This window comes from Brevibacillus panacihumi W25 (genome assembly GCF_000503775.1).
Lineage (GTDB): Bacteria > Bacillota > Bacilli > Brevibacillales > Brevibacillaceae > Brevibacillus > Brevibacillus panacihumi_A.
In genome coordinates this window covers 173,015-282,500 of the sequence record NZ_KI629787.1, presented here as the reverse complement: position 1 = coordinate 282,500, position 109,486 = coordinate 173,015, and the positions used below count along the sequence as shown (strand labels likewise).

Here is a 109,486-nt window from a genome sequence, read left to right as displayed (position 1 = left end):
AAGTAATGACCGCAAAAACAACATCCAGCGTGGAAGGGATGCCGCCCCGATTCACGATTTCCAGGTAATAGATAAAAATATAGCCCGCCGTGCCCAAGGCTGCGAGGGCCAAAATCCCATCCAACAGGGACAAGGTTTTGCGTGATGCCTTTTTCCAGCCTGGATACAGCAAAAAAATAAGACACAGAATGATCGCGACATGCAAGGAACGGTGCTTTAGCGTCACAAGTGGAATCGCATACGCTGCATACATGTGATACAGGGCGAAAGCCACCGCAATCAATGTAATGAGCAGACTCATCCCTTTTTTGGAAAATCCGCGATAGCCGGCCTCCAAGTCGTATTCCTGCAAAACTTCCTGGGCTTTGCTTTCATTCACACGGATCTCTTCTTCATTAGGCATTTTGATTTCTTGGCTCAACCTTGTGTCACTCCTCTCTCGTTTAATCCGGCAGTAAAACGGTACCACCAGGGATACCAGCCCACCGACAGCCCCAGTGAAGACCCCAACGGCACTACATCGGCCAGTTTCCAGGTTCTCCCGCCGGCTCGCAGCATGTAATCGTCTCGTGTAATCAGGTAAAGCACCTGGTCGCGTTTCTCATGCAGGCCAGTGACCGTGATCCATCCGTCCTGCACCTTGACCTGAACTCCTTGCTGGTCTTGAAAATGAACCGGGACCCCTGCGCCATAGGATTGGAAAGAAGTCGCTGCCAGCTCCATCCCTGAAAATCCGGCGACCTTGTAGGTTTCGCGCCAAGGGGTGAGCTCGACCGAGTGAATCCATTCAATTTGAAATTGGTCTTGTATCTGCAACGGCACGACGCCAAGCAATTTCTGCCGATGGAAATCGTGGAGCTCCAAATAGGGATGGGGCCCGATCAAGACAAGCCCCATCATCAAGAGAAGGAAAAAGACAGAAAGCCGTTTGCGCATGATTGTTCCTCCTTCCTTCCCCTGCAAAATCTCTGCATTTCTGCTTACATTAGTTCAAAGCTCCAACTTCCTTGTAGTACTTCTCTGCACCTGGATGCAACGGCACGACCAGGTCTTTGCCCGCTTCCTTCACATCAATCTCTTTGGCTGCATTATGGGCTGCTTGCAGGGCAGGCAATTCTTCAAAAAAGGTTTTCGTCAGATTGTACGCCTGCTCTTCCGACAAATCGGCACTCAGCAAAAGAATGTTGCGAATGGCTGCCGTTTGCACCGCTTCATCGTTCTTATATACGCCGGAAGGAATCTCGGCTGAGACAAAGAACGGGAACTTCTCGGCCATTTTCTCCACGTCTTCTTTTTTAATCGGAACGATTTCCACATCTTTGGTCGTCACCAGATCAATCACCGACGCATTCGGCAAGCCCGATGTGACGAAGGCCGCATCAATCGTATTGTTTTTCAGCTGCTCAATCGCTTCCGCATAAGAGAGATAGTCTGCCTTGATGTCGTCATAGGTAATGCCATGACCAGCCAGCACCATGCGCGCATTCACTTCTACACCTGAGTTGGGCGCACCGACACCGACGCGTTTTCCTTTCAGGTCATGCACCGATTTGATATTGCGGTCTTTCAGGGTGACGATCTGCACGTAGTTGAGGTACAACCCCGCCATCGCGCGCAATTCTTTAATGGCCCCGCTATCCTTGAAGTTTTCTTCTCCCTGGTAGGCAAACGTCGTTACATCAGACATCACGAAAGCCAAGTCTGCCTTTTTGCTTTTGATCAAATTGATATTTTCCACGGAGGCACCCGTCGACTGGACAGAAGCGTTGTAGCCCAGCTTGTCCTTGTAAACCTTCGCCATTGCCCCTCCGATGGTGTAGTACGGACCGGAGCTGCCGCCCGTCGCGATCGTCAGGAATTTCTGTTCTGCGCCGCCGCTTGGAGCTGCAGCCCCTCCAGCATTGGCATCTCCCTGCGCGGGTGCCGACGACTGTCCCCCACAGGCCGTAACAGTCAATGCCAGCAATGCAGATGACAGGATGGCAATCACTTTTTTCTGAAACATGATAAATCCCCCTCTATTTATGAAATCGCTTTCATTCTTCTAAACAATTGCAATCCCCATGCCAATCCCCAAGATCGGCATTTTATTCAGATCACAACGCCAACCCGCACGAAAAACGGCAAAAAACTCCCTTGCCCAGCGGAATTTTTTGCCGTTTTTGCGGATTCATAGGATCTCTTGATATTGTTTCAGCTTCTGTCTCAAGCCGCGCTCACTGATTCCCAATTGTTCAGCCGTCTTTTTCCGATGTCCTCCGTGCGATTCCAGCGCATGCATAATAATCCGACGCTCCGCCTCCTCCAGGGTTACGCCTGACGGAATTACAATGCCCTCCTGGTCGCGATCGGTCTGACGCTGACTGCTCGTCCGTTCCATCAGAGCCGGAGGCAGCTCATCCAACGTAATCACTTCCCCCTGCGACAGGGCGACTGCGTATTCCACAATGTTCGCCAATTCCCTCACGTTCCCCGGATAGGCGTAGCCGTACAGCCATTTTTTTGCTTCGGCGGAGAAGCTTTTTGTGCCTTTTCCCAATGTGACGACTGAATGACATAGAAAATGCTCCAGCAGAAGGGGTATATCCTCTCTTCGTTCCCTTAAAGAAGGAGTGCGGATCGGAATGACGTTCAAGCGGTAAAACAAATCCTCCCGAAATCGCCCGCGTGCCACTTCTTCTTCAAGCTGTCGATTGGTTGCCGCAATGATGCGAATATCTACTTCCTTCGTTTCGTAGCTTCCCAGCGGCGTCACCACCTTTTCCTGGATGACCCGCAGCAGCTTCGCTTGCAGCGCGATCGGAATTTCTCCAATTTCGTCGAGAAAGACCGTACCTCCCTGGGAACGCTCGAACAACCCTTGCTTGCTTTGGTACGCACCTGTAAATGTGCCTTTTTCATGTCCGAACAATTCACTTTCCAGCAGCGCTTCCGGTATTGCGGCACAATTGATGACGGAAAAAGGCGCGTCCCTGCGATTTCCTTCAAAATGGATCGCCCGCGCTACCAATTCCTTTCCTGTCCCGCTCTCGCCTGTGATCAAAATGCTGGAGGAGATGTCCTTCACCTTTTCGATCAATTGAAAAACCTTCTGGATGGCGGGTCCCTTTCCGACAATCCCCGCGTAGGATTGCTGCTGTCGAACCGCTTCGCTCAATGCTTGTACTCGCCTGTGAAGATTCCGGTAATCCAACGCCTTGTGCAAAAGCAGCTTGACTTCGTCCATGCGCAACGGTTTTGCCAAATAATGGTAAGCCCCTGCTTTGATGGCCTGCACCGAGGATTCGATCGTTCCGTATGCCGTCATCATGATCACGGTCATCTCCGGCTTGATCTGTTTGAAGGTTGCCAGCAGTTCCAGACCACTGTATGTGCCCAGACTCAGATCCAACAGCACGCAGTCTATTTCCTTGGTCCGAACGATTTCCAGAGCTTCCTGCGGATCCGTAGCAGTCCACACCGTGTACTCATCCTCCAGAGCAAATGAGAGGGAAACGCAAATCGAGGGCTCGTCATCCACGATCAACAAGTGCGGCATGTTTTTCCTCCTTTCCGCAAGTGGGCTCATTGGCACAAGCAAGCCGCATGGTAAAGGTCGTTCCTTTTCCAGCGGTACTGCTTCCTGTCAGCAGGGTTCCATGCTCCCACATGATTTTTTGACTGATGTACAGGCCGAGTCCAACCCCTTGCGACTTGGTTGTATAAAAAGGCTCAAATAGCCTGTTCCACTGCTCCTCCTGCATGCCTTCGCCCGTATCCGTTACAGACACCAACACCTCGCCTGCCTTTTCTTCGGCACTGATGATCAGCTCCTTGTCCTCACAGGATGCCATTGCCTCCATCGCATTCAGCACAAGATTAATCAACACCTGCTTGATTCTGCCTCTGTCCACGAGCACGAACAGCTCGTCTTCCGCTTGAACCTTCACCTGGATGTGCTCAGCCTCAAATCGCCTGGCAAACAGCACGAGAACGGATTGAATGATTTCTTTCACGCGAGTCGGCTGCAATTGGATCGGACGCGACCGAGAGTAGTCCAGCAAATCCTCCACGATGCGATTCAAACGCTCCATCTCTTCCGGCACATAGCGAAGCAATTCGGAGCGAAAGCGCGGATCGTCGATTTTTTTCGGCAGCATCTCCACGAATGCCTTGATTGCAGTCAACGGGTTTCGCATCTCATGCGCGATCCCTGCTATTAATTGGCCCAACGACCGCATTTTCTCCTGGGCAATCAAACGCGTCTGCATGCGCTTTTGATCGGTTCGCTCCGCAAGGGTGACGATCCAGCCGACATGCTCCTTGGCAGCATTGGCGAATGGGGCCATATAGTAATGAAAGTCTCGCTGCGACTCCTCTCCCCGCTGGAACTCCCCTTCATACTGGTGCGTCGGCTTTCTGAACGCCTCTTCGATGGGCAATTCAGGCAACAAGGTGACAATATGCCTGCCCAAAGCCTCGTCCCCAATCTCCAGCAGGCGGCACCCTACCTGATTGATCAAGGTAATTCGTCCTGATACGTCTAGAGAGAGAATAGCGCTTTCCGTGTGATCCAGCACTTTTCGCTGAAATGCCAGTACATCCGCCAGAACCGCCGTCTGTCTCCTCACTTCTGCTTGCAGCCGCTTGTTCCAGGCAAAAAAGAGGGCGAGCGAAATAATCCCCAGCGCCAGCACGAATAGCAGACCAATGACCAGCTTGCGCCACCAGTCCGTCAGATGCGGGGAATACGGTTCAAAATATTCGCTGTAAAGGCGTGAATAGGTGCCGTCCCGATATAATTGGTTCAAGCCCTCGTTCAGCTTGAGCAGAAGCTCTGTGTGACCATCCCGAACGGCAAATGCGTAATCGGTCGGATTAATCAGACCCGAGCGCATTTCGTACTCTTCCAGCCGATTTTCCTGACGCAGCACATACTCCGCTGTCCAGCGATTCCCAATGAAAGCGTCAGCCCGTCCTCGCAGGAGATTTTCCAAGGCTTCCTTTTGACTGAAGGAGACATTCATTTTGACTCTTCGCACGCTCTCCAAAAGCTCCATGCTGCTGTGCGAGCGCTGGATGGCCACTACTTTTTCGCTGAGCTGATTCAATGTATAAATGGATTCGTCCTCTCGCGGAACAAGCAGCACCTCTGACATGGTAAAAAAAGCTTCGCTAAAATCAAAAATCTCGTCGTAGCGACTGGTGTATTTCATCCCGACCACTACATCGACGGCTCCCGTCTGCAAGGCGTTTACGGCATCCTCCCAGTCGAGCGGTACATACTCCAATCTCCAGTCATGTTGCGTAGCGATGGCCTGGATCAAGTCGATGTTGAAGCCTTCGATGTGATGTCCGTTCTCGTCCGCCGAGGAAAAAGGAGGCAAGGCTCTATCAAATGCTACACGCAGCACCCTTTCTTCCGCCTGGACGGGCATGGATAACATGCCGCTCAACATGAGAATGATCAGCAAAAAAGGCCAAAGCCGCTGTGCAGTCACTACTTTCCTCCTCTTCCCATTGCAGGGAATACAGAATTGTCTGTTATTTTTTCAATAGTATCAAAAAAGCCATCCTCTGGAAAGAGAATGGCTTCGGCTTCAACGGCGTCGTTCCAATTCCGACAATACTTCATCCAATGGCAGTTTTTGCTCGCGGAGCAAGACCAGCAGATGGAAGATCAGGTCGGATGCTTCATATCGCAACTCTTGGGGATCGCGGTTTTTCGCCGCAATGATGACTTCCGCTGCTTCCTCCCCTACCTTTTTCAAGATTTTGTCGACCCCTTTTTCAAACAGGTAGGTGGTATAGGAGCCTTCCGGGCGCTCTGCCTCGCGCTCGGCGATTAACTGCTCCAGCTCCCCCAGGATGGCATAGCGGTCAGATCCGCTCTTCTCTGTGCTTTCCTCTTCTGGCAGCATTTCGCCGGCAAAGCAGCTGTATGCCCCAGTATGGCAGGCAGGACCGCTTGGCACGACCTGAACAACCAAAGAATCTCCGTCACAATCAGCCTTTATGGAAACGATTCGCTGCGTATTCCCGGAGGTCGCTCCTTTATGCCACAGCTCTTGACGGGAACGGCTCCAAAACCAGGTTTCCTTCGTTTCCAGCGACTTTTGCAGCGATTCCCGATTCATATACGCCAGGGTCAACACCGTTTTGCTTACGGCATCCTGCACGATCGCGGGGATCAGGCCATTTTCGTCAAATTTCAGTTGCTCCCAGTTCCATTCTGTTGTCATGGCCTTACTACAACTCCTTTGGATTGCAGATACTCTTTTACGGCTTGTATCGAGGTTTCGTCATAGTGAAAGATAGAAGCTGCCAACGCTGCGTCCGCTTTCCCTTCCGTCAGCACATCGTAAAAATGCTCGCGTGAACCGGCTCCGCCTGAAGCAATGACAGGGATGCCGACTGCTTCCGATACACGGCGGGTCAGCTCGATGCCAAAGCCCTTTTTCTCCCCGTCGTCATCCATGCTGGTCAACAGCAGTTCTCCTGCGCCCAGCGCCTCCACTTCCCGGGCCCATTCGACGACAACTCTGCCGGTCGCATTGCGGCCGCCGTGCGTATACACTTCCCAACGCCCGTCGCCGACCTTTCTCGCATCGATGGCAACTACGATGCACTGGGAGCCAAAAACGGTCGCCCCTTCGCGAACCAGCTCCGGTCGCAATACAGCTGCTGTATTGAGCGAGATCTTGTCCGCTCCGGCCCGCAGGATTCGCTTCATATCCTCGACGCTGTTGATCCCGCCGCCAACGGTGAACGGAATCGTGATATTGGCTGCCGTGCGCTCGATGACATCCACCATCGTTTTACGTCCTTCATGAGAAGCGGAGATGTCCAAAAAGACGAGCTCGTCTGCGCCTTCTTCGCTGTACTTCTTCGCCAGCTCCACCGGGTCCCCGGCATCGCGCAGCCCGACGAATTGCACACCTTTTACGACACGTCCGTCCTTTACGTCCAGGCAGGGAATAATACGCTTTGCCAACATCCTACTCACGCTCCCCCATGCGGCGCAGTGCCTCGTCTAAAGTGAAAGCATCCGTATACAGCGCCTTGCCCACGATGGCACCGGACACCCCGTCAGCCGCATGTGCCGAAAGCGTCAGCAGGTCATCCAGCTTGCTGACTCCGCCGGACGCGATTACGGACTTGCCCGTCGCGACAGCCAGCCCCGCGATCTCTTCCACATTGGGTCCAGTCAAGGTGCCGTCGCGTGCAATATCGGTATAGATAAACGTCTCTGCCCCATAGGAGACGAGCTTTTGGGCCAGCTCTGTCGCTTTCACATCGGTAGTCTCCAGCCAGCCCCGCGTAGCCACAAGACCATTGCGGCAGTCGAGACCGATCGCGATCTTGTCGCCGTGAGCCGCAAGAATTTTTTTGGTAAAAGGCTCGTCCTCGATAGCTGCAGTACCGACGATGACGCGAGCCACTCCCGCTTGCAGGTAATCAGCAATCTGCTCCTCTGTGCGAATGCCCCCGCCTACCTGGACGGGAACGGAAATGGTACGAGCGATTTCCTTGATCAATTCGGCGTTTGCAGGCTTCCCTTCCTTCGCCCCGTCCAGATCAACCAAATGGACCCATTCTGCTCCTTGAGCTACCCAACGCTTCGCCATTTCCACCGGAGAGTCCGCATAGACGGTCTCCTGCGCATAATCGCCCTGGAACAGCCGAACACATTTGCCGCCTCGAATATCAATAGCCGGATAGATGATAAAACTCATGCCAAGCCCCCCTCGCACTGCACCGCGAAATTACGCAAGAGACGCATGCCCGTGTCCCCGCTTTTTTCTGGATGAAACTGCATGCCGTACACATTTCCCTGCCCTGCGATCGCCGTGACGTCCTGGTAGTAATCGGTCGTCGCCAGCAAGATGTCCCTCGCCTTTACCCGGACGTGGTACGAGTGCACGAAGTAGACATAATCGCCTGTCTGCACGCCGTCCAGCAGCGGCAGCTTTCTGGCGCCATCGCCTTTGATCTCCAGCTGATTCCAGCCCATATGGGGAACCTTGTATTCCCCTTGAAAACGTACGACCTCTCCTGCGAGCAAGGACAAGCCCTGGTGCTCGCCATGCTCCTCGCTTTTGTCAAACAAAAGCTGCATCCCCAGGCAGATCCCGAGAATCGGTCGGCCAGAAGCGGCATAGTCCCGGATTCCTTCCACCAGGCCCAGCTCCCTGATGTTGGCGATAGCATCCCCAAACGCACCGACTCCTGGCAGGATCAGCCCCGTATACTCCTTCAGCCGCTCCGGTCGGGAGACGAATTCATAGGTGTACCCCAACCGCTCCAAAGCCTTGCTCAAACTGTACAAATTCCCCATGCCGTAGTCGATGATGCCGATCATTTTACAAAACCCCTTTGGTAGACGGAACGCCTTTGACGCGCGGATCGATCATTGTCGCTTCATCAAGTGCGCGGCCCAATGCCTTGAAAATCGCTTCGATCATATGATGCGTATTGTGACCATAGTGGAGAATCACGTGCAGGTTGATGCGCGCCTCCAAAGCAAATTTCCACAAAAACTCGTGAACCAGCTCAGTAGGAAACTGTCCCACCATCGGCGTCTGGTACGTCGCCCGGTATTCAAGATGCGGGCGGTTGCTGATGTCGATCACGACCTGTGCCAAAGCGTCATCCATCGGCACGAAGGCGTTGCCGTAGCGCTTGATCCCCTTCTTATCGCCCAATGCCTCCCGTACAGCATTGCCCAGGCAGATCCCAATGTCCTCGACTGTATGGTGATAGTCGATCTCGATATCTCCCTTGGCCTGCACCTGTAGATCGAAAAAGCCATGGCGGGTAAACGCGTCCAGCATGTGATCAAAAAAAGGCACGCCTGAATCCAGCTTGCTCTCGCCCGTGCCGTCTATCCCGAAGGTGAGGGCGATTTGTGTTTCTTTTGTATTGCGCTCAATCTGCGCTGTACGCTTTTGCTGCTCGCTCATCCGTTGTCACGCTCCTGCTCTTCACTTGTAAAGTCACGAAGCCTCTCTGATATGGCACGGCCGTGTGCAGCCAGCCCCTCTTGTTCGGCAAGGGTCACGATTTTATGTCCATTCCCCTCCAAATCACGTCTGCTGTAGGAGACCACACTCGATTTTTTGATGAAGTCATCCACCGATAAAGGCGAGGAAAAACGCGCGGTGCCGTTCGTCGGGATCACGTGATTGGAGCCTGCAAAATAATCGCCGACAGGTTCAGAGCTGTATGGCCCGAGGAAAATAGCCCCGGCATTCTCTACCTTGCCCAGATGCGCAAACGGATCTGCCGTCATGATCTCCAGATGCTCCGGTGCGATCTCATTGATCACGGCAAAGCCTTCGTCCAGATCGTTTACCAGAATAATCGCGCCATGGTTGCGAATCGAAGCCTCCGCGATCGACTTGCGCGGCAAATCGGCCAATTGGCGTTCAACTTCCTGCGCTACGGCCTGCGCCAAAGTTGTCGACGGGGTCACCAGCACAGCTGCAGACATCGGATCATGCTCGGCCTGGGACAGCAGGTCCGCTGCCACATAACGCGGATTGGCGGTATCGTCAGCCAGCACGGCGATTTCGCTCGGACCCGCTACCATATCGATGCTGACCAGACCAAACACTTCTCTTTTCGCCAGCGCAACGTACATATTGCCCGGTCCGACGATTTTATCCACCGCTTTGATCTGCTCCGTACCGTAGGTGAGGGCCGCTATCGCCTGCGCTCCTCCTACCTTGTAGATCTCGGTCACACCCGCGATTTTGGCAGCGAAGAGAATCGCCGGATTTACTTTTCCATCCGCTCCAGGCGGCGTCGTGATCACCACTTCCGATACTCCGGCAATCTTCGCAGGGACGGCATTCATCAAGACACTGGACGGGTATGCGGCTGTTCCCCCGGGTACGTACAATCCCACTCGTTTTAATGGACGGATGATTTGGCCGAGGATCGTTCCGCTCTCTTTGGTGGAAAACCAGGATTGGCGAACCTGCCGTTCATGGAAGTCGCGAATGTTGGCGGCTGCTTCTTTCAATGCCTCTTGCACATCCTTGGAAACAAGCGACTCCGCCTCTGCGAACTCCGCTTCACTCACGCGAAAATCGGCTAATGCCACTCGGTCGAACTTCTCTGTATAGGAACGGAGCGCTTGATCCCCCCGTTCTTTGACTTCGGCGAGGATCGCTTTGACCGTTTCTTGCTGCTCTTTCGTCCCCGAATCGACAGAGCGTTTGGCTTGGTATTGCTCGGCTGGGATGATTCTCAGCATGTTGCTCACCCTTTTCTATCTGATTGAACGAGGGATAACCTCCATAAACTTCTGTGCAATATCGTCTACCGCCCCACTTTTCATCCGGTAGCTTGCGCGGTTGGCGATCAGCCTTGTCGTGATTTCACAGATATGCTCCAGCTCGATCAGCCCATTTTCCTTCAAGGTACGGCCCGTGGAGACGATGTCGACGATGCGATCCGCCAGCCCGATCATCGGGGCCAGCTCGACCGATCCATTCAGCTTGATGACCTCCACCTGCTGCCCCTGCTCGCGAAAATAGCGAGAAGCGATTTTCGGATACTTCGTGGCGACACGCGGCGCCTCTGTCGGCTTCCAATCCGGCATGCCGGCCACCATCATTCGGCAGTAGCCAATTTGCAGATCCAGCAGCTCGTATACGTCGCGCTCTTCTTCCAGCAGTACATCCTTGCCTACCACCCCGACATCCGCGACGCCGTACTCTACATAGGTCGGTACATCCGTCGGCTTCGCCAAGATAAATTCCAGCTGCGCGTTTTCTACGGGAATGACCAGCTTGCGCGAGTCTTGCAATTCTGCCGTAACCTGCAAGCCTGCCTGCTGCAAAAAGTGGACGGCTTCCTCAAAGATGCGCCCTTTCGGCATCGCAATGGTCAGTTTTTGTGAACGGTCCAATGAGCTCATCTCCTACTCCTCCTTTTGCGTCATGCAGATTATTTTGGCGTACACAGCCTTGTCGCTGTCCGTTACATCGGATTCTTGTTCGATCAGCCTCGTCACGACCACCAGACCATCCTCGCGCAGCAATTGCGCCTCCGCCAACGCTTCACGTCGTCGCTGCGCGGTATAGCACAGCAGGACTCGAGCAGGCGGGGGGCCATCCATCTCTGGCGTGACCAGCAAGAGGCGATCCATTTTGATCGCAAAGCCTGTAGCTGGCGCCGGGCGTCCAAACTGGGCTGCCAGATGATCGTAGCGTCCTCCGCCAAGCAGCGGCGAGCCCAGATCTGCCGCGTATCCTTCAAAGACAACACCTGTGTAGTAATTCAAATTGCTGATCAGGTTGAAGTCGAGCAAAAGATCGTCCGTCACCCCATACGCTTCCAGCGCATCCCAGAGAGAAGCGACTGTATCGACCGCTCTGCGCGCCTTTCCATTCACCGTCAATTCTCTGGCCTCGTCGATCTTTCCCTTGCCGCCGCGCAGACGGAGCAGGGACTCCAATCGATGCTTCGACTCCCCCGGCAGCTCCAGGGATGACAGCAGCTGGCGGTATCCGACGAAATCCCGCTCATACAGGAAGGTGCGGAATTGGCTTTTCACCTCTTCATCGGCAATCTCTTCCTCCAGCAGACCCTCGACGAAATCGACATGACCGATAGCGATTCGGAACGTCGCTACACCTGCCGCCCGCAGGCAGAAGACAGCCAGGGCAATCGCTTCGGCATCCGCATCCTCCGACGCATCGCCAATGAGCTCAATCCCCGTCTGAAAAAACTCCGCATTGCGGCCCGCTTCCTTTTCCTGGGCTCGAAACACATTCGCTTGGTAAAACAGACGGATTGGCAACGGCACATCTTTATATAAGGAAGAAACCACCCGTGCGATCGGCGTCGTCATATCTGGCCGCAAAACGACGGTATGTCCTTGTTTGTCCAACAGGCGAAACATTCGATCGGTTACAATTGCGCTGGCAACCCCGACTGTATCGTAATACTCCAGGGAGGGCGTGGAAATTTCCTCGTATCCCCAGGGTTCAATGCACTTCCGCAGCGCTCTTTCCAAATGCCGTTGTTTGACCAGCGAATCTGGCAATATATCCCGCATTCCCAACGGCTTTTCAAATCCCAACGGCTTTGTCATCGTGATACCCTCCTGCGCCTCGTTGCTTTACTCTGCTAATATGGTAGCAAACTAAAGTGTTATGTAGAAGAGTATCACGGAATGTATGGATGGTCAACAGCGATACGAATAGTCAGAAAAGAGCAAAAAAGGGGAGACACTATTGAGTGTCCCCCCGCTTTCACAATCATTCCGTTTCCTTGCTTGCTGTACCTTCCCGGATAACCTGCATCGGATTGCCCCCGACAAAAGCGCCTGGCGCAACATCCTTGTGCACGACGGTTCCTGCAGCTACAATGGCCCCGTCCCCGATCGTCACACCCGGAAGAATCGTCGTATTGGCCCCGATCAGTACGTTATCGCCAATCCTCACCTCTCCGAGACGGTATTCATCCACAAGGTATTCATGCGCCAGGATCGTCGTATTGTATCCGATGACGCTATTTCGCCCAATCTTGATCAATTCCGGAAACATGGTGTCCATCATGACCATCAACGCAATGGCGGTATGCTCCCCGACCTCCATCCGCAAAAAGGTGCGATACAGCCAGTTCTTCCAGGACAAGAAGGGAGTGTATCTGGCCAGTTGAATCACAGCAAAGCTTTTCATCACCTTCCAGAAGCTCACGGTCTTGTACATCTGCCACAACGGATTGGCACCGTGAACGGGATAACGCGTGGTGTTTCTCATTTCGGCTTGTCCCCTTCTTCTTCATTAGAGATCCGCTTCGGCATCCTCCAGAATCGCGTCGGATTGTTTGCGCGAGAAGTGAACCGCTGCATTGTAGCCCATCCGCTTCAAACGGAAGTTCATCGCCGCTACCTCAATGATAACGGCGAGGTTTCGACCAGGTCGTACCGGAACAGTGATGATCGGAATCTCCATATCCATGATCTTGACTGTCTCTTCATCCAAGCCAAGCCGCTCGTACATCTTGTGCGGCTCCCACAGCTCCAGCTGCACGACCATCTCAATATTTTTCACATTTCGCACTGCCCCGGCTCCAAACATCGTCATGACATTGATGATGCCTACGCCGCGGATTTCCAGCAAATGCTGAATCAACTCCGGCGCGCTGCCGCTCAACTGTCCGCCTTGGGTCTGCCGAATCTCTACCGCATCGTCTGCCACCAGGCGATGGCCGCGTTTGACCAATTCCAGGGCCGCTTCACTTTTTCCGATCCCGCTTGCGCCCATGATCAGGACACCGACCCCGTAGATATCCGTCAACACCCCGTGGATCGTGGTCGTGGGAGCCAAGCGGTTCTCCAAGTAGTTGGTTACTTTCCCTACCAGTGTCGTGGTCGCCAGCGGGGATTGCAGCACCGGAACATTGTACGTGTTCGATACCTCGATCATCTCATCCGGCACAGGCAAATTGCGGGTTACGCAAAAACAAGGCGTCTGCCCCTGCATGAGAAAATTCATTCGTTCCAGCCGCTCTTCCCGCGACAACGTCTTGTAAAAGGTAACCTCAGTCAATCCAAAGAGTTGTATCCGCTCTTCTGCATAATAGGAATAGTAACCGGCTAATTGCAGCCCAGGACGACTGAGATCCGTCACAGTTATTTCTCTTCCTAGTCCTTCTTCGCCGCTTAAAATATTCATGTTGAAATGATGGGCAAGATGACCCACATTTGTCTTGCGCATGAGGCTTCCCCCTAACACAAGGATTTTCATCCCCGTTCTTCCCTCTATTGTATCGAAAGGTGTGTAGCGGCGACAACCGTTCTCCCTGCTTCTTCTTGCAACACTTTGTTGTATCATTTACATTTTTCTTCTTATTTCATAAGATAGAAATGTTGTTACCTATTGTTTCATAGATTTGCCACATGTATTTACCATAGATCAGTCTTTTGAATCTCGGACTGAAAGGAGGCATCATCTTGGATCTTATACTGCGATTCGTTCTTGTGGACGTACCGGAAGCCTTCTTATTGTTGACCATTGGTCTGGCGATGTTTAACCGTTCGATATTCGAGCATAAGAAGAAAGCTTTGCTGTTCGCTGTTCTCTTGTCCGTATGTGGCGAGCTTTTAGCCTTGTATGAAGTATCTTATCAACCCAAAGTATTAACCATGTTCCTTTGCATGACCTTGATTTTCTACTTTTTGTATCAGCCCGGTCTTCTCAGGGCGGTCTTTATGTCTACCGCGAGCTTGGGCTCCATGATTCTGGCAGAATTTATCCTGCTGATCATTTACAACAGTCAACAGATTTACTGGCTGGATATCCTCTCGACAAACATGCTGATGGTGGTGGTACGGCTTCTCTATCTGGGGCTTTTGCTGATCTGTGCGGTGATCCTGCGGCAGATGAAATTTGATATACGCCGCCTGTTTCCGAGGAATCGATATAATCGTTATCTTTTTCTGCTGATTTTGGTAGGAAGCATCGAATTTTTGCTGATTCTCTTTATGAATACGTCCTTCTTTCTCAGAGAGAACAATTCGACTCTGGCACAGCTTTACACCCCGCAATTTCAGATGCTCTTTCAAATATTGATCCTGGTCTTATTTATTCTGATCGTCTTCTTGTTCCGAGTATACCTGACCTTGACCATTCATCGCGTCGAAGAAGAGACGGGGACCCCTTATCTGAAAAGCATTCACGATATGCTGACTGCCATACGTTCGATCAAGCATGACTCCCTAAACCATTACACTGCTATTAACGGCTTTTTGAAAAAGGGTTTGTATGATCTTGCGAAAGAGTACGTAGAGCAGCTATTGCAAGAAATCCTGATCACAGAGAAGACGGTAGATTCCAGCTCCCATGTGCTGGGAGGAATCAAGAATCCCGCAGTCTCCTCCTTGCTTCAGTCCAAAATGGCCTTATGTCTGGCAGAGCGTATTCCTTTGACCATGAATGTAACCACTGGAAATCAATTTGCTCATATCAAAACCTATGATTTAATCAAAATATTGGGAAATCTATTGGATAATGCCATTCGTGCCACTTCTTACGAGCTTGAGGAAAATCGGTATATCCGGCTGGATTGGGGTCAATCCGAGCGTGAACTCTTTCTTATCATTGAAAATAGCGGCCCCTGCATCCCCGAGGATAAGCTGAACGAAGTCTTTTCCATCGGATATACAACGAAGACAAACGGGCAAGGAGGTCTGGGTCTTTCGATCGTCAAATCTGTAACCGAGCGTTACGGAGGCAAAGTCACTGTCTGTTCTGAAAATGGCATAACCCGTTTCCATGTTTCCTTTGCAAATCGATCGGATCGCGATTAGGAGGGATCATGATATGACATGGTCAGAGAAGATATCTTTACAACTCGCCAAAAAGATCAAGACGGAGGATTCTCCTTACTCGATTGGCCAGCTCGCTCACGGCATCGAGATCGTCCTGCTAAATATCATCAACGGCCTTGCCTTGCTCATCGTATCGGCATTGTTTGGAATCATCGCAGAAGTATTTCTCGTCACTTTCCTGTTTTTTGTGTATCGCATGATTACCGGGGGCGTACATCTGCGAAATCCTTGGACCTGCGCGGTCGCTACCTTCTCTCTCATGAACGCCGGCGGATATATTCTGAAGCATCTGCCGGCGGTTCCTACCCCTTACATATATCTCCTAATTTTGGGAGCAATGGGTCTTGCATTTCTGGTCAACTTCCGATATGCACCCGCAAAACATACATACGTTCCTGATCATCCTGAAATCCAGAAAAGAAATAGGAAGATTGTACTTTTTTTGCTTGCAACCAGTTGTACCTTGTCCCTCCTTTTGGTAGAATATGCTTATAGTCTAATTATTGCGAACATCATCGCTGCTTTGATGCAATCTGCTCTTTTGTTGCCTGGCTCGTTCCAACTTGTTTCCCGCATGGAAAATTTCTTTGAGAGGGTGGTTGAAAAATGAAAAAGGTACAAACGTTGTCCAATCATTTCTTTGCCCGTATTTCTTCTCTAAATCTATCGGGAGTCCTGAAGGTTGGCCTGATTTACGAACCAGTTCCTCCTCAAGTCCGAGATAAGCAGCTATCTGAAGAGATGAAAAAATAGTGAAGATAAACTTGAAAATCCCGCGTATCCCCTCCGATGAGGGACAAGCGGGATTTTTTTATGATCTCTTTTTCTTTCCGAGAATCAAATCAATCAGCCATCCAAAAAAGCTCATCAAGGCCGCAGCGACAATCACGGTGCCGAGATTGCCGGGCCATGGTCCCAACTCAAAGCCATCAATAAAAAAGGCTGTCAGGGCGAATGTAGCGGCATTGATAACGAACCAGAACAGGCCCAAGGTCAGGATATGCAGCGGGAAGGTAAGCAACATGAGCACCGGTCGGACCAATGTATTCACGATCCCCAGCACCAAAGCCGCCCAAACCGCCACAGACAAATTCGCAATGGTAATCGAATCGAACCACGAACTGATGTAAAAAAGAGCTGCACCATTCAGGAACAGCATGACTAACCATCGGAACATCAGCTTCCCTCCTCTCTTTGCAAGCGGTCCATGTTAGCGTATGCCTCGCACTTCTTCTTCCCACTGTTCAAAAAACTGTGTCATAAAGCGATGCCTTTCTTCGGCGATCTGCCGGGCTGTAGAGGTGTACAGCTTGTCTTTGATGCGCGACAGCTTCCATTCGAACTCTTTTTGCGGTGTATGCTGCCCGGGGTCCTTGGTGTCAATCGGCTGTCCCAACACGCCGGAATAAGCAAAAGCGCGGGCTACCCCAATCGCGCCGATGGAATCCAATTTGTCCGCATCAAAGAGTATTTTCTCTTCCAGCGTAACGGGCGGGCGCTCTTTGCGAAAGCGGTGAGCGAGGATCGCGGCTTGAATCTGCTCGATTTGCCCTGATTCCCGCCCCTCCCTCTGCAAAAGCTCCTGGGCGTGACGCGCGCTGATCTCGGCATGGCACTCTCCTGTTCTTCGCTCCTCTGCCCGTCCGATGTCGTGCAGCAGAGCAGCTAAGCGCAGAACCGTCATTTGTGCCCCTTCTACCCGTCCGATGCGCTCACACATGCCGATCACCCGCAGATTATGCTCCCAGTCATGTGCGGGGTCTTGGCCGTCGAAGAGATTCTTCGCCGTTTGTACCAGATGTTCTGGCAGATGTGACAAGGCTTCCGCTGCGTAGTCCATGCGAGTGACCTCCTTATACCATTTTAGATGGACGGGAAAAAAGATATGACCGCTTGCGAATACAAACGGCCATTCCGATTACCCATTATTTGGAGATTAATTGCTCCATCCTTGCCTTGGTCCGTTCCCGATCACGTTCCAAAATCGGCTTCAGGTAGGTTCCTGTATAAGAGCCTTGCAGTTCGGATACTTGCTCCGGTGTGCCGGTTCCCACGATTTGGCCGCCGCGGGTTCCTCCCTCAGGTCCCAGATCGATGATGTAGTCAACCGTTTTGATTACATCCAGATTATGCTCGATCACCAGTACGGTATCACCATTTTCGACCAATCGCTGCAATACCTTGAGCAGGCGGTCAATATCATCGGTGTGCAAACCAGTCGTCGGTTCATCGAGAATGTACAACGTACGCCCCGTACTGCGGCGATACAGCTCCGAAGCCAGCTTGACACGCTGCGCCTCCCCGCCGGACAGGGTCGTCGCAGGCTGCCCCAGCTTCATGTAGCCAAGCCCGACATCGATGATCGTCTGCAGCTTCCGCTCAATTTTCGGCAGATTGCGGAAAAACTCCACCGCATCCTCAATGGTCATCTCCAGTACGTCCGCAATGCTTTTTCCCTTGTATTTCACGTCGAGCGTTTCTCGATTGTAGCGCTTGCCATGACATACCTCGCACGGAACGTAGACGTCCGGCAAGAAGTGCATCTCGATTTTGATAATCCCGTCCCCGCTGCACGCTTCACAACGCCCGCCTTTGACGTTGAAGCTGAAACGGCCCTTTTTATACCCGCGCACCTTGGCCTCATTCGTAGAGGCAAACAGATCGCGAATGTCATCGAACACGCCGGTATACGTGGCAGGATTGGAACGCGGCGTACGGCCGATCGGTGACTGGTCGATATTGACCACCTTGTCCAAATGCTCCAGTCCAGTGATGCGGCGATGCTCACCCGGCTTCACCTTGGCTCCATTCAGATCGCGCGCCAGGGTTTTCTGTAAAATTTCGTTGATCAAGGTGCTTTTCCCGGAACCGGAAACACCTGTAACTGCAACGAACAGCCCAAGCGGTATTTTTGCCGTCACATTTTTCAGGTTGTTTTCCTTGGCTCCCTCGATTTTGACCCACTTGTCGCTCGGCTTACGGCGCTCCATCGGCACAGGAATGAACTTGCGCCCGCTCAAATAAGCGCCTGTAAGGGATGCCTCGCTCTGCATCAATTCCTCTGGAGTCCCAGCCGCCACCACTTTTCCACCGTGGATTCCTGCACCGGGTCCGATGTCGATGATGTAGTCGCTGGCCATCATGGTGTCCTCGTCATGCTCGACTACGATCAAGGTATTGCCCAGCTTGGTCATATGCTCCAGCGTCTTGATCAGCCGCGCATTGTCTCTTTGATGCAGACCGATGCTCGGCTCATCCAGAATGTAGAGAACACCCATCAGGCTGGAACCAATCTGCGTAGCGAGGCGAATCCGCTGGGCTTCTCCGCCTGAAAGCGTCCCGGCGGCGCGGCTCAAGGTCAGATAATCAAGACCCACGTCAATCAAAAAGTGAAGACGCGCCCGGATTTCCTTGACGATCAGGTTGGCGATCTTCTCTTCCTTTTCAGTGAGTTCCAGGCCTTCCACGAAGGAATAGGTATCTGCGATGGACAAATCGGTCAGCTCGGAAATGCTGCGGCCCCCGATCTTGACTGCCAGGCTTTCCTGACGGAGTCGATGCCCTTTGCAGACCGGACAAGGCTTCTGGCTCATGTAGCCCTCGATCTGCTCGCGAATATAGTCAGAGCTGGTCTCCAGATGGCGGCGTTGGAGGTTCGGGATAACCCCTTCAAATGCAACCGTCGCCTCGCGCACCTGTCCAAACTCATTCTCATAGCGGAATTGGATCTTTTCACCCTGGCTGCCATACAGAACAATTTTCACATGCTCCTCAGGCAGCTCCTCGAAGGGAACATCCATGCGAATTCCGAAATGGCGGCAGGCTGATTCCAACAGCTGCGGGTAATAGGTGGAGGACTTCGGCTCCCAGGCCGCCACAGCCCCTTCGGCCAGCGAAATGGTCACATCAGGCACGACCATGTCCGGGTCTACCTCCAGCTTCACACCAAGTCCATCACACTCCGGGCAGGCGCCAAACGGACTGTTGAAGGAGAAGATTCGCGGTTCCAGCTCCCCGATGGAGAAGCCGCAGATCGGGCAAGCGTGATGCTCGCTGAACAAAAGCTCCTCCTGCTCCATCACGTCGACGATTACCTTTCCTTCCGACAAACGGAGCGCTGTCTCGAAAGAATCCGCCAGCCTCGCCTGCACGTCTGGTTTGACCACGATCCGGTCGACGACGACCTCGATGCTGTGCTTCTTGTTTTTTTCCAGTTTGATTTCTTCCGACAGGTCGATGATTTCTCCATTCACGCGGACGCGGACAAAGCCTTGCTTGCGGATGTCATCGAGCAGCTTGACGTGTTCACCCTTGCGTCCCTGCACCATCGGAGCGAGGATTTGCAGCCTGGTCCGTTCGGGATATTCCATGACCCGATCTACCATCTGTTCTATCGTCTGGGACTGGATCTCGATCCCGTGCTCAGGGCAAATGGCTCTCCCAACACGGGCATAAAAAAGACGCAGGTAATCGTAGATCTCTGTGACCGTACCCACTGTCGAGCGCGGGTTGCGGCTGGTTGTCTTCTGATCGATGGAAATCGCCGGAGACAGCCCTTCAATCGAATCCACATCCGGCTTGTCCATCTGCCCGAGGAATTGACGGGCGTACGCAGAGAGGGACTCCACATAACGGCGCTGCCCCTCTGCGTAAATCGTGTCAAAAGCAAGCGAAGACTTCCCCGATCCGGACAAGCCCGTCAGAACGACGAATTTGTCCCTCGGGATCACAACATCAATATTTTTCAGGTTGTGGGCGCGCGCGCCCTTCACCACGATATGTTCCAATGGCATGAAATTAACCTCTCCTTAGAGTTCAGCCTTCAGCTCCATAATCAAGTCACGCAATTCGGCAGCGCGTTCAAACATCAGATTGCGCGCCGCTTCCTTCATCTCTTCTTCCATCCGCTCAATGACAGCCAGTCGATCCTTCTTCGGCATCTTCTTGAAGTCAGCATGCGGCAGATAATCCGCCTTCTCCTCTGCCACCTTGGTTGCTTCGATGACCTCGCGCACTGCTTTCTTGATCGTTTGCGGCGTGATGCCGTGCTTTTCATTATACGCCATCTGAATCTGGCGGCGGCGCTCCGTCTCGCGGATGGCTGCCGTCATCGAATCCGTCATCTTGTCAGCATACATGATGACGCGCCCTTCCGCATTGCGAGCCGCCCGGCCGATCGTCTGAATCAACGAGCGCTCGTTGCGCAGGAAGCCTTCCTTGTCCGCATCGAGGATCGCTACCAGCGATACCTCCGGCAGATCCAGTCCTTCCCGCAAAAGATTGATCCCGACCAGGACGTCGAACTCGCCCAGGCGCAGCGAACGGAGGATCTGCATCCTCTCAATCGTCTTGATGTCAGAGTGCAGATAGCGAACTTTGATCCCGATATCCTTCAGATAGTCGGTCAGATCCTCCGACATTTTCTTCGTCAGCGTCGTGACCAAGACCCGTTCGTCTTTGGCGATGGTTGCCTGAATCTCGCCGATCAGGTCATCAATTTGTCCTTTGATCGGCCGGACAGAAATCGTCGGATCGACCAGTCCGGTCGGGCGAATTACTTGCTCTACCACTACTGGACAATGCTCCAGCTCATACGGTCCAGGCGTCGCAGAGATGTAAATCGCCTGCGGCACTTTCGCTTCAAATTCATCGAACTTCAACGGGCGGTTGTCCCTCGCGGATGGCAGACGGAAGCCATGCTCCACCAGGACGTCCTTGCGCGCGCGGTCGCCGTTGTACATCCCGCGCACCTGCGGCAGGCTGATGTGCGACTCGTCAATCAGCACGAGGTAGTCCTCCGGAAAGTAATCCATCAGCGTGTACGGCGCATGCCCAGGCGGAAGTCCTGTCAGATGGCGCGAGTAGTTTTCAATCCCGGAGCAAAAGCCCATCTCCATCATCATCTCGATGTCATAGCGCGTGCGCTGCTCCAACCGCTGCGCCTCCAGCAGCTTACCTGCCTCACGCAGTTCGGAAAGCCGTTCTGCCAGCTCTGCCTCGATGCTTTGTATGGCCAGCTTCATTTTTTCTTCGCGCGTAACGTAGTGGGAGGCCGGGAAAATCGCGACGTGCTCCCGTTGGCCCAGAATCTCGCCGGTCAGGACGTCAATCGAAGTAATTCGTTCGATCTCATCACCAAAAAATTCAACGCGAATCGCCTGCTCGCCATGTGAAGCAGGGAAGATTTCCACCACGTCGCCCCGCACGCGAAACGTCCCGCGAACAAAATTGATGTCGTTGCGCGTGTACTGGATGTCTACCAGCCGATGCAAGACCTCGTCGCGTCCCTTTTCCATGCCGACTCGCAAGGACAGAAGCAGCTCCCTGTACTCTTCGGGAGAACCCAAGCCGTAAATGCAGGAAACAGAAGCGACGATAATCACATCGCGCCGCTCAAACAGCGAGCTGGTCGCCGAGTGGCGCAGCTTGTCGATTTCTTCGTTTACACTGGAGTCTTTTTCAATGTAAGTATCTGATTGGGGAATGTACGCTTCTGGTTGATAGTAATCGTAGTAGCTGACGAAATATTCCACAGCGTTGTTGGGGAAAAACTCCTTGAACTCCGCGCACAGCTGGGCAGCCAAGGTCTTGTTGTGAGCCATGACCAGCGTCGGCTTGTTTACCTGGGCGATCACCTGCGCAGCCGTGAACGTTTTGCCCGTCCCCGTCGCGCCCAGCAAGGTCTGATGCCGCTTGCCCGCTTTCACACCCGCGACCAGCTCGGCAATGGCTGCAGGCTGGTCACCGGATGGTTGGAACTCCGATACCAATTCAAAACGATCCATTCCCTCGTTCATCTCCTCGTTGCCTATCTCTTCTATCCATTATAACACAATTCTGGTGAAGTTAAGCCGGAAATTCGAACAAACGTTTGTCTTTACACTTTTGTCTTTTTTTCCGATATGTATGATAGCAGATCCGCTACTTTCAGGGAGGTTCGTCATGTCGGACAACACCGTTAAAAATAACCCTTATATACAACCCCATATGAGCTACAAAGGCAAAAAGGAGTTCTCTACCGAGCTGGACCAGAATGCCTTCATGAAGCTTTTGCTCGAGCAGCTGAAACATCAGGACCCGATGTCCCCGATGGACAACTCCCAATTCATCCAGCAGACCAGCATGATGACCATGGTGGAGAAAATCAGCAAGATGGCTGCATTGATGGAGCAATCCAACAACAGCATGCTTACGTTGGAGAAATACGAATCACTGGTGGGTCGCACCGCAACCTACACGCTGGCAACCACCGATCCCGTGACCCAAGAAAACTCCATCGAAACCAAGAAAGGCAATATCGAAGCTGTATACATGGACAACAACAAGATCTACTTCCGCATTTCCGGCGAGTCCACTCCGATTCCACTCAACGACATACAAGGCCTGGAATCCAAGGGGATGACCGGCAACGCGCTGGATAGCAGCCTGAAGCACATGGAGATGATCGGCAGCGAGATCACCTACAAGACCACTACCCAGGTAGAGGGACAAGAGCCTATAGAAGAGGTAAAAAATGGCGTTATCACCGGGTTTGCCATGAAGAACGGAGTAACCCAATTCCAGTTGGACAACGGCGACAGCGTCAAGCTGGATGAGATTCAGGGCATGACCAAGCAGCCGGAGAGCCAGGCAATGAGCAACTCGCTGCAATACGCGCAGATGATCGGTTTTACCGTCACTTATCACGAATCGACCACCAACTCAGACGGCACCACTTCCACCGCCGAGCAGTCCGGAGTCATCCAGGCTGTCAGCATGAAAAACGGCAAGGTCGAGTTCGTCTTGGACAATGGCAAACGAGTATCTTTGCAGCAAATCACGGGCTACGAAGCCCAACTGTAGCTTCCAAACCAAAATCCGCACTTCATCCAGTCTGGACAAGTGCGGATTTTCTTTTCTCTGTATTCGATTATTCCTTCACCGTGACTTTTCCGCTGAAAGCATCTACCTGGACTGTGGTATCCACCTTCTCCCCTGGGCCGCAGAAGCAATGGGCACGAGCTTGACGGAACGAAAGGTCATATGCCAGTTTCCAGGTGACAGCGCCCGTTTCCGGATTGGTCAGATGGACGTACGAGAGCTCTAGAGGCAAGGCCTTGAGCAAATGCTGTGCAGCCGCTTGCTGCGAGATGGCCTTGGAGGCCTGCGGGAAGACGAGATCGTCTGAACGGTTCAGAATCACTTCCTCCAACGCCCCTCCACGATACAGCAGCGAATACATGCCCTCTGCTGCCGTCTGCCCTTCGCGATAGACAGGGATACCGTTGACGACTGGATCCGCGTTGATCAGGACCGTTTTATCCTCTCCTCCTGACCCCTCGTTGCTCACCCGCAGAGGAGTCGGACCCGACGGCAACAAGCGCTTCAGGGTTGCTTCAGCCGCATTCCATACCTGCTTGCCGTCTCCCGCTTGGATTTTCGCCTGGTCATTCTTGCTGACATAACGGAGCAATTCTCCTGTCTTGGCGTCAGTCACCAGCATGATATGCTTTTTCTCCGAAGAGCCTGCTGCATCCGGGTACAGACCCAGCTCATACATTTTATCTTCGTTCTTGGCATCAGGACGGAAATGACCCCAGATAAAATAGCGAAGAACTTGCCCGTCCTCTAAAGTCTGATCAAAGGATACGAGAGGCAGTTTTCCTGGCTCGTTTTTAAACAGCGCTCTCACCACATTCGCTGCTTGGCCTGCGGTAAGGGCCGACCAGTTTTCACCGGTTCCATTGATCGTAACCGCTTGAGCGGCTGTTTTCGAGGTTTGTGGCGCAGCTGATTCCAGCAGACGTTTGCCATTCACCGCATCAAAAGCTCCCCCGGTATGACTCTGCTTGATGACACCATCCTTGATCACGTAGACCAGGCGCGCTTCCTGTCTTTGTCCGCTCATTCCCTTCTCCGGCAACAGGTAGACAAGCTCCAAAGGCTGGCTGTTCATAAAAAGCTGTGCGGCCTGCGGAGCGGAAATGACCCGCTGGGCAGACGGGAATGTAGCAGGTATCAGCTTTTCATGCGACTTTCCGTTGAAATTGCGAAAGCCAACCAATCTCCCGGTCGAGTCAAAGGTCACGAAGGAATCATAAGCGTCATCCAACAGCACATGATTGATCTTGCGGACCAGCCGTACGGTAGTCAATCCATCCTTGACCGTGATTTCGTAAGCCTGATACGTATTCCCATTTTCCAGGGATGTGACAAACGCCAAAGCCCTCGTGCTCGCTTGTTGATCGGTTAGAGCCGGCTTTTCTGCTTTTTGTGGAGCCAATTCCAGAACCAGCAGGCCCCCTGTCACCGGGTCAAAAATAGCGCGATTGCTTTGCGTATCCGGATCCGAAGCCGACTTAGCAAAGGCAACAGCCACCCCGCTCACACCCGGTCCATCTACTTCCCCCACATATGCCACATGAGTTTTTGCCAACTCCGGGACCAGCTTCACTACCTGTTGAATCCCCTTGGACACCTGCAAGGGAACTGGTGTCACGGTTGCAGCCGCCTGTACCTTTTTGCCTGCAAAAGCACTTGCTTCCATCAACGGGGTCACACACAGGCTCCCCGCTGCCAATACACCCGCAAGCACCAGGATGCCAGGCTTTCTAGCACCTTTCATGAATGAATCCTCTCCCTCGTTTTTTACCTACCTACTCTGACGCTTGAAGCTTGTATTTGTTTCCAAAATAGCCTTTTCCCTAAAATAAAATAGAATAAACTAACGGAAAGACAGGAAAAAGGGAGAGCATACGCCAAGCTTCCGTATTCTCTCCCCTTCATCATGCACCGATATTCAATTTTTCCAGTTTTTGCCTGATCAACTGTATGACACTGGACCGGCTCAAATCAACATATACGCTTGTGGTGGCATCGGGTACCACGATAATCCCCAGCTGATGGTGATTGCCCGCATACACTGCGCACTGAACGAACTTGATCTCACCGCTGTAGGTGAGCACTTCCATTTTGCAAAAAGCGGAATTGGCTTGCAACGCCGGATACAAATCTTCCTTGTGGCGGACGGGAATGCCGTTCACCTTGATAATAATTTCTCCAGGCAAAATTCCGATCTCCTCGGCACGGGTGCCAGGTATGGCTGCCATGACCTTGACCCCCCGCGAAGATTGGATAAAAAAGGGAGAGCGCTGTCTTTCCTGATGCTGGCTCCAGAAGAACATGCCCTCATGTCCGATGATGGCAAACAAGGCAGCCAGCAGAATAAGCGGATACAGCCAGGCAGACAGAGCAGTCAGCGCAAGCAGAGCCACGGCGTAGAGAGTAAGCTGTTTCGCGATTTGTACAGCTTTTTTATAAGGGATTGTCGTCTGCGTCATATCGGAAAACCCCGTTACAGAAGGCAGAAGCATCAAGCCAAACGAAGTGGCTTCCGGCCAGAAGAACGGCCATCCTGGATACAATGCCCCCTGTATGGCGCCTGGCTCCATCTGCACGAACAGAAACAACGGCGTCAGCCAGAAGGAATGGAGCAGATAGGAGCCTACGATCCGTCCGCGTTTTCCTTCGACGAACAGCGGCGACGCATCCCTGCCGCCGTTCCACCGTACCAGCATGGCTTCGATCAGATGCATGATGGCGACCAGCGCCAGCAGCGGGAGCGGTTTCGCCTGTCCCACCATCGTCCACAGCTCGCCTAGCCAGCCGCTTCCCTCCGACGCCACAGGCGTGATCAGGGCGATGCCATGCAACAGTGTCAACGAGCCGACTGCATAGGCGAAGCACAAAAAGCGCAGGCGAAACAATGCCAGAATCAGCGCTAAAGCCCAGACCAGATACAGGTCCTGTGCCTGAATGACGACTCCCAGACCGGCCGCCAGAACAGAGATCAGCACGCCTCCTGCCAGCCCCATCCCGACAGAACGAAGCGTCTGCAGGATCGGTGTCTGTATACGGGCTGCAAACAATTGCCGCTCCAGATTCATCTGCTTTCGATAATGCAGGTAGATGAGCAACAGAAACAGGTAGAACACCGGATTTAGGAAAAGCAAGGGAATTCCGTATAAAATCGAGAGCACATCTCCCTGAATCGCCATTGGTCTCACCTCTAGATAGAAAAAGAAAAACCACGGCTTGTGATTTGCCGTGGTTACCACTTCTACGAAAGGCCGGAATTTCCCTTCCCTGCTCGAATGGTTTATTTTCCCGATACTACATCCAGCGCTTTTTGCAGCTGCAGATCATTCTCTGGCTTGCGCATGACTTCACGCAGGCTTTCTTCCAAAGCAGTGCGCGTCGCTGCATCTACCTTCCCGGTGACAGGCAATTTTTTCGAAGTCTGGAACTGCTTGATCGCCTGCTCCGTCTTCTGGTCGAAATACCCGTCGTCTCTGCCCGGGGAAAGATTCAATCCCGTCAGGATCAACTGCAGGTTCTTCACATCGGCGCCGGTCATGTCGCGTGCCAGCTCCTTGTCAGTCGGAAGCTGCGTAGCGTTGAAGTAAGCAGGCTGCTTGACCTCATAATCAGGAACGATGCCTTTCTCATGGATCCAATCTCCATTTGGAGTCAGCCACTTGGCGATGGTCAGCTTCAGTTGGCTCTTGTCTTCCATCTCCATCGTGCTTTGCACAGTTCCTTTACCGAAGCTCTTCTCGCCGACCAGCTTGTAATTGCCGCTGTCGCGCAACGCGCCTGCGAGAATCTCCGATGCACTTGCGCTTCCGCCGTTGATCAGAACGGTGATCGGATACGGTTTGGCAGCATCTGCCTTGGAATGATACTCTTCCTTTTGTTTGCCGCCATTGCCGTATTCGATCTGGACGATCAGTCCTTGGTTCGGCACAAGAAGCTCGCCAATTTCCTTCACAGCCAAGAGGTAGCCGCCAGGGTTGCCGCGAACGTCGATGACCAGTCCCTGGATTCCCTTTTTCTCCATATCCTCCAGCTGATCCTTGAAATGCTTGGACGTCTCTGTGGAGAATTGCGTCAGGGCGATGACACCGACCTTCACACCGTTTTTCTCCATAATCTGGCTGTTCACAGTCTCGATCGGAATATCGTCGCGCACACAGACGATCGTCAGCGGTTCCGCCACTCCTTGGCGCACGACTGTCAGAACGGCTTTGGTGCCTTTGGGACCGCGAATTTTGGTTACTGCCTGATGCAGATCCAATCCTTCCAACGATTCCCCGTTCACGCTGATAATCTGGTCATTGGGCCGCAGTCCCGCTTTTTCCGCAGGCGAGCCTTTGAACGGCGAAACGACCGTGACACGACCGTTTTGCATCGTAACCTCTGTGCCAATTCCCTGAAACGTCGAATGAAGGGTAGAGGTAAAGTCTGCTGCAGTCTTGGGGTCCATATAATCGCTGTATGGATCCTGGAGCGAGCCGACCATGCCGCCAATTGCCCCGTCTACCAACTGCTGAGTGGTGACATTCTCGATATACTCTTTCTTGATCGCGGAAAAAGCCTCATACAGCTTCTTGAACTCCTCCGGGTACCCTTGGGAATTTCCAGGAGTCAGCTTATTCGTTGAAGCTGTAAGTGCCGCGTTTGGAGTAGCACTTGCAGATGGCCGCAGCAGCGCCATTGTAAAAAAGCTGCTCGCAATCATCGAGACGATTACTAGGCCTAGTACGGTACGTCCATTCCATTTCACTTACACGTCACCATCCTTTTTGCTGCCGGCAAAAGATTCCTGTTAGTCTATGCGAAAGCCGGCAGCAATATTTGTCTGGGATCGGACCCTACTTCAAGTAAGGCAACGGATTGACTGCCTCGTCATTTTTATACACGGTAAAATGCAAGTGATTCCCCGTCGAACGTCCCGTCGAGCCTACCTCGGCAATTTTTTGCCCTACCGTAACTCTTTGTCCGACTGATACCTTGATTCCGCCCTCGCGAATATGGCCATAGAGGGTGGTGATTTCATCACTATGCTTGATCATGACCGTGTTGCCAAATCCGTTGGAGTAACCTGCATAGGTCACAATTCCGGAAGCAGCCGCCATAATGGTAGTCCCTTTTGGCGCTGCCATGTCTACACCATTATGCCCAGCAGATTTTCCTGTAAACGGGTCTTTGCGCACTCCGAAGCCGGAAGAGAAGCGAAACGCTCCATCTGCGATCGGCAAAGCAAGTCTGCCGCCTTTGTAGCCGCTGCTGCTGGCACTCATCGCCCGCACTTGCTCCGCGTATTTGGCAGATTCCTGACGGGTGATATCCAGGAGCCTGCGGCCCTCTTCCTCCAGGTCCGCCGCCATTTGTTTCTCCTGCTTGTCCAACTCAGCTTTGACGACCTGGCTCTTCTGATACTGCCTGTCCAGCTCGGCCTTCAAGTCTTCTGCTTCTTCAAACATCCCCGCGTAGACCGTCAGCTGATGATCGATTTCTTTTTTCTTTGCCTCGATCGTTTCCTTGTCTCGCAAGTTGTCTTCAAGAATACGCGTATCCTGCGCCAAAATCAACTGCAGGCCTTCCATCCGGGTAAGAAAATCCCCGAAGTCTGAGGAGCCGAGCAGCACGTCCAAATACGAGACGGTGCCGCGCTCATACATCGATTTGACGCGCGTCTTCAACAGGACTTCGCGCTTTGCAACGCGATCTTTTGCTTCATCCAGCTCATCCTGAGCCTGAGCCGCTTTTAGCGTCGTTTCTTCCATCTGCGCTTCCAGCTTGTCCAATTTGGCCTGTGCTTCATTGCGGCGCAGATCGATTTGCATCAGCTCTGTGTTTAAATCCTTGATCTGCTTTTTCACCGCAGCGATACTTTGCTCCGTCTTTTGGATCTGCTGTTTTTGCTCTCTCTTCTTTCTCTGAATCTCTGCTAGCTCCCGATTGATCTTGTCCAAGGATTGCTGGCTCGCTGCATGACTCACTTGAGTAGGAATGGAAGATCCGGCCAGCAGACCGGTTATCAATAGGGATAGTAGGATCTTCTTTTTCATGATTCTCCTCCCGTACTCTCTCATTTTACACCCGCAGGAACCTGCGGACAGACACCAAACTTCCCCAAATTCCGATGAACGCGCCGATGGCCAGCAGAGCCAAGGCAACCTGGTTGACCAATGGGAAGAGCGGCAACAGCTTGAAGAGTTGTGAAGCTTCAAAGCTGGAGTGGATTGCATCCAGCAGATAGTAGTAGCCGACAGCCAGCATAATCGTCGGAATCAGAGCCCCGGCGATTCCCATCAACAAGCCTTCAACGAAAAATGGCCAACGGATGAACCAGTTTGTAGCCCCCACCAGCTTCATGATTTCGATTTCCCGGCGTCTAGCGACAATCGTCAGCTTGATTGTGTTGGCAATCAGGAACATCGCCGTAAATCCAAGTCCGATGATAAAGGCGATACCGACATTTCGAACGGCTCCTGTGACGGCGAAAAGCTTTTCTACAGTACCTTCGCCGTAATTCAGATTGTTGACAAATTCCAATTTTTTGATCTGTGCGGCAACTGCCGACGTATCCTGGGGCTGTGTCGTCTTCACGACGAATGCATCGGGGAGCGGATTATCTTTTTCTAACCCCTCGAACAAATAGGCCTTTTCTCCCAGACTTTCCTTGAACTGCTTCAATCCCTCGTCTTTGGGGATAAACGTGACGCTTGCCACTTTGGGAATGGCTTTTATGTTCTCTTCAACCTGCTGAACGTTCTCCTTGGTAGCCAAAACATCCAGGAAGACTCGAATCTCTACCTGCTTTTCGACGGATTGGGCGAAGTAATTGACGTTCATCGCCAGGATGAAGAAAACTCCTAGAATTAACAGGGTGATGGCTACGGCGCTAATCGAAGCGAACGACATCCAGCCGTTCCGGCCGAGGTTTTTTACCCCTTCACGGACATGGCGTCCCAGCGTTCTAATCTTCATAGCCGTACTCCCCTCTCTGTTCGTCACGGGCAATCGTACCCGCTTCAATCGCGACGACTCGTTTTCTCATGGTGTTGACGATCTCTCGGTTATGCGTCGCCATGACGACCGTGGTGCCCCTCTGGTTGATCTCTTCAAACAGCTTCATAATCTCCCAAGAGGTCTCCGGATCGAGGTTCCCCGTCGGTTCATCCGCGATGATGATGCCCGGGTTGTTCACTAACGCCCGCGCCAGCGCCACCCGCTGCTGTTCACCGCCGGACAGCTCGCTAGGAAGCATTTTCGCCTTGTGCTTCAGCTTGACCAGCCCCAGCACGTCCAACACGCGCGGCTTGATCTGCTTCGGGTTGGCCTCGATGACCTCCATCGCGAATGCGACGTTTTCAAACACGGTCAGCGTCGGCAGAAGCTTGAAGTCCTGGAATACGACGCCGATGCTTCGTCGCACCAAGGGTATCTGCCTTTCCTTGATTCGGCTGACATTGAAACCGCCCAGGAATATCTGCCCTTTTGTTGGCTTTTCCTCGCGATACATCAACTTGATAAACGTGGATTTGCCCGCACCGCTCGGCCCTACCACGTAGACAAACTCGCCTTTTTCAATCTTAATGTTCACGCCTTTCAGCGCATTGGTTCCGTTTGGATACGTTTTCCATACATCAAACATCTCGATCATGCCCATCACATCCTATGTTGTCAGATCGTTCTCTATCTTTCGATCGTAAATATCGACAAAAGACCCCATTCATTTCCCGTATGCCGCTGCCATTCGTTGGAAATCGGCGGGAAACTTCATCTTATCTATTATAACACCCTGTTTCGCGTATGGTATCCACTAAATCTCTCATTTCTTGTCGAAAACGTCTCTCTTTCAGGTGGTTCCGACATGATTTTGCCTGCATTTTCTTCTGAACACCCACAAACTGGCTTGACGATCTTCCATTCGATACAATAGAAAAGGGAACCCCACACTAATAAGGAGGTACGGATCAATGAACAACTTTGTGTACCGGAATCCTACAGAACTGATTTTTGGGCGGGGACAGCTCGCCGTTCTGGAGGAAAAAGCCAAACAGCTTGGGCCTACAGTCCTTCTCGTCTACGGGGGAGGCAGCATCAAACGTTCGGGCCTGTACGACAAAGTGATTTCCCTGCTGCTTTCCGCAGGCTGCCGAGTCCTGGAGTTGCCTGGCGTGGAGCCGAATCCGCGCTTGAGTACAGTAAAAAAGGGCATTGAGCTATGCCGTCAGGAAGGCGTAAACTGGATTCTTGCAGTCGGCGGCGGAAGCGTCATCGATGCCTCGAAGGCCATTGCTGTCGGTGTGCCATACGACGGGGATGTCTGGGACTTTTATACGCAGAAAGCGACAGCCCAGGACGCCCTTCCGCTCGGTACCGTCCTTACGTTAGCCGCTACCGGATCGGAAATGAATCGCGGCAGTGTGATCACCAATTGGGAAACGCAGGAGAAGTTCGGCGGATCCACTACCTTCCCGACATTCTCGATTCTTGATCCTGAACATACATTCTCGGTCCCGCGTGACCAAACCATTTACGGCATTTGCGATATCATGTCGCATGTGTTCGAGCAGTATTTCAGCCACACAACGGAAATTCCGCTGCAAAGCCGCTTTGCCGAATCTATCTTGAAAACCGTCATCGAAAATGCTGAACGCGTCCTCGCAAACCCGGAGGATTATGATGCTCGGGCGAACATCCTCTACTGCGGAACCATGGCGTTGAACGGAACGCTGCCTGTCGGAGTCGAGACGGATTGGGCCACCCACTCGATCGAGCATGCCGTGAGTGCAGTTTACGACATTCCGCACGGCGGCGGTCTGGCGATCATCTTCCCGAAATGGATGCGCTATGTGTATCGAGAAAACGTCCAACGCTTCAAGCGATACGCGACGGAAGTATGGGGCATCGATCCGGCAGGGAAATCAGATGATGAGATTGCCCTCGCCGGGATTGAGGCGACAGAGGCATTTTTCGCCCGCATCGGGGCACCTACCCGTCTCGCTGACTATCAGATCGGCGACGAAAAGCTGCAGGTGATGGCGGAAAAGGCTACTCCATACGGGGCGATCGGTCGGTTTAAAAAGCTGGCGAGCACGGATGTGGCCGAGATTTTGCGGATGTGTCTGTAGCTATTCAAGGACAAAAAAGAGGATAGGAGCCGTTTGGGGCTTCTATCCTTTCTTCATTGCCATCCATTCCGTTACTTGAGAGGCAGGTCCACGCTCCACTGCACATCCGCATACCTTTTGGTCACGGCTGACAAGGAGAGTGTCAATTGTTGCGGGATTTGCTCCATTTCCTCCACATTCAGGGTCATTCGTACGATCTTTCTGCCTTGGGAATCCTCACCGACACTATCAAAAGCAGCTCCGTTAATCGGGTAAGACTTCCCGCTCTGATCGGTGATCTCCCACCATACGTGTTCGATCGCTGAAATGTCCCGAAATGCCATTTCCAATTCGAGGGCAGTACTCTGCGATGTCTGGCCCTGTTGTTTCTGCAAGCTTTTCACAGTAATACCATTTCCCTCGTACTCGACCCTTTTCGGTTCCGCTGACAGCTTCTCCGGATGGAAATCAATTGTCAATGCAGCAGGTTCTGCAACGTGTACTGCATCCAGTACAAACGTAAACGGCCCGCTTCCCTCAAATGGTACGTAGGCAGTATTCCAGATGAAATGCCCGTATTGGTCACGGGAAACCCGCCCCTCCTTCAATACGCCTTGCTCAAGAAACTTGTCTTTTTGCTGGTAGGCGGCAACATCTCTCCCGTCCTTGTCCAATATGCGATACTCCAGTTGATACTGCTGATATGGAACGAATGGGGCATAATCATGATTTTGTGTTTTTCCGGTCATATCCCTGGAATATTGAGCAAGCCGCTTTTTAGCCGCCTCATCCCACTTGGTTTCCAAGCGCAGGACTGTGGCCGAGGGAGCTTCCGTTACCGTACGGAGCGCGATTTGCAGGCCTTGGGGGGTCGTGTACTCCTTTTCAACCTGGGATATGCGGGTAGCTGCCATCGCCTCTTTTACAGAAAACGGCACCTCCAGCTTCCAGTTGCCTTCTACCTCTCCCATTTTGTTCACATCGATCAACAGCTTCATTCGCTCGGGTACTGGCCCCTGTTCTTCCTCTACTGAAAATTGGAGGTAGCCGATCATGTTCTTCTCATCCCAACCCCCACCGTGTCCATTGGTCAACCGCTGATTTGTATCATCGGTCAGTGCGATAACCTTGTCCAAAGTCTTCCTTATCAGTTTGGGATCAAGAAGGCTCCCATCCTCTTTTTTGATTTGATAGGATACGAAAACCCTTGTAGGATCTGCCAGGATCGCTATTACTTCCAGCGTAATACCTTGATCAGTCACCGAGGCGTTGATTTTTTGTGCATATCCTCGCATCGCCCTCTCGATCCCACGATCCACATTCCCCATTCCAAACAACGCTTGTATTGTCTCTTTTGATGACTGCGCATTCGAGGAGGGGTTTTCCTTGTGTGAATTTGCACCCTGTGCTGTCTGTCCGGTCCATGACCTCACCTGAGCGGCAAAATCCGGAGACACATACGTGCCTACTCCCGCTGCAAACAAAACCGCCCCCGCTGTAGCGATAGATAGGGAGGACCAGCGATACCAATGCCGCTTGCCCCGGCGAGGCTTTGGCGCACTCGCGGCTGTTGGCATCACAAAATCCGGAATTTCCTCCCGCTCAGCCAGACGATGCAATACGGCAGAAATCTCTTGATCACGATCAGTCATTTGTACTCACTCCTACTTTTGACAAATGGGGTGTGTCATCGTGCTTACGCAGCTCGGTGCCAATCAGCTTCCGAGCATGATGCAGCCGGGATTTTACAGTCCCCTCGAAAACTCCCAGCATCTCGGCAATTTCCGCGACGCTAAAATCTCCATAGTAAAACAGGATCACGACCGTGCGATGCTTCACCTTCATCCCGCAGATTGCTTTCCAGATCTGCTGCTGCTCTTCTCTTTCGATGATGCTGTCGAGTGGATTGGTTGATTCATCCGGCCACTCCTGATATTCATCTACTGGCTTGAACCTGCGTACAGCATTGAGAGCACGGTGGGTAACAATCTTGGCAAACCAGGCTCGAAACGATCTCCCTCTTTCCGGATCAAACCGTTCCAGGGATTGATACACCTCAACCAGTGCCTCCTGTACCGCGTCCTGGGCCAGTTGCCGATCACGGATAATCAGGCACGCTGTACGATAAGCCATCGCGAGGTGAGGTCGTACCAGCTGCTCAAAGCTGGCGCTGTCTATTTTTCGGCTCGCGATGGACAATTCCACTTCTTTTCCTTCCTTCACATCTCGTCCTCCTTGCAAGGTCTTTGCTCTCTATTCACCGTTCACCATGATTCGGTTCAAAAAATGACAACTTTTCACAATTTAGCCGAATATTCCTCATCTGCTATTGTATCCGTCTCTCCTCTGACATGCAGTAATACAAAAAACCTCCAAGTGCCGCTAATGAAGCGGACTTGGAGGTTTGTCTATTCCTGTTTACGCTGGCGACCCTACATCAATCAAGGATTCAATCATGACCTTCTGACTGTTTTTATCAACCCAAGCATGCGTGTCTGCCAGCAGCTTGCGGTATTCCTTGATCTGTTCTTCTACCTGATTGCGAGCCGTGCCGCCGAGGACATTGCGGGCATTGACCACTGTCTCCACCGCCAAAGCCTCGTACACATCTTCGCCAATCACGCCGGAAAAGCTCTGGAATTCAGCCAAGGACATGTCCAGCAAGTATTTGTTGTTTTCGATGCAATACAGAACCGTTTTGCCCACGACTTCATGCGCCTGGCGGAACGGCATGTTTTTGCGGACGAGATAATCGGCCAGATCGGTCGCATTGGAGAAGTCCTGCGTGACTGCCTGACGCATCCGGTCGGAACGCACCTGCATCGTCTTGATCATCGGCGTCAGCAAAGCCAGCGCCCCGTGCAGCGTCGCTACCGTATCGAACATGCCTTCCTTGTCTTCCTGCATGTCTTTGTTGTAGGCGAGCGGCAAGCCCTTCAATACAGTCAGCAAGCCGATGAGATTGCCGTACACACGTCCTGTCTTTCCGCGAACCAGTTCTGCCACATCCGGATTTTTCTTTTGCGGCATGATGCTCGATCCGGTGCAGAACTCATCATCCAGCTCGATGAAGGAGAATTCCTGGCTGCTCCAGATCACCAGTTCCTCGCAGAGACGGGAGAGATGTGTCATGACCAGCGAGGAATCAGCCAAAAACTCCACGATAAAATCCCGGTCGCTCACGGCATCCATGCTGTTTTGGTATATTCCGTCAAACTGCAGCAGCTCCGCTACAAAATTGCGGTCGATCGGGAAGGTGGTTCCCGCCAACGCGCCCGCTCCCAGCGGCAGGACATTCACCCGTTTCCAGGTCTCTGTCATACGCTCGATGTCGCGTTGCAGCATCGAGACGTATGCCATCAGATGGTAGCCGAACAATACTGGCTGCGCACGCTGAAGATGGGTGTAGCCTGGCATGACAGTATCGAGATGCTCACTGGCTTTTTCGATCAGCGCTTCCTGCAGATACATCGCGAGCTGAATGATCTCCATCAGCTTTTCTCTGAGGTACAGGTGCATATCCGTTGCTACCTGATCGTTGCGGCTGCGGCCGGTGTGGAGCTTCCCCCCCACAGGACCAATTTCTTCGATCAGCATTTTTTCAATATTCATATGGACATCTTCGTGGGCGACGAGGAATTGCGCCTGCCCACGCTCGATTTTGTCCTTTACCTTTTTCAAGCCAGCGATAATCTGTCTGACTTCTTCCATTGGCAGGATGCCGCACTTGCCCAGCATGGCTACATGTGCCAGGCTACCGACGATATCCTGGCGCCACATCTGCTGGTCAAAAGAGATGGAAGCTGTATACTCTTCTACGAGCTGATTCGTCGGCTTCGTGAAGCGTCCTCCCCACAGTTTCATTGCTTGATCGCATCCTTTTCGTCCAAAATCTTGATGGCGGTATTCACGTTCTCGTGCAGAACGCCTTCATTTACTTCTGCATACACCTTGGTTGGCAAGCCCCACAGCTTGATGAAGCCAAGTGCTGCTTTATGGTCAAACTGGTCGCCTGCATTGTAGGTTGCCAGCTCGTGGCTGTAGAGCGAGGAAGCGGATTTGCGTCCCACTACGATGGCATGACCTTTATGCAGCTTCACGCGAACTACGCCAGTCACATGTTTTTGTGTTTCCTCGATAAACGCTTGCACGGCGTTGCGGATCGGGGAATACCAGAGACCTTCATAGATTACTTGCGCCATTTTTTGCTCGATGATCGGTTTGAACGATGCGACCTCACGCGGTTGAGTCAAGAACTCCAACTCACGGTGAGCCAGAATTAATGTCGTGGCAGCAGGTGTTTCGTATACTTCACGCGATTTGATGCCGACCAGGCGGTTCTCTACGTGGTCGATGCGGCCCACGCCATGGTTGCCCGCGATCTTGTTCAGCTTCAGAATCAACTCGGAGAGAGCCAGTTCTTCGCCGTTCAGGGCTGTTGGCACGCCTTTGACAAATGTAATTTCGATTTCTTCTGCTTCATCCGGTGCATCTGCAATGGACTTGGTCAGATCATACGCACCTTCTGGTGGAGCTGCCCAAGGATCTTCCAGCACGCCGCACTCGCAGCTTCTGCCCCAGAGATTTTGGTCGATGCTGTATGGATTGTCCAGATCGATCGGGATCGGGATATTGTGTTTTTTTGCATATTCGATCTCTTCATCACGCGTCCAGCCCCATTCCCGAACAGGAGCCACGATTTTGATGTTCGGGTTCAGCGCTGTGAAGGACACGTCAAAGCGAACCTGGTCGTTTCCTTTACCGGTGCAGCCATGGGCTACGGCTACTGCTCCTTCTTTCTCTGCGATTTCCACCAGTACGCGAGAAATCAGGTAACGGGACAGAGCAGATACCAGCGGATATTTCCCTTCATACATTGCATTTGCCTGCAAAGCCGGCAGAACGAATTCCTGTGCGAAAGCCTCTTTGGCATCCACAACGATGGATTTGAGGGCACCGACCTGCAGCGCTTTTTTCTGCACGAAGTCCAAGTCTTTTCCTTCGCCTACGTCCAGTGCCACCGCAATTACGTCGTAGTTGTATGTTTCTTGCAGCCATTTGATCGCTACTGATGTATCTAAACCGCCCGAATAGGCCAAAACAATTTTCTCTTTAGACATCTTTCTTCTCTCCTTAGTGCCGAAGTTTTTCTTATGTGAGTAATTATACAAAGCAACTCATAAAAATACAACCTCTTTTCTCGAAACATCTCCCCTTTTTCACAGCCATATAAAAACTGCCGAACAAGATTCATCTCATTCGGCAGTTCTGTGGACGTCCCTATTCAGTTAGGTAGGATACCTGGGGAACATAGGCTGCTCCCTTATTCTTGCCGATCCAGTCACGCTCGGCGATCGCCAGCCGCTCAAAATTCTCGGCGATATGAATATCTCCCTTGGATCTCCAATAAGCAATGACTGGGTACATTTTGTCATAGAATCCATTAATGTACCACATGTCAAAAAGAAGGTCCGGATGTATAAGACCGTTTTTATGCAGCACGCCCACCATTTCAAAAAATCCGTACAAGGTGACAAAATGGGTAAAGCCCTCACTTCCTCGGGGGAACTTCTCCCAAAACTCGGCAGGATTCACCCCTTCTGGTCCGTTCAGCTCCTGGGCAAACCAAGCTTTGGCCGCTCTCATCCGCTCCGACTCATACTGATCGTACAGCTTGAGAATCATTTCTCCATCTTGATAGGTAGGAATCATAGTCCCCGACTCTCCCCTTTCCATAATCAGGTAGACACTTTTATTATTGCGAGTCTCGTCCTCTTATGCAAGCGGCTTTCCACGTAGCTGTACTATAGAAAAATAGAAAAAACCGTTTGCCAGGATACGCTTCCTTTCTAATGGAATGCATCCTGAAACGGTTTGTGTTCTTGCCCATTCTGCCTGATGATTTTTTCTAGCTCTTCCCGCGGCAAACTGTTGATTACCACGATGAAATGGCTTGCCAGCTCTTCGTCAAACTGTGTCCCTGCTCCGCGTCGAATCTCTTGCAAGGCTTGATCGATTGGCAATCCTTTGCGATAAGGCCGATCTGCCACCATGGCATCGAACGCATCTGAGACAGCCAGAATACGTGCGATGAGCGGTATCTCGTTTCCTACCAAGCCGTCCGGGTATCCTTTTCCGTCAACCCGTTCATGATGGGAACGAATAGCAGGCAACAGCTCATGAAACATCCCAGCCTGCTTAATAATCTCATATCCGATCACCGTATGCTGTTTGATCTTATCGTATTCCTCCGGTGTTAATCTCCCTTTTTTATTCAGAATCTCGTCTTCAATCCCAATTTTTCCGATGTCGTGCAGAATGCCGCCAAAATATACTTCATCGACTTTTTCCGACGAAAGGCCGATCTGCTTGGCGATTTCCCTGCCCCAGTAAGCGACTCGCAGAGAGTGTCCGCTTGTGTAGCGATCGCGTGCGTCTATGGAGGCCGCCATCGTCGTCAGGAAGTTGTGGTTGAAACGCTTGACTTCCTCCACTTTTTGCTGGAGTTTTACAACATTGTCGTAATAATGGTGGAAGACGAAGCTGATCGTTAAGAAGGCAATCACCATAGGCACCAGGGCAATGACTCCATAGTACTCCACGAGGCGAGACCCAACTCCAGCCAAGATCAGCAGCAATAAATAGGTTGAAGTAAATCCTTTGGATATCGCTATTACCGTACGAACCCAGCTCTTGTTTTGAAAATAGGAAATAGCCAGGCCTACCAAGACTAAATTAACGAACCAGTATACGACTGTCAGTATCAAATCTGAAATAAGCGGTGATAGAAAGTCCACACTTTTAAGCAAAGTGTTTAGATAAGCAACCGTCCATATGGTCATGAGCAACTGACCAATATTCATAAGTGCCTTTAATGGATTAATACGAACGAGCGTTGCAATAATAATGGCCTCAATAACTGCTGTCCAAACACCGACCCAAACTCCATAGAGAAGAATGCCTGAAAATATGACTGCATTGTTCACGGTCATAATTGTGTTTGCGTTTCTTACAGGAGTAAAACATGAAAAAATGGTAAGGAGAGTATAAATAAATAATACTCCCCAATGTTCTCTTGGCTCCCATTGAGACAAAGATGAATAGAAAATACTGATTGCAGCTACAACGAAACCAATCTGGACTATAATCCCCTTAATATAGAATCCAATTTTATTTTTTTGCCGCATAGCTCTTACCTTCTCGAAGTCGTATTAAGGAGATTGGTTTATTCATCAGGCGTTGGACAAGCAAAAACGCTCCCAGCATGATAAAGATATCCCCGATACTAATCACTCGTGGAATGATGGAAGGCATGTAGATCACATCTGTTAGAAAGGGGAGATTGGTGCTTTCCGTCAAAACGCTATGCTTGAAATTGGTTCCGTTCACTACCTCTTCAAAATTATAGGGCAATTTTCTCGCCTGCACGGGATCAATCGGCATTTTGCCACCATTTGTCCAGATTGCAAGCGAATTCAAAAACCACCCAACCATGAAAATTCTGATGTCTTCAAACTCTCGATTGAAAACAAGGAATGCCAGGATGAACAAATAAGCAATTGATATGAATATTCCACCGATTAACGGGAAGAATACGGCACATACCTGTAAGCCAATCGTGATAACCAAGAGATAAATTTTTTGGAACTTCGGAAACTCTTTTATTCTCCCACCCCGTATTAAGGCCACGAGGAAAGAAAAACAAATGACGTCCAGTAGCATGTCATTTTCCTCCAGGTTTAAGAAAAAACACCACTTGAAACAAGCGGTGTTTCTTCATTACGGTTAATTAGCCAATATGGTAGTTTGCCGATGTAGCAGCTACGATCGCTACCACCATCATAATTGCTGCGAACCATTTTTTCATCTTCGTTCCCCCCCTTGTCACGATAGTGGAGAAAGCTGGTTTCGCTACTTGTTCAAGGTAGAAGCCAAGCGACCATATACAGCTTCTGCCTCCCTTCCTCTCAAAAAAGAGAGGGCGGATTCGCTACTCGCTCTGTACAGACCAAGCGACCAAATAAAGTCTGCACTTCCTCGCGCTTTCTTACCCATATTTTACATGTTCGTGACAAATTTCGGCAATGCCCGTTTTCTATTCTAGCAGTTTTTTTGCAAATTGATTCTATAGAACTAGATGAACTAGATCGAACCTCATACTAAAGCTGCAAGAATTGCCTTTTGGGCATGGAGTCTGTTCTCTGCCTGATCGAAAATGAAAGAACGGGGGCCATCGATGACACCTGCTGTCACTTCTTCGCCGCGATGGGCCGGCAGACAGTGCAAAAAGAGATAGTCGTGGTCCGCATGCGCTACCAGCTTTTCATTTACCTGGTAGTCGGCAAATGCCTTCAGACGAACCTCATTCTCCGCCTCAAAGCCCATGCTGGTCCATACGTCCGTATATACCGCATCCGCTCCCGCTACCGCCTCGACGACATCGTTCGTCAGCAACAGCTTGCCGCCGCTTGCCGCCGCGTACTCCTTCGCCTTTTGCACAATAGCGCTGTCCATTTCATAGCCGACTGGCGTTGCCACACGCATATCCAGGCCAAGCAGTACGGCTGCCAGCACCAAGGAGTTGGCGACGTTGTTACCATCGCCAATGTACGCCAGCTTGACGCCCTGCAGCTTCCCTTTATGCTCCCAGATCGTCAGCATGTCTGCCAACGCCTGGCACGGGTGGTAGAGATCCGTCAGACCGTTGATGATCGGGATGGAGGCGTGGTGAGCCAGTTCCTCCACGTACTCATGAGAGAAGGTGCGGATCATGACGGCATCTACATAACGGGAGAGGACCTTGGCGGTATCGCTGATTGGTTCTCCGCGCCCTAATTGCAGTTCTTTTCCACTCAAAAACATGCCCATGCCGCCGAGCTGATACATCCCTACCTCAAAGGAGACGCGTGTACGAGTAGAAGCCTTGTCAAAAATCATGCCGAGCGTCTTGCCCTGCAACGGCTGGAATGGCTGTCCATGCTTCTGAAGCTGTTTGATATGAGCAGCCAGCTGCAGCAGCTCCATTAGTTCTTCACCGTTGAACTCGTCGATGCGCAAGAGGTCTTTTCCTTTATGCTTGCTGAGCGGCAAGTTGGGTAAGTGTTCCAATATCTTCACTGGCTGCATGAGAGCCACCTCTTTTCTTCAAAATGGACTGCACGTACAACTCAAACGTCTCGACTGCGGAAAACAGCGGCACACCTTGCTGGACCAAACGGCTGCGCAGTGCAAATCCAAGACGTCCCTGACGATTTCCTTTGGTTGCCGTCACCAGGGCAAAGGCAGCCTTTTCTTGCTGCAGCAGGGAGACCAGCTGGGCATCCTGTTCGAGCACATGAGAGACTGCAATCTGATGCTCTGCAAGCCAAGCGGCTGTTCCTGCCGTCGCTGCAAACACGGCTCCCTCTTCTTTCATCTGCGCCAAAGTTGCTGCTCCCCCTGCTTGCTTGTCGCCATCTGACAGGGAAAGAATGACGAGACTGTCAGCCTGCCAATCCCCGTACATATTGTCCTTGAAAGCAAATGCCTTGCCCGCCGCCTCTGCGAAAGAACGTCCCAAGCCGAGCACTTCCCCAGTCGATTTCATCTCGGGACCTAACGCCGGGTCGACTCCATTGAGTTTGACCGTTGAAAAGACTGGGGCTTTCACTACTGCAAACGGAATATCAGGCAGCAATCCGGTTCCGAAATTCATGTCGGCGAGCTTTTCACCCAACTGCGCGCGTACTGCCAACTGAACCATCGGGATGCCGGTTACTTTGCTGGTAATCGGCACGGTACGCGAAGCGCGCGGATTCACTTCCAAAACGTAAACAGTCGAACCGTCGATGACAAATTGAATATTGATCAGGCCGACTGCACCCATTTCACGGGCAATCGCTTCAGTATAGCTTTCGATTTTTTGCTTCACTTCTGCGGACAGCTCGGGGGCCGGGAAGAGGGCCACACTGTCGCCAGAGTGTATGCCGGCTTTTTCTACATGCTGGAAAATGCCCGGGATCAGCACCTGCTCGCCGTCGCAGACAGCGTCTACCTCCGCCTCACGCCCCGGTACATATTTGTCGACCAACAGCGGGAAGAAGGAGCTGCTGTCGGGATGATTCAGCCAATCGTTGATCGTGGCAGTCAGCTCGGTGACGTCATGGACGACCGCCATTCCCTGTCCGCCGATGACATACGACGGACGCATCAATACGGGATAACCGATCTCCTCGGCAATCGCCGCTGCGTCCTCCTGAGAGGAGACGCCTTTTCCGGGGATATGCGGGATGTCCAGCTTGCGCAGCATGTCGTAGAACAGTTCGCGATCCTCCGCTCGCTCGATTGCTTCCAAGGAAGTTCCCAACACCTTCAGACCGGCTTTTTCCAGCTTGGCGGCCAGATTGATCGCGGTTTGACCGCCGAACTGCACCATGACCCCTTCCACTTGCTCATGCTCGGCAATATGCAGAACATCTTCTACATGCAGGGGCTCGAAGTACAGGTGGTCAGCCGTCTCGTAGTCTGTACTGACCGTCTCCGGGTTGTTGTTCACCACAACTGCCTTGATCCCGCTTGCCTGCAGCGATTTCGCCGCATGTACGGAGCAGTAGTCGAACTCGATTCCCTGACCGATCCGGATGGGGCCGGATCCAAGCACCAGCACTTTGCGTCCTTCCAATGCTTCTACCTCATCCATTCCTTGCCAATCGGAATAGTAATAAGGAGTTTGCGCATCAAACTCAGCAGCGCAGGTATCGACGATTTTATAGGTTGGCGTGATGCCAGCCTCTTGGCGCGCTGCTTTTATCTCCCCAGACGTAGAGCCTGTCAAGGAAGCGATCGTCTCGTCAGCAAACCCGCGTTTTTTTGCTGTCAGCAGCAGGTCTGTCGGCAAATCACGGCCCGCGAAGGATGCCAGCTCTGCTTCCAAATCCACAATCTTGCGAATACTGCGCAAGAAGAACGGATCTACACCAGTCAGGCTGTGCAGCTCTTCTTCTGAGAAGCCTTTGCGGATTGCCTCCGCCAGGACAAACAGGCGAATGTCTGTCGCCTCTTGCAAGGCAACGCTCAATTGCTCACGAGTCCACGCTGCCAGCTCAGGCCGAACGAGATGCGTGCATCCCTGTTCCAGCGAGCGCACAGCTTTCAGCAAGCCTGCCTCCAGGTTGCGTGCGATGGACATGACTTCCCCTGTCGCCTTCATCTGGGTTCCCAGCTTCCGGTCCGCCAACGGAAATTTGTCAAATGGGAAGCGAGGAATTTTTACAACTACATAATCTAATGATGGCTCGAAGCTGGCGAAGGTGTATCCTGTGATCGGATTCGTCACCTCATCCAGTCCGAAGCCCAAAGCCAGCTTGGCAGCGATACGGGCGATCGGGTATCCCGTCGCTTTGGACGCCAAGGCACTGGAGCGGCTTACACGCGGGTTTACCTCAATCAGTACATACTGATCGGACAATGGGTCGAGAGCGAACTGGATATTGCAGCCGCCGACGACGCCCAAGGAACGGATTACTTTGGTGGAGACGCTGCGCAGCATCTGATACTGCCGATCGGTCAAGGTCTGGGACGGTGCTACGACGATGCTGTCGCCAGTATGAATCCCGACCGGGTCCAGATTCTCCATATTGCAGACGATGATGCAGGTGTCATTGGCATCACGCATCACTTCGTATTCGATTTCCTTCCAGCCTTTGACGCTTCGCTCAATCAGCACCTGTCCGATCGGGCTTGCCGCGATGCCTCCAGCCGCCACTTTGCGCAACGAAGGTTCATCAGCTGCGATGCCTCCCCCTGCTCCGCCCAAGGTATAGGCCGGACGCACAATGACGGGATAGCCGATCGAATTGGCAAACGCAATCGCTTCCTCGACGGATTCCACGGTGTCGCTCTCAGGCACAGGCTCGCCGATCTGCTGCATCAGTTGTTTAAACAGCTCGCGATCCTCGCCGTTCTGAATCGCCGCCAAAGGCGTTCCCAACAGCTCTACGTTGTACTTTTGCAGCACGCCTGCCTCAGACAGCGCTACAGCCAGATTCAGGCCGGTCTGACCGCCCAATGTGGGCAGAAGGCCATCCGGCCGCTCCTTGGCGATAATTTCCGTGACGGACTCCAGCGTCAATGGCTCCAGGTATACTTTGTCGGCCAACTGCTCATCGGTCATGATCGTTGCCGGGTTGTTGTTCACCAGGACGACCTGCACGCCCTCCTCCTTCAGAGAAAGGCACGCCTGTGCCCCGGCATAGTCAAATTCCGCTGCCTGACCGATGACAATCGGGCCAGAACCAATAACCAGTACTTTGTGTATATGTGGCAATTTAGGCATATCTGTTCGCTCCTACTACGCGCATCGATTGCAAGAATTGGTGAAACAAATGAGAGGTGTCGCTCGGTCCGGGATGTGCCTCCGGATGGAATTGGACACTGAAAACGGGGAGGCTCAGGTGGCGGAGTCCTTCGACTGAACCGTCGTTGACGTTGCGATACGAGACCATCAGCTGGCGTTTGTCCAGCGATTCCTCTTTCACCACATACCCGTGATTTTGCGAGGTCATATATACTTTGCCGGTCTGCAGCTCCTTGACGGGATGATTTCCGCCGCGGTGACCGTATTTCAGCTTTTCTGTCTTCGCTCCATACATCAAGGCCAACACTTGATGCCCCAGGCATATGCCAAGCGTCGGATACTGCTCCACGAGCTTGCGCCATTCGCTGCAATAGGCGAGGAGATGCTCAGGATCTCCAGGACCATTGGAAAAGAGCAAGCCATCCGGCTGCAGTTCTTTGATCTGGGAGATGGGGGTGTCGAATGGCACCACGGTCACCTGGCATTCCAGCTCAAGCAGAGCGTGAAGTATGGAGGTTTTCATTCCCAAATCCACGAGCACGATATGTTCTCCGCTGCCTGCATAGCGGACGATCTGCTGTGTGGAGACATCCGCTACCAGCGATTTTTTGGCATGCTTGTTTCGCAGGGAGACGACTTCCTCCGCAGTCAAGATACGGTCCGAAATCACACCGAACAAAGGGCCGTCTTGCCGTACGCGTTTGGTAATCGTCCTTGTGTCGATCCCAGCGAGGATCGGAAAGCCGTATTGGTCTGCGACCTCCGCCAGCGTTTTTTGGGATCGGTAATGGCTCGGTTCGTTGCACAATTCGCTGACGACCATTCCCGTGAGAGCTGGCTTCGCTGCTTCAAAATCCTGCTCGTTAATGCCGTAATTTCCGATCAGGGGGTACGTAAAGGTGACGATTTGACCTGCAAAAGAAGGGTCGCTCATCACTTCCTGATATCCTGTCATGCCTGTATGAAAAACCACTTCGCCGACTCCGCCACTCCATGCACCGTATAGCGTTCCGGTGAACACCTCTCCGCTCTCCAGCGTGAGGTATCCTGTTCCATGACCTGTATTCTCTCTATTCATCTATGAAAGCCACTCCTCTCCAAAGGACACTCGCTAGCCAAAATATATGCAACCATGTGTATTAATATACATTTCATTTAATAAAAATGCAACGAGTTTTTTGAATCTCGTCACTCGTTGCACATGCCAAACCATGGTTATTTCTATTTCAAAGCTTCGTTCAGGACAGTCATCACCTGTTCGATTTCTTCGTGAGTCGTAATAAAGGAAGGGAGCAACCGCAATACATGGGTCCCTGCTGACAGCAGCAAAACGCCATGCTCACGTGCATAGGCAATGACATCTCCTACGGGAACGGCAAGCTCTACCCCCATCAACAGTCCTTTGCCCCGAACCGCGATCACTTTATCCGGATGTGCTGTCTGTAGCTTCAGCAGTTCCTCCATGAGCCTATTGTGAATCGCAGCTACCTTGTCGAGGATTTGCTCGTCCTCCATTGTCTCCAAGGTAGCGATCCCGGCTGTGGCAGCAAGCGGATTGCCCCCAAAGGTCGTTCCGTGTGTACCCGGAGTGAAAGCCTGCGCTACTTCCTCCGTCGCGACAATCGCTCCGATCGGGAAGCCGCTGCCCAAGCCTTTTGCCAGAGAGATCGCATCAGGTCGAATCCCGTATTGCTGGAAAGCGAACCAGGTGCCAGTGCGCGCAATCCCGGTCTGAATTTCATCAATCAGCAACAAAAAACCGTGCTCGTCGCACAAATTCCGCAATGCCTTGACCCATGCGTCATCTGCAGGATTCACGCCACCCTCGCCTTGCACCAGTTCCAGCATGATTGCGCATGTCTTGTCAGTGATCGCTGCCTTCACCGCAGACAGATCGTTGTAGGGAACCGTGACAAAGCCGATCGGCAATGGTGCAAATCCGTCTTTGACCTTATCCTGCCCGGTGGCAGTCAGAGTGGCCAATGTCCGACCGTGAAAGGATTGGGCGAAGGTAATCACTTCATATCGATCTGTTCCCTTCACCTTTTGGGCGTATCTGCGGGCAATTTTGATCAAAGCTTCGTTGGCTTCCGCCCCGCTGTTGCAAAAAAAGGCGCGATCCAGTCCGGACAAACGGGTCAGCTTTTCCGCCAGCACCTCTTGTTGGGGGATGTGATACAGATTGGAGCAATGCCATAAGGTATCCAATTGTTCATGCAGCTTCGCAGTCACCTTCGGCGGGACATGCCCCAGCGAAGTGACGGCGATACCCGACGTAAAATCGAGGTACTTTTTGCCTTGATCGTCCCAGACCTGGTTGCCTTGCCCTTTTACGAGGCTGATCGGCCATCTTGCATAGTTATTCATGAGATTCGTAGAAGCTGTTGCTGTACTCATTGATATACCCCTCCCCTAGTACGGACGGTTGTCCCTGCCTCTTTTCCTGCGCATACAGCCAGCAGATCTTCGGCCGTTCCTTTACAGATCACGACCTGTTCGACACCCTGGCCGAGAGCGTCCAGCGCGGCTGTCACTTTCGGGATCATGCCGCCTGTAATTACTTCATCGGCAATCATCGCGGCGATCTCCCGGGCGTTGGTCTCCTGTACCAATGCCTTGCTGCCATCCGCTTGCGGACGCAAAATCCCGGGCACATCGGTCACCATCACGAGTTTTTCCGCGCCAAGCGCTGCGGCCACGGCACCCGCTGCCACATCTGCGTTGACGTTAAAGGTATTCCCTCCATCCGTGCTGACAGACAACGGTGCGATGACGGGCAAATAGCCTTGGGTGAGTATCGCTTTGGGAATCGCAGCATTCATCTGTTTGATCTCGCCTACCCAGCCGAGCGGCTTGCTCGTTTTCTCAGCTACGATCGTCTGTCCATCGATGCCGCTCACACCCCACGCTTTCGCTCCTGCCCGCGTCAAACGGCGCACCAATGCCTTGTTGATGCTGCCGCACAAGACCATTTCCACGACACCAAGCGTATCCTCGCAGGTAACGCGCAGTCCGTCGACGAATTGCGGTGCGATCTGGACCCGGTCCAGCATCGCGTTGATCGCCGGTCCCCCGCCATGCACGATCACCAGCTTTTTCCCATCCTGCTGCAAGCTGGCGATCGCCTGAAAAAAGCTGTCCGGCAACTGATCCATCGTACTCCCGCCGCATTTGATGACCACAATCTCTTCCATCTGTCTTCCTCCTCTACGGGAATAAGGGGACGAGCGGCAACCCCATGGTTTCGGGCAATTCAAACATCACGTTCATATTGTGAATCGCTTGCCCCGCTGCGCCTTTGACCACATTGTCGATCACGGACAAGAGAATGACTCTTCCGGTGCGTTCATCTACATGCACGGCAATATCGCAATAGTTGGAACCATACACTTCTTTCGTCCGCGGATGGCTGCCTGCGGGACGAATCCGCACGAAAAGCTGGTCTGCATACGCAGAGGCGTACAACTCCTGAATCTGCGCCTGACTTACCTCGTTGGTCAATTTGCCGTAAGCTGTCGCTAATATTCCTCGCGTCATCGGCACCAGATGCGGAGTAAACTGGATCGTCGTCTCTGCTCCGCTTTGCCGCGTGATCTCTTGCTCGATCTCGGGGGTATGCTGATGGGATCCGACCTTGTAAGCATGAATGCTCTCATTGATTTCGCTGTAATGAACACCGAGAGACACCCCGCGCCCTGCTCCCGATACTCCCGACTTGGCGTCTACGATCCAACTGTCAGCTGCCACCCACCCCGATTTTGCCAATGGCAGCAAGGCAAGCAAGGCAGCCGTCGGATAGCATCCCGGATTGGCGATCAGGCTGGCTCCTGCCACCTGTTCCTTGTTCCACTCCGTCAGACCGTAGACAGCACGCTTGATCCACGTCTCTGGCGCTGCTTCCTTTTTATACCATTCCTGATAGACAGCCGGGCTCTCCAAACGAAAATCTCCAGACAAGTCAATCACTTTTCCCCCGAGCTCGACTACTTGCGGAGACAGCTTCGCGCTCACTCCTGCAGGTGTTGCAAAAAAGACGACATCATTTTCCTTGCTGAGGTGCTCGGCGTCAATCGCAGACAAAGCAGGCAAGCCGAGATCATATACATGCGGAAATACCTGATCCAGCGGTTCTCCTTGCGATGAACTGGAATACAAATTTGCGATGCGTACTTGGGGATGCCCTGCCAACAACCGAATCAATTCCGCTCCCCCGTAGCCAGTCGCCCCTACAATTCCGACCCGAATCATGGTTTCTTCCCTCTCTTTTATCTGTATTTTTATACATGAATGATAATAAAAATTCAAAGTGAATACAACCCTTTTTCATGGAAAAACGCCCGAATGTAGCTCGGGCGCTTTTTCGTGGAGGGATATTTACTTTTTGTCAGCCAACCAGGCAGCCAAGGTCTCAGCATCATTGCCTTTAACCAATCCAGGAGGCATTTGTCCTTTACCATTCTTAAGTACTTCAAGGATCTGATCCTTGCTCAGCGTTCCACCAATTTTCTGCAGATTGGGGCCGACTGCTCCTTCAAGCGTTTGACCATGGCAACCTGCACAGGTGTTTTTATACAATGCTTCGGCCGTTGCCGCATCATAGCCGCCGGATGGAGCTGTGGCTCCAGGTGTTTCAGTCCCCGGTTGGTTGTTGTTGTTGTTGTTGGGTGTTGCCTGATTGTTTCCTCCACCGCAAGCACTTAGCGCGAACACGAGTACAGCCGCTACCAAAGAGAGTGAAAAACGTTTCATGGCTGTTCCCTCCTTTTCTCGATATTCTTCGCTAAGTATGCCCTGCGCGGTGTATTTCATTCCTGAAAATGACGTCTACTTCAGCGGCAGCTCCAATGGATTCCACTCACGCAATTCCAGCGTTCTGGCGCCTTCCACCACGACCGGATCCGCTTCTGCCAAGTGACGGGCCTCTTCCATGCTGTCTGCTTTGTAAATGACCAACCCGCCCTGCTTGTCTGTGAACGGTCCTGCCATGAAGACTTTTCCCTTTTGATACAAATCGTTAATGTACTCCAGATGTGCTGGTCTGATCTGTGTATTTTTTTCCTGATCGACAATGGGTAAAAATGCAACGTACAACATGTCCCTACTCTCCTTTTTGCACAGGCTGTTTGTCTGCCATTATACCATGTGAAAATCAGAAAAACGCGCAAATATGATGGTGGTCTACAAGCTGTCGTGCCGGGGAGGAAAAACAGGAAGACCCTAAAGAATCTCCCAGACTTAAACTCTGTCAAAATAAAAACGGCAGTGCTCACCTCACTGCCGTCAAAACTTCACTGAATTTAGTTACCGATTGATTTGAGAGCGCAAATACGCATCGATAAATACATCAATCTCGCCATCCATGACGGCCTGCACGTTTCCGACCTCCACGTTGGTCCGATGATCCTTGACCATGCTGTATGGATGGAAGACATAGGAGCGGATTTGGCTGCCCCAGGCGATATCCTTTTGCTCTCCCTGAATGGAGGCCAGTGTTTTTTCCTGCTCTTCTCTCTGGCGTTCAAAGAGACGTGCCATCAGCATTTTCATGGCGCGTTCGCGGTTTTTGATCTGAGATCTTTCGGTTTGACAGGTAACAACGATTCCTGTCGGCAAATGGGTAATCCGGACAGCGGAGTCAGTCGTGTTGATATGCTGACCACCTGCACCGCTGGAGCGATAGGTGTCCACCTTGAGGTCTTCCGAGCGAATTTGCACCTCATTGTCGTTCTCGATCTCCGGCAATACATTGCAGGAAACAAACGACGTATGGCGACGGCCTGAAGAGTCAAATGGCGAAATGCGCACGAGACGATGAACCCCTTTTTCTGATTTGAGGTACCCGTATGCATTGTATCCCTTGATCAACAGGGTTACGCTTTTGACACCCGCTTCATCCCCTGGCAAGTAATCGAGCGTCTCTACTTTGAAGCCTTTGGCATCTCCCCAGCGCGTATACATACGCAAAAGCATGGACGCCCAATCCTGCGACTCGGTTCCACCCGCTCCAGGGTGAAGCTCCAAGATCGCATTGCTTTTGTCGTACTGGTCGCTTAGGAGCAGCTCGAGCTCAAAGCTCTCAAATGCTTTTCGCAGTTCTTGGGTGCTGTCGTACAAATCCTGGATGAGAGAGCTGTCCCCCTCTTCGATCACCAGCTCCAGCATCAACTGCAGGTCTTCGTATTGTCCATCCAGCTTGCCCATCGTCTCCGTCAGGCTCTTGACGGCGTTCAGCTCGCTGATGGTTTTCTGCGCGGCATCGTTGTCATCCCAGAAGTCAGGAGCAAGCATCCGCTCCTCCAACTCGCCGATCCGCTCTTCTTTTGCAGGAAGGTCAAAGAGACCCCCTGATATCTGCTAAACGTTTAGCCATACTAGACATCTCTTGCTTGATGTCCGCAATATCGATTAATGCCATGTTGCGAATCACCTTCTCTTCTCTAAGCTATCCTTTTATTGTATCGCAAATTGCCAGATGCGCAAACCTGACAACCTGCCCACGTAAGAGAAGTTGCGATCTTCAGGCAAGCAGCATGGTCCTCTTGGCTCGCTTCCGTGGAGGAGAGAGCGAAGAGTTCACGTCACGCTGCTTGTTTCTCCTCTCGCCTGTCTCTTGCGGGAAAAGGATCACTGCTGAGGACTGCTTTATGCGTACTTCCTTCGCTCTTATCTTTTGCCGATTCGGCCGTTTTCCTTCTATACGTCCCTGATCACGGAAGCCTTGCTCGCGCTTCCCAGGATCAAACCATCCCTTGCAATACAAAATTTGTCCGTTATTCTTCCATGGGGTCGGAGGAATCTCCGCCAAACGCTCTTCTTGAAAGACGGGACCCTGTGCGGTAAAGAGGCAGGGAATCTTTTCCGTCTGCTCGATCATCTGAACCTGTCTGTTGTCTTTCCCTCCACGCATGACTGCCTTCAAGGTAGCCCCGATGCGCTGCAGCGTTTCCTCTGCTTGTATGCCTAGCACGTTGACTGTCGTATTCATATTCATGACCCCCGTCCCCGTGAATTTGAAAAAGTGTTGTACTTACGATTCTATGGATTTCTCTGGCAAATACCAGCAGATTCGTTCGATCCCTTTTTCCAGTGTTAGACAAATCGACGCGATCGGCACAACGAGGAAGAAAGACTGGGGACGAATGCTGTCTACCTGATAGGAAACAACAAGAAAAAAACCTTCCCCGACCAACTTGGCCGCATGGGAAGGTTTCATTATATAGCAATTCGATTGGAATTTATTGGTTTTTCTTGTTTTGACGACGGCGCTCTTGCTCCTGCTGGCGGCGCTGGGCACGGTTCTGTCCCTTCGGATCGGCATCGCCAGAGGTGGAGCTGGTTGGACGACTGTCTGGTCCAGAGGTTTGCAGCTGGGACGGGTCCATGCCCTGCCCGCGGATGACATCCTCACGCTCCAGGTTTTGGCTTACTTCGGCCTTCATGATGTACATCGCCACTTCTTCTTCGACGGCAGCCACCATGGATTGGAACATCTCGTAGCCTTCAAACTGGTATTCGCGCAGCGGATCGTTTTGACCGTATGCACGCAGGTGAATCCCTTGACGCAGTTGGTCCATCGCGTCGATATGATCCATCCACTTGCTGTCTACTGCACGCAAGATGACGACTTTCTCGAACTCGCGAATCATCTCGCCGATCTCGGCTTCACGCTGCTCGTACTGCTTCAGCACTTCGGCTTTCAGCAGTTCGGTGATCTCTTCGGCTTCTTTGCCCTTGAGCATCTGCGCCGTGATGACCTCGTCGTGCAGGAAGGTACTGTTGGCAGCATCTGCCAGAGCTTGCAGGTCCCAATCCTCCGGCACCTCTTCTTTCGGACAATGCGCAGCCACATTTCTTTCCAACACGCTGTACAGCATGCCGAGAGCCACGTCTTTCAGATCTTCTTTTTCCAGAATATCGCGACGTTGCTTGTAAATCACGGTACGCTGCTGGTTCATCACGTCATCGTATTGAAGAACGACTTTACGGGCATCGAAGTTGGAGCCCTCCACCCGTTTTTGTGCGGATTCTACCGCGCGTGTAACCAGACGGCTTTCGATCGGCATGTCCTCTTCCATGCCCATGCGGTCCATCATTGCCATGATGTTGTCTGCACCGAAGCGACGCATCAGCTCATCCTGCATCGAGAGGAAGAACTGGGATGAACCCGGGTCCCCTTGACGTCCGGCACGACCGCGCAGCTGGTTGTCAATGCGGCGGCTTTCGTGACGCTCGGTACCGATGATATGCAGACCGCCAATTTCGGCGACGCCCTCGCCAAGCTGAATATCCGTACCACGTCCGGCCATGTTGGTCGCGATCGTCACTGCACCGTATTGACCAGCGCGAGCGATAATTTCCGCTTCCCGCTCATGCTGCTTCGCGTTGAGTACGTTATGCGGAACGCCTTTTTGCTTCAACATTTGGGAAAGCCGCTCCGAGTTCTCGATCGAGATCGTCCCCACGAGAATCGGCTGGCCTTTTTTGTGGCGCTCTACGATGTCATTAACTACAGCACGGTATTTGGCTGCTTCCGTCTTGAACACCAGATCGGAGTAATCCGTACGCTGTACAGGTCGATTCGTCGGGATGACGACGACATCCAGCCCGTAGATTTTCTTGAACTCTTCTTCTTCCGTTTTGGCGGTACCAGTCATACCAGCCAGCTTTTGATACATACGGAAGTAGTTTTGCAGCGTAATCGTCGCCAGCGTCATGCTTTCACTTTGCACGCGCAAGCCTTCCTTGGCTTCGATCGCCTGATGCAAGCCTTCGCTGTAACGGCGTCCCACCATCAGACGTCCGGTAAATTCGTCGACGATTACCACTTCGCCGTCCTGAACGACGTAATCGACGTCACGCTTGAACAATACTTGCGCCTTCAGCGCAGCCGTAATGTGGTGATTCAGCGTCATATGCGCTGTATCGTACAGGTTCTCGATATTGAACGCTTTCTCGATCTTCGCTACTCCTTCATCGGTTAGCGAAACGATTTTCAGCTTTTCATCAATCGTAAAGTCTTTTTCCTGCTCCAGACGTTTTACAAAATGGGAGCAGATGTAATACAACTCAGTCGAACGATTGGCCGACCCGGAAATAATCAGCGGCGTACGCGCTTCGTCGATCAGGATGCTGTCGACCTCGTCAATGATCGCATAGAACAGCGGACGCTGTACCATTTGTTCCTTGTACAGCACCATGTTGTCGCGCAGGTAGTCGAAACCGAACTCGTTGTTGGTCCCGTACGTGATATCACAAGCGTAGGCTTCGCGCTTTTCCTCCGCGCTCAGTCCATTCTTGTTCAAGCCTACCGTCAGTCCGAGGAAATTGTACAGTTGGCCCATGATCCTGGAGTCGCGTTCCGCCAGGTATTCGTTGACCGTGACGACATGGACGCCTTTTCCTTGCAGCGCGTTCAGATAGGTCGCCAGCGTAGCAACCAGCGTCTTCCCTTCCCCGGTTTTCATCTCGGCAATCCGGCCTTCCTGCAGGACCATACCACCGATCAGCTGCACATCGAAGTGGCGCATGCCGAGAACGCGCTTGGATGCTTCGCGCACCACCGCAAACGCTTCATTGAGGATGTTGTCCAGTTTTTCGCCTTTTTCCAGACGAGCCTTGAATTCTTCAGTCTTTGCCCGAAGTTGATCATCAGAAAGCGCGGAGACACTGGATTCAAGCGCGTTAATCGCTTCGACACGCTTGAACATCTTTTTGACTTCGCGCTCATTGCTATCGCCAAAAATCTTTTTTACGAGTCCTAACATGAGGACACCCCTTCCATACGCTCCTAACAAGCTGATCATCATTGCCTGTGCAGGAGAGTTGCCCATTGAATTTCTACCGAATAAAATACTCTCTCAAAAAGCTATTTTATCAAATGAGTGCTCACATATACAAGTAAAGGGAGTTGCCAATAGCAACTCCCCTGTTATACGAATCATAGGATAAAAGGTTGCGTTATTTAGGCTCGATTAACCCGTAACGCCCATCGTTGCGACGGTAGACGACATTGACGTCGTTGGTATCACTGTTTTGGAAGACGAAGAAGTTGTGTCCCAGCATATCCATCTGCATGACTGCTTCGTGAGCATCCATCGGCTTCAGATCGAATCGCTTGGTACGAACGATATCGATCTCTATGTCTTCCTCATCCTGACCCGCCGTCAGGACAGCTACTGGCTGGGCGTGGATCATCCTGCTGTTGCTCTCCACCCTCAGTTTTCGCATCAGCTTGGTTTTGTGCTTGCGAATCTGGCGTTCCAGCTTTTCTACCACCAGGTCGATGGCGGCGTACATATCATCATGCGTTTCCTCTGCTCGGATAATTACTCCGTTCAACGGAATCGTTACCTCGATCGTGCCTTCTCCGCGTTGAACATGCAAGGTAACTTGCACCTCTGCCGGAAATGGCTCTTCAAAATATTTGGTAAGACGGCCGACTTTCTTCTCCACATAGTCACGAAGTGCTGCAGTGATCTGAATGTTTTCTCCACGAATGTTAAATTTCATGGTTCCAACCTCCTTCCGTCTATATGTAAAGATATTCGGCGTTAATGTAAATAATCCTGCTGGAAACTGTGAACAATCCACTTAAAACCTTAAAGTTTTTAAGTAGGTCTTCTCGACTTATCGTTGCTTTATGTAGCCAACGAAAACTGACCGAGCTATCCCTCTCGTTCCAAGAGTTTTTTGCTATGCTAACGCTAAAAGGCGCAATCCTTCATTCTTGATATTGAGGGATGCGTTCCAGTCTCTGTCCACCACAAAGCCACATTTACAGTGGAATGTGCGCTCAGAAAGGGAGAAAGACTCCTTGATTTGACCACAACATGAGCAAGTTTTGGATGATGGAAACCATTTATCTATTTTGATCAGTTTTTTCCCTTGCTCCTCTAACTTGTATTGGAGAAATGTCGTGAACATGCCCCAGGAATTGTCGGTAACACTTTTCCCTAAGTGTAGGGCTTGTGACATTCCCTTCATGTTGAGGTCTTCAATCACCACGCAATCGTACTGTTTTGCTAACTTGTGCGATTGCTTATGTAAAAAATCTTTTCGCCTGTTTGTAATTCCTTCATGTACCCTTGCTACTTTCATTCTTTGTTTGTACCAACGATTGGACCCCTTCTTTCTACGCGATAAAATCCGCTGTTCCTTCGCTAACTTTTTCAGGGCTTTGCGATAGAAACGAGGGTAATTGGCTGTCTTACCTTCTTCGCTATCGACAAATAAGCCATTCATGGAAAAATCTAAACCAACGACAGAATGTACTTCCTTCTGTAGAGGTTGATTTTCGTATTCGGTGAGAATGGAAACATAAAACTTTCCTGTTTTTGTGCGCGAAACGGTACAGGACTTAATAATATGATGATCTGGAATTTCTCGATGTTGCTTCAATTTTACAAATTTCAATTTTGGTAACTTGATAAAACCATCCAAAAGGAGAATATTTTCGTTGACTACATTAGTCGTGTAGGATTGTCTAGCCTTACGGGTCTTGAACCTCGGAAATGCAGCACGGCCAGAAAAGAAGTTTTTGTACGCCTTCTGTAGATGTAGTTGCGTGTTTGCCAACGCAAGACTGTCTACCTCCTTAAGCCATGCAAACTCATTTTTGTATTTGGCAGGAGTAGGGAACTTTTGCTTCTTAAGTCCTTCTTTATCATCTTTGAATCGCATATAAATTTCCTTTTGTTCAGCTAACATTTTGTTATAAACGAAACGAACGCATCCGAAGGTTTTCATCAGAAGTTGCTCTTGTTCCCCGGTTGGGTAAAGACGAAACTTATATGCTTTGTTTGCCATATATGAATCACCTCACACTTATAACGAACGTTTGTTCCAGTATATCATAACTCCATTGTCTTTGGCTTACGCTATATAGAAATTTTCACCCTAAAAAGTTGGAGATGTCTATTGGAGAGTGTTAAAAAATTTCCAATACTTACTAGGCTCCTATGATATAATAATCCCTATATCCCAATAAGTCGCGGTTATCGATCGCACAGGAGGACCTCATCATGATAGAGGTGAAACCTTCCCGCTCTATCATTGGCAAAACGGTGGCAAAAGACATCTACAATGAGTATGGACTCCTGCTCTTGCCGGCGGGTGTGGTCCTACATCAAAGTGATATTCGCTTGCTTCGTTCTCACCAGATATCAGCGGTATTCGTAGCAGAATCAGACGCAGTACCGGAATTACCAATGCCTTTCCCACTCCTGATCCAAAGTGATGCAGAGGGAGCACGCCAGTATCTCCTCGCGACGAAACGAATGGAGCACCTGTTCGAGCAGGTTGCGAGTGGAACGGTTCCTCCTATTCATCAATTTCATCAAGCCTTTACTCCATTGTTGGAGCATGTTTTGCCGAATTCAAGCTTCCTTCGTTTTGTGTACAGTCAGGGCGGGACACAAAACTACCTTGCTCGCCACTCCCTTCATGTAGGGATGCTGTCCGCTCTTATCGGCAAATTGCTGGGAAAAAGCGATGAGGAAGTCATGATGCTCGGGCATGCGGGCCTTTTGCACGACATCGGAAAATTGCAGGTCCCTGACGAATTGCTCGCAAAGCCGGGGAGATTGGAACCCGCCGAGTATGAGGTCATCAAACAGCACTCCCAGTACGGCGCCCAAATCATTCGCCAGATGGACGGTGCGGAAGAAACGATCGCCTTGTGCGCCCTGATGCATCATGAACGCCTGGACGGCAGCGGCTATCCGCATCAGCTGACCAAAGAAGCCATCCCTCTGGAATGCCAGATCGTCAGCGTGGCCGACTTTTTCGATGCCATGTGCTCGGATCGCGTCTATAGGTTGGGCATATCCCCTTTTGAAGCCGCCAACATCCTGTGGGAGCAGGCCTGTGCCTTGAAGCTGCAAGCTTCCATCGTGTCTTTATTTATTCATTATATCGCTCAATTGTATGTCGGGACCGAGGGCGTCCTAAACAACGGAGATACCGTTGAAATTGTCATGGTACATCAGGATGAACCGACTCGTCCACTGGTGCGACGGGGAGAAGAATTCCTCGATTTGCGCCAATACCGCTCGCTTCGCATTATGAAAATGATCGGATAACATACTAATCCCCCTGCACCTATCAAAAGGCCAGGGGGATTTCATTTTGCCTACAATTTTACGACGTTGGCTGCCTGCGGACCACGATCGCCTTCCACGATGTCGAATTCGACCTCTTGTCCTTCTTCCAACGTACGGAAACCATCCGATTGGATCGCGGAGAAGTGAACGAATACGTCGTCGCCGCCTTCGCGCTCGATAAAACCAAACCCTTTTTCTGCGTTAAACCATTTCACTTTGCCTTGCATGAAAAAGCACAACCCTTTCCTATTTACCGTTTTGTAAGAAACTGGGATATTCTCCCGTGTCTGACTATATCATTCCCATTTTGGACAGTCAAATTCCTTCATTTCCCGTTAGCGGGTCGAATATTTTTTCTCCAATCCCCGCACGACCACGCGCGAGAGGAACAGCGTCAAGACCAGATACACCGCTGCTTCCGTCAAATACGGCGGATAGCGTTCAAAGGTGCTTTTCGCGACGTTCATCGCCGCATAGTTCAGGTCAGGAGTAGCAATAACGGCTGTCAGAGAAGAATCCTTTAAAAGAGAAATAAATTCATTTCCAAATGCAGGAAGCATGCGAGTAAACGCCTGCGGCAGAATAATCGTGCGCATCGCCATTCCTTTGGTCATCCCCAAGGAACGCGCTGCCTCCATCTGACCAGGGTCGATCGATTGAATTCCGGCCCGGAAAATCTCCGCTATATACGCCGCCGCATTGAGCGACAACGCGACAAAACCAGAATAGATCGCTTCCGGACTGTTCTCCCCTGGAAACAAAAGTCCCCAAATCGAGGGAATGATAGCAAAGTGGATCAACAAGATCTGCACAAGCATCGGCGTCCCGCGGAACAACTCCACGTAGATAGAGCAGATCCAGCGCAGGATCCGAATGCCCGACATCTTCCCAAGACTGATGAACAATCCCAGGATGGTTCCACAAACCGTAGCAACTACAGTGAGCAGAATTGTGACCATAACGCCCTTGTAAAAAAGCTCCCGGTAATCATAAATGACGCTCCAGTCCAAACGTCCCTTCCGTTGCCAAGAGATTGTACAAGTCTGCACAAGTCTTGTTTGCTTCCTGCTTCGACGTGCCCGCTTTTGCCTGGGCTACTTGCGTTTGGTATGACACTCCACAGGCGTTCATTCGGATGCAACGAATCCTACCTTTTGGGGTAAGCGCTCAGGTGCAGATTGCCAATTTGGACAAGTTAATCGCTGCGTTCATGTCGCGGTCGATTACGAGTCCGCAATCGCACTCATAAATGCGGTCGGATAATTTTAGATTCGACTTTACCTTTCCACAACTTGAACACATTTTTGATGAAGGAAACCATTTGTCAGCTTGGATAAATGTCGCCCCGAACTTTTCGCACTTGTATTTCATCTGCCTGATAAATTCATGAAGCTTTTGCTCGGCTATCGCTCTGCTCAAGTGGCGGTTCCTCATCATCCCTCTCACATTCAAATCCTCCATCACGACAGTGCCCGGCTTGGTTTTCGCTATGGCATTTGTCGCTTGGTGAATGTGATTGGTACGGATATTCGTCAGTTTCCGATGAAGCAAACGAACCGACTTCTCAACCTTTACAATATTGCATGTCTTGACGAAACGGTTTCCCTCCTTGTTCATTTCGTATTTGCGGGAAACTTTACGCTGCAACCTGCGTAACCGCTTCTCACGCTTTCTTACAGCGGCCGACTTATTGATGTTTTTGAATACCATTCCGTTACTGCATACCGCCAATTCTTTGATGCCAACGTCAATGCCAATGGTGATGTCTGTTAACTCCGATTGTTCCTGCTCCATATCGATTACTACAGATACGTACCAGTATTTGCCGTCGAACGATATGCGCGGATTGCAATACTTGTCAGATACAGGAATCGGTTCGCTGGTTTGAATCCAACCGATCTTCTCCAGATAAATCTGGCAACCATTTGTCCTAAAACGATCATACCTGCTGTAGAATGCAGGTTTCGAACGTTTCTTGCTCTTATAATTTGGCTTCCGAGATTGTCCGTTGAACATCCTCTTGTAAGCGTCACATGCGTCTTTAACAGCTTGTTTTGTTGTTTGGGCAGAGATCTTATTCAGCCAGACATATTCCACCGTCCGCTTTAACCTCGTGAGTTTTTTGCGCAATACGCCGTCGGAAATAAATTTTCTGCCTCTACGATAGTTGTCTTCCTGTTGTGCAAGCGTCCAATTATATACCCAGCGGGCCGCGCCAGCCGAACGCCATAATGCTTGTTCCTGCCCGGGAGTTGGTTGGATTCTTACTTTTTTTGCAAGAAACATCTACCATCCGCTCCTAAAGCAACTTCTTTCCTATGTTCTCCCACATATCCACCGACAACAGAAAGTCGTGACGATCGTTTCAGCCTTCCGGATTGCCCCTCGTTGTCTAAATTTCGGCTGTTGCCAAAAGTCTGAGAGTGCGTCCAAGTCCGGACGCACTCGAACTGTTTCATGCACGTTACTGGTTGCCGAAGTATTGGTTGTAGATTTCCTGGAGCTTGCCGTTTTCCTTGATCTTTTTCAGACCGTCATTGATTTTGTTCAAGATCTCGGTATTGCCCTTTTTCACCATGATGCCGTAGTATTCTTTTTCAAAGGATTGGTCATCGACCAGCTTGAACTTCTTGCCCGGATTTTTCTTCGCGTAGAACGCAATGACCCCGTTGTCTCCTACTACTGCATCGACGCGGCCATTAAAGAAGTCGTCGACGGAGGAAGGCATATCGTCATAACCCTTTAATCCCGCGTACGTATCACCAAACGCTTTCTTCACCACTTCTTCACCCGTAGTCGCTGCCTGGACACCGATGTTCTTTCCTTCCAGGTCCGCCAGTTTCGTCACTGGAGAATCCTCGGGAACCAGGATCAACTGATTGGCCACGAAGTAGGAGTCAGAGAAGTCGTACTTTTCTTTGCGCTTGTCGGTGATGGTAATCGAGGAGATCCCGATGTCTACCGTTCCTTTGTCCAACCCGTCAAAGAGCGGGTCCCATCCCGTATTGCGCCATTCGATCTTGAAGCCTCCCGCTTCCGCAACAGCATTCATCACATCGATGTCGTGGCCCGTGATCTTGCCATCAGCCTCCAGTACCTGGAACGGCGGATAGGCCGCGTCCGTCCCGACCACGTACACCTTCTCTCCGGATCCGCCCGACGACCCGCTGCTTGGCGCCGCGCCCGATCCACAGCCCGCTGCCACCATCCCGAAACCAATCGTCAGCGCAAGAGTTGCCAGCCACTTCTTTCCAAGTTTCATGTCATAACCCCCTAGATCTGTCTGATTCATTTTTGTCCCCAACCATGTCCACAAGAAAATCACGCGGTTTTGGCATTCTCCACAGAGTTATCCACATTATCCACATGACGTTGTGCACAAGCTGGGTATAACCTTCCGCTCGCAAATGGGCAGGCAAGGCGGAAGATTCTAAAAAATACGGCAAAAAGGACTCCCGCCAGATATACTTCTATCTGATATAAGGGAATCCTGCTACTTATGTCCTGTAAATTGAGGAAATCGTCAAATTATTCTTCCTTGTCTGCCAAAATCATGATTTCTACGCGACGATTGCGAGCCCGATTCTCTTCATTGGAGTTGTCCACCAGCGGCTTGTGCTCTCCCCATCCAGCTACGGTAAATCGGGGAGCCGGCAGCTCGTGCACGTCGACCATCTCACGCATTACCGCGATGGCACGTGCCGAGGAAAGCTCCCAATTGGACTTGTAGGCACTTCGCCCGATCGGCACATCGTCCGTATACCCCTCGATGCGCACCAAATGGGGGTATTGCTGCAGAACGCCAGCTACTGTCGCGACGACCTCTTTGCCTTTTTCCTGCAAATCGGCGGAGCCGCTCCGAAATAGAATCGTCTCCGGCAGGCGAATTCGCAATCCTTCCGCTGTCTCCTCGAAGTCCAGATTCAATTCGTTCAAGGCTGAGGAAAGCTGGGTCCTCACCTTCTCCATGTCGCGTTCTCCCGTCTCCTGGGAACCCAGAGGCGGCTGCGGGACAGGCGGTGCTTCTCCCTGGCTCTCCAGGGCGCCGTCCTCTGACAAGGTCTTTTTCCGCGCCTCCAGCTGATGCACTTCGCGTTGCAATTCCAGCTTTTGCAGGTTCAACAAGTCCAGGCTCTCATGCACCTGATGAAGATTTTCCTGCTGCTTGGCTACTTCCTTTTTCGCCTCTTCCCGCTCTGTCCGGATTGCCGTCGAGGAAGAAGCCGCGATAATCACCACAATGATGAACAGCAGCGTAATCAGGTCACTGTAGCTGAGCAGCCAGCTTTTCTCCAGCTCCTTCTCGTCGTACAGCCGATCGTCATGCATAGTGACCCTGCCTTTCAATCGTTCCCCTCATGCTGCCAGGCTCTCTGACCAAAACCAGCTTCTGGTCTTCCGGCAGAAACGAATTCAGTTTTTCAAACAGCAGACGCGGCGTCTCCATCCGTTGCAAGCCGACACAACCTTCGATGTAGAGCCTTTTTTCAAACATCTCCTGGTCGTAGATGTCCATCAGGCGGTAGTAGCACGGCAATGCCAGCATATTTGCCAGCAAGGCACCGTACAAGGTCGCTACGACCGCTGTACTCAGGCTTAGACCAGTCTGCGAGAGATCCTCCAGGCTTCCAAGAACCCCTGTCATTCCGAGCAGCGTCCCCACCAGCCCCATGCCGGGAGCAAGCAAGCTGATCAGGCGAAAAAAGCCGCCGGCCTGCTGGTAGCGGTATTGCTCTCCCTTTAGTTCGTTCTCCAGCACCAGGCGAAGCTCTTCCTCAGTCACGCCTTCGATAGCCAAAAGGCTGCCGCGTTGGACGAAGGTATCACGCTCTTGCTGCAGCTCCTTCTCCAGTGTGAGCTGGCCTTGCTCTTTTTGCACAAGCGCGTAGTAGTAGAAACGCTTGATGGTCTCCTCGACGTTCCCCTGGCGGCCGTGGATCAAGAGTCGGATCATGCTGCGCAGCTTTACGTGCTTGCGCTTGATCGCGTAGGAGATCAGGATGGCCAGGGCGACCATTTCGAGGGCGGCGAGGTTGAGGAGGTCGGAGAGATTGCCGTTGAGGTAGACGGCGTGTATAAAGACGAGGAGGACTGTACAAATGAGGAGTATGGAGCGGCGTTTTGTTGACAAGGGTGTCACCTTCCTGTGGGACTGTTTATCTTGGTTTATCGGTTATTCACAAAAACATAATTAGAGCAAAGGTTTTCCAATTGACTTAAATTGGGGTGTCTAAGGTGAAATAAGGCCTACAGCACCTGAGATATATCAGGCAGGTAGGCCTATTACATGTTTACTCTCAATTCTTCTTATCAAAAAAAGCCCCGTAGGGGGATATAGTACCATATCCTCCATATACCGTTCCTACCAAGATGCTTTTTTGAAGATTTTGACCTTGCTTGCTAACCTCTTCAAACTTTTTCTCTATTAGCGGGGCGAGCTCCAAATCGATTTCGTATATTTTTTGCAGATATTTTTTCTTATCCTCTGTACTTAAATAAATATTTTGATTCTGCAACAACGTGATTAGTTGGATCGATTGTTCTCTTTTCTCAATTAATTCGACCCACTCTTCTACATTTTCCTCGTCTGACAAGATTTGTTTACGAAGCTCTTTTGTAATGGCAAGAAGATTCTCTAGCAATGGACGCAGTGAATTGGGAGTATTCATTTTCATTGTCATCCTCTGTTTTTACTCAAAACAATTGCTTGCTTCCATGTATCGCGAAATTGAATAAAAAACTCTTCTACCTCATCAAAGATAGCAGCATCTTTTTTCATATTCGCCTCTATCGTTCTTCTAAGCATGTAATCATACATTGAACGCATTTGCTCTGAAACAGCATATGCAGGATTAAGAGTATTCATCAATTCACTTAAGATCGCCTGTACTTTTAGAGCATTTTCATGAACTTTATCAAGCTTCTTTTCAAGAAGAAAAGCCTTGGCCAACCTAAGAAATTTAATACCACCATTATAGAGCATTAAAGTTAGCTCTTCCGGAGGTGCGGTAGTAACTTGATTGGCTTGATATGTTTGCGCTACATTGTAACTCATATCATTCACGCCCCTTTACAATATCTGTTAACCACCTAGTTGTTGAGAGAGCCACGCGCTTTGTGAATTCATCTTGTTCATTACATTTTCTAAGGATGTGAATTTCCGCCAATATCGATTTTCAATATCCTGTAGCCGTCTTTCCCAACGTTCTATTTGATCGTTTAAGCTCTGCATATTCTTTCCCATGGTGAAATACTCGGATTCCTCTCCCATTCCCGCAGATCCGGCTTTCTTTGTAATTTTAGACGTAATTTCACCCAAAGTATCATACAATCTTTGGGCAATACCACTATCTCCAAACTTTGTCTTTGGATCAGTGGAGGAACTGCTTTTGGTAAACAACTCCATTACATCATTGCCATTCTCACTTATGGCTTTACGTAATTTGGTTTCATCAATGAACAGTTTTCCATTATCCAAGTAATTAGTGGCAGCGCCTTCGGAACCAGCTCTCGTAGTAGATATACCTATCTCACTTAAAATATCAAACTTCTGATTAACACCCGATACTGGATTATAAATTGCCCCCCGCAATTGCGTGAGTGCATCCGTTATCATTGGATCTCGACGCAACAAACCACTTTTTGCCTTCTCTTCCCACTTCTCGATTACTTTATCATCCATCGCTGCCTTCTCTTCATCTGAAAGTGGTTGGTAATCTTTATATCTTGCTTGTGAAATCTTACTGTTGAGTTTGTCAATCAAGGTATTATAATCTTCTACAAATTTAGTGATGGAGTTGAAAATGGCCTCTTCATCTGGAGCTGTAGAGATCGTGTATGTCTGCCCCGCAACGGTTTCTTGTTTAAAGTTAAACTCTATGCCATCATACGTAAAATTATTGCTGGGAATTTGAAGAACTGTGCCGTTAATTTTAACCTGACCTGGGGTAACGTCTTTTCCTTTTACTTCGTTTGGGGTGATATCGAGCCCAATTGTTTGAGTCCCATCCGCAGGAACAATAACATTAATATCAATAGTTGTTTCTCCCATTTTAGTCGCTGTAAAAACCATTTTTTTATCCGTCGCATTATAACTCGCCACGACCCCAGTTTCCGAAGAAGCCCTATTTATTTGGGCAATTACACTATTCATGGAATCAGAAGAAGTAACGGAAATAGTCTTCTCCACACCTGTATGCCCTTTTATTTTCAGGTCAAACTTATTACCCATCGGAGTATTAGGGTCGCTAACACCTGTATTAAAGGTTTTTGATTGCGGTGTTCCTGCTTTAGCTAGTTTTACATCTTCAATTACATATGTATGCATATTGGGATTACCCTTTTGTTTGGCATTTACAATAGCATCATTAGAAGAATTGACGATTTTTTTTAGATATGTTGATTGCAACTTCATATCCCGCATCGTAGAATCCCTAAAAGCAGCAATGAGCAAATTCAACTCGCGATAATCATCACGCTTCCATTCATCTAGTTGTTTCTTTCTCATTAAAATGTCTAAAGGCTTTCTTTCGGCCTTCATTAAGTCTTTAACCATCGTTTCCGTATCTAAACCCGTGGCTATACCTGTAACCCTGTTAATCGCCATCAGTTACTCCCTCCTATCTTTTCTCGTCGACTAGTATCCCTACCATTTCGTACATCTGAGCTACCATATCCAGCATCTTTTTTGATGGAATTTCTCGAATGACTTCCTCGGAATGGTCATTTACGACTTGTACATAATACTCGCCTAGCTTCTCATGTAATTGGAATTTAAGATGCGTACTGCTTCCCTTTAAGAATTCATTTAGGGAATCAACTTCCTTTTCAAGCTCCTTTTTCGAATACCTTTTTTCACTTACATTAGGACTGACAGTCTGTATCAACTTGTCATCTTTACTGCCTTGTTCACCCGTATTTTTTGTTTCTAAACCAACCGTACCTCTCCCCGAATCATTGACCCCTCTAATATCCATTCTCTTTCCTCCCAAATGAATATCCCATTATGATTACTATTAGTATCGGTAAAGGCATTGGGAAAGTTTACTAGTTGGTAATAAAAAGAGAGTCTTGGTTCTATACAGCTTCCTTCAAACTTAACGATAAATAAAATCTTTGATAATAGATATTATCCTGTCTTGGATTTCTCGTTGAATGTTTGGCCAGATTGGCAGACTAAGGACTTCTGCAGCTGCTTGTTCTGAGGCCGGAAAAGATTCATGAACATCTTCGAAAATAGGCAGTTTGTGAACGGGGGTTGGATAGTAAACCATGCTGCTGATTCCTTGGTCTTCCAGATATGTTTTTAAGGCTTCTCTCTTCCCATTTGTAATTCGAATCGTATATTGGTGGTACACATGCTTACCATACGATTCTTCTTGGGGCACCTGGATTCCCCTTATGTCTCTCAAAGCTTCTGAATAATAAGCTGCTGCTTGCCTTCGTTTGTCATTCCATTCTTGAATATAAGGCAGTTTAATACGAAGAACAGCTGCTTGTATTTCATCCAAACGAGAATTGTATCCAACCAGTTCATTGTAGTACTTTCTTTTAGAACCATGTGATCTAAGCATTTTTGCAACCTCTGCTACCTCATCACTGTTCGTAGCTAATAGACCACCATCCCCGTAGGCACCTAGATTCTTCGAAGGAAAAAAAGAGAAACATCCTACATCCCCTATGCTGCCCAGCATTTTATTCCGGTAGGTACCTCCAAATGCCTGCGCTACATCTTCAATAATTTTAACTTTATATTTTTGAGCAAGTGCAAGAAGGGACGTCATATTTGCAGCTTGTCCAAACAAATGAACAGGGATTATGGCTTTCGTCCGATCCGTTATTTTCTCTTCCAATGTTTCCGTGTTTATATTAAAATTCTCGGGATTAATATCAACAAACACCGTTCTTGCCCCCACGTGCTGGATGGCCTCAGCAGTTGCATAAAAAGTGAATGGAGTTGTAATAACTTCGTCCCCTTCATTAATCCCAAGCGCTCTCAGGCCGATAACAAGAGCGTCCGTACCAGAGTTGAGCGTGATAGCATGTTTGACTCCCAAAAAATCGGCAAGCTCGGCTTCTAATGCCTTAACTTGAGGGCCCATAATAAACTGACCAGAATGCAGTACGTCTTGAAATGCAGCATTTAATTTGTCCCGGAGGAACTGGATTTCTGGCTGTAGATCAAGAATAGGAATTTTATTCATGGTTCATTTCCTCCCCCTCATAATATTTATCAATTGTCCCAATCTTGTTTTCACGGTACTTACGATCGCAACTTTCGCAACATGCTGTTTTAGAGGTAAACGTTATACGTTCCCCACACTCACAGACCCAGCCAATTTGTCTGGCAGGTACCCCAGAAACTAGCGAATAATCAGGGACATCCTTCGTAACAACAGCTCCCGCCGCAACAAACGCCCATTTGCCAATTGTTACTCCACAAACAATTGTGGCATTGGCTCCAATGGATGCACCGTATTTGACAGTTGTTAGAAGATAATCATCACTTGTATTCCGAGGAAAAGCAGAGCGGGGAGTTTTTACATTTGTAAATACCATACTCGGGCCACAAAACACATAGTCTTCCAAAACAACCCCTTCATATAAAGAAACGTTATTCTGGATTTTCACATGATTACCCACACAAACATTGTTGGCTACAAAAACGTTTTGTCCTATATTACATCCCTCTCCAATTTGGGCCTCACCCATGATATGAGTAAAGTGCCAAATTCGAGTGCCCTTGCCAATCTTCGCTCCCTCATCCACATAAACCGACTCATGTTTGAAATACTCGTTACTCAATGAGAATATCCCCTTTATTAAGGAGTAAAGAAGCCTGCTCCAAAATACGAACAACTTCCTTTCCATTTAATCCATCTGAAAGCGGGTTAGAGCGTTCGTGAATACAAGACAGAAAATGCTCACATTCATTTTTTAAAGGATTTTCTTCTCCACCTTGATAGACAACCTCGGTTCCTTGATCCCAGTTTTGCAGATCGCTGTTCACACCTTTACGATAAAGAGTAACAATCTGCTTATCTTCTTCATACACCAAAAAACCTTCCGTCCCACTGATTACCATCGAACGCTCTTGCACTGGCCATAACCATGACGTTCGCAGGTGAGCTTGTACTCCTCTTTCAAAAGTCAAATGAAGATAGGTATCATCCTCTATTTCAGGTTGTACAGCTTTTTGACCCGTTACCTGAAGAGAGCGCGGCGTTCCCCCAATCAGATATAAAAGTACTGCAAGATCATGGACCCCAAAACTCCACATTACGTTTTCCACCGAGCGTACTCGTCCCAATTTCATACGTTGTTGATGAATGGAACGAAGTGTTCCGATTACCTTACTCTCAAGGAGACCCTTTATGATCTGAATAGCCGGTTGATACAACAATAAATGTCCGACCATCAGAATGCGGTTTGTAACCTTTGCTATCTCAACCAGCGATTCAGCCTCCTGATAGGAAAGCGTCATGGGCTTCTCTATCAGAACATCCTTCCCGGCAAACATAACTTGTTTTGCCAGTTTGAAGTGAGTTGGGGCAGGAGTCGCGATTACAAAACCATCCGCGTCTGCTTGCAACCCTTCCTCCACATTCGCAAATAGCAAGATTCCAGGGAACCTTGAACGTAATTCTTCGTGAGTCTCCAAATTTGATTCAACAATTCCTGCTAAGGCACCCAACTCATAAAATGTTTTCACATGGTTTATACCCCAGTGACCAGCTCCAACTACCATGATTTTTTCCATACTTCTTTCACACTTTCCAAATGGTATTTACTTTACAAGCGAAAATAGTGGTTTTTATGTTCTATGTCCTGCATGGCATTACGTGTATCAAATAACACTTCAGCATACTTTCCTATTAAATTGTAATCATAGTCAGAATGGTCCGTGGTTAATACGACAATATCAGCGGTGCGAAGATTCTCTTTTGTCAAATCTATCCCGCTGTACTCCTTATTTTTATAGAAAAACTGCGGAATTTTTGGATCACTAAATACGACTTCTGCACCTTTTTGCCTCAATTTCTCCATGATTTTAATGATTGGTGATTCCCTGTAATCATCAATGTCTTTTTTATAGGCAATTCCCAAGAGGAGCACTGTAGAGCCCTTTATCGGTTTAGAAAATTGATTCAGGATATCGCCAATGCGTTCTACTACAAATTCTGGCATGCTGTTATTGATCTCTCCAGCAACTTCGATCAACCTAGTATGATAATTAAACTCCCGAGCTTTCCAAGTAAGGTACCAAGGGTCTACTGGGATACAGTGACCTCCCAATCCAGGTCCGGGATAGAAAGGCATAAATCCATATGGTTTTGTACTTGCTGCATCGATGACTTCCCAAATATCGATACCCATTCGGTTGCAGAGAATTGCCATTTCATTTACCAGGGCAATGTTGATATTACGGAATGTATTCTCTAAAATTTTCTCCATCTCAGCTACAGCTGGGCTGGAAACCTGGTGTACTTTACCTTCAAGAACCTGTTCATAGAGGGTCGCTGCTACTTCAGTACATGCTTTCGTTACGCCACCGACAACCTTTGGCGTGTTTTTAGTGTTATAGACCCGATTTCCGGGATCAACCCGTTCAGGAGAATACGCGAGGTAAAAATCCACACCGCATCTTAATCCTGTATTCTCTAGGATCGGCAGAACAATTTCTTCTGTTGTACCCGGGTATGTTGTGCTTTCTAATACTACCAACATTCCGGGATGCAAATAAGTTGCTACTGCTTCGGCCGACGCCTTAACATATGTGATATCCGGCTGTTGGTAAGAATCTAACGGGGTAGGAACGCAGATTGAGATGACATCTAGATCACGAATGAATGAATAATCAGTGGTTGCTGTGATCATTCCTGCACGCACCAAATCTCTCAATTCATTCTCTAAGACATCTCCGATATAATTGACACCTTGATTGACCATATCTACTCTTTTTTGCTGGATGTCGAAGCCATATACACGGTAACCGGCTTTAGCCTTTTCTACTGCGAGAGGGAGTCCTACGTAGCCAAGGCCGATGACGCCTAGTGTGGCTGTTTTGTTTATAAGTTGCTTCCCTAATTTCATTCTCAAGTCTTCTGAGAGGAGTTTATAAGCCTCCATGAAAATCCCCCTTTATTAATTTTCATTTTCAACAACCTCTCTGATGAGCTTCAACAGTCTATTATTCATGTCATTCGCTGAATACCTTCTTTGTACAAATCCACGATACTCATTGGAGTCATATTCATTTTCTAAAATCATTTCAACAGCTTCATTAATAGTACTCCAAACATATTGAGAAGGATAAATATTCTTAGCTCCATAAAAGTTATGAATGACCGGTTTTATTCCTTTAGCCATAGCTTCCATAATTGATAATTGTTGGCTTTCTAATAAGCTCGTAGATATAAGAAACTCTTTGTCTTCAAGCCATTTATCTATATCATCCTGCCAACCATGAAAGTTAATATTTTTCTGCAGTTTCCATTCTTGTATCATTTGTTGAAAATACAATTGATCTCTAATATCCTGAAACTGACCAGCAATATGCAATTGAAACCGTGAATCTTTATCTACTAGTGCTTTTATAACTTGTAATAATAACATGGGTCCTTTCTTGTAATTAATGTAACCAACATATGCAATATTGTAGCCTTTCTTTCTAGTCGCATATTTAAATTTTTCTTCATTGATGCCATTTGCCACAATTTCCATTCGTTGTTCATTTATCCTTACCTGTTTTCCAACAATTTCACGAATGTGTTCCGCAACAAAAATTACTTTATCAACAGCAGTCCATTTCACCGCATGAATTGAATTAGTAAAGGCTTCATAACTATGCAACCGGCATATAATTTTTCTTGTGGATGCCAGGTTAGTTTTACTTGCATAAATAATTAACTCATCACACCATTCGAACCAACTTACATCGGACCATTTCATAGCCTGTTCGATTTGCGAAGTTTCTTTAACAACCACCTTTTTTACCCGATACTCTCCTTTGAAGCCTTTTATTAGGTCTTCTAAGAAACTATCCATGCCTGGTTTAACAATAAATGCGATAGCTTTCTTTTTAATTACTTTCTGATCAAGCTGTTGAATATTTCTTAATGCCTCTTTAGCGATCTTTTTCTCATTTTGATTAAGTGCGTACTCTGCATCAATATAATAATCATATGCTAATTGATGTTCTCCCAACTGTTCGTATACGTATCCTAAATTAAACAATAAATTAGCATTAAACGGTGAACTCTCTAGGCCATGCTGAAGTTGTTTTTTGGCTTCCTCATAATCATTTTCTAAAATACAAATCACTGCATTAGTAGCGCATAACCAAGAACTATCTTCTAAAAATATTCCTTTATATTTTTTTAAAATCTCCTTGGCTTCAGTGGCGTTTCCTGAATTAACCAAATTCTCTATGCTTTGCTTAATTTTTTGAATCCCGGCTAAATTTTCGTGTTGCATGGTACTTGCTCCCTTTTTGTAATTTGCAAGGTTACTAAAGCATGTTGCACATCTTAACTATAAATCGTTCATGTGTATCTTTTTTTTTATATAATATCGCCGTTTAAATTATTTGCCGTATTTTTTAAAAAGGGGCTCATAACCGGATAAACAGAAACAATCTCGCGCATGTAATTCAAGGCTACTTTGAAATTCCTTGAAGTCATCGCTTGATTATACAAATACATAAGCATAAAGAACTGTTCTTCAGAATTTTCTACTGTTGTATAGATCAGACGAAATTTATCCATTTGATAAAAACATTTAATGTATTGAATCCCGTATTCCAGGTATTTATCGAACAAACGAAGAAGTTCTGGTTCCATTTCAATATTTTCCTTACCATGTTTCTCTAGATCCATTACAAGTAATACATAGATGATGCAGATAAATATACGATTACCTTGGTAATCATCGTGTCGTATCTTCATTTTTGAAACCAATGTTTCAAGGCTAACTTTATGATTATGATTCAGAAGTACCAATTCCTTAATAACTTTTCTTACAATAGCACTCTTTAATTTTTTCAATTCTTGCCAAAAAATGGGATATTCCATTATTCGAGAGAAAACTTCAGCATAGAATAAAGGTAAGTTGTTAATATCGTGTTCTGCCAGAAATGACTTAGCTTCAAACAATACCTTTTCATCAGGAGTAGTCCGTATCTTATTTAATTGATGATAACATCCCTCACCTTCAATAAATGCTCGCGCCAATTCATATTTTTCTTGTTCATCTAATTCCTTACGGTGAACTTCTAAAAGATTGACAAGCTTATCCTTATCCCCTTCAGTTAATGAATCATAATATTCTCGTAAGCCTGTAAATTGTTTACCATCTAACAGTATTTTGGTATATAGAAGGATCTTTGGTTCGTTATCAATTACTGGTTTTAAAAACTCTTCAGCTTTAGTAAAATTCTTATTGTCATAATAGAAATGAGCAACTTTAAACAAGATTTCGTACTTGGAATTATCATCTAACTTATATAGTTCTATTAAACCCTTGTCATCAAAACGATCTTCAGTAAATTTTTTATGTAATTTTAAGTAAATAAGCCGCGCTTCGAATGCAGACTGTTTATCTCCACATTCTTCATAGATAACCCCCATATAATATTGGAGGTCAATATAGTTAGGATTTATTTCCAATCCCTCTGTACAAGCCTTTTTAGCTTCCTCGTACCTACCTAACAGGATAGACATCCTTACATATTCATGGTATACATACAAATATTGTATCTTTTTATTAATTTCATTTCCTGAAAGTAATTCATATGCTTGTTTAGCTTCTTTATAAGCTTCTTTATAATCACCATGCATAGAATAAGTTCTGGATAATTGAAAATGATAATAAATATTTTCCGGATTCTTTTTCAATTCTTCCAATAGCAGCTTGCTAGTTCTTTGAAACTTCTTTTCCATTAACTCTTTATCTTCACTGTTATACCCGTAATGTTTTAAAAAGATATCGGTTACAAAAAGGATTGGCATTTTAAACCTTGGTTGATTATGTACGGACCCCTGATAACAAAAACCATCATTACGGAATAACCGCTCTGACTTATTGATGATAAATATGTTTTGATCTGATGAAACAAAATTCTTCACACGAATAACTACTGTATTAAAGTCTGATAAACTCTTCTTATCCATTAACAAGCTCAGCTTTTCAGGATCTTGCAATTCTTCATCCGCATCAATGATGAACAACCATTCTCCCTTTGCATAAGAGATTGATATGTTACGCATATCGGAGAAATTCCCGTTCCATTCGTGATAAAAAACATTCTCAGTGTATGCCTGAGCAATCTCTATCGTCTTATCAGTAGAACCAGTGTCGACTATAATCAGTTCTACATCATGTCTTTGATTCAACAGTTGGAGGCTAGACAAACATCTCTCAAGATTCTTCTCCTCGTCCTTTACTATCATGCAAATACTGAGCTTAATCTTTTTATCCATCGATAATCGTCCCACTCCAAAATTCTAATAATGGTTGTAATTCAAATTTCAATAAATCAGCTACATAAAGGAAGTCCTGATTTTCCATCTGTTCCAATACTAAGGCCAGTTTTGAATTCAATTCATCTATTGAGATTTCAGGGTATACAGAATGAATATGAGATACTGCTTCTGAAAGTGTATTAATATCCTCTATAAAATAGATAAATCGTGTATTTCCCTCCTTCTCTTCACTTGTTTGATACAACTCTGCTAAAGCCGTGCAACGCTGAGATAAATTCAAAAGTAGTTCTTTTATTGAGCGCGCGAGAAAATAAATATTTTCCATTTTTCCTCCCAAAAGGTAGTAAAAGCCAACATTGTGTTGGCTTTTACTACGTACTATTTTTCTAATTTAAATTAACGGAGAAGTTGCAGTACACCTTGTGGTTGCTGGTTAGCTTGTGCAAGCATTGCTTGAGCAGCTTGAGTAAGGATGTTGTTTTTAGTGAAGTCCATCATCTCTTTCGCCATGTCTACGTCGCGAATACGGGACTCGGCTGCGCTCAAGTTTTCGGATGCAGCGCCCAGGTTGTTGATAGTATGTTCCAGACGGTTTTGGAATGCACCCAGTTTTGCACGTTGGGTCGAAACATCTTCGATTGCTTTATTGATTGCAGAGATAGATGCCTCAGCAGCAGAAGCAGAATCTACTTTAAGACCATCGATATGCAATGCAGAAGCACTCATATCTTCGATGCTTACTCGCATTGTTTGCGAGGAGTTGGCACCGATTTGGTAAGTCAAAGAGGAATCTTCGATATCATTCACGTCTGCACGGGCAGTAATGGTTGCTTCTTTACCAATGCTTAGTGTTGACAGAGCATTTAATGTAAGCTCTACCCCATCTGCACCACCGATCGTAATAGCCCCAGCAGCACCGCCAGTAACTGTTACAGTTCCTGATTGACCTTTTTGATCTGTCCATGCAACAACATAATCGCCACCTGTAGTAGCTGATGTAATACGAACATTGTAAGAGTTATTGTCTACAGATGCAGAACTACTTGCAAAATCAACTGAAGCGAATACATCAGAAGTCTTCTCATTGATCTTTACGGACCCAGTAGTTGCATTGATACCACTCTTATCACCATTCAACAGTTTTTGAGTGTTGAATTCAGTAGTGGAAGCAATACGATCAACCTCTTCGATTAATTGATCGATCTCTTTTTGCAATTCCGCACGGTCTGCGTCAGTGTTGGTATCGTTGGAAGATTGAACAGCCAGTTCACGCATACGTTGCAGAATGCTGTGCGTTTCAGTCAGCGCACCCTCAGCTGTCTGGATCAGAGAGATTCCATCTTGGGAGTTCTTCTGTGCCATATCCAGACCGCGGATTTGGCCACGCATTTTTTCGGAGATTGCGAGACCCGCAGCATCGTCACCAGCGCGGTTGATACGCAGACCGGAAGACAGTTTCTCCAGGGATTTGGAAGAGTTTGCTGTGTTAGCAGAAAGAGCACGGTGAGTGTTCAGTGCAGCAATGTTGTGATTAATACGCATGTTATATTCCTCCTTGATTTACTAGGCCACGTCCATGTGGCTCTATGAGATTAGGGACATCACTCAATCGCGCGCTTGTGAGATTTCCCCTTCACTACTTATATCGGTAATGGAGGTTGTGCAGTTTAGCAGTTTCTAGTCAAAAATAAAAAAAACTGACGAAATTTGTAGGTTCGTCAGCTCTACCTTCTCACTTGCTTTCTGGTATCCATTTTTTCATCTTTTCCCAATCTAGTTTCGACTGGGAAGCCACTTTATTTTCCTCTTTAATTCCTATATAGATCTCTTTTCTGTGAACACTTATTTCTCGTGGAGCGTTTATTCCCAGGCGGATTGTATCTCCATCCACTGCTACTACTTTTACCTCGATTTGATCCCCGATCATGATCGACTCGCCCATTTTCCGGGACAATACCAACATCAATATTCACCTGCCCCTAACCGGTTTACTCCTGCTATTGAAACAGGGGATGCCTCAATGAGTAGCTCTCTTCATTTAGAATAACCTGTTTGGCCATCCGATTTTCACGGTTAATGACTATTGGTGCTTTCAAGTTTATTGTTATTTGCCCTTCTTCGCGCAAGGTAATGATGTTGAGAACAGCCACTGATGGATTCTGGTCCTCTAATCGAAGGGAAGCTTTGGCGTATTCAGGCAAGACAAATTGATACTCTGGAAAAAAGACAAAAGGATCAATCAACCAAAAGCCAATCGTCTCATCTTCCGTTGAGTTCATTTGATAAAAAGGGGCATTTGCCTCTTCCTTGCTGATATTGAAAAACTGCATGTCGGGAAAACCCGGCAACCCTTCTTCAAAAAAAAGTTTACCAATCGAGATATTTTGGGTTCCTGACATATTCGCGTCTCCTTTGATTATATCCTTTGATCCATATGTAGACCTATTACATCAATCTGCAAACTTCCCCATCTTAGCATATAGCCCTCAACCTTTCCAGGCTTGTAGTTATGAATAGGTCGTTTTATTTCTGGATCCATCGTTTTTCCACGTTCTTGCACCTGTATATCGAGTGGTTGAAAATTATAACGAATCTCAATACCATCCCCAACTATAGAACCTGCGGCAATGATCTCCGATTCTCGAGGCATTGACTCCCGCTCAGATATTGCTACAATCGCATCCTGTTTATTTTCAATCGATCTTAATTGGTCCCCTTCTTCACTAATCGAAGCAATTGCTTCCATTGCCATACGATATCCGTAATCAGCATTGTCTCTAGTCCGTCGTAACGGCCCACGCATATCAATATTTTCGCGGGCTTCACTTGAATCAATAGTCAATGAGCCTTTAGCTTGGCGAATTTCTATTATCGCAGGTTCTTGACGCAAGTTTAGTTCTGCTCTTGGTTGTTGAATCTCTTGTACAGGTTTATTTATATTTAACCCTAATTGAGCATAAGTCTGCTGCATTTGAATTTGAGGAATACGCATCTTACTTACGCTCCTTTTACAAGTTTTATCATCTTAAGAAATCCAACAACGTAGGCTGAATAATTCTGGCTCCAGCCCCCAAAGCTGAGCGATGAACGTTTTCTTGCGTTTTCAGATTCGTTATAACTTCCGCAATATCTGCATCCTCATTCGTACTCATTAACTCACTGACGTTTACTTCTTCTGTTGCCAGACGTTCTTGCACCAATTCTATACGATTGACTCGTGCGCCCAAGGATGCCCTTTCCGCAAGGAGATTATCAATTTGGAAATCCATTTTGTCCAACATATCGTTAACAGGCGTACCTAGCTCTAATTTACTAGCCATTGCATCTAAAAGTTTAAACATGTTATCCCCATCAGCATCTTGTTTATTAAAAATGGTCTGTCCATTTACGTTGACAGGGACAAATACCTGTTTACTAACCTCCAAACGTATCTCTGAAGAATTAGTGCTGACATAATTACCATTTTGGTAAGGAGCTCTTAGAGTATCAGTACCAGCAAAAATATACCTTCCTCCAATTGTCGCATTCGCAATACTACCCAACTGGTTTTTTAATTGCTTAATTTCTTCCGCCATTGCTTTTAAAGAATCATCCGCTAAGCTAGCATCTCCGGATTGTACCATCAATTCACGAATTCGTTGCAATACATTTGTAGATTCCCCAAGAGACTCGTCGGACAGTTCCATCCATGATTGAGCCTCCGTTGCATTACGTTGGTACTGTGAGTTTTCCATTAGGGAGGAACGGTACAACATACCCCTAGCCGCAACTACAGGATCGTCTGAAGGTCTAGATATCTTACGGCCAGAGGATAGTTGTTCTTGTAATTTATCCATTATCCCCATTGAATTATTTAAATTCCGCATCATGTTGTTATTCAGCATGTTTTGCGTAATACGAACTGACATTAAAAATCCACTCCCTATCTCATGCAATTACAAACCAACACGACCCATCCCATTAATTACTTTGTCCAAAATTTCGTCGAAACTCGTCATCACACGAGCTGCAGCACTATATGCATGCTGATATTTCACCATTTCGGACATCTCTTCATCAATCGATACTCCTGAAACAGACTGTCTTTGAGTATCAACCTGCCCGACCAATAACTCTGTGTTTTTTTCCATCCTTTGAGCTTCTTGACTGTCTACACCCAATTGTGCAATTGCATAACGATAAAAGTCATCAAGAGTAGTTGTCTCCGGTTGATTTGAGGCTCCGATAAATAACGAGTAAGTATTGTACTTGATTCCAGCTACTGCCAGGGCATTACTGCCATCGCCGTGAAAGGATGTACCAGCAGAACTTCCTGTTTGTTCTACAGTTGCTGCCGCGATTGCATTCAAGCTAGCAAGTATAGCCGGATTCACTTGGATTTTGGAAGAATTGATTGGATATGTTTTTGTATTCGGATCATTTGTTACTGCATCTGAATCTACAAAAAAAGGAATGTCTTCTAGTTGAGCACCTGCATTGGTTGACCTATTTTGGATGTCATTTAAATTCATCCCACTTCTGTGTAAGTTATTTATCTCGGTCGTCAAATTAACTGCCAGAATATTTAAACGCTCAAGCATGTTTGATACTGGACCAGTAATTTTGGTTTGGCCAGTAACAGGATCATTAACCGGAAGACCCCTAGCTTCCATCGTCCCCAGTAGTCCGCCTGATTGGGGTACAAACTGTTCACCACCTAAGGTTATATCGTATAACCCATAAGAATTCTTGGTGACCGCCATCGGAATTGATTGCTGGCCGTTAATTAATTCCCTATTATCTACTGTCACATTAATCATTCCGTTATTGCCATTAGCCACCTTGACATTGACAAGCTTCCCTAGTTTATCTAGTAAAAGGTCTCTTTGATCAAATAAATCATTTGGTTCATAACCATGAGGAACCAACTCACCAATTTGTTTATTAAGATTTGCGATTTGGTTTGTCATGGAATTTATTTCGATAACTTTTGTTGATACAACATTGTCCAGGTCAGACTGCAAATCCGTCAATGAATTTGTCAATGCAGAAAACGTTTCCGCAACCGCAACCGCTCTTTGTCTGACAACCGCACGAGCAGAAAGGCTTTCAGGTTCCTTGGAAAGGTCCTGCCACGATTTCCACAATTCATCCATTACCTTCTGCAAGCCTGTATCTGAAGGTTCATTCATAATCCCTTCAATTTTACTAAGCGCATCCCTTTGGGCTTCCCAATAACCGTAATCTTTGTTTTGATTTCGAAACTGTATATCTAAATAATTTTCGCGCATGCGTTGTAAACTAACAACGGTGACACCAGTTCCAAGCAAACCTGCCTCAACATTTGCCTGTAAACCTACATACGGCAGACCCGTTGTCGCCTGCATATTTACTCGTTGTCTGCTATATCCTTCCGTATTCGCATTCGATATATTGTGACCAGTTGTATTTAGTGCCGCCTGCTGAGCAAACAAACCGCGTTTGCTTACTTCCAAGCCGTGAAAGGTAGATCGCATCCTAGCACCTCTTTTTATGCTTTTTTATTGAAAAAATTCCGATTTGCCTGCTTGATGTCATGGGTTGGTCTCCCGTAGATATAATCGTCCTCAGGCGTATCCGTGATCAAATCCAGCGTCATGTTCACAAAAGAAAGGGATTGCTTGAGCAACTGCTGGTTCAGCTCATTGGCATCTCGCAATTCCCCTACGATCCGACTCAATTCTTCGCGGTACGATGAGAGGCGCTGCTTCTCTTCCGCGCTGGTCGTCAACTTGATCAATTCAGCCAACGTACCTTCCTGCAAGGTGAATCCCTTTTCACTGGAAAGCTCTCGCACGGTATTTTGTCGTGCCGTTTCCGCAGCCGTTACCCCTTTGATCAGCTGTTGCTCCTGTCGGGTAATGGCGACCAGCTCATCGATCTCACCTTTGATCAGTACCTGTTTCTTCTGCTCGGCCAGAGTATACATGGCTTTGTGCAGTTGGATCAAGTTGTCGAGCAGATCGTAGAGTGTCTCCATCTTCGTCATGTCGTTCCCTCAGCTTCCCCGAAGAGATAAATTACAATTTTTTCCAAAAGGAAAGGAACTTGTCCGCGATTTTCTCGCTGGGCACATGGTACGTGCCTTCCTGGACCTGTTTGCGCAGCTGCTCCACCTTTTCCCGGCGCGCAGGTGCATTCGGGTCTTCGATTTGCTTCAGCATTTCCATGGCCTCTGTAGAAATCTTTACTTCATCTTTTCCCATCGCCATTTTTCCTTTTTTGCTCACTGATGCGGTACCCGTCTTATTGTATGCCTGAATCATCCCTGTACGATTGGGCTCATGTATTCGCATGTGAAAACCATCCTCTCAAGCGACCGGTTCTTCCATCGCCTTCTGTAGGTAAAAAATAAAACCGACGATACTTCTTAGTAGTATCATCGGCAATTTCGTTGTCAACGATTAGTTGTTTTGGTTAAAAACTAATCGTCTCTATTCTGCTTTCTTCGATAAGCTGCGACCATTTCTCGCGCTTTTTCTTGCTCTTCCAGTCGTTTCTCGACGTCGAGGTCCTGGGTGATGTCATGCTTTAGTCCACGCATGCAGGATTCACAGATATTTCCTTTGCGAATCAGAAACCCGCAGCTTTCGCACGGGTAGCCCAACTCCGGGTTTCCATCGACGGAAATGCGGCCTTCTTTGATGAATTTCGTAATTTGCTTTACGCTGACACCAGTTGCTTCGCTGACCTGGTGAATATTGGAACCACGATTTTCCCTTTTACGCAAAAACCTTGCGCAAACCTCATATTCCTTCTCTACTTCCTGATAACATTTGGGGCAAATGTCACGAGCGACCCGAACAAACAAGGCATCACAACGCGAACAATTCGATAAACTGCCCAAAGACATATGCGCACCCCCTTGCCCTCTTCATTTTCGGAATCCAGCATCTAGTCCCATGATAACGCAAATTGCCATTTGTTTCTATCTATATTATCGGTAGATTGTCAAGGACCATATATACGATTTTACAGTTTCGACTTGATGGATGGCTTGCGCACAGGCCCGAAGCGTGGAGCCCGTGGTATAGATGTCATCAAGCAGCAAGATTCGGGATGGCTTTTTGGGTTTGGCGGCTTCTCCCCTCCAGGCAAAAGCATCCTGCATGCTCAGAATGCGCGCTTCACGTCCTGTCTGCTGACTTAGCTTGGCTGTTTCTTTCGTTCGGATCAAATCTTTTCGTGCTGGCACCCCAATGTCTCGGCCGATCCGTTCGGCTACGATTTCCATTTGGTTGAAGCCACGCTCACTCAAGCGTTTTGGGTGCAAGGGAACCGCCACCACATAATCAAATTGCCCAGAGCGAAAATAACGATACATAGCCAGTGTCAGCAGTTTTCCGAAAAAATCAGCCAATCGCTCATCGCCGCGGTATTTATACAAACCAAGCAGATCCTTGCCCCACTCGTCATAGTGAAGCAGGCCCCGGTTTCCTCTCAGGGCATTTTCCTCTATCGATCGGCAGTCTCTGCATCGCAGTGCGCCACACTCCAGCAGCTGCTGTCCCTGATGCTCCCAGCTCCGCCCGCATTGCTCACAGATTTTCTCCCCGATCACCGGCATTTCCTCGAGACAACCTGCACATAAAGGAAGCCGCTCCACCAGGCGATACATATGAGCATAGCTTGTTCTGCCAGATAATCGCACTGCCCAGCTTCGCACCACTGCCTCCCGCCGATTCTTTGCAGCATACCGTATGCCGCATCTGACACAGCCTCCTTGGCTCATGCCATCTTCCTCCTGTCGCGCAGTTGCTTGGCAAGCTGATTCATCTGCGTAATCTGACGCACAGCTGCCTGTGGAGCGGATGCCCGATAGCTTTGCACAAAAAGGACTGTACCCTGCGGATCGTCAGGAGAGCGCCCTACACGCCCGGCGATTTGCACCAAGGAAGCCTCATCAAAGACAGGTGCCTGTGCCCCTACGACTGCTACATCGCTCCCTGGAATCGTCACACCCCGCTCCAATATTGTCGTCGTCACCATAAGCTTGACCGCTTTGTCACGAAAGGCCATCACTTTCTCTTCCCGAGCTGGGTCGGAGGCATGCACACCTGCCATGCCGTCCCGATATTCAGGCAATACCGCCTGCAGGTAGCCCAGCATACGCGGCACCTCTTCTACGCGCGGCACGAATACAAACACCTGTCGCCCGGCATCCAGTGATGCTTTCAACATATCGTGGAGCGGCTTGATCACCCTGCCGGCAGCGAGCAGCTTGTCCAGCCCCGAAACCGTAAAAATTTGGGGAACAGGCAGCGCGTGGCCATGGTAGCGTCCGGGCAGCAGGACATGACTTGATGAATACAGGGCATATGACGATCGGCCAAGAAGTGATTTCTTCTTGGCTGGGAGCCTCTTTTGCAGATAGCGCGGTGGTGTCGCGCTCAAATAGAGGAGTCTTCCGCCTGTCTTAACAGCGCGGGCCACCGCTCGATACAGAACTGGATTCTGGTGATAGGGAAACGCGTCTACCTCGTCGAGCACCACCAGAAAAAAGCGTTGATAAAAACGCATGACCTGGTGAGTCGTGGCAATCGCTATATCGCAATCCTCCCACTTTTCCTTGCTTGAACCATGCACGGCAATGACACGTGCTTCCGGAAATACACGCTGAATCCGTGGAGCCAACTCCAATACTACGTCCTTTCGCGGGGTGGCGATCAGCACCCTTTCCCCCTGTTCCAATGCCGCGACGACGGAAGGGAACAGAAGCTCCGTCTTTCCTGCCCCACAGACTGCCCAGATCAGGAACTCCGCGTTTCTCCCCCAGTGATTGAGCACAAACTGGCGCGCTCGGTCCGCCGCTACCTCCTGATCCCGGGAGTAGCATCCAGACCATGCCAGGCGCCCTGCATGACCTGTATGAGAGGAGGGAGCTCTTTTGGCTGGCACACATAGAAAAGGCGTACAGCACTTGCTCCGCCCCATGCCGAGACACTCCGTGCAGTACGCGCAGCCTTGTCCGCAAGTGTGACAGGTTGTCAATTCGATTTTCTCTTTGCCGCTGCCGCATCTCGTGCACCCCAGCTCCAGGGAGTGGCGCAGCCAGCTTTTCCTGACTTGCAAACGCACCCCTGGAAGCCACTGCGCGTCTCCCGACAGCACCAACCGCTGCAAGAGCTGCGGCAGATCCGGCACTGCTATTCCATGCGTCTGCAGCAGCCTCTCCAGCTCCTCCCACAGCAGGGCTCTGCCTGCCAGCACCTCTTTTACCAGTTCAACGTCTCCTCGCATCGATAATGGGCTGCTGCCGTCCTCCTGTTCGGCAATTCCTTCCCGCCATTCAAACCACTCGCTCGACGACTTACCCTGATCATCTGAGAAGGTGTCGCCGTATAGAGCGTTGGACTCGCGAACACCGGTGAGCGCGATCTGTCTCATCCTCGCTACTGCCTGCTCATTGACATCGTCATGCCTAGCCTGCCTTTCCTGCAAATACTGATGTAACCGTTCGCGCAAGGAGAAGGCCATTGCTAGCGAAGGTGTGCGGCCAATCACATAGAGCTGGCTTCCCTCCTGCTCCTGCCAAAAGTTCTGGTCTACCCGAAAGCAAGGTGTCACGTAGGCCTGGATCGGCTCCCGCCCGACTTTCACATACAACAAGTACTCTCGCACATGGCTCCCCCCGTTCTGCATCCTTGTCCACAGTTTGCAAAAAGACAGCGGGAAGTGCAAATAAAAAGGGGACCCGCTTCAAAATAGGTCCCTACTTCATTATTCATTCGCTCTTTACTTAAAACGGCTTAATTGATGCGGTCTTATTGATCCGTTTCTACATAACCGAGATCACTTAAAGTTAGGTCACTGTATGCCCTGCCTATCTTGTATGTACGTATTCTTTCTGTTCCACTAGCAGGTTCAATTATCCCTTTTCTTATCCATTCCTTTGCCCATTCTGTTATTGTTCTGGTAACAACATTAAACTCGCCCGCAATTTCCTTTGGAGTGATCTCGCCATTCTTGGTCAATAGTAGTTTTACGACAATCAATTCACGCGGCTCTAATTTATTCACTCTTGGGTCGATTTGCTGTTTATACTTATTTTGAGCAATACGAGCTACTTTCTGAAATGCTTTTTCCATGATCAAGACGAAGTACTCGAGCCAAGGCGCCAAATCAGGCGGGTTGTTTCTTCCATCGTAATACAACACAGGGAGATTCATTTGTAATTTTGTGTAATAGCCTTGGAGATCTGACACATAATACTCTTCCATCGAATTAAATCCCTTCAAATCATAGCCTTTGATACTCAGGATATATGTAGCGAGAGCCCGTGCTGTTCGTCCATTTCCATCATAAAACGGATGAATCGTTAAGAGTTGATAAGCTGCGATCCCCGCTCGGATAGGTGCAGGCAATTCTCTGGCATCGTCACTATTAATCCAAGCAACAAAAGATTTCATTAGTTGTGGTACATCATTTGCTTCTGGCGGAATATATTCAGGTTGTCCTGTCACACTGTCATAAACTGCAAATAACACCCCAGGTCTCGTAGGCCCCCTATATTCACTTTCTTCCGTTCTTCTTCCTGAGCCCCTGACTTCAATGATGGAATGCAATCGCTTTATAAAATCTTCACTGATAGGAATCTTCAGCCTCTTCGAAGTGCTTAAAAAGGATAGTGCATTCCAATAATTCCGCACCTCTTGTTCTGCCTTTAACCCTTGCCGATCGCGATTTTTCATAATGGCCTCAGAAACTTCTTCCAAGCCCAAGGGATTCCCTTCAATTCGGGTCGAATAATGAGTCATTTTTAGTTTTGCTTCTTTACGCAATTCTTTTTCGATGTCTTTTGGGAGAGGAAGCATTTCAACTGTATTTTTATATTTTTCAATAGACATTAAGGATTTTACGATCCTATCGTTATATTTGAATCGTGGTTGATACACAAAACTGCCCTCCTTTCTCACTACTGGACATTCGCTATTCATTGATATTTCCTCGCTATTTATTCGCTATTTATTCGCTATTTCCTCGTTATTTATTCGTTATTTATTCGCTATTCGCTCGCAACCTTTCGAAAACAAAAAAAGAGCACACCGGCTCTTTTCCATCTCGCAAAGCTCATCTATCCACAGACGCCCTAGATGGCTATGCTCCTGCTTTCTCTTGTCTCAAGTCAATGATAATCGCCTTGGTCTGCGTCAGTCCATGATGACCGTCTGTTGACCAGCAATACGGATAGCGTTCGTACAAGGCAGTCATTTTCTTGGTATCATCTACAGATCCTTCATCCTGCAGGGTAATTTGTATCGACTTGCCGCTCCAATAAGAACGGAACAGCAGACGACGAATGACACCCTCCAGCACCTGCTCCGAATCGCGGAGAAGCAAACGATAATGCTCGTCAGGGAAATCAGCCGCACTGCCCATCCTGTCAGTCACCCGCTCAAGCAGTATCACCAACAGAGAAGAGCAGCCAAACGCCGCTAACAGCCATAGTAATAAATCTGCCATCGCGGTCATACCTCCTCTTACTTCATAGGTATGCCGGATGGCTTGGACAGGGTGCTAGTGAAGCTGTAATTTACAATTTGACCCAACCGTTCTTGATCGAATTGACTACTGCCTGTGTGCGGTCCTGCACATTTAACTTTTGCAGAATGCTGCTGACGTGGTTTTTCACCGTTTTTTCACTGATAAACAGGAATTCGCCAATCGCACGGTTGCTTTTTCCCTCCGCCATCAATTGCAGAACCTCACGCTCGCGGCGAGTCAAGGATTCGATCATCTTCGGATCGACAGCATTGGCATCATCTACAGAGAAACTGCGCTCGGCCATGCCTTCCTGATCACTCAGGCGACGAAACTCTTCAATCAATTTACCCGTTACTTTGGGATGTATGTATGCGCCACCACTGGCCACGACCCTTACGGCATCGACCAGATCGCTGGTCCCCATCTCTTTCAGCAGATAACCAGAGGCACCGGTCCGCAGGGTTCGATAGACGTATCCTTCGTCGTCGTGTATGGAAAGCATGATGACACGAGTCTGCGGACTTACGGATATGACGTTCTCCGTCGCTGATACACCATTAATATTCGGCATGTTGATGTCCATCAGCATGACGTCCGGCTTGTATTCCTCCGCCAGTTTAAACGCGTCGCCGCCATCGGCTCCTTCTCCTACAACCTTGAAGTCGCTTTCCATTTCCAAAATACGCTTTACGCCTTCACGAAACAATTGATGGTCGTCAACAATCACGATACGGAGTTCTTGCTGCCTTTTTTCCATGTTTCTTCCCCCATTCAGCTTCTGATCTATCGCTCGCTTAGATTTTTAGTGGTATTTGAAATAGCACCTTGGTACCATCACCGGGAGCGGATTGGACCTCAATTTGTCCCTCCAGGAGTTGCGTTCGCTCTTTCATTCCCAACAATCCAAAAGAACCGCCTGTCCCCATCCGCTCGTCCAGATCAAATCCGATGCCGTCATCTTTTACGACCAGACTAAGGGAATCCTGCACAAATTCCAGTTTCACCTGAACGGATTTGGCTTTGGCGTGTTTTTCTACATTGTTCAAACATTCCTGCACGAGTCGAAAAATAGCCGCCTTGACCGAGCTTCTCAGCGTTGGCTCCACACCAAATACAACCAGATCGATAGAGGTTTCCATTCGCTCCTCACAGGTCCGGATGTATTTTTGCAGAGTCGGAACCAACCCCAGGTCATCCAAAGCCATCGGACGCAGATCAAAAATAATCCGTCTGACATCAGCCAAGCTCATCCGCACCATTTCTTTCAACTCGTGGAGTTCCATCTGCGCTTCGAGAACGCGTTCATTCTTCAGCATCTTCTCCACAATTTCGGAACGCAGTACGACATTGGCCATCGATTGCGCCGGTCCGTCATGGATTTCCCGCGCTACCCGCTTGCGTTCTTCCTCTTGTGCCTGGATCACTTTCAAGCCCATCAGCTGGTGCTGTTTCGCAGATTCCAAGGCTTCACCGATTTTGCTCAAATCACCAGTCAGATAGCCCAGTACCACACCCATTTGCGAAACCAGTTTTTCAGCGCGGACAATGGTTTCTTCCAGGGTTCGCAATTGGCGCTCCAAATCATCTCTTCTGCGCTTGAGATTGTTTTCCCGTTCCCTGAAAATGGAAAGGTCTACCTGGATGCGACTTGCATCCTCATATGCTACCCGGATGTCTTCCTCCGTGTACATATGGAAATTTCGGCTCACTAAAACCAGCCGATTGCGCGACTTGCGATAAGCCAGCTCCAGTGCATCCACCTTTTGTATAACCTTGGTAATTTCCTGGCGGAGCTCATGAAGTTCCAGCTTCATCGAGTTGCCCTGTTGCCTGGCACTCTCCGCTATATCAAAAATTTGACTTTTACTTGTTTCTACTGTTTCAATCGTTCGTTTAATCACTCCATCGAGCACGCTGATGTCGATTGCTTTGTTCATGACTGCTCTCCTTCAAACGTGTTTTTCGCTTTCGTGAAAATCTGATGGAGCTTTGTCAAATCCATGTCGGGAACCCCCACGTCATAGCGGGTGATCGCGTAATGGTCCGTCTTGCTTGTTACGACACCGGGAGTGGAATGGAAAACGTATCGGTAGCCTGTCTGCTTTGCCGTCTCCTGCACAATTTCGTTGGTATAGCCAAACGGCAATGACAGTACATCTACGGGGCGGTTCAACCATTCGCTCAATCCGACCCGGGACAGGCTAAAATCGACGTACAGCCGATCTCGATATTCCTGCTCGGCTTCCAGGCGTTGCAGATCTTCCAGATAGACAGGGGCAGTCACCGGTCCTGTCTCTCCCCATTCATTGCGCGCTGCTTGCCCGTGCAAGCTGTAGGTATGAGAGCCGATGTCGGACATGCCTGTAGCCACCAATTCCTTTACCTGCTGACGGGTAAGAGGGGGAGTCATGTTTTCCCGCTTTCTTTCCGCTATATCTCGGACACGGCCTGCGATCACAAAATTAACGGACGGAAAGCCATAAGAGCGCATAATCGGAAAAGCTTCTGTGTAATAGCTCTCGTATCCGTCATCGAATGTAAGCAATACCGCATTGGCCGTCGGCAGATTTCCCGTCTCCATGAATGTTATAAACTCGGTTAACGAGATCGGATGCAAATCTTGTTCTTGTATGAACGACATATGCTCCGCAAACTGTTCGGGTGAAATCGCAAACGGTTGGGTCGGATTCTTGGTCACATGATGATAGGACAATACAACAACTTGATTGCGATACCACTCTTTGCGCGGAACTGTCGTCTCTTTGTTCGCTGTGACGTTTGACTCAGCTTCTACCGGTTCACTTGTGCTTATTGACGTATTCACTTGGGGAAAAGGTTGCATTTCGGCTGCATGTTTTTTCGCAGGTTGTTGTCCGTAGAGAAGTCCGGATATCAGAAAGATCAGCAAAAAAAGCACAAACACGAGAAGGAAGAGTTTTTTATTGCGCAAAAATACCCCTCCTCTGTTGCTACCATAAGGTGATTCGACAAACAACTAGAAAATTCCTTTATGAAGACTTATCCATTGGACATGTAAGATTATACACGGGGAGACCGCGGTCTGGCTGTAGTGAAGATGAGGAAAAGAAAAGGCCTGGCAGTATCGCCAGGCCTTCGTTGTACAACTCCATTATTTCGCCAATTGGCTTGCATCTTGCTTCAGTACTTCCGCTTTGTCTGTTTGCTCCCAAGGAACGTTCAGATCGTTGCGGCCGAAGTGACCGTATGCTGCAGTCTGTTTGTAGATAGGACGGCGCAGGTCGAGCTGCTTGATGATGCCAGCAGGACGCAGATCGAAATGCTTGCGGACCAGCTTCACGAGGTCTTCTTCGGAAACGGTTCCTGTGCCGAATGTATCCACTGCGATGGAAACAGGCTGAGCTACCCCAATCGCGTAAGCTACTTGTACCTCGCATTTGTCAGCGAGTCCAGCAGCTACGATGTTTTTCGCAACATAACGAGCTGCGTATGCACCGGAACGGTCCACTTTGGTCGGATCTTTTCCGGAGAAGGCACCGCCGCCGTGACGCGCATAACCACCGTAAGTATCAACGATGATTTTGCGGCCAGTCAAGCCAGCATCGCCTTGAGGACCGCCAATTACGAAGCGGCCGGTAGGGTTGATGAAGTATTTGGTCTCTCCATCGAGCAATTCAGCGGGAACAACTGGTTTGATTACCAATTCCATCAGATCGTTTTTGATTTGCTCCAAAGTCGTCTCAGGCGCATGCTGCGTAGAGATAACGATGGTATCGATCCGTACAGGCTTGTCACCGTCGTATTCCACCGTCACTTGCGTTTTGCCATCCGGGCGCAGGTAGGACAACGTGCCGTCTTTGCGCACTTCTGTCAAGCGGCGAGCCAGTTGGTGAGCCATGCTGATCGGCAAAGGCATCAGCTCAGGCGTTTCATTGCAAGCAAAACCAAACATCAGACCCTGGTCGCCAGCACCGATGGCTTCGATCTCTTCATCGGTCATTTTCCCTTCACGGGCTTCGAGGGCTTGGTCTACCCCAAGTGCAATGTCAGCAGACTGTTCACCAATGGCCGTGATCACACCGCAAGTATCCGCGTCAAAGCCGAATTTTGCACGATCATAACCGATTTCGCGAATGGTTTCACGAACCAGCTTTTGAATGTCTACATACGTGTTGGTAGTGATCTCACCCGCTACGAGGACCAGTCCAGTGGTAACGGACGTTTCGCAAGCTACGCGAGCATTGGGATCTTTGGACAGAATGGCGTCCAGAATCGAATCGGAAATTTGGTCACAAATTTTATCCGGGTGTCCTTCGGTTACGGATTCAGATGTGAACAGACGACGACCTTTTTGCAAAGCCATGAGAAAACAACCTCCTTTGACCTCATACAAATAGTGTGGTAGCCGACGCAGGATTTTATCGACGTAAATGCAGGCAAAAAAAACCTTTTCCGCCTTTGGGGGAGGAAAAGGTTTGCGCGCTTTAGCTTCCTTCATCCTCTTATCGGCCAGAACAGATGTCCGTTCTGCTGGTTAGCACCGCTCTAGTCGGTTGCCGGGCTTCATAGGGCCAGTCCCTCCGCCTGCTCTGGATAAGAGTATCCATTACGGATTATAGAATAATTGTTTTTTCCAGTGGTGTCAATAGACAATTACCGCAGCTCGTACTTGCCCCGAACCATGATGTGCGAGACTCCGGTATACTGTGGATCGGTCCTAAGACCACGATTGTCCGAACGAGCGATCAAAAGCAGATGATTGTGTCCGACCGTTGCTCCTCCGCGCAAATCGGCACCCGCAGTCAGATCCGTCAAGCCGTCACCGTTGTTGCCGGCTACAGCTTGTACTTGCCCTGTGCGAACGATAAATTCCGTGCCTTCAAAACCATACAGCGTCTTCCCTGGATACAGCTCGACGACAGTCAGCGTGCTTCCACTGCCGCTGCCTCCACCTGCTCCGATGGACCGCAGCACCTGATCGACATAGCTTTTGGTGACGACTGGATCGTCTACTGAACCAGGAACTCCATTCACGCCATCTGCCATCGCCTGGGATGCAAATAAAGCCATCCCCCCCAACATGACTGCCAGCATTCCTTTGGTAAATTTTTTCATCGCAAATTCCTCCCCGTTGACTGACTCTCATTTTTTCTACAATTTATAGGATTTGGCGATTACGACAATGACTTCCGCACGCGTGGCATTTCCTGTCGGTTTGAACAGACTGCCATAGCCACGCAGCCATTCCCTCGACGTCAGAGCCTCAATCGCTGGTGATGCCCAGTGCCCAGTCGATACATCACGATAGCTGGAGAAGCTGCGGGAATACAGAGGCACATTGTGCGCTCTCGCAACCATGGCCGCCATCTCAGCCCGCGAAATCGCCTGGTCAGGCTTCATCTGATTGTTCGGGTAGCCTTTTACGATCCCCAATTGGTAAGCGAGCCCAAGGTTGTTGTACGCCCAGTGGCTCTTGGGCAGATCTCGGAACGAGGAGTTGCCGCTATAGGAGCCAACCGGCATCCTGTTTGCCTTCATTGCCTGTATCAGCATAGTGGCAAACTGCGCTCTCGTCACCGGCTGATCCGGCTTGAACGTCGCATCGTCAAAGCCTTTTACTACTCCCTTGCTGCTTAACCGTGCGATCTCTGTACGCGCCCAGTGAGTCGATATATCCCGGTATCCCGCAACCAACTCCTGCTGGTTGACCGTCAGTCGATACAAGTCGTACTTGAAGGATATCGAACTGTTCAGGCGGATATAGTACTTCCCTGGCTGCAATCGAATTCCCAGCACTTCTTTGCCCTGGTCAGCACGCTCCGCTACAGAGTTGGTCATCGCCAATGGGTAATTGAAATTGTTGCTGCTAAACAAGGCGAGCCTCATTCCAGACTTGACCGGTACAAAAGGTGCACGGATACTTACATAAGATTCCCGATTCACTGTAAAATGAAACCAGTCTGTGTCGGAAGCGGTCGGGAACGTACCCGTCATCAAATTGCCTCCGGCCAGCGGGGAAGCTTGTTGGTACGTATCATTCGGCTCATTCGGGTCTTTTTTGACCGGAGTATAGTACAAATCAAGCCTGTACTCCGCATTGACCGCATTTTGTTCGTACTCGCTGACACGAATAAAATACTTCCCGGGCGACACTTCCTTCTCCGCCCGTTCCGTCGGGTCATCCCGATCTCCGTTGTCGTAGCTGGGATCCCACCTCGTCTCCCGACCGTCCTGCTTCCCGATGTTCAGTACGAGATCCATTCGCTTCGTATCGGGCGTCACGGTCACATTCAGCATCCCGTATTCACGAACATAATAGGAAAACCAGTCCTGGTCGCCCTCTTCATGAAAATTGCCGACTACGCTAATCTGATTTCCCACGAGAGGCCTGGCTGTTGCCATCGAATCATTCGGCTCATAGCGGTCCGGGTTAATCGAATATCTGCTGGTTAATACATACGTAAAAGCAGACACTCCGCCATTTCGCATGAGCCTGATCATCATCTGACCTTGCTTGGCAGGCACAGTTAGCTTATCACCGTTGCCTATGTAGTGCGTGACAGGCGTTCGATTTTCCGAATAAAAGGTCGCAACCATCGGAGAAGCTGATCCCACGGAGACTGTAGCATGGAACGTTACTTTGCCGTCGTAGGGAATGTCCATCTTGAACCAGTCTACCGTATCATTCGGCCCCAGATTGCCGCGAATTTGCGACTCGATCGGAAACGCCTTCGCTCGCGATCTCTGATTATTCGGCTCCAAAAAATCCATCGACATCGGGGTGGTAACCGCTTTGTGTATATTCAGCAGGCCGTATCCGGTGGACTTGTCCCAGCCCGGCTCCCCCAAATCCTGAGCGGTCTGGTAAAGCAACTGCCTCACATCAATGGGTTTGAGGTTGGGATGACGAGCCAATACCAGAGCAGCGGCACCCGCTACCTGTGGTGCGGCTGCAGAAGTCCCGCTGAACGTTCCATACCTGCCACCCAGTTTGGTTGTATACACATTCAGGCCCGTTGCCATCAGGTTCAGCTCCGGCCCCGAGTTCGACTCCTTGATGGGCTGGTTGTTCGCCCTGACTCCGCCCACTGCAATTACTGTGGGATAAGCAGCAGGATAGGCCACGCGATCCTCTTCATTACCGCTAGCCGCTACCAAGACTGCACCACTCGCTTCGGCTCTATTCACTGCATTGGTCAATGCTTGAGAATAGGACATACTACTGACAGACATGAGAATAACCTTGGCGCCTTTATCCAGTGCAGCATGAATTCCTCTCGCCACAAGGTCAAGGTCGGCCACAGCATTCTTGTCCAATACCTTGATTGGCAAGATTTTCGCTTTCCACAAAACACCAGAAACACCGATGTTGTTGTTTCCCTCAGCAGCCAAAACCCCGATCACTTCTGTGCCATGTCCGTTATCGTCCTGGGCAGACCTGGCTGGATTGACCAGATTGATACCTGGCAAGAGGTTTCCCTTTAGATCAGGGTGGTTGTAATCAGCTCCCGTATCCAGAACAGCAATCGTGATATTGGTGTTGGAATGGACGACATCCCAAGCTTTAATCGCTTGGATCTGCGATAAGTGGATCTGGTTTTCAATGTAAGGATCATTTGTATCAGATGCTGCACGTACGGGGCGGACATCTACCATCACCATGACTAAGCCGATTACAACAGCCAGTATCGCTCCTACCCACTTTTTCATGACAAAAACATCCTTCGGAAAATAGGTTATTCATTAAGCATACGGAATGATCAGACGTAGTGCAAGTCCGTATATCCAATATTTGGAATGTTAAATCAAAACAACCCCCCTCTTCACCATCGGCAAAAAGGGGGGCCCTGTTTATTGCAAAAGATCTTTGTTATTTGCGCTTGGGGCTACCACGGGTGATTTCCGCTGCTGTTTCGCTTTTGGAATAAACGCAGTCAATCCGGCAAAGTCATCGATCGACTTGAGCAGGGAGTCAGCCGGAATTTTGAAGAGCCACAGCTTATGGCCTTTCGCATCTACCTTCATGTTTTCCAGGGTATAGTGAACCTTCGCCACACTGTCGCCTGTCTTGTCGCTTACGATGATCGGCACCTCAGTGAACTCCAGACGTTTATCCAAACCATTGCGGAAGACCACGACGACTTTCAATCCGCCTTTTTCATCTTCATCCGCCTTCACATCCAGCACCTGCAAATCGACGTTGCCATCTTCCATAGGCTCGATGTTTTTCAGCGCCTTGTTGTAGTGGACGACTTCATCGATGCTCAAACCGCCCGTCTCACTGTCGTCGATATCGGCCTTTTTGAGATTAGGCTTCTTGTATGCGAGCGTCAGCGGCACTTCTTTTTCAGGAATATTGTCGAATTCATCCCAACGGAACATGAACTCGCATGGACGGCTGGACATGTCCCCGAGCGGACCCATTGCGGTCAGATCAAAGATTTTTCTCGCAACAATGCCCCCATCCGGAGTCATCAGCACGAGCGGAACGCGCTGCAGCAGGATATCACGGGACATCGCATTGCGAATATAAGTAAGCACCAGGTAGCCTTCCTCTGTTACTTGTGTGTAAAAAGGAATGATCCCCACTTCATCGCGGACAACCGCTGGCAGTTCGTCATGAATGTACTGAAGCAATTCCGTCTCTGCTTCTTCCAGTTTGCTGTCCCACGGTCCATTCATCTGCAAGAACAGCTCCTTGGAAGCGACGCGCGTAGACGATTGCTCCGGATTTTCAATCCCGGACAGACCCAGATAAAATTCCTTGTGCAGATTTTCATGAATGTCTTCTTTTACCTGCTCCAAGCTTTCCTTCGAACCAAACCAATTCTCCAATAACCAACTCATCTGTCAACCTCCTCAGTCCCATTAAAACGGATATCTTGCCTAATCTTCACTTTACTTCGAGATGCCATCTGCCCAGTTTCGCATCGCGCTTTTGCACTGCATCAGCCGGGAATACAATCAGCCATGGACGGCTGTGACCAGGTTTTACCTTGATTTTGCTCGCATTCAGGGTTCCCTGTGCCACCACATCGTGTTCCGCATCTGTAATAGAGATTTGTATTTCACCAGGATTGTATACCTTATCCAACCCGTTACGGAACAGAAGCGCCGCCACCAGCTGTCCTTCTTTGGTCCAGCCGATGTCAAAGCCAGTTACCTCAATCGTATTAAGAGGAATCGGCGGCAATGTATGAACCATGGCCTCCAGCCGATCCTTTTGACGGTCTGTCATGCGGCGTTCCATCTCTGGATCGAGTTCTAGCTGAGTGGGCCAAACATGGGTGCTCTGGCCCGCTTTCATGACCAGCTTCCAGCGTGTAAACGAGTAGTCTTCATGAAGATAGCTTTCCTGCGGGAAAAACACTTCCCAAGGACGGCTCGTATGCGGCGGAATGGCTCCCATTTGCTCCAGATTTACTGGCATCCGTGCGAATGGCTTGTCATCCAGATAGATCGCCAGGCGAATATTTTTGACCCGGACCGGCTTGTTCGTTGCATTCCGGAAAAAGAAAGCAACAGTCATACCGTTCGGTTGTGGAACCATACTAAAGCCTGTAACACTGATCAATCCACGATGAATTTCTGGCAGTTCTGCCTGCAAAAACCGGAGTGTGTACTTTTTCTCAGCGTCCAGCTGCTGTTCCCATTGCGGATGCAGCGAAATCTCTGTACGTACCATATTTGAGCTGCTGCCCGTCTCAGCTTGAGCGTCCGCTTCAAATTCAACTTCCGTATTGCGCATTTCTTCAGCAGGGATGGCGGACTCTTCCTGGATGTCTTTTTTCAATTCTTCCATCGAACGAGCGCTGTCCTGCTCTTTGCCTAACCAGTTCTTAAAAAAGGAAAACATGCGTTACCTCCTCACACGTCCGAACACGAACGAAGCTTCTCTATCATCATATCTGTTTCTTGAATAGAGAGCAATTCCAAACCTTATCCAGTCTAGGACTGCGTCCCTTGTGGCACACTGACTTTCCAACGCGAAAGATCGGCATCGGGCTTGGTTACGCTCTCGGGCGGGAAGACGAACAGCCACGGCTTGCTGGTGTTGGCATTAACTGTCAGCCCATTCAGCTCAAACAATCCTTTTGCTACCTCGTCTCCCGAAGCATCATAGAGGGCGAGCGGCAATTTTTCAAAGGAGAGCGACTGTTGCGAACCGTTGCGAATCAACAAGATAGCATGCATGGAGCCATCCTCTTGTTTGCGGATTTGCACGCTCTGGATATTGACCTCCCCTTCTTTTAACGCAGGGAGCCGTTTCGCGAGCCCGATCAACGCCTCTTTTTGCTGGTCATTCAGCGATTTGATCCAGGATTCCTCCAGCTCCAACTGCTGCGGGAGAACCATTTTTTTCTGGGCCAGCTCGAAGGCAATCTTCCAATTGCTCAACAGCACGTTCAATTGCAAAAAGTGTTCCCGGGTGAAGACAAACGACCAGGGACGCGCGGACTGCGCCGGTATTTCTCCTACCTGAGACAGATCAAACGATTGGCGGGTAAACAGTTCCTGATCCCCAAACAGCACTACCAGCGTCATCGTATCCAGTCGTACAGGGCGATCCAGACTATTGCGTATAAACGCAGTCACTTCAATTCCTTCCTCATGCGGGATCAACTGAGTGCCGGCAAGAGATAGATTGCCAGGTGCCAGTGGCGGCAATTCCTGCGCCATAAAAGAGAGAGCGTACTTCTCTTGCTGGCTAAGCTTGGCTTCCCAGGACTCATGCAAAGACAGGGAAGTAACGATTCCTCCTGTCCCTTCAGCTTGCTCTTCGCGTTGATCCGACTGTTCCGTATCGCCAGCAGGCAAAATGGATTCTTCTCTCACCTGTTCTCTTACTTCTTCCGTCGTGGGCGTTTTCCCCAATAAATTCTTCAAGAAGGATAACATAGCGTCGCTCCCAACTTTTCTCTTCATCTATATATACATGTACGTTTGCTCGTCATTCACTATAGCATAGTGACATTTGTTTGCAACATAGAAAACTTGGTATGTGTCTAGGGGAAACTGCGGAATCTTCTGGCTTCCGCAAACCTGATAAACCCCGCCTCCTGAATGAAGGGAATATTTTTTTAGAATAACTTTCCAAACGTCAAATGTCAAGGAACGTCAGGGATTGCCGCTCTCCTGTACGTATACTCGAATACGAGCGCTTCTGCCTCCGTAACTGGCCGTGATCGAAACAGTTCCTTCCTTTATAGCAGTGATTTTCCCCTGCTCATCTACGACAGCCACCTGTTCATCCGAGGAATGCCATGTCCCTTTCTCGCTTACCTCCACCCGGGCACCATTGCGATAGGTAGCGGCAAGCTCCGGTGTATAGGTTTCCCCTGGACGAAGGGAAATCTTGTCGTCCGGGACATCCAGCTTTCGCACGCTGTTGTCCACCCGGATCGTGGCTGATTTTCCACGGTATTCAGCCGTAATCGTCGCAATGCCGGGGCCGATGGCAGTAATCACGCCATCCTCTATGACAGCCACCTCTGGATTGCTGGTCTGCCAATCTGCCTCAGCGGTTACGACATCTTTCTTTTCCTTATAATATGCGTACAGCGTGACAGGAATCTGAGTATCAGGCACGAGCTGCAGATGGTCCGGATTTGCAACGAGCGCAGTCATCTTAACCAGTACCTCGATGGAGATGCGCTCGCCGCCGTAGTATGCCACAATCCAGGTGCTCCCGACGTTTTGGGCAGAGACGATGCCGTTGTGTACGGCAGCCACCTGTTCATCCAATGAAATCCATCTCACATATGCAGGTGCCACTTCTTCCCTCGTGCGGTCCCCGTAGGTGGCAGTGATGGACAGTGATACGGCTTCGTCCGGTTTTAACGTAATTCGCCGATTGGAAAACTCCAGGCTGCGGACAGACACGTCGACGGGGACGGTATATCGTTTGCCACCGAAGGAAGCGGTGATATGCGTCTTGCCAAAAGCTTGTCCTCTTACTTCTCCCTGCTCAATCGTAGCGACAGATTCATCCTCGACCTGCCAAATCGCTTTCTTTGTCACATCGCGCTCTGTTTGGTCCTGATAAATAGCTGTTGCCTGAAGCAACGCTGCACTACCTGGACGCAAAGACAGCCTCACAGGATCTACACTGATCCTGCGCAGCTCAGCATTCGACACTTTTTCTTCCTGCAACGCGCCATAGGCGTTGACCAGTCCATAGCCATATTTTTCGTCGGGGCCTTTACGCCCCAGGTCGATTGCTGATCGCTGCAAGCGCTCCTCGATCTCCTGCATACCAAGCTGTGGCTCGGATGCCTTTATCAAGGCGATTGTACCTGAAACAAAAGGCGCCGCTTGTGAAGTCCCGCTCGCATACACGTATCTTCCATGCAAATATGTACTTAATATCTCCTCACCAGGTGCGGCAAGCGCGATCTCTAACCCGTAGTTGGAGAACTTCGACAGCTCCATCTCCTCGTCTACCGCGCTGACGGCAATCACGCCGGGGATCGAGGCGGGTACATAACGCTCTGCCCTTTCACCGTCATTTCCGGCTGCGGCAACGACAACCACATCGTGCTCCAGCGCATAGGCTATCGCTTCCTGCAGCATCTTCGGCTCTTCCCGTCCCCTTTCCCCAGACAGACTGAGGTTGATGACATCAGCACCCTTATCCACCGCATCCATGATTGCAAACGACACATCGTACATCGTCCCGTTTCCCTGATCGTCCAGAACTTTTAGCGGCAGGATTTTTACATCGGCATTGCCGCTAACCCCTGCGATCCCGATGCTGTTCAGCTCCGCAGCGATAATTCCTGCTACATGGGTTCCATGCCCGTCATCGTCCATCACATCGAAATTACCATCTATATAATTGTAGCCTTTTTGTTCATCTACCCGATTTGCCAGATCAGGGTGGGTGTAATCTACCCCCGTGTCCAGGACAGCCACCGTCACCTGCACGGTTCTCCCGCCCTCTTTCCACGCCTCTGGGGCTTGGATGGCTCGGAGACCCCATTGCTCTTCAAAACGGGGATCAATTGCCCAATCTGAAGCCTTGCGCATACGCAGATTGGGTTCGATATACTCGACAGCAGGATCGGCAGCTAGTTCCTCCAGCAGGTCTGAATCTAGATTGGCTGGGAGCTGCACCAGGATATGCTGTCTGTTGGACTCGATTACGGAGAGGTTCGGGTCTTCGTTGTTGTGGAGGTAGGAGACCGCTCTGGCTCGGACGGGAGATGTTAGCTTGATGATGTATTCGGTTGTTTCATCGGATGCGGTTTCACTTTGTGCAGCTTGCGCGTGATCCGGTTCCATGATGAGAAAAGATGTTAGTGCAAGAAGGCTTACCAGCAGTAATGGCAGAAGTTTTTTACTGATGAAATGATTGATTCCCACTTGGTTTTCTCCTCCTCTTTCTAGATAATTTCTAGTATAGTAGGGGAGACAGGGGCAAAAAAATGCATCGGCAAACGAACTAGCTTCGCAGCTTAAAACAGGAACAGCCATTCGAGTAAAGCGCGAATGGCCGGTAGATAAACAGAACAAAACATGGAGTAATGCGGTTCCATAGGTTATTGATTGACTTCCTGAACGAATAATTGCTTGAAACATCTTCTAACAGCATATCTATCGTGCATCCTATAGATAAGCTCGAATTGTTTGAATGTAATGTTCGATTTCCCTTTCTCTCCTCTCCGGGAATGCACAATTTACAGGGTGGCGAAGTCTTGATCCAATAGGGAATAGCAACAATCCCTTTTGTTTCAGGTCTTTCAGACTACGCTCAACCATTTTTGATACGGGTACAATGACAACAGGCTGGACATGATTCATTTCTTTAATAAAGCTTCCCAGAAGTACTTCCTGGATTTCTGTGGAAAGGTTATAGTAATTGTGATTCTTTCCGTCTTTCTCAAAACCAAACCACGAAATGTTTGTTAAGTACACATCCTCAAAAAAGGATTCCTTCCCATATCTCTCGATTACATCAAAAACAAAACCAGCACTTCTTTCACTGTCCTTATTCTTGACTTTAGGCATGATTCTGGAGAGGGAACGGAAATCCAGGAAGGGTACGCCCGTTTTCCCTGCACCAAGCCGGCCTGGGTTAATACCGCATAGAACTACTCTCGAACCTTCTTTCGTGTATACTCTTTCGTAGAATTCTTTAACTAATTCATAACCCGTGACGAATCCATCCAAAATTCGAATCCCCTGTTGAGCCAGTTCTTTATTTACCCACCTATTATCTCCCTCTACTAACTGTTCGTAAAATGAACGCTTCTCCTCTAATATCCGAATCATGGCATTTCTCCATTTCCAAGTCGGGTTTTAGTTGTTCTTTTGGAGTTACGCAGAACAAGGAATGTTTACGCTAATTATTTATCTGCAGTAGTCTTCTCTCCATCTCATCTTTTTCGGGGAAACACAGTTCAGCCCAGCTCCTTAGACGATGATAAGATATCTCATTATTAACGCTAACCATTGCCCATATCTTCTCGTTAAATTCTGAATGTACCACCCTCGGGGAAAGAAGAAAAAAACTTCTACCCAGTAATGTAGCAACATGATTCCAATCACGAATAATATTGGAGCGACTATAGAGAGAATCCATTAGACCCGCCCATTCTACTTCATCAAGCACTTCTGCTAAAATTCGCTCGTCCCTTGATGCTGAATAAACCCAACTCCCGTTCAAAAGCTTCAATCCATATAAGCAATTACCACCTCCCTCACCGGCTACCTTAACAATTACCTCCCACATGAAACCACATCCTTACATGGAGTAATCTTCTTTATGCCTATTGTATGAGACGGATATTGTCGAAATTACCTTATCGAAATGGAGCATTCAGAACTTGAAAGGCATTTTTTATATCACTGAGTAGACATATGAATGCTAATCTAATAATTGACCACCTAGTGGCACATCGCCCATAAAAAAGTTGACCACCTGAGCATCACTTTCCTGTATCTTGAAGTTGCTGAGACTAACAAGATATAGGAGGAAAGGAAATGCTTCAGATGGCTAATTATGAGTTTATCAGGAAACAGCACTTCGTGCTAGATAAGTCGATTCGTCAAATCTCAAGGGAGACAGGATATTCTCGGCAAGTCATTCGTAAAGCACCAACATCTACGCAAATCCCGTGTACAAGATTTCCAAACCGAAGCCAAAGCCAGTTATTGAGTCAGTTAAACCAATCATCTCGGAATGGCTGCGTCAAGATGAACAGGCCCCTCCAAAGCAGCGACATACTGCCAAACGCATCTTTCAAAGACTTTTCGAAGAATATAATTTCACACGTGGTGAATCAACCATTCTCCGCTATGTTCGACAAGTTCGAGTCTCTCCACAAAAAGCGTACGTTCCTCTCGAATTCCCGCCAGGGAAGTTTGCTCAATTCGACTGGGGGCGAGGTTGATGTTCTGCTGTTTGGAAAGCAAGTTACTGTCCAAGTGTTCTTTTTGTGCTGCACGTATAGCCGCAAAATCTTTTTCTGAATATTCTTTCTTCAAAAGCAAGAAGCTCTTTTACAAGGTCATGTAAATGCCTTAGAGTTTCTTGGAGCCGTACCTCAAACCATTGTCTATGACAATTTAAAGACCGCTGTGAAAAAGATTTTGGAGGGGAAGAATAGAGAAGAACAGGAACGGTTCATCCAATTACGAGCACACTATCTGTTCGACAGTTACTTCTGTGAGCCCGCAAAAGGGAATCAAAAGGGTCAGGTCGAGAACCTTGTCAAAATGGTCAAGTAGCAGTTTTTTACGCCGATGCCTTCTGTATCCTCTTTAGATGAGCTAAATGGATGGCTGTTGGAAAAATGTGTATCGTATGAAACTACGAAAGTTCCACGATCCACAATTACAGTGGCTTAAGCATTTATTGAAGATAAGGAGCACATGTTGCTACTTCCAGCTCAGCCTTTAGATTGTTATCGGATGGTACCGGTCAAGAGTAATTCTCTCTCTTTGGTTACTTTTGAGCAGAATACGTACTCCGTACCCCTTTCTTACGCATCAAGGGAGTTAGTGTGTCGCGTTTATGCTGATGATCTTGCGATCTTTCACAATGGAGAGCTTATCGCTACCCATAAATGTCAACTGCAAATGAAAATTCCTCATTATCTGCACTCGAATTTTCCCCATTATAGGCAGTTCATTTGTTTGAATATTGCCCCCCGAAGGGGGCAGGTAACGGGAAAACTCCATTTATTCGGTTTTATCATCAATCGACTCTGTCCGAAAGAAACCAGCTTTTTTCTTTTCTTTGATACGATAACTTTCCCCCTTAATGTTGATGGTATGGGAGTGATGCAATAATCGATCAAGGATAGCGGTAGCAAGTACCGCATCGCCAAATATCTCTCCCCACGAACCATAGGACTTGTTCGAAGTGAGAATGATCGAACCGGATTCATAACGTTCCGATATAATTTGAAAGAAAAAGTGAGCTGCCGTCTCATCCATCTTGCGATAGCCGATTTCATCAATAATAAGTACATTCGGCTTAATAAATACCCGCATTTTTTGCTTAATACTGTTGTTTTGATGGGCAATCTGAAGGGTCTGAACCAAGTCATGGGCGGTTGTAAAGTAAACTGTAAAACCTTGTTTAATGGCCTCCAGAGCCAGTGCGACAGATAAGTGAGTCTTACCAACTCCTGGGGGACCTAGCAAAATGAGATTCTCTTGTTGTTGTACAAACCGAAGGGTTGCCAAATCACGAATCCGTCTTTCATCAATGGAGGGCTGGAAACTAAAATCGAATTGCTCCAACGTTTTATGGTAGGGTAAATGAGCCAATCTCGTTTTCATACGGATGAATCGATCCCTCTTGGCCTTAATTTCTTCTTGCAGAAGCTTGTCCAAGAACTCCAAATACGATATATTCTGAGCAGCAGCTTCTTCTGCGTGGTGGTGAATAATTTCCGGGATTCTTACCCATCCCATATGCGAAATGGCTTCTTCTAAACGGGCCTGGAGCATCATTGTACGATCACCTCCTCGTCAGCAAACTGCTCATAGACGGATAAATCACGTTCCGCCACTTCGGGGCTTGGATTTGAAACCAGACGCGGCATAGGTTGGGGAGCCTCCGCGCGACTTTGGGTTTGAATCCCCTCGAAGTGTTTTTTATGGGTTACGACTTGTTTGGAACGAACGGCTTTCAGATGTTCAGCGATGATCGTGTTACTCTGATAGATCCGGATATGACCATTCTGGAGATCCTGTACTTCTACCGTATGACCAATATAGGTATAGGGAACAGAATACCGGCTTCCTTCGTAAGAAACGAGTGAATCGTTGGATACTCTTCGAGTATGCCGTTCTACTTCTTCGAAGGGAATCGGGTTCAGCGGCTTCAACTGTTCATGTTTCCATCGCTCTACTGGCCTTTCATAAGTCGTGCCGTGTATCCGTACATTGGCCACTGTGTCCAGCCACTGGCGTACTTGCTGATTCAAGTCACTTAGGCTGGTAAACGTCTGTACGCGAGGCCAAAAATTCTTTCTAACATAGCCAACACCATTTTCTACTTTCCCTTTTGTTCGCGCGCGGTAGGGGGCACAACGCCGCAGCGTAAGACCGTGATGACTTGCAAACTGGGAGAAGCGTTCATTCCACAATACATGCCCTTGCTCGTCGTAGCCAGCAACGACGGTTTTCATATTGTCGTACAGACATGTTTCCGGTCTGCCGCCAAAGTAATGCATGGCACGTATGTGGCAGCCGATAAGGGTATCCAACCGTTCATTCTCTGTAAACTCCACATACAACATTCTCGAGTATCCCAAAACCATGACAAAGGCGTACAGCCGTTTGTACCCACCATTCCACTGAACCTTGAAATGTCCCCAATCGACTTGAGCTTGTTTTCCGGGTGCCGTTTCAAAACGGATCGTTGCTTTGGTTGTAACAACCGGTCGCAACGGTTCCATAAATGAACGAAGAAGGCGAATTTGCCCTGGGTAGCCATGAGCTTTAATCTCATCAAACAAAACGACAGCATTTAAGCAGCCCTCTTCCATTCTCTCCTTGATATAGGGTTTATACGGATCGAGAATGCTTGTTTTTGTAACGGATCGTTGGTATTTTGAAGGTTCATTCTTTTCCAACCACTTGCGAACTGTTTTTCGATCCCTCCCTAGTGAGTCAGCAATTTGTGTGATACTCATTCCTCTTCCTCTCATGTCCTTAATCAAGTAAAACTCCCCATTCTTTAGCATATTTCTCTCCTCCAGGGAGAGATTTTCTGCCAAAAGTGGGGAATTTTCAAGTGCCGTTATTGAGGATTTTAACAGTGCTGTTCACAATTGACGGTAAACTGGATTACCGCATTCACTCTCTTATCCATAAACATGCACGTTCCCTTGAACTCTACTACGTCTTCTCCTGATTCTGCCTGAAAGGATCGCCAGCTCGGCGAGCTGAAGAATGTGCCGAACGCTTCACCAATCGATTTTTCGGGGAAATCCTCGAAATGCCCTTCCTTTACAATCCGGGTTGTTTCGCTCTCCATGCTCACCGCGTCCTCAACTGCTCTTTGTACGTCGACACCCGCCCAGGTCAGAATGAGCCACGCTGCGACGACGATGATTCCCAAACCGGTCATGAAACCGTAGAATTTGTTCATGCCCTTCAGGAATTTTTTCAATGCTTCCATTTTTGAATGTCCTCCTCTGACTCTCAATCGGCCTGTCTATCATCGTTCTGAGACCAATGACTGATAGAAATGCCGCGCAAAAATAGTAGAATCTTCCTACATTATGTTATAAGTGTTATTGGTTATTCAACTAACATCTATAGTGTGTGTTACTACCAAACTACCTCCTGTACGCTTGTGGTGAGGTGGGGTTGAATGGAAGCGAACACCAAACAACTGGCGAAGAGATTGGGCGAACGGATTCGCACTCTTCGTATGGACAAGGGCCTAAGCCAGGAACAGCTCGGCGAACGTTCCGGCCTGCACACGAACTATGTCGGCCAGATTGAGCGGGGAGAGAAAAACTTGACGATTGAAAGTCTCTCCAAGATCGCCCGCAGTCTCGGCATTCCTTTGGAGCAGCTGTTCCACTCCGTCGATCCGCTCGGCCCCGAAACGGAGCTTGGACGAATCGTCATGCTGCTGTCTGAACGTCCCGTTGCCGACCATTCGCTGGTGCTGGCACTCATGAAAACCGTCTTTAGCTGGGAAGAAGAAAAGCGGAAGTGAGCGATGAATGTCATCTCACCTCCGCTTTCGCTTGTTTGTCCGGGAACTGGCTGGCCAGACGCGCCTTTTCCCATCTGATCCGGTGCCATTGCTTGCGCAATTCTTCTTCTTTCTGCCGGATCGCCTCGCAGATCGCCTCCGCTGTCTCCAGGCAGGAGCTTTCGCTCTCCCTGTAGACCAATTCGTCCACCAGTAGGGACAGGGCTCGTTCGCATGTTTGGATGCCCTGAACCACGCTATCTTCCCGCAAAATCAAAGCCTCGTATTCTTCCCGTACTGAATTCACGAATTTTCTCCTTTCTACAGCAGATTCACCGCACGTTCCTTTTCTTCTTTGCTCGTGTTGATGTAGAAGTGAGCTGTCGTCTGAATGTGCGCGTGCCCGGCCAGTTTGCTCACAGTCGTCAGCGGCACGTTTTTCTGAAGCAGCCGCGTGCAGAACGTGTGCCGGAACTTGTGCGGGTACATGCGGAAACCAAGACGCTTCTCCAAGCCCTCCAGCATCGTGTTCACCGCGTCTTTATGCATTTTCTCCGCTCGCTGGCTGACGAGAAGAAACGGGCTCTCCCGATGCTTGCTCTGCTGCCGTTCCGTCCTGACGTACTCCTTGATCAGATCCACCAGATCAGGGCGAAGCGGAATTTCTCGGTACTTCCCTCCTTTGCCCGTCACTCTCAGCGTATTGGTTAGGTATTCGATGTCGCTGAGCCGGATGCCGCACAGTTCGCTCACCCGTACGCCCGTGTACAAAAGCAGCCAAACGATAAGATGGTTCCGCAAGGTGACCTTCGTCCTGTCCTGGACGAAAAACAGAAGCTGGTTGACCTCCTGCTCCGAAAACACCTCCACCTCTCCCTCGCTTCCGGCTGCCACCTTGATCCTGTCTTTGCGGAGCGTGACGACTTGCTCCGTCGCCAGCTTGCGCTCGATCAGGAAGAGGTTGAATGCCTGCAAGGAGTTGATCTTTTTGTTGATGGTCGCCACCGCGTACTTGCTGTCGGCGAGCCTGCTCTTGTAGCTGGAGACGTAGAAGCGCTTGAGATCGGTCGGCTGATCCACCCCCATCTCCCGCAGGAACGCACAAAACGCCCTGACGTCGCCCACGTAGGATTCGATGGTTTTCGGGGCGATCCCGTTCTCAACAAGGTACCCTTCGAACTGCTGGATCACGTTCATTGGAAACACCTCCTGAAACGAAAAAATGCCCTGCATCCATTCATTGGACACAAGGCGGTTTGTGATTCGTATTGCACTTTAGCTAGTGTAGCTGGTCTTTCAGTTTTTCGATTTCCGCTAGGGGGAGTTTGGTCAGCTTGGCAACACGTTCAAGACTGTCGCCTTCGGCAAGCATCTCTCTAGCGATTTCCGTTGCCTTTTGCCGCTCTCCTTCCGTTCGACCTTCCGCCAAGCCCTCTTCTCTGGCTCTCTGCTGCCGAATCTCTGCTTCCCGCACAGCCGCCATCTCATCCAAAATCGCCTTCCGACGGGATTCGTACTCCACCCATTTCTTCTCGTCGCGACTCAGGTCTTCCCATTCGTCGAACGCCCGCTTCATCACCGGATCTCTCATCGCAATCGCCTCCAATTCTTTGCGAATTTCTTCATCGTCGTCTGCCTCCAACAGCAGCAGCCATCTTTCCAATTCATTGTCGTGCGGATTCACTGCACGCTGCTCCCACTTGTCCATCAGCTTTGGAATTTCCATGAAATGAATCTCGATCACGTCAGTCAAAGGAAACTGCTCCTGATCCTCGTACAGGTGAAAGGTGGTGTGGAACCTCTCCGTCTCCTGAAGAAAACGAAAATTTAGGATGTTGATCGTGATCGTTTTCGCCAAATCGGTGTACGGCATCCCCTTTTTCATTTGAGCCGAGTAGATGCGTGACCAGTAGTACAGGGTGCGCTTTTCCATGTCAAACTTGTTTGCCAGCTGAATCTCGATGTTCACGTGTTCGCCCTGCTCTGTCCTGGCGTGAATGTCCAGCACGGATGCCTTGTCTTCGAGGTGTTCCCGATTAATTTCGGGATTGAGAATTTCAACGGATTTGATCCGCTTGGCTTCTGGCAATTTGAGCGCGGCATTCAGAAAGGACAAAAGAATCGGTTCATTGCCTTCTTTACCAAACACCTGCTTAAACGCGAAGTCAATTTTCAAGTCCATTAGTTTGGTCACGCTATCACCTCCATGCTGCAAACATCATTATTTTTATATTATACCATTGGAACGCTTTTCAGACACATCAGCCGATGCTGTAACCGTCAAGTAGTTTTGAACACTTTTTGCTCATTAAGATTGAACACTTTTTTCTCCGAAAATAGAGCTCCTGTATTTGATTCTGTAGCTTTCTTCGTTTAGTTGGATCACTTCCACTCTGTGAAGCAATCGATCTAATATAGCCGTCGTAATTCCTTGATCACCTATTAATTCTCCCCACTGTTCGGGTCCTTTGTTGGATGTTAATATGATTGAACTTCGTTCATACAGGTTGTTTATGAGGTGGAAAAATAGGTTTGCCTCCCTTTGATCCATTGCCATATACATGAGATCATCAATAATGACCAAATCGGATTCGTTTATTCTTTTAAGCTGCGTTTGTGATTTTGTGAGGTACTCTTGGGTTTTCAATAGATGGATCAACTCTCCCATGGTTGAAAAGGTAACTTGAAAACCCTTTTGTATCGCTTCTAACCCAAGTCCAATTGCAATGTGGGTTTTGCCCACTCCTGGAGGACCAAGAAGGATCAGATTGTACTGTTGTTCTAGCCAATTCAGTTCCTTCAACTGTTTGATTTGGCGGGAACTGATTGACTTTTGCTCATCGATCTGAAATTCATCCAAGGTCTTTTGATAGGGAAACTTGGCCCATTTCAATCTCCTCTCCGCATTTTTTGCTTCTCTCCGTTTCAATTCATAGGTTAAGAGTTCTTCTAGAAATTCCTGATAGGTCCAAGAGAATTTTTCAGCTTTACGAAGGAATTCAGGCAGTTCATTGGCTGTCTCCGCCATCCGAAGATGGCGGAAGTAATTTTGCATGGTCTGTACGGTGCTGTTCAACGTCAAATGCCCCCTAGTATTTTTAAATATTTATCCATTTCCCTCGTTGGTGAAGTGGCTTGTAATGCGGAGAGGTTGCGGAAGTTGCTTGGTATTGCTTGATCGAAACGAGGTTCTGAGGAGGGCTTGGTATCTTTTAGTCGGGAAAGGTGCTGTGCAACATCCCGGAGGTCATTTGCACTCCATAAATGGTCTTTTACACATACATCCAAGGCTTCCTCAATATCAGGTTGGAAATGGGTGATGGCATATTGAACGATTTGCAAATGATCACGTACATACCTCGGATACCGAACGCTTATCTCATGAATAAACAGCATTGCTTTTTCTTGATCGTGAAATTGGCGGATAATGGTCTCCTTATAAGCATGAATCCCTTTAGATCGATCACGTGAGTGCTGTCTACTTTTTATAAGCTCTCCTTTTCCGTGGCAAAGCCGATGTCGTGCAAGAACTTCTCCTTGCGGAGTTGCTCTGACAATCAGTTCCTCTTCATGAATCTCGATAAATACTTGATTCTCTCCCCTTGGACGGTATGTCCCTAAAGGAAGGGAGTACCGATTGGATTTATATTTAATCACATTGTCCTTATGGACAGTTCTTGTTATACTGGATCCACGGTTGCTCTCGAAAGAGAGCAGGGGAGAGACTGGCTTCAAGTGTTGCTTTTCGAGGGCGTGCACTTCAACCGGTCTCTTTTTTGTTGTATGGTGCACATTGTAATTGCCTGTCCGTGATAGCCAGGCCAGAGACCGTTCGTTCCATGCATCGATATTGGAGAAAACCCTGTGTTTGGCAAAGTTTCTTTTCACGAATTTCACTACGTTTTCTATCTTGCCCTTACTTTGCGGATCTGCCTTGCGGCATAAATAAAGGCGAAATCCACGTTCTTGCTTATAAGACTGAAATTCACTCGTCAGGATAATGTCTCCTGCATTTTCACTTACGGTGATCAGGTGATCTTGGTCATAAACCAATTCCTCTGGCATTCCTCCGAAAAATACGAATGCGTTTTCATGGCATCTGATTGCATCCCTTGTGGTAAAGGGTCTGCTTTGCCACTCTACATACTTGAAACGGGAGTGGGAGAGAACAAAAGTGATGAAGTATAATCTCACGTCCTTTTTTTCCATATTTTTAACCGTGACTTCTCCCCAATCCACTTGAGCCTGTTGGCCCATTGGCAACTCGTCCACTGCTTCGTGATCACGAATATGTACAATTTTCGGAATATGGTATATTTCCCTTAGCTCACTAACATAGGATCGAACTGTGCTTCCTCCAATCTTAATGGAAGGATATTTCTCCTTTAACCAGTCCTCGACCTGAGAAGAAGACAGATCTGGATGTTCATGTAACCAACTGAGAATCCTATCCCGGTAGGGATTCAACTTTTTGCTTCTGTTACCAAGGGAATTGACCCAATCTGATGCCTCCTCAAAAGTCATATCTAGATATTTATAGACCGTGTTCCTCGACAGATCCAATTTCCTTGCGATGGCTGCCACCTTAAATCCTTGCTCTTTTAATTGATGAACCTGAAGATACAACAGTAATTTTTCCACCTTTCCCATCCCCCAGCCAAGCTATGTTGAACAAGTAATCATAGCTTAACTGGGTTACCAAGTGAAAGAAAAAAGTGTTCATTTCTATTTGGCGGATACTGTTGAATTTAGTTTAGCAGTTACAGATGCCCCCTTTCTTCATATTCCGATTTATAATATAGTATTCAAATTCTGATAGAATCATTTTTGTGGATTTCCCCTAAAACAGAAGAAAAGCCAGCTACCGAAAATCGGCGGCTGACTGCATTCTTTATATTAATCAGCGAGAGGAAAATGGACAGATTTCTTACTGAGAGTGAAGAGCCGAGTGTCAGTCGTTGAATCGATGACTTTTTAAGCGAGTTTCTGTAGCGTTTTACAGTGAAAAAAGGAAGGTCTTACTCTCGCGTGCTTGACCCTTTCGATATAAATCCTAGTGGTTGTAGACACCGTTCCCCTACAGTCCTCGATGGGTACTTTCACCAAGAGTTACATGAGCGTACAGAGAAAAATACCCCAATCATAATGACTGGGGTATTCTCCTCTTCGCTCTCTCGGGGAGTTTACGAAGTAAAGTTCAATTAGTTAGCAGTGTTTACATACTTAACTTGCAATTTTTCTACTTTGATGATTTTTCCATCAGCATCAGCCCAAGCAATTGTCAAGTCGTTGGTATTACCACCTTCTTGAGCTGGGAAGAAGTAGAAGAAACCACCTTCAAAACCAGTTTCTGTTTCGAATGCTACATCTTTGAAGCTTCTTGGATCAGTACCTTTTACTACAAGTGCAGCTGCGCTTTCAGCACCAGTTGGCGCTTCAATATATGCCCCAACCCATTTAGCTTCGTATGGAGCTCCACCTTGTTCTGAAGTCAGTTTAGTGAAGTCATGAGAGATAGTAAATACATTACCCACTAAGGACCCTGTAACTTCTCCGTCACTAGCATCAACTGTATGAGCCACTACATCACCAGTAAAATCTGTAGCATCAAATTTACTAACGTCTACACTTACCGAAATAACTTCGGAAA

Annotated in this window: 105 protein-coding genes and 1 riboswitch (2 of these 106 cut by a window edge); of the genes, 8 read left to right on the top strand and 97 right to left on the bottom strand. The window is 48.9% G+C overall.

From position 1 onward, the window contains the following. The 15 genes from T458_RS54775 to hprK form a co-directional block, all read right to left on the bottom strand. Positions 1 to 421: the 5' portion of a TRAP transporter permease gene (locus T458_RS54775; protein WP_023555377.1), read on the bottom strand. 1,547 nt of this gene lie to the left of the window's left edge; the window shows 421 of its 1,968 coding nt (coding positions 1-421); it begins with the start codon at positions 419 to 421; its stop codon lies beyond the left edge, outside the window. Then, a complete protein-coding gene (locus T458_RS54770; RefSeq protein WP_023555376.1) occupies positions 418 to 936 on the bottom strand; it encodes a DUF1850 domain-containing protein in 519 nt (172 codons plus the stop codon). Before T458_RS54770 ends, T458_RS54775 begins: the two co-directional genes overlap by 4 nt. A gap of 49 nt (positions 937 to 985) precedes the next feature. After that, positions 986 to 2,005 (bottom strand): TAXI family TRAP transporter solute-binding subunit, encoded by a 1,020-nt coding sequence (locus T458_RS54765; protein ID WP_023555375.1) that lies wholly within the window; start codon positions 2,003 to 2,005, stop codon positions 986 to 988. A 165-nt stretch (positions 2,006 to 2,170) separates the two neighbouring features. Next, on the bottom strand, positions 2,171 to 3,538 hold the full coding sequence (locus T458_RS54760; RefSeq protein ID WP_023555374.1) for a sigma-54-dependent transcriptional regulator: 1,368 nt from the start codon (positions 3,536 to 3,538) through the stop codon (positions 2,171 to 2,173). Next, on the bottom strand, positions 3,513 to 5,480 hold the full coding sequence (locus T458_RS54755; protein WP_023555373.1) for a transporter substrate-binding domain-containing protein: 1,968 nt from the start codon (positions 5,478 to 5,480) through the stop codon (positions 3,513 to 3,515). The genes T458_RS54760 and T458_RS54755 overlap by 26 nt, the downstream gene beginning before the upstream one ends. 99 nt (positions 5,481 to 5,579) lie before the next feature. Then, positions 5,580 to 6,221, bottom strand: coding sequence for a bifunctional phosphoribosyl-AMP cyclohydrolase/phosphoribosyl-ATP diphosphatase HisIE (hisIE, locus tag T458_RS54750; protein WP_023555372.1), 642 nt, complete (start codon positions 6,219 to 6,221; stop codon positions 5,580 to 5,582). Next, the gene (gene hisF, locus T458_RS54745; protein WP_023555371.1) at positions 6,218 to 6,976 is read right to left on the bottom strand and encodes an imidazole glycerol phosphate synthase subunit HisF; all 759 of its coding nucleotides are present in this window, start codon (positions 6,974 to 6,976) and stop codon (positions 6,218 to 6,220) included. Before hisF ends, hisIE begins: the two co-directional genes overlap by 4 nt. A 1-nt stretch (position 6,977) precedes the next feature. Continuing rightward, positions 6,978 to 7,715, bottom strand: coding sequence for a 1-(5-phosphoribosyl)-5-[(5-phosphoribosylamino)methylideneamino]imidazole-4-carboxamide isomerase (gene hisA, locus T458_RS54740; protein ID WP_023555370.1), 738 nt, complete (start codon positions 7,713 to 7,715; stop codon positions 6,978 to 6,980). Beyond that, positions 7,712 to 8,341 carry an imidazole glycerol phosphate synthase subunit HisH gene (gene hisH, locus T458_RS54735; RefSeq protein WP_023555369.1) on the bottom strand — a complete coding sequence of 210 codons (630 nt, stop codon included), beginning with the start codon at positions 8,339 to 8,341 and terminating at the stop codon, positions 7,712 to 7,714. Before hisH ends, hisA begins: the two co-directional genes overlap by 4 nt. Before the next feature lies 1 nt (position 8,342). Then, positions 8,343 to 8,942 carry an imidazoleglycerol-phosphate dehydratase HisB gene (hisB, locus tag T458_RS54730; RefSeq protein ID WP_023555368.1) on the bottom strand — a complete coding sequence of 200 codons (600 nt, stop codon included), beginning with the start codon at positions 8,940 to 8,942 and terminating at the stop codon, positions 8,343 to 8,345. Continuing rightward, positions 8,939 to 10,240, bottom strand: coding sequence for a histidinol dehydrogenase (hisD, locus tag T458_RS54725; protein ID WP_031306331.1), 1,302 nt, complete (start codon positions 10,238 to 10,240; stop codon positions 8,939 to 8,941). Before hisD ends, hisB begins: the two co-directional genes overlap by 4 nt. Positions 10,241 to 10,255: 15 nt before the next feature. Next, positions 10,256 to 10,906, bottom strand: a complete 651-nt coding sequence (gene hisG, locus T458_RS54720; protein ID WP_023555366.1) for an ATP phosphoribosyltransferase — start codon at positions 10,904 to 10,906, stop codon at positions 10,256 to 10,258. Between the two features lie 3 nt (positions 10,907 to 10,909). Beyond that, positions 10,910 to 12,085, bottom strand: coding sequence for an ATP phosphoribosyltransferase regulatory subunit (locus T458_RS54715; RefSeq protein ID WP_023555365.1), 1,176 nt, complete (start codon positions 12,083 to 12,085; stop codon positions 10,910 to 10,912). Positions 12,086 to 12,251: 166 nt separating this feature from the next. Continuing rightward, positions 12,252 to 12,755: an acyltransferase gene (locus T458_RS54710; RefSeq protein WP_023555364.1), complete on the bottom strand. Its 504-nt coding sequence runs from the start codon at positions 12,753 to 12,755 to the stop codon at positions 12,252 to 12,254. A 24-nt stretch (positions 12,756 to 12,779) separates the two neighbouring features. Continuing rightward, positions 12,780 to 13,715 (bottom strand): HPr(Ser) kinase/phosphatase, encoded by a 936-nt coding sequence (gene hprK, locus T458_RS54705; RefSeq protein WP_023555363.1) that lies wholly within the window; start codon positions 13,713 to 13,715, stop codon positions 12,780 to 12,782. A gap of 236 nt (positions 13,716 to 13,951) precedes the next feature. Here hprK and T458_RS54700 point away from each other — a divergent pair, with 236 nt between their 5' ends. Genes T458_RS54700 through T458_RS57405 form a run of 3 tightly spaced genes read left to right on the top strand, consistent with a single transcriptional unit; the run spans position 13,952 to position 16,081 of the window. Next, positions 13,952 to 15,307, top strand: a complete 1,356-nt coding sequence (locus tag T458_RS54700; protein WP_023555362.1) for a sensor histidine kinase — start codon at positions 13,952 to 13,954, stop codon at positions 15,305 to 15,307. A 13-nt stretch (positions 15,308 to 15,320) separates the two neighbouring features. Further along, entirely contained in the window at positions 15,321 to 15,938 is a 618-nt protein-coding gene (locus tag T458_RS54695; RefSeq protein WP_023555361.1) for an accessory gene regulator B family protein, read from the top strand. Continuing rightward, a complete protein-coding gene (locus T458_RS57405; RefSeq protein WP_023555360.1) occupies positions 15,935 to 16,081 on the top strand; it encodes a hypothetical protein in 147 nt (48 codons plus the stop codon). Before T458_RS54695 ends, T458_RS57405 begins: the two co-directional genes overlap by 4 nt. Before the next feature lie 58 nt (positions 16,082 to 16,139). Here T458_RS57405 and T458_RS54690 read toward each other — a convergent pair whose 3' ends face one another. The 4 genes from T458_RS54690 to uvrB all read right to left on the bottom strand — a co-directional run bounded on the left by T458_RS54690 (position 16,140) and on the right by uvrB (position 22,113). After that, positions 16,140 to 16,505: a phage holin family protein gene (locus T458_RS54690; RefSeq protein ID WP_023555359.1), complete on the bottom strand. Its 366-nt coding sequence runs from the start codon at positions 16,503 to 16,505 to the stop codon at positions 16,140 to 16,142. 33 nt (positions 16,506 to 16,538) lie between these two features. Then, positions 16,539 to 17,168 carry an HD domain-containing protein gene (locus T458_RS54685; protein ID WP_023555358.1) on the bottom strand — a complete coding sequence of 210 codons (630 nt, stop codon included), beginning with the start codon at positions 17,166 to 17,168 and terminating at the stop codon, positions 16,539 to 16,541. A gap of 85 nt (positions 17,169 to 17,253) precedes the next feature. After that, positions 17,254 to 20,121, bottom strand: a complete 2,868-nt coding sequence (uvrA, locus tag T458_RS54680; RefSeq protein ID WP_023555357.1) for an excinuclease ABC subunit UvrA — start codon at positions 20,119 to 20,121, stop codon at positions 17,254 to 17,256. A gap of 15 nt (positions 20,122 to 20,136) precedes the next feature. After that, positions 20,137 to 22,113, bottom strand: coding sequence for an excinuclease ABC subunit UvrB (gene uvrB / locus T458_RS54675; protein ID WP_023555356.1), 1,977 nt, complete (start codon positions 22,111 to 22,113; stop codon positions 20,137 to 20,139). Positions 22,114 to 22,270: 157 nt separating this feature from the next. Here uvrB and T458_RS54670 point away from each other — a divergent pair, with 157 nt between their 5' ends. Next, positions 22,271 to 23,170, top strand: coding sequence for a flagellar hook assembly protein FlgD (locus T458_RS54670; RefSeq protein ID WP_023555355.1), 900 nt, complete (start codon positions 22,271 to 22,273; stop codon positions 23,168 to 23,170). Between the two features lie 67 nt (positions 23,171 to 23,237). On the opposite strand, the gene T458_RS54665 is transcribed toward T458_RS54670, so the two are convergent. From T458_RS54665 to ftsE, 6 genes are all read right to left on the bottom strand, one after another. Then, positions 23,238 to 24,932, bottom strand: a complete 1,695-nt coding sequence (locus T458_RS54665) for a hypothetical protein (protein ID WP_023555354.1) — start codon at positions 24,930 to 24,932, stop codon at positions 23,238 to 23,240. Between the two features lie 160 nt (positions 24,933 to 25,092). Then, complete coding sequence (locus T458_RS54660) at positions 25,093 to 26,364, bottom strand: PDZ domain-containing protein (protein WP_023555353.1); 1,272 nt, start codon at positions 26,362 to 26,364, stop codon at positions 25,093 to 25,095. A gap of 101 nt (positions 26,365 to 26,465) precedes the next feature. Beyond that, positions 26,466 to 27,932 carry a S41 family peptidase gene (locus T458_RS54655; protein ID WP_023555352.1) on the bottom strand — a complete coding sequence of 489 codons (1,467 nt, stop codon included), beginning with the start codon at positions 27,930 to 27,932 and terminating at the stop codon, positions 26,466 to 26,468. Between the two features lie 88 nt (positions 27,933 to 28,020). Further along, positions 28,021 to 29,220 (bottom strand): murein hydrolase activator EnvC family protein, encoded by a 1,200-nt coding sequence (locus T458_RS54650; RefSeq protein ID WP_023555351.1) that lies wholly within the window; start codon positions 29,218 to 29,220, stop codon positions 28,021 to 28,023. 25 nt (positions 29,221 to 29,245) lie between these two features. Next, the gene (ftsX, locus tag T458_RS54645) at positions 29,246 to 30,142 is read right to left on the bottom strand and encodes a permease-like cell division protein FtsX (RefSeq protein ID WP_023555350.1); all 897 of its coding nucleotides are present in this window, start codon (positions 30,140 to 30,142) and stop codon (positions 29,246 to 29,248) included. After that, positions 30,132 to 30,818, bottom strand: coding sequence for a cell division ATP-binding protein FtsE (gene ftsE / locus T458_RS54640; protein ID WP_023555349.1), 687 nt, complete (start codon positions 30,816 to 30,818; stop codon positions 30,132 to 30,134). The genes ftsX and ftsE overlap by 11 nt, the downstream gene beginning before the upstream one ends. Positions 30,819 to 31,134: 316 nt before the next feature. Between ftsE and T458_RS54635 the strand changes: the two genes are divergently transcribed. After that, positions 31,135 to 32,292 (top strand): iron-containing alcohol dehydrogenase, encoded by a 1,158-nt coding sequence (locus tag T458_RS54635; RefSeq protein ID WP_023555348.1) that lies wholly within the window; start codon positions 31,135 to 31,137, stop codon positions 32,290 to 32,292. A gap of 71 nt (positions 32,293 to 32,363) precedes the next feature. On the opposite strand, the gene T458_RS54630 is transcribed toward T458_RS54635, so the two are convergent. The 20 genes from T458_RS54630 to T458_RS54535 all read right to left on the bottom strand — a co-directional run bounded on the left by T458_RS54630 (position 32,364) and on the right by T458_RS54535 (position 56,410). Further along, positions 32,364 to 33,923 carry a DUF4179 domain-containing protein gene (locus T458_RS54630; protein WP_023555347.1) on the bottom strand — a complete coding sequence of 520 codons (1,560 nt, stop codon included), beginning with the start codon at positions 33,921 to 33,923 and terminating at the stop codon, positions 32,364 to 32,366. Beyond that, positions 33,916 to 34,494: an RNA polymerase sigma factor gene (locus tag T458_RS54625; protein WP_023555346.1), complete on the bottom strand. Its 579-nt coding sequence runs from the start codon at positions 34,492 to 34,494 to the stop codon at positions 33,916 to 33,918. Before T458_RS54625 ends, T458_RS54630 begins: the two co-directional genes overlap by 8 nt. 195 nt (positions 34,495 to 34,689) lie before the next feature. Continuing rightward, a complete protein-coding gene (argH, locus tag T458_RS54620) occupies positions 34,690 to 36,135 on the bottom strand; it encodes an argininosuccinate lyase (RefSeq protein WP_023555345.1) in 1,446 nt (481 codons plus the stop codon). Then, the gene (locus T458_RS54615; protein ID WP_023555344.1) at positions 36,132 to 37,391 is read right to left on the bottom strand and encodes an argininosuccinate synthase; all 1,260 of its coding nucleotides are present in this window, start codon (positions 37,389 to 37,391) and stop codon (positions 36,132 to 36,134) included. The genes argH and T458_RS54615 overlap by 4 nt, the downstream gene beginning before the upstream one ends. 160 nt (positions 37,392 to 37,551) lie before the next feature. Then, positions 37,552 to 37,983, bottom strand: a complete 432-nt coding sequence (locus T458_RS54610) for a DUF4760 domain-containing protein (protein WP_023555343.1) — start codon at positions 37,981 to 37,983, stop codon at positions 37,552 to 37,554. Between the two features lie 137 nt (positions 37,984 to 38,120). After that, complete coding sequence (locus T458_RS57710; protein ID WP_246000972.1) at positions 38,121 to 38,873, bottom strand: HD-GYP domain-containing protein; 753 nt, start codon at positions 38,871 to 38,873, stop codon at positions 38,121 to 38,123. 568 nt (positions 38,874 to 39,441) lie between these two features. Further along, positions 39,442 to 39,993: a DUF5317 domain-containing protein gene (locus tag T458_RS54600; RefSeq protein WP_023555341.1), complete on the bottom strand. Its 552-nt coding sequence runs from the start codon at positions 39,991 to 39,993 to the stop codon at positions 39,442 to 39,444. A gap of 432 nt (positions 39,994 to 40,425) precedes the next feature. Next, on the bottom strand, positions 40,426 to 41,397 hold the full coding sequence (gene argF, locus T458_RS54595) for an ornithine carbamoyltransferase (protein WP_023555340.1): 972 nt from the start codon (positions 41,395 to 41,397) through the stop codon (positions 40,426 to 40,428). Next, on the bottom strand, positions 41,342 to 44,584 hold the full coding sequence (gene carB, locus T458_RS54590; protein WP_023555339.1) for a carbamoyl-phosphate synthase (glutamine-hydrolyzing) large subunit: 3,243 nt from the start codon (positions 44,582 to 44,584) through the stop codon (positions 41,342 to 41,344). Before carB ends, argF begins: the two co-directional genes overlap by 56 nt. After that, the gene (locus T458_RS54585) at positions 44,577 to 45,683 is read right to left on the bottom strand and encodes a carbamoyl phosphate synthase small subunit (RefSeq protein WP_023555338.1); all 1,107 of its coding nucleotides are present in this window, start codon (positions 45,681 to 45,683) and stop codon (positions 44,577 to 44,579) included. Before T458_RS54585 ends, carB begins: the two co-directional genes overlap by 8 nt. A gap of 143 nt (positions 45,684 to 45,826) precedes the next feature. Then, positions 45,827 to 47,002 (bottom strand): aspartate aminotransferase family protein, encoded by a 1,176-nt coding sequence (locus T458_RS54580; RefSeq protein WP_023555337.1) that lies wholly within the window; start codon positions 47,000 to 47,002, stop codon positions 45,827 to 45,829. After that, positions 46,999 to 47,799 carry an acetylglutamate kinase gene (gene argB, locus T458_RS54575; RefSeq protein WP_023555336.1) on the bottom strand — a complete coding sequence of 267 codons (801 nt, stop codon included), beginning with the start codon at positions 47,797 to 47,799 and terminating at the stop codon, positions 46,999 to 47,001. Before argB ends, T458_RS54580 begins: the two co-directional genes overlap by 4 nt. Positions 47,800 to 47,812: 13 nt before the next feature. After that, the gene (gene argC / locus T458_RS54570) at positions 47,813 to 48,853 is read right to left on the bottom strand and encodes an N-acetyl-gamma-glutamyl-phosphate reductase (RefSeq protein ID WP_023555335.1); all 1,041 of its coding nucleotides are present in this window, start codon (positions 48,851 to 48,853) and stop codon (positions 47,813 to 47,815) included. A 126-nt stretch (positions 48,854 to 48,979) separates the two neighbouring features. Next, positions 48,980 to 49,354, bottom strand: a complete 375-nt coding sequence (gene cccB / locus T458_RS54565; protein ID WP_023555334.1) for a cytochrome c551 — start codon at positions 49,352 to 49,354, stop codon at positions 48,980 to 48,982. A 75-nt stretch (positions 49,355 to 49,429) separates the two neighbouring features. Beyond that, on the bottom strand, positions 49,430 to 49,699 hold the full coding sequence (locus T458_RS54560) for a YciI family protein (RefSeq protein WP_023555333.1): 270 nt from the start codon (positions 49,697 to 49,699) through the stop codon (positions 49,430 to 49,432). Between the two features lie 207 nt (positions 49,700 to 49,906). After that, positions 49,907 to 51,020, bottom strand: a protein-coding gene (gene prfB / locus T458_RS54555; protein WP_144083919.1) for a peptide chain release factor 2 whose coding sequence is annotated in 2 segments (ribosomal slippage) — positions 49,907 to 50,938 and positions 50,940 to 51,020 — 1,113 coding nt in all. Because the reading frame shifts where the segments join, the coding sequence is not laid out codon by codon here. Positions 51,021 to 51,122: 102 nt separating this feature from the next. After that, positions 51,123 to 51,590 (bottom strand): hypothetical protein, encoded by a 468-nt coding sequence (locus T458_RS54550; protein WP_023555331.1) that lies wholly within the window; start codon positions 51,588 to 51,590, stop codon positions 51,123 to 51,125. 250 nt (positions 51,591 to 51,840) lie between these two features. Beyond that, positions 51,841 to 54,369: an accessory Sec system translocase SecA2 gene (secA2, locus tag T458_RS54545; protein ID WP_023555330.1), complete on the bottom strand. Its 2,529-nt coding sequence runs from the start codon at positions 54,367 to 54,369 to the stop codon at positions 51,841 to 51,843. Between the two features lie 193 nt (positions 54,370 to 54,562). After that, positions 54,563 to 55,114, bottom strand: a complete 552-nt coding sequence (gene hpf, locus T458_RS54540) for a ribosome hibernation-promoting factor, HPF/YfiA family (protein ID WP_023555329.1) — start codon at positions 55,112 to 55,114, stop codon at positions 54,563 to 54,565. Between the two features lie 183 nt (positions 55,115 to 55,297). Continuing rightward, a complete protein-coding gene (locus T458_RS54535; RefSeq protein WP_023555328.1) occupies positions 55,298 to 56,410 on the bottom strand; it encodes an RNA-guided endonuclease TnpB family protein in 1,113 nt (370 codons plus the stop codon). A 215-nt stretch (positions 56,411 to 56,625) separates the two neighbouring features. Between T458_RS54535 and T458_RS54530 the strand changes: the two genes are divergently transcribed. Further along, positions 56,626 to 57,684 (top strand): HD-GYP domain-containing protein, encoded by a 1,059-nt coding sequence (locus T458_RS54530; protein ID WP_023555327.1) that lies wholly within the window; start codon positions 56,626 to 56,628, stop codon positions 57,682 to 57,684. A gap of 50 nt (positions 57,685 to 57,734) precedes the next feature. On the opposite strand, the gene cspD is transcribed toward T458_RS54530, so the two are convergent. From cspD to T458_RS57040, 43 genes are all read right to left on the bottom strand, one after another. After that, a complete protein-coding gene (gene cspD, locus T458_RS54525) occupies positions 57,735 to 57,932 on the bottom strand; it encodes a cold-shock protein CspD (protein WP_023555326.1) in 198 nt (65 codons plus the stop codon). A gap of 108 nt (positions 57,933 to 58,040) precedes the next feature. Next, positions 58,041 to 58,715 carry an amino acid ABC transporter permease gene (locus T458_RS54520; protein ID WP_031306328.1) on the bottom strand — a complete coding sequence of 225 codons (675 nt, stop codon included), beginning with the start codon at positions 58,713 to 58,715 and terminating at the stop codon, positions 58,041 to 58,043. Positions 58,716 to 58,872: 157 nt separating this feature from the next. After that, the gene (locus T458_RS54515; RefSeq protein ID WP_023555324.1) at positions 58,873 to 59,991 is read right to left on the bottom strand and encodes an RNA-guided endonuclease InsQ/TnpB family protein; all 1,119 of its coding nucleotides are present in this window, start codon (positions 59,989 to 59,991) and stop codon (positions 58,873 to 58,875) included. 178 nt (positions 59,992 to 60,169) lie between these two features. Then, positions 60,170 to 60,967: a basic amino acid ABC transporter substrate-binding protein gene (locus T458_RS54510; protein ID WP_023555323.1), complete on the bottom strand. Its 798-nt coding sequence runs from the start codon at positions 60,965 to 60,967 to the stop codon at positions 60,170 to 60,172. A gap of 266 nt (positions 60,968 to 61,233) precedes the next feature. Continuing rightward, on the bottom strand, positions 61,234 to 62,034 hold the full coding sequence (locus T458_RS54505; protein WP_023555322.1) for an OmpA/MotB family protein: 801 nt from the start codon (positions 62,032 to 62,034) through the stop codon (positions 61,234 to 61,236). Further along, the gene (locus T458_RS54500) at positions 62,027 to 62,845 is read right to left on the bottom strand and encodes a motility protein A (protein WP_252989887.1); all 819 of its coding nucleotides are present in this window, start codon (positions 62,843 to 62,845) and stop codon (positions 62,027 to 62,029) included. The genes T458_RS54505 and T458_RS54500 overlap by 8 nt, the downstream gene beginning before the upstream one ends. A 157-nt stretch (positions 62,846 to 63,002) precedes the next feature. Then, positions 63,003 to 63,374, bottom strand: coding sequence for a flagellar protein FliT (locus tag T458_RS54495; protein ID WP_023555320.1), 372 nt, complete (start codon positions 63,372 to 63,374; stop codon positions 63,003 to 63,005). 8 nt (positions 63,375 to 63,382) lie between these two features. Continuing rightward, entirely contained in the window at positions 63,383 to 63,760 is a 378-nt protein-coding gene (fliS, locus tag T458_RS54490; RefSeq protein ID WP_023555319.1) for a flagellar export chaperone FliS, read from the bottom strand. A 27-nt stretch (positions 63,761 to 63,787) separates the two neighbouring features. Continuing rightward, positions 63,788 to 65,311 (bottom strand): flagellar filament capping protein FliD, encoded by a 1,524-nt coding sequence (gene fliD, locus T458_RS54485; protein ID WP_023555318.1) that lies wholly within the window; start codon positions 65,309 to 65,311, stop codon positions 63,788 to 63,790. A 13-nt stretch (positions 65,312 to 65,324) separates the two neighbouring features. Beyond that, positions 65,325 to 65,681: a flagellar protein FlaG gene (gene flaG, locus T458_RS54480; RefSeq protein WP_023555317.1), complete on the bottom strand. Its 357-nt coding sequence runs from the start codon at positions 65,679 to 65,681 to the stop codon at positions 65,325 to 65,327. Positions 65,682 to 65,801: 120 nt separating this feature from the next. Beyond that, positions 65,802 to 66,908 carry a DegT/DnrJ/EryC1/StrS family aminotransferase gene (locus T458_RS54475; protein WP_023555316.1) on the bottom strand — a complete coding sequence of 369 codons (1,107 nt, stop codon included), beginning with the start codon at positions 66,906 to 66,908 and terminating at the stop codon, positions 65,802 to 65,804. Then, on the bottom strand, positions 66,901 to 67,509 hold the full coding sequence (locus T458_RS0129555) for an acyltransferase (protein ID WP_035316414.1): 609 nt from the start codon (positions 67,507 to 67,509) through the stop codon (positions 66,901 to 66,903). Before T458_RS0129555 ends, T458_RS54475 begins: the two co-directional genes overlap by 8 nt. Continuing rightward, complete coding sequence (locus T458_RS0129550) at positions 67,502 to 68,464, bottom strand: Gfo/Idh/MocA family protein (protein WP_031306322.1); 963 nt, start codon at positions 68,462 to 68,464, stop codon at positions 67,502 to 67,504. Before T458_RS0129550 ends, T458_RS0129555 begins: the two co-directional genes overlap by 8 nt. Positions 68,465 to 68,496: 32 nt before the next feature. Then, complete coding sequence (locus tag T458_RS0129545; RefSeq protein WP_035316432.1) at positions 68,497 to 69,834, bottom strand: nucleotide sugar dehydrogenase; 1,338 nt, start codon at positions 69,832 to 69,834, stop codon at positions 68,497 to 68,499. Positions 69,835 to 69,849: 15 nt separating this feature from the next. Continuing rightward, positions 69,850 to 71,181, bottom strand: a complete 1,332-nt coding sequence (locus T458_RS54470) for a glycosyltransferase (RefSeq protein ID WP_051410148.1) — start codon at positions 71,179 to 71,181, stop codon at positions 69,850 to 69,852. 86 nt (positions 71,182 to 71,267) lie between these two features. Next, positions 71,268 to 73,184, bottom strand: coding sequence for a glycosyltransferase (locus T458_RS54465; protein WP_023555315.1), 1,917 nt, complete (start codon positions 73,182 to 73,184; stop codon positions 71,268 to 71,270). Continuing rightward, entirely contained in the window at positions 73,177 to 73,512 is a 336-nt protein-coding gene (locus T458_RS54460; RefSeq protein WP_023555314.1) for a hypothetical protein, read from the bottom strand. Before T458_RS54460 ends, T458_RS54465 begins: the two co-directional genes overlap by 8 nt. 71 nt (positions 73,513 to 73,583) lie before the next feature. Then, a complete protein-coding gene (locus T458_RS54455) occupies positions 73,584 to 74,729 on the bottom strand; it encodes a flagellin N-terminal helical domain-containing protein (RefSeq protein ID WP_023555313.1) in 1,146 nt (381 codons plus the stop codon). 190 nt (positions 74,730 to 74,919) lie between these two features. Further along, positions 74,920 to 75,150, bottom strand: coding sequence for a carbon storage regulator CsrA (gene csrA, locus T458_RS54450; protein WP_023555312.1), 231 nt, complete (start codon positions 75,148 to 75,150; stop codon positions 74,920 to 74,922). A gap of 34 nt (positions 75,151 to 75,184) precedes the next feature. Then, a complete protein-coding gene (locus tag T458_RS54445) occupies positions 75,185 to 75,586 on the bottom strand; it encodes a flagellar assembly protein FliW (protein ID WP_023555311.1) in 402 nt (133 codons plus the stop codon). A 17-nt stretch (positions 75,587 to 75,603) separates the two neighbouring features. After that, complete coding sequence (locus T458_RS54440) at positions 75,604 to 76,179, bottom strand: DUF6470 family protein (protein WP_023555310.1); 576 nt, start codon at positions 76,177 to 76,179, stop codon at positions 75,604 to 75,606. Between the two features lie 28 nt (positions 76,180 to 76,207). Beyond that, positions 76,208 to 77,095, bottom strand: coding sequence for a flagellar hook-associated protein FlgL (gene flgL / locus T458_RS54435; RefSeq protein WP_023555309.1), 888 nt, complete (start codon positions 77,093 to 77,095; stop codon positions 76,208 to 76,210). 27 nt (positions 77,096 to 77,122) lie between these two features. After that, entirely contained in the window at positions 77,123 to 78,682 is a 1,560-nt protein-coding gene (gene flgK / locus T458_RS54430) for a flagellar hook-associated protein FlgK (RefSeq protein ID WP_023555308.1), read from the bottom strand. 14 nt (positions 78,683 to 78,696) lie between these two features. Beyond that, on the bottom strand, positions 78,697 to 79,185 hold the full coding sequence (locus T458_RS54425) for a flagellar protein FlgN (protein WP_031306318.1): 489 nt from the start codon (positions 79,183 to 79,185) through the stop codon (positions 78,697 to 78,699). A gap of 40 nt (positions 79,186 to 79,225) precedes the next feature. Continuing rightward, positions 79,226 to 79,501, bottom strand: coding sequence for a flagellar biosynthesis anti-sigma factor FlgM (flgM, locus tag T458_RS54420; RefSeq protein WP_023555306.1), 276 nt, complete (start codon positions 79,499 to 79,501; stop codon positions 79,226 to 79,228). Between the two features lie 128 nt (positions 79,502 to 79,629). Further along, positions 79,630 to 80,058 carry a TIGR03826 family flagellar region protein gene (locus T458_RS54415; RefSeq protein ID WP_023555305.1) on the bottom strand — a complete coding sequence of 143 codons (429 nt, stop codon included), beginning with the start codon at positions 80,056 to 80,058 and terminating at the stop codon, positions 79,630 to 79,632. Positions 80,059 to 80,142: 84 nt separating this feature from the next. Next, a complete protein-coding gene (locus tag T458_RS54410) occupies positions 80,143 to 80,937 on the bottom strand; it encodes a ComF family protein (protein WP_023555304.1) in 795 nt (264 codons plus the stop codon). Further along, a complete protein-coding gene (locus tag T458_RS54405) occupies positions 80,934 to 82,826 on the bottom strand; it encodes an ATP-dependent helicase ComFA (protein ID WP_023555303.1) in 1,893 nt (630 codons plus the stop codon). The genes T458_RS54410 and T458_RS54405 overlap by 4 nt, the downstream gene beginning before the upstream one ends. A gap of 143 nt (positions 82,827 to 82,969) precedes the next feature. After that, on the bottom strand, positions 82,970 to 84,100 hold the full coding sequence (locus tag T458_RS54400) for a Fic family protein (RefSeq protein ID WP_023555302.1): 1,131 nt from the start codon (positions 84,098 to 84,100) through the stop codon (positions 82,970 to 82,972). 202 nt (positions 84,101 to 84,302) lie between these two features. Beyond that, entirely contained in the window at positions 84,303 to 84,668 is a 366-nt protein-coding gene (locus T458_RS54395) for a hypothetical protein (protein WP_023555301.1), read from the bottom strand. 70 nt (positions 84,669 to 84,738) lie between these two features. Then, the gene (locus tag T458_RS54390; RefSeq protein ID WP_023555300.1) at positions 84,739 to 85,446 is read right to left on the bottom strand and encodes a response regulator; all 708 of its coding nucleotides are present in this window, start codon (positions 85,444 to 85,446) and stop codon (positions 84,739 to 84,741) included. Between the two features lie 37 nt (positions 85,447 to 85,483). Then, a complete protein-coding gene (locus T458_RS54385) occupies positions 85,484 to 86,626 on the bottom strand; it encodes a sensor histidine kinase (protein WP_023555299.1) in 1,143 nt (380 codons plus the stop codon). Next, positions 86,623 to 87,639, bottom strand: a complete 1,017-nt coding sequence (locus T458_RS54380; RefSeq protein ID WP_023555298.1) for a polysaccharide deacetylase family protein — start codon at positions 87,637 to 87,639, stop codon at positions 86,623 to 86,625. Before T458_RS54380 ends, T458_RS54385 begins: the two co-directional genes overlap by 4 nt. A 180-nt stretch (positions 87,640 to 87,819) precedes the next feature. Beyond that, a complete protein-coding gene (gene metK, locus T458_RS54375) occupies positions 87,820 to 89,031 on the bottom strand; it encodes a methionine adenosyltransferase (protein WP_031306314.1) in 1,212 nt (403 codons plus the stop codon). A gap of 136 nt (positions 89,032 to 89,167) precedes the next feature. Further along, positions 89,168 to 89,268, bottom strand: a riboswitch (SAM riboswitch). A gap of 53 nt (positions 89,269 to 89,321) precedes the next feature. Beyond that, positions 89,322 to 89,783, bottom strand: a complete 462-nt coding sequence (locus T458_RS54370) for a hypothetical protein (protein WP_023555296.1) — start codon at positions 89,781 to 89,783, stop codon at positions 89,322 to 89,324. A gap of 36 nt (positions 89,784 to 89,819) precedes the next feature. Continuing rightward, positions 89,820 to 92,378: a S8 family serine peptidase gene (locus T458_RS54365; protein ID WP_023555295.1), complete on the bottom strand. Its 2,559-nt coding sequence runs from the start codon at positions 92,376 to 92,378 to the stop codon at positions 89,820 to 89,822. A gap of 141 nt (positions 92,379 to 92,519) precedes the next feature. Continuing rightward, on the bottom strand, positions 92,520 to 93,515 hold the full coding sequence (locus T458_RS54360) for an SLAP domain-containing protein (RefSeq protein ID WP_023555294.1): 996 nt from the start codon (positions 93,513 to 93,515) through the stop codon (positions 92,520 to 92,522). A 46-nt stretch (positions 93,516 to 93,561) separates the two neighbouring features. Next, positions 93,562 to 94,524: an SLAP domain-containing protein gene (locus T458_RS54355; protein ID WP_023555293.1), complete on the bottom strand. Its 963-nt coding sequence runs from the start codon at positions 94,522 to 94,524 to the stop codon at positions 93,562 to 93,564. 92 nt (positions 94,525 to 94,616) lie between these two features. Further along, positions 94,617 to 95,567, bottom strand: coding sequence for an accessory Sec system S-layer assembly protein (locus tag T458_RS54350; RefSeq protein WP_023555292.1), 951 nt, complete (start codon positions 95,565 to 95,567; stop codon positions 94,617 to 94,619). Positions 95,568 to 95,786: 219 nt separating this feature from the next. Then, the gene (locus T458_RS56205; protein WP_051410147.1) at positions 95,787 to 98,033 is read right to left on the bottom strand and encodes a S8 family serine peptidase; all 2,247 of its coding nucleotides are present in this window, start codon (positions 98,031 to 98,033) and stop codon (positions 95,787 to 95,789) included. Between the two features lie 243 nt (positions 98,034 to 98,276). Next, positions 98,277 to 98,942, bottom strand: a complete 666-nt coding sequence (locus T458_RS54340; RefSeq protein ID WP_023555291.1) for a uracil-DNA glycosylase family protein — start codon at positions 98,940 to 98,942, stop codon at positions 98,277 to 98,279. A gap of 70 nt (positions 98,943 to 99,012) precedes the next feature. Beyond that, positions 99,013 to 99,402 (bottom strand): hypothetical protein, encoded by a 390-nt coding sequence (locus T458_RS54335; RefSeq protein ID WP_023555290.1) that lies wholly within the window; start codon positions 99,400 to 99,402, stop codon positions 99,013 to 99,015. Between the two features lie 536 nt (positions 99,403 to 99,938). Further along, complete coding sequence (locus T458_RS57040) at positions 99,939 to 100,157, bottom strand: hypothetical protein (RefSeq protein WP_144083918.1); 219 nt, start codon at positions 100,155 to 100,157, stop codon at positions 99,939 to 99,941. 387 nt (positions 100,158 to 100,544) lie between these two features. Between T458_RS57040 and T458_RS58075 the strand changes: the two genes are divergently transcribed. Next, positions 100,545 to 100,964, top strand: coding sequence for a Mu transposase domain-containing protein (locus T458_RS58075; protein WP_436967341.1), 420 nt, complete (start codon positions 100,545 to 100,547; stop codon positions 100,962 to 100,964). On the opposite strand, the gene istB (T458_RS54325) is transcribed toward T458_RS58075, so the two are convergent. The 3 genes from istB (T458_RS54325) to T458_RS56195 all read right to left on the bottom strand — a co-directional run bounded on the left by istB (T458_RS54325) (position 100,854) and on the right by T458_RS56195 (position 103,308). Further along, positions 100,854 to 101,633 carry an IS21-like element helper ATPase IstB gene (gene istB, locus T458_RS54325; protein ID WP_023555287.1) on the bottom strand — a complete coding sequence of 260 codons (780 nt, stop codon included), beginning with the start codon at positions 101,631 to 101,633 and terminating at the stop codon, positions 100,854 to 100,856. The genes T458_RS58075 and istB (T458_RS54325) overlap by 111 nt on opposite strands. Then, on the bottom strand, positions 101,630 to 102,835 hold the full coding sequence (gene istA / locus T458_RS54320; protein ID WP_290367281.1) for an IS21 family transposase: 1,206 nt from the start codon (positions 102,833 to 102,835) through the stop codon (positions 101,630 to 101,632). Before istA (T458_RS54320) ends, istB (T458_RS54325) begins: the two co-directional genes overlap by 4 nt. A gap of 104 nt (positions 102,836 to 102,939) precedes the next feature. Next, a complete protein-coding gene (locus T458_RS56195; protein ID WP_023555285.1) occupies positions 102,940 to 103,308 on the bottom strand; it encodes a hypothetical protein in 369 nt (122 codons plus the stop codon). Positions 103,309 to 103,503: 195 nt separating this feature from the next. Between T458_RS56195 and T458_RS54315 the strand changes: the two genes are divergently transcribed. Continuing rightward, the gene (locus T458_RS54315) at positions 103,504 to 103,857 is read left to right on the top strand and encodes a helix-turn-helix domain-containing protein (protein WP_023555284.1); all 354 of its coding nucleotides are present in this window, start codon (positions 103,504 to 103,506) and stop codon (positions 103,855 to 103,857) included. Positions 103,858 to 103,867: 10 nt separating this feature from the next. Here T458_RS54315 and T458_RS54310 read toward each other — a convergent pair whose 3' ends face one another. The 6 genes from T458_RS54310 to T458_RS54285 all read right to left on the bottom strand — a co-directional run. Further along, on the bottom strand, positions 103,868 to 104,143 hold the full coding sequence (locus tag T458_RS54310) for a hypothetical protein (RefSeq protein WP_023555251.1): 276 nt from the start codon (positions 104,141 to 104,143) through the stop codon (positions 103,868 to 103,870). 14 nt (positions 104,144 to 104,157) lie between these two features. Continuing rightward, complete coding sequence (locus tag T458_RS54305) at positions 104,158 to 105,033, bottom strand: tyrosine-type recombinase/integrase (protein ID WP_023555283.1); 876 nt, start codon at positions 105,031 to 105,033, stop codon at positions 104,158 to 104,160. An 82-nt stretch (positions 105,034 to 105,115) separates the two neighbouring features. Next, positions 105,116 to 106,030 carry an Rpn family recombination-promoting nuclease/putative transposase gene (locus T458_RS54300; protein WP_007778543.1) on the bottom strand — a complete coding sequence of 305 codons (915 nt, stop codon included), beginning with the start codon at positions 106,028 to 106,030 and terminating at the stop codon, positions 105,116 to 105,118. Between the two features lie 114 nt (positions 106,031 to 106,144). Continuing rightward, a complete protein-coding gene (istB, locus tag T458_RS54295) occupies positions 106,145 to 106,912 on the bottom strand; it encodes an IS21-like element helper ATPase IstB (RefSeq protein WP_023555282.1) in 768 nt (255 codons plus the stop codon). 2 nt (positions 106,913 to 106,914) lie between these two features. Further along, positions 106,915 to 108,465 carry an IS21 family transposase gene (gene istA, locus T458_RS54290; protein WP_144083832.1) on the bottom strand — a complete coding sequence of 517 codons (1,551 nt, stop codon included), beginning with the start codon at positions 108,463 to 108,465 and terminating at the stop codon, positions 106,915 to 106,917. A 572-nt stretch (positions 108,466 to 109,037) separates the two neighbouring features. Then, positions 109,038 to 109,486, bottom strand: partial view of a hypothetical protein gene (locus tag T458_RS54285; protein WP_023555281.1) — the 3' portion only. The gene runs 58 nt beyond the window's last position; only the last 449 of its 507 coding nucleotides appear in the window; its start codon lies beyond the right edge, outside the window — the gene reads right to left on this strand; it ends in the stop codon at positions 109,038 to 109,040.

Bases quoted from the DNA above. Each gene is read 5' to 3' on its own strand.
- T458_RS54315 (WP_023555284.1), top strand. From the start codon at position 103,504: ATGGAAGCGAACACCAAACAACTGGCGAAGAGATTGGGCGAACGGATT.
- T458_RS54470 (WP_051410148.1), bottom strand. From the start codon at position 71,181: ATGCAACACGAAAATTTAGCCGGGATTCAAAAAATTAAGCAAAGCATA.
- T458_RS54630 (WP_023555347.1), bottom strand. From the start codon at position 33,923: ATGACTGATCGTGATCAAGAGATTTCTGCCGTATTGCATCGTCTGGCT.
- carB (WP_023555339.1), bottom strand. From the start codon at position 44,584: ATGCCTAAATTGCCACATATACACAAAGTACTGGTTATTGGTTCTGGC.
- T458_RS54505 (WP_023555322.1), bottom strand. From the start codon at position 62,034: ATGCATGACGATCGGCTGTACGACGAGAAGGAGCTGGAGAAAAGCTGG.
- flgM (WP_023555306.1), bottom strand. From the start codon at position 79,501: ATGCGAATACATGAGCCCAATCGTACAGGGATGATTCAGGCATACAAT.
- T458_RS54695 (WP_023555361.1), top strand. From the start codon at position 15,321: ATGACATGGTCAGAGAAGATATCTTTACAACTCGCCAAAAAGATCAAG.
- T458_RS56195 (WP_023555285.1), bottom strand. From the start codon at position 103,308: ATGGAAGCATTGAAAAAATTCCTGAAGGGCATGAACAAATTCTACGGT.
- T458_RS54350 (WP_023555292.1), bottom strand. From the start codon at position 95,567: ATGTTATCCTTCTTGAAGAATTTATTGGGGAAAACGCCCACGACGGAA.
- T458_RS0129550 (WP_031306322.1), bottom strand. From the start codon at position 68,464: ATGGAAAAAATCATGGTAGTTGGAGCTGGTCACTGGGGTATAAACCAT.
- T458_RS54365 (WP_023555295.1), bottom strand. From the start codon at position 92,378: ATGAAAAAGTGGGTAGGAGCGATACTGGCTGTTGTAATCGGCTTAGTC.
- T458_RS54535 (WP_023555328.1), bottom strand. From the start codon at position 56,410: ATGGCAAACAAAGCATATAAGTTTCGTCTTTACCCAACCGGGGAACAA.
- T458_RS0129545 (WP_035316432.1), bottom strand. From the start codon at position 69,834: ATGGAGGCTTATAAACTCCTCTCAGAAGACTTGAGAATGAAATTAGGG.
- T458_RS54335 (WP_023555290.1), bottom strand. From the start codon at position 99,402: ATGTGGGAGGTAATTGTTAAGGTAGCCGGTGAGGGAGGTGGTAATTGC.
- fliD (WP_023555318.1), bottom strand. From the start codon at position 65,311: ATGGCGATTAACAGGGTTACAGGTATAGCCACGGGTTTAGATACGGAA.
- T458_RS54360 (WP_023555294.1), bottom strand. From the start codon at position 93,515: ATGAGTTGGTTATTGGAGAATTGGTTTGGTTCGAAGGAAAGCTTGGAG.
- hprK (WP_023555363.1), bottom strand. From the start codon at position 13,715: ATGCGCAAGACAAATGTGGGTCATCTTGCCCATCATTTCAACATGAAT.
- T458_RS54670 (WP_023555355.1), top strand. From the start codon at position 22,271: ATGTCGGACAACACCGTTAAAAATAACCCTTATATACAACCCCATATG.
- T458_RS54585 (WP_023555338.1), bottom strand. From the start codon at position 45,683: ATGAATAGAGAGAATACAGGTCATGGAACAGGATACCTCACGCTGGAG.
- hisF (WP_023555371.1), bottom strand. From the start codon at position 6,976: ATGTTGGCAAAGCGTATTATTCCCTGCCTGGACGTAAAGGACGGACGT.
- T458_RS54445 (WP_023555311.1), bottom strand. From the start codon at position 75,586: ATGTCAGGAACCCAAAATATCTCGATTGGTAAACTTTTTTTTGAAGAA.
- T458_RS54635 (WP_023555348.1), top strand. From the start codon at position 31,135: ATGAACAACTTTGTGTACCGGAATCCTACAGAACTGATTTTTGGGCGG.
- T458_RS57405 (WP_023555360.1), top strand. From the start codon at position 15,935: ATGAAAAAGGTACAAACGTTGTCCAATCATTTCTTTGCCCGTATTTCT.
- T458_RS54465 (WP_023555315.1), bottom strand. From the start codon at position 73,184: ATGGATAAAAAGATTAAGCTCAGTATTTGCATGATAGTAAAGGACGAG.
- T458_RS54665 (WP_023555354.1), bottom strand. From the start codon at position 24,932: ATGAAAGGTGCTAGAAAGCCTGGCATCCTGGTGCTTGCGGGTGTATTG.
- T458_RS54455 (WP_023555313.1), bottom strand. From the start codon at position 74,729: ATGCGTATTAATCACAACATTGCTGCACTGAACACTCACCGTGCTCTT.
- T458_RS54690 (WP_023555359.1), bottom strand. From the start codon at position 16,505: ATGTTCCGATGGTTAGTCATGCTGTTCCTGAATGGTGCAGCTCTTTTT.
- T458_RS54460 (WP_023555314.1), bottom strand. From the start codon at position 73,512: ATGGAAAATATTTATTTTCTCGCGCGCTCAATAAAAGAACTACTTTTG.
- uvrB (WP_023555356.1), bottom strand. From the start codon at position 22,113: ATGGATCGTTTTGAATTGGTATCGGAGTTCCAACCATCCGGTGACCAG.
- T458_RS54770 (WP_023555376.1), bottom strand. From the start codon at position 936: ATGCGCAAACGGCTTTCTGTCTTTTTCCTTCTCTTGATGATGGGGCTT.
- argC (WP_023555335.1), bottom strand. From the start codon at position 48,853: ATGATTCGGGTCGGAATTGTAGGGGCGACTGGCTACGGGGGAGCGGAA.
- T458_RS54715 (WP_023555365.1), bottom strand. From the start codon at position 12,085: ATGACAAAGCCGTTGGGATTTGAAAAGCCGTTGGGAATGCGGGATATA.
- T458_RS54560 (WP_023555333.1), bottom strand. From the start codon at position 49,699: ATGTTGTACGTTGCATTTTTACCCATTGTCGATCAGGAAAAAAATACA.
- uvrA (WP_023555357.1), bottom strand. From the start codon at position 20,121: ATGCCATTGGAACATATCGTGGTGAAGGGCGCGCGCGCCCACAACCTG.
- T458_RS54515 (WP_023555324.1), bottom strand. From the start codon at position 59,991: ATGTTTCTTGCAAAAAAAGTAAGAATCCAACCAACTCCCGGGCAGGAA.
- T458_RS54760 (WP_023555374.1), bottom strand. From the start codon at position 3,538: ATGCCGCACTTGTTGATCGTGGATGACGAGCCCTCGATTTGCGTTTCC.
- istA (WP_290367281.1), bottom strand. From the start codon at position 102,835: ATGAGAGGAAGAGGAATGAGTATCACACAAATTGCTGACTCACTAGGG.
- argB (WP_023555336.1), bottom strand. From the start codon at position 47,799: ATGGAAGAGATTGTGGTCATCAAATGCGGCGGGAGTACGATGGATCAG.
- T458_RS54550 (WP_023555331.1), bottom strand. From the start codon at position 51,590: ATGAATACGACAGTCAACGTGCTAGGCATACAAGCAGAGGAAACGCTG.
- T458_RS54440 (WP_023555310.1), bottom strand. From the start codon at position 76,179: ATGCGTATTCCTCAAATTCAAATGCAGCAGACTTATGCTCAATTAGGG.
- argF (WP_023555340.1), bottom strand. From the start codon at position 41,397: ATGCAGCCAGTGAAGATATTGGAACACTTACCCAACTTGCCGCTCAGC.
- hisIE (WP_023555372.1), bottom strand. From the start codon at position 6,221: ATGACAACAGAATGGAACTGGGAGCAACTGAAATTTGACGAAAATGGC.
- csrA (WP_023555312.1), bottom strand. From the start codon at position 75,150: ATGTTGGTATTGTCCCGGAAAATGGGCGAGTCGATCATGATCGGGGAT.
- T458_RS54305 (WP_023555283.1), bottom strand. From the start codon at position 105,033: ATGAACGTGATCCAGCAGTTCGAAGGGTACCTTGTTGAGAACGGGATC.
- T458_RS54610 (WP_023555343.1), bottom strand. From the start codon at position 37,983: ATGATTCCTACCTATCAAGATGGAGAAATGATTCTCAAGCTGTACGAT.
- T458_RS54510 (WP_023555323.1), bottom strand. From the start codon at position 60,967: ATGAAACTTGGAAAGAAGTGGCTGGCAACTCTTGCGCTGACGATTGGT.
- flgL (WP_023555309.1), bottom strand. From the start codon at position 77,095: ATGTCAGTTCGTATTACGCAAAACATGCTGAATAACAACATGATGCGG.
- ftsX (WP_023555350.1), bottom strand. From the start codon at position 30,142: ATGAAGATTAGAACGCTGGGACGCCATGTCCGTGAAGGGGTAAAAAAC.
- hisA (WP_023555370.1), bottom strand. From the start codon at position 7,715: ATGAGTTTTATCATCTATCCGGCTATTGATATTCGAGGCGGCAAATGT.
- T458_RS54475 (WP_023555316.1), bottom strand. From the start codon at position 66,908: ATGAATAAAATTCCTATTCTTGATCTACAGCCAGAAATCCAGTTCCTC.
- hpf (WP_023555329.1), bottom strand. From the start codon at position 55,114: ATGAAATTTAACATTCGTGGAGAAAACATTCAGATCACTGCAGCACTT.
- T458_RS54395 (WP_023555301.1), bottom strand. From the start codon at position 84,668: ATGGCAGATTTATTACTATGGCTGTTAGCGGCGTTTGGCTGCTCTTCT.
- T458_RS54530 (WP_023555327.1), top strand. From the start codon at position 56,626: ATGATAGAGGTGAAACCTTCCCGCTCTATCATTGGCAAAACGGTGGCA.
- T458_RS54390 (WP_023555300.1), bottom strand. From the start codon at position 85,446: ATGGAAAAAAGGCAGCAAGAACTCCGTATCGTGATTGTTGACGACCAT.
- T458_RS54355 (WP_023555293.1), bottom strand. From the start codon at position 94,524: ATGTTTTCCTTTTTTAAGAACTGGTTAGGCAAAGAGCAGGACAGCGCT.
- argH (WP_023555345.1), bottom strand. From the start codon at position 36,135: ATGAAACTGTGGGGAGGACGCTTCACGAAGCCGACGAATCAGCTCGTA.
- secA2 (WP_023555330.1), bottom strand. From the start codon at position 54,369: ATGTTAGGACTCGTAAAAAAGATTTTTGGCGATAGCAATGAGCGCGAA.
- T458_RS54340 (WP_023555291.1), bottom strand. From the start codon at position 98,942: ATGATTCGGATATTAGAGGAGAAGCGTTCATTTTACGAACAGTTAGTA.
- cspD (WP_023555326.1), bottom strand. From the start codon at position 57,932: ATGCAAGGCAAAGTGAAATGGTTTAACGCAGAAAAAGGGTTTGGTTTT.
- T458_RS54765 (WP_023555375.1), bottom strand. From the start codon at position 2,005: ATGTTTCAGAAAAAAGTGATTGCCATCCTGTCATCTGCATTGCTGGCA.
- T458_RS54615 (WP_023555344.1), bottom strand. From the start codon at position 37,391: ATGTCTAAAGAGAAAATTGTTTTGGCCTATTCGGGCGGTTTAGATACA.
- T458_RS54685 (WP_023555358.1), bottom strand. From the start codon at position 17,168: ATGGACTACGCAGCGGAAGCCTTGTCACATCTGCCAGAACATCTGGTA.
- T458_RS58075 (WP_436967341.1), top strand. From the start codon at position 100,545: ATGTTGCTACTTCCAGCTCAGCCTTTAGATTGTTATCGGATGGTACCG.
- T458_RS54650 (WP_023555351.1), bottom strand. From the start codon at position 29,220: ATGAAAAAGAAGATCCTACTATCCCTATTGATAACCGGTCTGCTGGCC.
- T458_RS54410 (WP_023555304.1), bottom strand. From the start codon at position 80,937: ATGAGCCAAGGAGGCTGTGTCAGATGCGGCATACGGTATGCTGCAAAG.
- T458_RS54385 (WP_023555299.1), bottom strand. From the start codon at position 86,626: ATGAACAAAGCAATCGACATCAGCGTGCTCGATGGAGTGATTAAACGA.
- T458_RS54710 (WP_023555364.1), bottom strand. From the start codon at position 12,755: ATGAGAAACACCACGCGTTATCCCGTTCACGGTGCCAATCCGTTGTGG.
- ftsE (WP_023555349.1), bottom strand. From the start codon at position 30,818: ATGATCGAGATGTTTGATGTATGGAAAACGTATCCAAACGGAACCAAT.
- hisB (WP_023555368.1), bottom strand. From the start codon at position 8,942: ATGAGCGAGCAGCAAAAGCGTACAGCGCAGATTGAGCGCAATACAAAA.
- hisG (WP_023555366.1), bottom strand. From the start codon at position 10,906: ATGAGCTCATTGGACCGTTCACAAAAACTGACCATTGCGATGCCGAAA.
- T458_RS54415 (WP_023555305.1), bottom strand. From the start codon at position 80,058: ATGTCTTTGGGCAGTTTATCGAATTGTTCGCGTTGTGATGCCTTGTTT.
- cccB (WP_023555334.1), bottom strand. From the start codon at position 49,354: ATGAAACGTTTTTCACTCTCTTTGGTAGCGGCTGTACTCGTGTTCGCG.
- T458_RS54580 (WP_023555337.1), bottom strand. From the start codon at position 47,002: ATGAGTACAGCAACAGCTTCTACGAATCTCATGAATAACTATGCAAGA.
- T458_RS54425 (WP_031306318.1), bottom strand. From the start codon at position 79,185: ATGGAGACACTCTACGATCTGCTCGACAACTTGATCCAACTGCACAAA.
- T458_RS54660 (WP_023555353.1), bottom strand. From the start codon at position 26,364: ATGGCGATTCAGGGAGATGTGCTCTCGATTTTATACGGAATTCCCTTG.
- flgK (WP_023555308.1), bottom strand. From the start codon at position 78,682: ATGCGATCTACCTTTCACGGCTTGGAAGTAAGCAAACGCGGTTTGTTT.
- hisH (WP_023555369.1), bottom strand. From the start codon at position 8,341: ATGATCGGCATCATCGACTACGGCATGGGGAATTTGTACAGTTTGAGC.
- T458_RS54600 (WP_023555341.1), bottom strand. From the start codon at position 39,993: ATGCTACTGGACGTCATTTGTTTTTCTTTCCTCGTGGCCTTAATACGG.
- istB (WP_023555287.1), bottom strand. From the start codon at position 101,633: ATGATGCTCCAGGCCCGTTTAGAAGAAGCCATTTCGCATATGGGATGG.
- flaG (WP_023555317.1), bottom strand. From the start codon at position 65,681: ATGGATATTAGAGGGGTCAATGATTCGGGGAGAGGTACGGTTGGTTTA.
- T458_RS54495 (WP_023555320.1), bottom strand. From the start codon at position 63,374: ATGAATACTCCCAATTCACTGCGTCCATTGCTAGAGAATCTTCTTGCC.
- T458_RS54370 (WP_023555296.1), bottom strand. From the start codon at position 89,783: ATGAAAAAATTTACCAAAGGAATGCTGGCAGTCATGTTGGGGGGGATG.
- hisD (WP_031306331.1), bottom strand. From the start codon at position 10,240: ATGCTGAGAATCATCCCAGCCGAGCAATACCAAGCCAAACGCTCTGTC.
- fliS (WP_023555319.1), bottom strand. From the start codon at position 63,760: ATGAGTTACAATGTAGCGCAAACATATCAAGCCAATCAAGTTACTACC.
- metK (WP_031306314.1), bottom strand. From the start codon at position 89,031: ATGGCTTTGCAAAAAGGTCGTCGTCTGTTCACATCTGAATCCGTAACC.